The sequence below is a fragment of the Microbacterium sp. genome (genome assembly GCF_040394595.1).
GTDB lineage: Bacteria > Actinomycetota > Actinomycetes > Actinomycetales > Microbacteriaceae > Microbacterium.
The window spans coordinates 55,228-165,179 of sequence record NZ_JBEBSA010000003.1 but is presented as its reverse complement, the minus strand read 5'-3'; the positions used below and the strand labels follow the sequence as shown (position 1 = coordinate 165,179).

Below are 109,952 nucleotides of genomic sequence, written 5' to 3'. Positions count from 1 at the left end.
GCCCCGGTCCATTTCGGACACTAGTAAGACCCTTGTCAAGTCCGAACGCGATTAACGACGGTTGACAACGGGTCGAGCATCCATTATCACACACGAAGCGGGGTGCGGACGCCGTTCGCCGTGATCCACCCGTCATCCCTGCTTGGGATCGTCCTCACCGGACGGCCGCGAGGCCAGGTAACGCTCCAGCTCGGCCGCGATCTCGTCGGCGCTCGGGAGGTCCCGCTCGTCGAAGCCGCCCTCGTCGGCATCCTCGGGGTCGCGGCCTGCCATGTAGGCGTCGTACCGCCGCTCAAGAGTGTGAACCATCTGGGTGAGCTCGTCATTCCCCTCGACCTGCTCATCCACGCGGGCCGTGTACTCCTCGCGGCGCTCCTGGACGTCGTCCATGCGCAGCACCAGTCCCGTCGCGGTCATCAGCCGGTCCGCGGCGACGAGGACGGCGTCGGGGAACTCCGTGTCGGCGAGGTAATGCGGGACGAGCAGGACGAAGCCCGCCACCCGGCTTCCGTGCTGCGCGAAGCGGTACTCGAGGAGATGCCCCGCCGTCGACGGCACCTGGGTGCGCGGGCGCCACACGGAGTGGGCCACGATCAGGTCGCGGCGGTTGCCGCTGACCGTCGTCCCGATCGGCCGGGTGTGCGGCACGGGCATGGCGATCGAATGGACCCAGGAGACGCCGGACACCTCGTACTCCGTGGCGAGGTCCAGCACCGCGTCGCTGAAGGCGTTCCACGCGAAGTCGGGCTCATAGCCGGAGAGCAGGAGGAAGGCCTGTCCGAGAGCGTCGTGCGCCAGGGAGAGCTCGAGCCGGGCCGGACGGAACTCCGTGAGGTGATCCTGATCGAAGGAGATCACCGGACGGCGGGCACGGTAGTCGAGCAGCACGTCATTGTCGAAGACCACGACCGGCTCGGGCGAGACCGTCGCCTCGAGGTGCTCGATGAGACCGGACACGGCGTTGCCCGCATCGGTGAAGCCCGTCAGCAGGATCACCAGCGGAAGCCCGCTCGGCACGACGGGACCGTTCGCGATGCGCTCGTGGACGTTTCCGGTGAAGGCCATGCCTCCATGCTACGAGGCACCGGGGCCGCGGAGGCCGCGCGCGGAAAGCTCAGAGCGAACACGCGGCCGCCGCCCCGCGGACGCCGACGGACCGGCGGCGCTCCTAGGATGGAGGCATGACGCTACCCGCGCTCTCGCACACGACAGAATCGTTCCCCGGTAGCGCTGCAGACGCCGCAGTGCTCGTCATCCCCGATCCGGCCACCGCCCCGGAGGCGCTCCAGGCCTATCCCGGCCTCGCAGACGCGCTCGACGGCGTCGGCTATCGAGCGAAGCGCTCCTCCTTCCTCCGCGTGCACCTTCCCGCCCTGACCGCGCTTCCGTTCGCCGTCGTCAGCGCCGGCGCCGACCCCACCGCCGAGTCCGTGCGCGACGCGGTCGCGAGCGCGATCCGCTCCTTCACCGGCGTCGGCACCGTCGCCGTCGGCTTCGCGCCCGGTGCCGACGCCCATGCGGCCGCCGCGGCCGAGGGTGCGCTGCTCGGCGGCTACCGCTTCGACGACTACCGCCGCGATCGCGGCCCCTCGAAAGCGGGCGCGATCGTGCTCCACGCCGAGATCGGTGAGGATGACGTGTGTCGCGCGCAGGCCGTCGCCGAGGCGGTCGCGCTGGTCAAGGACCTCGTCTCCGTCCCCGCGGAGTGGCAGAGCCCCGCACAGCTCGCGGACAGCGCCGTCGAGGCGGTCGACGGGCTCGACGTCTCCGTCGAGGTCCTCGACGAGGACGCCCTCGCCGCGCAGGGGTTCGGCGGCATCCTCGGCGTCGGACGCGGCTCCGACCGCCCGCCCCGCCTGGTGCGGCTGGACTACTCCCCCGCCGGCGCCCGGAAGCACATCGCCCTCGTGGGCAAGGGCATCACCTTCGACACGGGCGGCCTCTCCCTCAAGCCGCCGGCCGGCATGGTCGGCATGAAGTTCGACATGGCGGGCGCGGCGACCATCCTCGCCGTGCTGCGCGCCGTCGCGTCGCTGAGGCTCCCGGTGCGGATGACCGCATGGATGTGCATCGCGGACAACATGCCGTCCGGCCGGGCGACCCGCCCCGGCGACGTGCTGCGGATGCTCGACGGGCAGACCGTCGAGGTGCTCAACACCGATGCCGAGGGGCGGCTCGTCCTCGCCGACGGACTCGTCGCCGCGAGCCGCGAGCACCCCGACGTCATCATCGACGTCGCGACGCTCACCGGCGCGATCATCGTCTCCCTCGGCATGCGCCACACCGGGGTCATGGGCGAGGACGATGCGGTGGCGCGCTATCTCACCGCCGCTGAGAGCGCAGACGAGCCCGCATGGCCGCTGCCGCTCCCCGAGTACATGGAGGAGTCGCTCGACTCCCCCATCGCCGACATGGTCAACGCGAACATGGGCGACCGCTCCGGCGGGTCGCTGTTCGCCGGGCTGTTCCTGCAGCGATTCATCGGCCGCGTCTCCGATGAGGACGGCGCCCCGCGGATCCCGTGGGTGCACCTCGACATCGCGGGATCCAGCGAGCACAAGGGCTCGCCCTACGGTTTCACCGAGAAGGGCCCCACCGGGGCCACCGTCCGATCGCTGATCGCGTTCGCCGAGTCATCCGTCGAGGAGGCCTGATGACCACCCATGAGTTCGATGTCGTCATCCTGGGAGGTGGCAGCGGCGGATACGCCGCCGCTCTCCGAGCCAGTGAGCTGGGCAAGAAGGTCGCCCTGATCGAGAAGGACAAGGTCGGCGGCACCTGCCTGCACCGCGGCTGCATCCCGACCAAGGCGCTGCTGCACGCCGCCGAGGTCGCCGATCACATCCGCGACTCCTCCTCCGTCGGCGTCACCGCCTCACTGGAGGGGATCGACGCGGCGGGTGTGAAGAGCTACCGCGAAGGCATCGTCGCGAAGAAGTTCAAGGGGCTCGAGGGTCTCATCAAGGCGCGCGGGATCACCGTCGTGGCCGGGGAGGGGCGTCTCGACCCGGACCGCTCGGTGCGCGTCGGCGATGACCGCTACGTGGGCGCCGACGTCGTCCTGGCGACCGGCTCCTACAGCCGCTCGCTCCCGGGGCTGGAGATCGGCGGACGCATCCTCGCCAGCGAGCAGGCGCTCGCACTCGAAGAGGTCCCGGAGAAGGTCCTCATCCTCGGCGGAGGCGTCATCGGCGTGGAGTTCGCGAGCGTGTGGCGTTCGTTCGGTGCCGAGGTCACCATCATCGAAGCCCTCCCGCATCTCGCTCCGAACGAGGACATCGCGCTCAGCAAGGGTCTGGAGCGTGCCTTCCGCCGCCGGGGCATCGCGTACAACCTCGGCGTGCGCTTCCAGTCCGCCGAGCAGACCGAGAGCTCGGTCACCGTCACCCTCGAGGACGGCAAGACCTTCGATGCCGACTACCTCCTCGTGGCCGTCGGACGCGGCCCCGCCACCGCGGGACTCGGGTTCGAGGAGGCAGGCGTGACGGTCGATCGCGGCTTCGTGATCGTCGACGAGCAGCTGCGCACCGGCGTTCCCGGCCTCTGGGCCGTCGGCGACATCGTCCCGGGCCTGCAGCTCGCGCACCGCGGCTTCCTCCAGGGCATCGCCGCGGCCGAGCGCATCGCGGGTCTCTCCCCGGCTCCCGTCCCCGAATCGCAGATCCCGCGCGTCACCTACTGCAGCCCCGAGGTCGCCTCCGTCGGCGTCACCGAGGAGGCCGCGATCGCCGAGCACGGCGCCGACCAGGTGGTCTCGTACGAGTACAACCTCGCCGGCAACGGCAAGAGCGAGATCATCGGCACCGGAGGACTCGTGAAGGTCGTCCGGCAGAAGGACGGGCCCGTCCTCGGCGTCCACCTCCTCGGTGACCGGGTCGGCGAGCTCATCACCGAGGGGCAGCTCGCGGTCGCCTGGGAGGCGCACCCCGAGGACATCGCCCCGCTCATCCACGCGCACCCGACGCAGAGCGAAGCACTCGGCGAGGCCTTCCTCGCTCTCGCGGGCAAGCCGCTGCACGCTTTGTGAAAGCTTTTTCGCGCATCGTGGAAATGCTTTCTGACGGTGCGCGTTTCAGGCCCCTAAACTAGAAGAATCACGAACTTTCCTAAGGAGACTCCGACATGAGCACACCCGTGGTCCTCCCCGCTCTCGGTGAGAGCGTCACAGAGGGTACGGTAACCCGCTGGCTCAAGCAGGTCGGCGAGACCGTCCAGGCAGATGAGGGCCTGCTCGAGATCTCGACCGACAAGGTCGACACCGAGATCCCCGCGCCGGTCAGCGGCGTGCTCGAGGAGATCCTCGTGGCCGAGGACGAGACCGTCGAGGTCGGCGCCCTGCTCGGCCGCATCGGCGACGGCTCCGGTGCCGGTGCCCCTGCCGAGGCCGCACCGGCCGCCGAGCCCGCTCCCGCCGCGGAGGCGCCTGCTCCGGCTCCGGCCGAGGCCCCCGTTGCCGAGGCCCCCGCTCCTGCTGCCGCCCCGGGCGGCGACAGCACCGACGTCGTGCTCCCCGAGCTCGGCGAGAGCGTGACCGAGGGAACCGTGACGCGCTGGCTCAAGCAGGTCGGGGACAACGTCGAGGTCGACGAGGCGCTCCTCGAGATCTCGACCGACAAGGTCGACACCGAGATCCCCTCGCCGGTCGCCGGCGTGCTGCAGGAGATCGTCGCCGCCGAGGACGAGACCATCGCCGTCGGCGCCGTGCTCGCCCGTGTCGGCTCGGGCGCGGCCGCAGCCGCTCCGTCTGCACCTGCCGCAGCTCCGGCCCCGGCTGCGCCCGCCGCACCCACGGCTCCGGCGGCCCCTGCTCCCGCAGCTCCGGCCGCGACTCCGGCTCCGGCTGCTCCTGCTCCCGCAGCTCCGACCCCGGCTCCCGCCGCAGCCCCGGCGGCCGCTGCCGCACCGGCGTCCGACAGCCTCTACGTCACCCCGCTGGTCCGGCGCCTCGCCTCTCAGCAGGGCGTCGATCTCGCCTCAGTCCAGGGATCGGGCGTCGGCGGTCGCATCCGCAAGGAGGACGTCCTGAAGGCCGCGGAGTCGAAGGGCCAGGCCCCCGCGGCCGCCGCGGCTCCGGCGGCTCCCGCACCGCTCGAGGTGTCGCCGCTGCGCGGTACCACGCAGCCGATGTCGCGCCTGCGCAAGGTGCTCGCCGAGCGGGCCGTCGCATCGATGCAGCAGACGGCTCAGCTGACCACGGTGGTCGAGGTCGACGTCACGGCTCTGGCGAACTACCGTGACCAGGTCAAGGCCGAGTTCCAGCAGAAGACCGGCGACAAGCTGTCGTTCCTGCCGTTCTTCGCCCTGGCAGCCGCTGAGGCTCTCCAGGCCTTCCCGATCGTCAACGCGACGGTCGACGGAGACCAGATCGTCTACCCGGCGACGGAGAACCTCTCGATCGCGGTCGACACCGAGCGCGGACTGCTGACTCCGGTGCTGCGTGACGCGGCGGGCAAGAACATCGCCCAGATCGCGCACGAGATCGCCGATCTCGCCGCACGCACCCGCGACAACAAGCTGAAGCCCGACGAGCTCGCCGGCGGCACGTTCACGCTGACCAACACGGGTTCGCGTGGCGCGCTGTTCGACACCCCCGTGGTGTTCCTGCCGCAGTCGGCGATCCTCGGAACCGGCACGGTCGTCAAGCGTCCCGGCCTCGTGAAGGTCGACGGCGTCGACGCGATCGCGATCCGCTCGTACGTGTACCTCGCCCTCTCGTACGATCACCGCATCGTCGACGGCGCGGACGCCGCACGCTTCCTCGGTGCCGTCAAGGCCCGCCTCGAGTCCGCGCAGTTCGCCGCGCAGCTCGGAGCCTGACGCGCACCTCACGAACCTGGCTGGTCCGCGACGTCATACACGTCGCGGACCAGCCATTCGTCTTTCCGGCGGGCGAGCACGAGCAGTTGTTGCGCCCCTCCTCGCAGACCGCGCTTGATCACCGCGACATCTCCGTAGGACTCGACGAGCACCAGCGGTTCGGCATCCCCGGCGTCGCTCAACGCGGCTCGCACCTTCTCGTCCGCGTCAGGAGCGATCCCCGACGAGCAGGCCTGATCGTTCTCGCGGCGGCACGAGTCGATGCGCTCGATCAGCGTCTTCGCCGCGGCCACCGGATCGTCCACCGGTCCCCCTCCCCCGGCGCCCGTCGTGATGTCCTCGGTGTCTTCACGGACATTCGGCGCGACAGAGGCTGAAGGCCTCGGGGACGACGCGGCGGAGGCCGGGTCCGCGACCGCCGGAGACGCTCCATCGTCCGCCGGCCACAGTACGCCGCCGAGGAGCACCACGGCAGCTGCCGCCCCGCCGACCATCAGCAGCCGGCGCCGATGCGCGCCTTCCGGCCCCGGATGCTCCGGTCCCCTCCGGGTGTCGCCGGGGGTCCTCCGGGTGCGCCGCGGACGGTCTCCATTCGAGGCCGTCCGCCCGCGGAGGCCTGCGCTCGCCCCCGCCGTGGGCGCGGTCGCCGCTGTCGCCGTCCTCCCACGAAGGCTCGCTCTCCCCGCGATCGCCCTCCTCTCCGACATCGCCGGCCTTCTCCTGGAGGTCGCCATGCCCAGGATCGCCGACGCTCGAGCGCGTAGCGCGTCCGCCGCCCGTGCTGGCCGTCCTCCTCGATCGCCGGCGCCGTCGCGCCGCCGGGCGTCCGAGACCGCCCGCGATGCGGGACGCCTCGTCGAGACCGTCTCGACAGCCTCGGCGTGTGCCGGGTCACGGCGCAGAGGCCGGGGCGCCGCCAGCTCCAGCAGCGCAGCCTCCCAGCGCTCCAGGTGACGCCGCGCCGCGCGTGTGTCCTCCAGTCCGCGCACGATCTCAGAGAGGACGCGCCGGAGAGCCCGGTCCGGGGTTCCTTCGTCGAGGAGCGTCAGGAGCTCCGACGCCCCCGCGGCCGGCACCGCGCCTTCCCCGAAGGCGAAGACCGGCATGCCGGCATGGGTCAGCCACCACGCCCCGGGGCCCTCCTCCGCCCCGAGCTCCGCAAGCCCGCGGAGCAGGCTCCCCGCGAGGGTGACCGCCTCTCCGGCGGTCAGCGGCTCCTCCGCGGCCGCCCTCCTGCCCAGGTATGCGGTCACGCGCTCCTCGCACCACAGCAGCAGCACATCGAGACCGTCCGGCCTGCGCACCAGATCGAGCGGAGCCACGACGTGATCCGCCCCAGCGAAACGCCAGACGGCACCGCCCCGAAGCTCTGCCGCGTCCACGCTCACCCGCACCTCGTCTCCGTCCGCGACCAGGGAACCGCGGCAGGGGCCCGCACCGGAGTCGAGCATGCGGATCCGACGATGGGCTCCGGGGACGAGGGTCGAGTCGCTCATCTCCCCATACGACCTCATCGGGCCGATACCGATGGCACCGGATACCGTGATCTGTGGAGAGCAACTCAGTTCTTCGAGGTCGGGGCGGAGAGTGATCTCCGTACGCCGGCCACAGGAGGAATCGGTAGGCTGGACTCCATGGCAAAGAGTGCATCCGAACCCGAGAAGAGACCGGGGTTCTTCTCCCAGTTGAAGACCCTGTTCCGGTTCACGCGCGAGATCTTCCCCTGGCTGCCCTGGGCCCAGCTCGCCGCGATCGTCGCCGGCATCCTCGTCGGCCTCCTCATCGGCACTCTGACCTCCCCGGGCTCGATCCTCTCGATGGTGCTGTGGGGCATCACCGGTCTCATGCTCGGCCTGCTCGGTGCGATGATCCTCATGACGAGGCTCTCCACGTCTGCGATGTACCGCAAGATCGACGGCATGCCCGGTGCGACGGGGCACGTGATCAGCTCCAGTCTCGGCCGCAGGTGGCAGGCGTCCGACACCCCCGTCGGCATCAACCCCAAGACGCAGGAAGCCGTGTACCGGGCTGTCGGCCGCGGCGGCGTTGTCGTCATCGGAGAGGGTGCCCGCGGCCGTCTCACGCGCCTCGTGAACGAAGAGCGCACCAAGGTGCAGCGTGTGGCCAACGGCGTGCCGGTGACCGTGCTCTACGTCGGTCACGGTGATGACGACGTGCAGATCAAGGATCTCGCGAAGACCATCAAGAAGCTCCCGAAGGCCATCGACAAGGCCACGATGGCCGCGGTGATCCGTCGCATCGACTCCGTCTCGCAGTCGCTCTCCTCGCTGCCGATCCCGAAGGGCATCGACCCGACGAAGGTGCGCGCACCCCGTCCGCGCTGACCTCCCGGATGAAGAAGGGGCTCCCCCGCCATGGTGGGGAGCCCCTTCTCGGTTTCACTCTCCGAGTGGCTGCTTCGGCAGGCGACGCACCTTCGCCCTCCGGCGCGGGCGCTCCGGGATCATCGAGCGCATCTCGTCCAGCTTGCCGAAGCAGAGCAGACGGTCGCCGGCCTCGAGGACGACGTGCTTGCGGGGGTTGGGGATCACGCTGACGCCCCGGTGCAGGGTCAGCACGGTGATGTCGCGGTCCCACAGACCGAGATCACCGAGCTTCTTGCCGACCTGCTCGGCGCCGGCGTGCATCACCAGCTCCGCGACGCCGTACCCCGTGGAGACGCTGAGCCGCTGCCGGACGTCGATCTCGGGGAACGCCACCTGTCCGGCGATGTAGTCGATGATCGCCCCCGCGACGTCGAGTCCGGTCGCCGCCTCGATCCCCTGCAGCCCGGGCGAGGAGTTCACCTCCATGACGAGCGGACCGTCCTCGCCTTCCAGCATGTCCACGCCGGCCACCCGCAGGCCCATGATCTGGGCGGCGCGCACGGCCGTCTGCTCATAGACCGGGTCGAGGTTCACCGGCTCCACGGTCCCGCCGCGGTGCACGTTCGAGCGGAACTCGTCGCCGTTCGCCACACGACGCATCGCCGCGACCACCCGGTCGCCGACGACGAGCGCGCGGATGTCGCGCCCGCGGCTCTCGGCGATGAACTTCTGGATCAGGACGTTCTGCTTCGTCGAGTGCAGGGTCTCGATGATCGCCTCGGCGACCTTCACCTGCGGGGCGAGGATGACACCGATCCCCTGCGTCCCCTCGAGGAGCTTGATGACCACCGGCGCGCCGCCCACGCGCTCGATGGCCGGTCGCACATCGGCCCGGTAGCGCACGAAGGCGGTCGGCGGCATCGCGATCTGATGCCGGGACAGGATCTGGTTGGCGCGCAGCTTGTCGCGCGCGCTGGTGATGCCGTTCGCCGTGTTGGGCGTGTACACGTCCATCTGCTCGAACTGGCGGACCACCGCGGTGCCGAAGTACGTGATGGAATTGCCGATGCGCGGCAGGATCGCGTCGTAGTCGCTCAGCGGCTTGCCACGGTAGACGAGATCCGGTTCGTCCGATGTCAGATCGATGCCGAATCTCAGGGTGTTCAGCACCTTGACGTTGTGCCCGCGCTGCTGTGCGGCGGCGCGGAGGCGCTGAGTCGAATACGCCTGAGGGGCGCGCGAGAGGACGGCGATCTTCACGGGGGGTCGTTTCCTGCCAGGATGTAGGAATGGGTCGGACACCTCATTCAAACACGCTCACAGGCTGGCGTGAATGGGCTGGGCTCCCCGACCTCGGCGTCGAGTGGATCAAGGCCAAGATCGACACCGGCGCGCGCACCTCCTCGCTGCACGCGTTCGACATCGAGGAGTTCGAGCGCGACGGAGCGGACTGGGTGCGCTTCCGCGTCCGCCCCTGGCAGGAGAGCACGGCCGACACCGTGGTCGCCGAGTACCCGGTGCACGATCGACGCGCCGTGCGCAGCTCCTCCGGGCATGCCGCGACGCGGATCGTCGTGAAGCTGCGGATCCGACTCGTGGAGCGCGTCATCACGGTCGAGGTCACCCTCAGCAACCGCGATGAGATGGGCTTCCGCATGCTGATCGGCCGGGAGGCGCTGCGGCGCGGATTCGTCGTCGACCCGGCGAGGTCGTTCCTGGGCGGACGGGCTCCGAAGGAGACCCGGCGCCGCAATCGCGGACGGGACTGACCCGGTCAGACGCGGAGGAGCACCAATCCGGCGGCCTTGTCGTGCATGCCCCGCTGATCGGCGTCCCAGATCACCGCGGGGATCACGAACACGAGGAGCAGTGTCCGCACGATCGGACGCCACAGGCCGCTCCATCCGCCGCCGAGCCGCATCACCCGCATCCCCAGGATGCGGTGCCCGGGCGAACCTCCTGCGGTCGGGATGAAGAGGATGTTCAGGACCGCGAAGACCATCATGGGCGCGAACAGCCGCCATCCCGACTCCTGCGTCGACGCCCACGGGTCGTACTGGAGGAACCCGACGGCGATGATCGTTGCGGCGGCGTAGTCGATCGCCAGCGCCCCGATGCGGCGGCCCACCCTGGCGATGCTGCCGGGGCCGGTGGCGGGGAGGCCGAGACGCTCACCGGGGTACGAGTTCACAGCATCCGTCACCCCTCCAGCCTACCGAGCGTCTGTAACATGCCCGAAACACGGCGGACACGGCCGGGAAACGGCCTCCCCTTACGCTGGACATGCAGGTGAAGACCGCAAATCCCATTCTCAGGAGTCGTACATGTTCACAGAACCGTCCGAAGTGCTGCGCTACATCGAGGAGAACGACGTCAAGTTCCTCGACATCCGCTTCACCGACCTTCCGGGTGTCCAGCAGCACTTCAACATCCCCGCGTCGACGGTCGACGAGGACTTCTTCCGTGACGGTCAACTGTTCGACGGCTCCTCGATCCGCGGCTTCGCGAGCATCCACGAGTCGGACATGCAGCTGATCCCGGATGTGACGACCGCGTACGTCGATCCCTTCCGCGAGGCCAGCACGCTGGTGATGCTGTTCGACATCTACAACCCGCGCACCGGCGAGATCTACTCGAAGGACCCGCGTCAGGTCGCCAAGAAGGCCGAGAAGTACCTGACGTCGACGGGCATCGCCGACACCGCGTTCTTCGCCCCCGAGGCCGAGTTCTACATCTTCGACGACGTGCGCTACTCGGTCACCTCGGGTGAGAGCTTCTACAAGGTCGACTCCGAGGAGGCGGCCTGGAACTCCGGCCGAGAGGAGGAGGGCGGGAACCTCGCCAACAAGACCCCCTTCAAGGGCGGCTACTTCCCGGTCGCGCCGGTGGACAAGACCGCGGACCTGCGTGACGACATGACGCTCAAGCTCATCGAGTCGGGCTTCGTGCTGGAACGCTCACACCACGAGGTGGGGACCGCAGGTCAGCAGGAGATCAACTACCGCTTCGACACGATGGTCAGCGCGGCGGACGACATCCTGAAGTTCAAGTACATCATCAAGAACACCGCCGATCTGTGGGGCAAGACCGTCACGTTCATGCCGAAGCCGCTCTACGGCGACAACGGCTCGGGCATGCACACCCACCAGTCGCTGTGGCTCGAGGGCAAGCCGCTGTTCTACGACGAGGCCGGCTACGGCCAGCTCAGCGACATCGCGCGCTGGTACATCGGCGGGCTGCTCAAGCACGCGCATGCCGTGCTCGCCTTCACCAACCCGTCGCTGAACAGCTACCACCGCCTCGTCAAGCACTTCGAGGCGCCGGTCAACCTGGCCTACTCCGCGGGGAACCGCTCCGCCGCGATCCGTATCCCGCTGACCGGATCGAACCCGAAGGCCAAGCGCATCGAGTTCCGCGTGCCGGATGCCTCGGGCAACCCGTACCTCGCCTTCGCGGCGCAGCTGATGGCCGGCCTCGACGGCATCAAGAACCGCATCGAGCCGATGGAGCCGATCGACAAGGACCTCTACGAACTCCCGCCGGAGGAGGCGGCGAACATCCCGCAGGTGCCGAACTCCCTGCTGGACTCGCTCGAGGCGCTCCGCAACGACCACGACTTCCTCCTCGAGGGCGGCGTGTTCACCAAGGAGCTCATCGAGACCTGGATCGACTACAAGTACAACAACGAGATCCTGCCGATGGCGCAGCGCCCCCACCCCTACGAGTACGAGCTGTACTTCGGGGTCTGAGCGACACCGCGGAGATCGTGCAGAGAAACCCGCCCCGGCATCTCGCCGGGGCGGGTTTCTCTGCACGATCAGGAGGATGACACGGGCACCCCGCCTCCGGGCGCTCGCGCATCTCCGCGCCTGATCGCCAGGACGAGCACGACGACCCAGGAGACCACGGCGACGCCCGTCGACGCGTAGCAGAGCCCTCTCTCGAGCGATGAGGCCATCGGCACGCCCAGCGCTTGCTGCAGGAGCGACGGAAGCGATCCGCCATCGCCGCGCCCCGGCATCGTGAGGGTGAGCGCGATCCACGCACACCAGTGCAGGAGCAGCGGCCAGACCACCGGGGCCGGCGTCGTCGTATGGCCACGACGACGCAGCAGGAATCGCGGCAGCGCACCGAGCAGGCCTGCCGCGGGGATGAGCAGCGGAGAGACGACGACGAGGAAGATCGTCGTCCAGCCGCCGCCCGTTCCGAGGAATCCGTGTGCGGCGAAGAACAGCGGCAGGATCCAGCTCATCCACGGCCACAGCCGCCAGACGACGCCCTCGATACCGTGCGGCTGAGGTGCGCGCCGCAACGCGCCGGTCGGATCGCCCATGAGTTCCCCCTCGGCACCCAGCCTACCGGCCGAGCGCGTCGTTCTCCCGCCGTCCGGCCCCTTGTGCCGGGTGTCCGGAGGAGAGGTGACGCGGACGACCGGGGGCACAGTCGCCGCGCCAGATCCAGTATCACGACCGACGTCGGCGCTCCGGCCGCTGCCGCGCGCATCGCGGACACAAGGACCACCTGTCCAGACACCCGGTGCGCACCCTCTAGGCTCCGAGCATGCAGATCGAATACGTCGCATCCATGATGAGCGCCCTCTGGGTGACGGTCGCGATCCTCGCGGGCGGCTACGCGCGCACACGGAACAGATCGGCGTGGGCCTGGTTCCTGCTCGTGCTCGTCTTCGGCCCCATCGCGGCCTTCCTGCTCGTCGTCTGGCCCCCCGCGCGCGACCCGAGCGCGTCGGCGTGAGCTAGCGCGTCGACGACCGCGTCCAGCCGGTGCCGTCCCGTGTGTAGACGAGGCGCTGATGGCGGCGGTCCTCCGCCCCCTGCCAGAACTCGATCCTCTCGGGCACGAGACGCCACAGCACCCAGTCCGCCGGATCGATGCCGTCGCGCGCCGCCGGGGAGCGAGCGGCGAGGTCGGCGGCGCACTCCTCCGCCGTCGCCTCCGCGACCGCACCCCGCACGCGCACAGCGCGGACCTGCGGCTGCCACCACAGGTTCAGGGCGGCCGCCGGGTTCGTGGCGAGCTGCGTGCCCTTCACCGATGACCTGACGCTCGCGAACGCCCATCCGCGCTCGTCGGCGTCCTTGAGGATCAGGGTCCGCGCATCCGGAACCCCGTCGGCATCGACGGTCGCGAGGGTCATCGCGTGGGGCTCCGGCACCCCGGCCGCGCACGCTTCCTCGAACCACACCCGGAACAGGGCGAGAGGATCGCCCGGAGCCGCGGCGACGTCGAAGACCGGCGTCGTGCCCGTCAGAGACGGCTGCGCCCGGAGGATTCCGTTCATCGTGCCCATCGTCCGATCCCTCTCATCCGTAGAACAGCTTCTCGAACGTCTTCCGTGCCCGTCGGGTCGTCCTCAGGAACTGCTCCTCGAGTGCCGCCGCCGAGCGGTCGGGGAAACCGAGGATCCGTGCGACGGCATCGAGCCGCTGCCGGTCCGCCGGGAGCACATCGGTAGTCTGGCCGCTCATCAGGGTGATCGCGGAGCGCAACCGGCTCGAGAGCACCCAGGCCTCCCGCAGCCGTTCGGCGGACGTCCCCGACATCAACCCCGCCTCGACGGCCGCCTCCAGCGCCGTCAGCGTCGAGGTCGTGCGCAACGCCTCGATCCGATGCGCGTGCTGCAGCTGCAGCAGCTGGACCATCCACTCGACGTCGCTGAGCGTGCCGGGGCCGAGCTTGAGATGCCGACGCGGATCGACGCCCTGCGGCAGCCGCTCCCCCTCGACCCTCGCCTTGATCCTCTTGATCTCCCGCAGCTCCTGCAGTCCGATCTCCTGCGGATAGCGGATGCCGTCGGCGAGGTCCGTGAAGCGCCCGATGAGCTTGGCGCTCCCGGCGATCCCCCGTGCCCGCAGCAGCGCCTGGGCCTCCCACGACAGCGACCATCGCCGGTAGTACTCCGCATAGGCGTCGAAGGAGCGCACGATCGGGCCGTTGCGCCCCTCGGGCCTGAGATCGGCGTCGAGCTCGAGCGGCAGCCGATGATCCGCGAGCTGCTCCCGGAGACCGGCGACGATCCGCTCCGAGAACTTCTGCGCCCGCTGAGGGTCGATGCCATCGGGGTCGTAGACGAAGAGGACGTCGGCATCCGAGCCGAAGCCCAGTTCCGCGCCGCCGAAGCGGCCCATCGCGATGATCGAGAAGTCGAGGGAGTCGTCCTCCTCGGGGACCACTTCGCGGCGCACCGCCCGGAGCGCGGCCTGCAGCGACGCCTCGGTGATCCCGGTCAGCGCTCCCGCGACCTCGTCGATCGTCAGCACGTCCAGGACGCTCCCCATCGCGGTGCGCAGCAGTTCACGACGCCGCAGCGCCCGCACGGCCTTCGCGGCATCCGCGATCGTCGCGTGCCGCGTCTGGATCGCTCGCGCCTCCTCGTCGAGCGCCTTCGACGAGCGCGGCCGCAGTTGCTCCTCGCTGTCCAGCCACGCCACGGACTCCGGGATCCACTCCATCAGCTCGCCGACGTACCGCGAGGACGACAGCAGCCTCGTCAGCCGCTGCGCTGCTCCGGCGGAGTCGCGCAGCATCCGAAGGAACCACGGCGTATCGCCGAGGCGCTCGCTGATGCGCCGGAACGCGATCAGACCGTAGTCGGGATCGCTGCCGTCGGCGAACCAGCGCACCATGATCGGCATCAGGGAGCGCTGCACGACGGCCTTGCGGCTGAGGCCCGTGGTGAGGGCGCCGATGTGCCGCAGGGCCCCCGCGGGATCTCGGAACCCGATGGCGGCGAGACGATCATGCGCCTGCGCGGTGGTCAGTGCACGCTCCTCCTCGGGAAGCGCGGCGACGGCGCTGAGGAGCGGACGGTAGAAGAGCCGCACGTGGATCTCGCGCACCTCGCGACGGATCGCGTCCCATCGCTGCCAGATGCCGTCGCCGGTCTCGGCGAGGCCGCTCGCGCGGGCGAGCACGCGCAGACCCTCCCCGGTGCGGGGCATCAGGTGCGTGCGTTGCAGGTCGCGGAGCTGCAGGCGGTGCTCGAGCAGCCGCAGCATGCGGTAGTCGCGGGCGAACGCACTCGCATCCGTCCTGCCGATGTAGCCGCCGGTGACCAGGGCGTCGAGCGCGTCGAGGGTCCCGCGCACGCGCAGAGACTCGTCGGAGAGGCCGTGGACGAGCTGCAGGAGCTGCACGGTGAACTCGATGTCGCGGAGGCCGCCTTCTCCGAGCTTCAACTGGTAGGCCGCGTCCTGGGGGTCGATGTGCTCCGTGACCCGCTCGCGCATCCGCTGCACGCTGTCGACGAAGTCCTCGCGCGCGGCGCTCGACCAGATCTTCGGCTGCACGGCCTCGATGTAGGCACGTCCCAGCTCGCCGTCGCCCGCCATGGCGCGCGCCTTCAGGAGCGCCTGGAACTCCCAGCTCTTCGCCCAGCGGTCGTAGTAGGCGAGGTGCGAGGCGAGGGTGCGCACGAGGGCGCCCTGCTTGCCCTCCGGTCGCAGCGCGGCGTCGACCTCCCACAGCGCAGGCTCGACGGCCAGCCCGGAGAGAGCCGCCATCGTGTCCCGCGCGAGCCGCGTCGCGATGTCCACCGCCCGAGCCTCGGAGACCACCTCGTCATCGGCCGTCCCCGCGACGAAGATCACATCGACGTCACTGAGGTAGTTCAGCTCCCGAGCGCCCGACTTGCCCATCCCGATGATCGCCAGGCGCGTGGCCGCGACCTCCTCTGGAGAGAAGGCGATGCTCTGCGCACCGCGTGCGACCTCCAGCGCCCCGTCGAGCGCGGCGGCGGCGGCATCGGCGAGGGCCGCGCACACGCCGTCGATGATCTCGACGGGATCAGGCGACGAGAGATCGGTCAGCGCGATCTCGCACAGCACTCGACGGTAGGCGACCCGCAATGCCGCGATGCGCTCGTCCGCCGCCGCCCCGCGCACCGCAGCCGCCATCCGGGCCCGGAGCACGTCGATCGTGGGGAGCGACAGCGGCTCCGCGGCCAGCACCTCGAGATGCTCGGGGTGCCGCAACAGGAAGTCGCCCAGCCCCGAGGACGCCCCCAGGAGCCGCCATGTGCGCCGTCGCGCGTCCGGGTCGCCCAGGAGAGCCGCCACCGCGTCCGGAGCGCGCCGCGCGATGTGCAGGAGCGACCGCAGAGCGCCGTCTGGGTCGGCCGCGGTCGCACCGGCGAGGACGTCGGCGCGACCGACGCCGGTCAGTCCGCCGAGCTCCGTGAGCGCTTCGGACGCCGCTCCCAGCTCGTCGAAGCCCCATCGGGCGAGCGCCGACAGCGAGATCTCGTCGTGCAGGCGCGCCATGCGATCAGAGCAGCCCGAGGTTGCTCTTCAACTCGAACGGGGTCACCTGGCCGCGATAGGCCTCCCACTCCTTGCGCTTGTTGAGCAGCACGTAGTTGAACACCTGCTCCCCCAGCGTCTCGGCGACGAGCTCGGAGTCCTCCATGAAGCCCAGTGCATGGTCCAGGCTCGTCGGCAGGGCGGAGTATCCCAGGGCGCGTCGTTCCGCGTCGCTCAGCGACCAGACGTCGTCCTCGGCCTCCGCCGGCAGGTCGTACTCCTCCTCGATGCCCTTGAGGCCCGCCGCGAGCATCAGCGCGTAGGCGAGGTAGGGGTTCGCCGCGGAGTCCAGCGCGCGATACTCGACGCGCGAGGACTGCCCCTTGTTCGGCTTGTACATCGGGACGCGGACCAGGGCCGAGCGGTTGTTGTGCCCCCAGGTGACGAAGCTCGGGGCCTCGCCGCCGCTCCAGAGCCGCTTGTACGAGTTCACGAACTGGTTGGTCACCGCCGAGATCTCATTCGCGTGGCGCAGCAGGCCCGCGATGAACTGCCGGCCCGTGCGGGAGAGCTGATACTTCGCGCCCTCCTCGTAGAACGCGTTGACGTCCCCCTCGAACAGGGACATGTGCGTGTGCATGCCGCTGCCGGGGTGATCGCTGAGGGGCTTCGGCATGAAGGTCGCGTACACGCCCTGCTCGATCGCCACCTCCTTGATGACGGTACGGAAGGTCATGATGTTGTCCGCGGTCGTCAGCGCATCGGCGTAGCGCAGATCGATCTCGTTCTGTCCGGGACCGCCCTCGTGATGGCTGAACTCGACCGAGATGCCGAGGTCCTCCAGCATCCGGACCGACCGGCGACGGAAGTCATGAGCCGTGCCGCCCGGGACGTTGTCGAAGTACCCCGCCGAGTCGACCGGAACCGGACCGTCCTCGCCGAGGGCGGAGGACTTCAGCAGATAGAACTCGATCTCCGGGTGCGTGTAGAACGTGAACCCGGCGTCGGCCGCCTTGGCGAGCGTGCGCCGGAGCACGTGCCGCGGGTCGGAGACCGCGGGCTGCCCGTCCGGCGTGGTCAGGTCGCAGAACATCCGCGCCGTCGGATCGATCTCCCCGCGCCACGGCAGGGTCTGGAAGGTGGTCGGGTCGGGCTGCGCCAGCAGATCGGACTCGAAGGTGCGGGTCAGCCCCTCGATCGCCGATCCGTCGAACCCGATCCCCTCCGCGAACGCGCCTTCGACCTCGGCCGGGGCGATCGCCACCGACTTGAGGGTTCCGATGACGTCGGTGAACCACAGGCGCACGAACTTGACGCCCCGCTCCTCGATCGTCCGTAGGACGAAGTCGCGCTGCTTGTCCATCTCAGGCGTCGTCCCCGGCGCCCCACGAGTCGTCGGCGGCGTCCTCGTCCGCCCATGCCCGGGAGCGCTCCTTCAGCGTCTCCGGGGCGTTCTGCGCCTCTTCGGCCGTGTCGAACGGCCCCACGCGGTCGACCGCAGGCGACAGCTTGCCGAACTCGACCTCGTTGGTCGAGAGGTTGAACCAGTACTTGTCTTCGTCGGACATCCGTCGGTCCCTTCGTGAGCCGTTGTCACGATCCTAACGTCGCCCTGCGCCCCCGCTAAAGTGAAAACCATGGCACAAGCGATCGGCGTCGACATCGGCGGCACAGGCATCAAGGCAGGCATCGTCGACCTCACCCACGGGACGCTCGACTCCGACCGCGTCCGCGTGCCCACCCCGACCGGCGCCTCGCCCGCCGACGTGCTCACCACGGTGCGTGAGGTGCTCGACACCCTCGGCGTCGCCGACTCGTCCCTCCCCCTCGGCGTCGCCTTCCCGGCGATCGTCAAGAGGGGCCGCACGCTCTCCGCGGCGAACATCTCGAAGGACTGGATCGGGTTCGAGGCGGAGCGGTTCTTCGAGGACGGCCTCGGCCGCAACATCACCTTCGTCAACGACGCGGACGCCGCCGGTGTCGCCGAGGTGCGCCATGGCGCCGCGCGCGACGCGCAGGGGCTGACGATCCTCACCACGCTGGGCACCGGCATCGGATCCGCGTTCCTCTACGACGGCACCCTGGTCCCCAACACCGAGCTCGGCCACCTCGACCACAACGGAGAGTCGATCGAGCGCTGGACCGCATACTCCGCGATGGAGCGCGAGAGCCTCTCCTGGGAGGAGTGGTCGGCGCGGCTGCAGGTGTTCTACTCGCGCGTCGAGTTCCTGTTCAGCCCCGACCTGTTCGTCGTGGGCGGCGGCGTGTCCAAGCACCCGGAGAACTTCCTCCCGCTGCTCGAGCTGAACACGCCGATCGTCGCGGCCGTGCACCGCAACTCCTCCGGCATCATCGGCGCCGCCTCTCTCGCAGCCGACTGACCCGGCCCAGAGGAGAACCCGCCGGATCGACACCGGCGGGCTCTCTTCTGCGTCCTGAACGGAACACCGGCTCCGGCGCCACCGGTACGGCCGGGCAGAGGTCCGTAGCATTGGCATGTGGACGGCATCGTGTGGTGGGAGATCGAGACGGCTGACCCGGAACGGTTCCAGCGGTTCCACGCCGCCCTGTCCGGCTGGTCCTTCGAACCGGCGTTCGCGGACACGGAATTGGGAGCGGACTACTGGATCGTCCAGGCCGACGGCCGTGGCATCGGGGGGCTCCAGCGGTCCGCGGCGTCGGACGCCCCTCCCTCGGCGGGTCCGCGGCTGTATCTGGCGGTCGAGGACCTCGAGGCCGCGCTCGTTCGCGTGGTCGCGCTGGGCGGGGTCATCGAGCGCCACCGGATCGCACTGGGCGGCGACGACCGATGGTTCGGGACGTTTCGCGACCCGACCGGGGTGTCGTTCGGTCTGTGGACCGCGCACCCGGAACGGTCCTAGCCGCCCTGCGGCTCCCGTGGCGATCCCGGCAAATCCGACAGGCGGCAGTCTCAGCCAGCGGGCTGGGCGCCTTCCGCTGCCGCCCGCGCTTCGTCGTCCTTCAACGGGCGATCCAGGCTGCGCTCCGCCTTCTGCGAGTACCAGACGGTCCATCCGACCAGTGCGATGTTCACGAGCGGTGAAACCGTCGACTGCAAGGGAGCGGCCACCTCCGTCGGGAGCAGAATGATCACGACCGACTGCATGGCCGCGAGGACGAGGAAGCATGCTCCCCACACGAGCGTCAACCGTCGGAACAGCCATCGGAAAGGCGTGCTTGACTCCCAGAGGCTGAGCCACTCGCGGTAGCCGTCCCGCCCGGGCGCGACCAGTCGCTGCGTGATGTTGAACAGCAGCGGCTTACCGAATCGCAACGTCCCGACGGTCACGAGACCCCATAGTCCGACCATCACGACGCCCTTCCACAGCAGTACGTGCGGATCTCCGGTCAGAACGGACAAGAGGATCGACACGAGGAACGACAGGTAGGCCCCGAGCCAGAGACCGACGTCGAGAAGGAGCCCACCGACGAGGCGGAGCAGCCACGGTGGCCGCGGCGCGCGGCGCTCCTTCTCTCTGTGCATGCCTCGACTTCACGTAGACCGACTGCGAGCGGCGGCTCAGTCGGTACCGCCGAGCTGTCGGTGTGAGCGGGCCGGCCTGTACGCCGGGTTCTGTTCCGGGACTCATCGCCCCTTCGACGGTCATCTCTCTCGGCGACACGTTGCCGTGCCGCTCCAGCGGCCTACCCGAGGACTCGGCGAGCAGCGTCGTCATCCTCTGTCTGGCCTTGCTCCGGGCGAGGTTTACCTGGCGGATCATGTCACCATGACCCCCGGTGGTCTCTTACACCACCCTTTCACCCTTACCGGACCGGAGTCCGGCGGTCTGCTCTCTGTGGCACTGTCTCGCGGATTGCTCCGGGTGGGTGTTACCCACCGCCCTGCTCTGCGGAGCCCGGACGTTCCTCGGTGCGGTCACCCGCAACGCGACCGTCCAGCCGACCCGCTCACCCCTTCAGTCTACGGCCCCTTGCCTGCATGCTCCGCGATGCGGAGATCCAGCGGGACCTCGATCTCGAAGCCGGGGAACAGCCGCGACGTCGCCGCCGTCGCCGCCGCACGCACCGCCTCGGCCGCTTCCTCCGCCTGCTCCTGCGGACAGTGCACGATCACCTCGTCGTGCAGGAAGAACGCCAGATGCGCGGCTCGCTCGAACACCGGCCCGGACGCGCGTACGGGCACCTCGGCCGCAGGAAACGACGACAGTCGATGGCGGATCTCGGCGAGCCAGAGGAGCGACCATTCGGCGGCTGTCCCCTGCACGACGAAGTTCCGGGTGAAGCGTCCCCGATCGCGCGCCCTGCTCCGCGCGCGGCGCTCGTCGGCCCCGCCGGCGTCGACATCGCTCGCTCGCGACTGCGCGGCCCGCCATCCCGCATCCGGCAGCGGCGACGACCGCCCGAGCAGTGTGGAGACCACGCCGCCGTCCTCGCCGATCCGCGCGGCGTCGTCGACGAGTGCCATCGCCCGGGGGAACACCTTCCGCAGCCGGGGCACGAGGCGTCCGCTCTCCCCCGTCGTCGAGCCGTACATCGCGCCGAGCACCGCGTACTTCGCCTCTTCGCGGGTCGCGACGGCGCCGGAGCGGACTACGCCCTCGTAGAGGTCTGCACCCTGCGCAGCATCGGCCATCGAGCGGTCCTGCGACATCGCCGCCAGCACCCGCGGTTCCAGCTGCGCGACATCGGCGAGCACGAAGACCCACCCCTCGTCGGCCCGCACCGCCGCGCGGAGCCCCCGTGGGATCTGCAGCGCCCCGCCGCCGGACGACGCCCATCGTCCGGTCACCACACCGCCGGTGAGGTACACCGGCCGGAACCGCCCCTCGCGCACCCATTCCCGCAGCCAGGTCCAGCCGTTCGCGGTGTGCAGCCGCGCGAGCTTCTTGTACGCGAGCAGCGGTTCGATCGCCGGGTGCTCCTCGGAGGCCAGCTCCCACCGGGACGTGGACTCCACCAGGATGCCCGCGCGGTGGAGCGCACGGAGCAGTCTCGGAGGGCTGTCGATGGGCACTTCCGGGTCGCCCAGAAGATCGCCGACCCGCTGCGCGAGCTCCGCCATCCGCACCGGGCGCCCTCCGGCGACGGGTCTCGGACCGAGGGTCTCCTCGAGGATGCGTTCGTGCGCGGCGCGATCCCACGGCAGACCGGCGGCGGTCATCTCCTCGGCCACGAGCGCACCGGTGGACTCCGCGCGGCAGAGCAGGTCGAGCCGTGCGTCGGGCGCCCGGGACAGCGCCTCGAGCTGCGCACCCCACTGCGCGAGGAGGTGGTCGGCTCCGGCGGGCGCGGTCTCCCCGGTCGAGCCGAGCTCGAAGAGAGCCTGCGGCGCGGGGTCGACCGGATCGACGCGGCGCCAGGCGGACGACGCGGTCAGAGGGCGGGGCAGGAGCGCCGTATCGCGGAGGATCGCGTGGCAGAGCAGCAGGTCGTGCGCGCGACGCAGCCGTACGCCTTCGGCGAGGAGAGGCGGATAGATCTCCCGCAGCGAGCGGACGACCCAGCGCGGCGCGCAGAGACGCTCCCAGTACGCGACCCGCCCGGCGACGTCCGGTTCGGACGCCGTCTCCCTCCGGGTCTCCGCCCCGGTCGCGTCGAGGTGCACGAGCGTCCAGCCCGCGCCGGGATCCCGGGCGAGCAGGATCTGCGCGGGCGGCACTCCGGCGGCAGCGTCCGCTTCACCCATACCGAGAACGTTACGCGTCCCCTCCGACACCCGAGCAGAAGCTAGCCTGGAGGGATACCGTCTTCCGGGAGGAGAACAGTGGACATCCTCGGCTCACGCATCGTGGTCGCCGCATTCGACGGCTGGAACGACGCCGGCGAGGCCGCGACAGGAGCCGTCGCGGCCCTGCGCGAGAGCGGTGAGTACGAGGCCGTCCACGCCGTCGACCCCGAGCTCTACTTCGACTACCAGTACACCCGCCCGACCACGCGCCTCGACGCGGAGGGCCGGCGTGAGCTGACCTGGCCCGACGCGACGCTGTGGCGTCCGACACGAAGGTCCGGCGAGACGGAGATCTGGCTCCTCACCGGATCGGAGCCCGCCCGCAGCTGGCAGGCCTTCGCCGGGGAGTTCATCGACGTGGCCCTGCGCGACGACGTCACCGGCTTCGTGACCATCGGGGCGATGCTCTCCGACGTACCGCACACCCGGCCGATCTCGATCTTCGCGTCGAGCCAGAACGACCAGGTCCGCGAGGCGCATGGGCTCGAGCGCTCGAGCTATGAGGGCCCCGTCGGCATCCTCTCGGTGCTCGAGCACTTCGCCGAACGGGGCGGCATCCCGACGGCGAGCCTCTGGGCGAGCGTCCCGCACTACGTGGCGTCCGCCTCCCCCTCACCCAAGGCGACGCTCGCACTGCTCGACCGGTTGGAGGAGCTCACCGCGATGGGCATCGCCCACGAGCACCTGCGCACCGAAGCCGCCGCATGGGAGGCATCCATCGATGCCGCAGCGGCGGAGGACGAGGACATGACCGAATACATCCGGCAGCTCGAGCGCACCAGGGACACATGGGACTCGCCGGAGGCCTCCGGCGACGCGATCGCCCAGGCGTTCGAGCGCTACCTCCGCCGCCGCGGAGACGGGCCGGACCACAAGCCCGGGCGCTGAGCGTCAGGGCGGACCGCGGCGATCAGGCCGCGATCGCGCCGGTCGCGAGCAGTCCGATCAGCACACCGCCGAGCAGGATGCGGTAGACCACGAACGGCATGAAGCTGCGCTTCGAGATCCAGTTCATGAAGAACGCGATCACGGCGAGGCCGACGACGAACGCGACGCCGGTCGCGGCCAGGGTCTCCCCCATCGAGAAGTGCTGGTTCGGCTCGTCCCAGCTCTTGAACACCTGGTAGAAGCCGCTGCCGAAGACCGCGGGGATCGCGAGCAGGAAGGCGTAGCGCGCCGCCGCCGCCCGTTCGTATCCGAGGAACAGGCCCATCGTGATCGTGCCGCCGGAGCGCGAGACCCCGGGGATGAGCGCGAGGGCCTGGGCGATGCCGTAGGCGACGCCGTGCGGGTAGGTGATCTCGTTCAGCTTCCGCCGCTTCGCTCCGACGTAGTCGGCCACGCCGAGCAGGATCCCGAAGAGGATCAGCATGATCGCGACGATCCACAGCGATCGCAGCACGGTCTCGATCTGCTTCTGGAAGAGCAGCCCGAGCACCACGATCGGGATGCTTCCGATGATGATCAGCCATCCCATGCGGGCCTCGGGGTCGTTGCGCGGCAGCTTCCCGACGAGGGCGAGGGCCCAGTGCTTGACGATCTTGACGATGTCGCGCCAGAAGAAGACCACGACGGCGGCCTCGGTGCCGATCTGGGTGATCGCGGTGAACGCGGCTCCCGGATCGGTGCCGGACGGCAGGAACGATCCGACGATGCGCAGATGTGCGCTCGAGGAGATCGGAAGGAACTCGGTGAGGCCCTGGATCAGGCCGAGGAAGAGCGCTTCGAGCAGGTGCATGCGGATCTTTCTTCGCGGAGGCGCAGCCTCAGCAGGTGCGCAGCAGATCGGCCAGCACGCGCTGACCGAAGACAAGTGATTCTACTGGCACACGCTCGTCGACTCCGTGGAACATCCCCGTGAAGTCGAGATCCGCGGGAAGACGGAGCGGGGCGAAGCCGTAGCCCGTGATCCCGATCGAGGCGAGCGCCTTGTTGTCCGTCCCCGCCCCCAGCAGGTACGGGATCACCGGCACGCCCGGATCGTGCCTGCCCAGCGCGGCGACCATCTCGTCCACCAGCGATCCGCGGAACGGCGTCTCCATGCCGATGTCGCGGACGACGATCTCGATGTCGATGTCGTCGCCCACGATCCGCTGCAGCTCGGCCAGGACGTCGTCCTCGGTCCCGGGAAGCGTCCGTACGTCGATCAGCGCCTCGGCGCGCTCCGGGATCACGTTGTGCTTGTACCCCGCCTGGAGCACGGTGGGGTTCGCCGTAGTGCGGAACGTGGAGGCGAGGAAGGCCTCCGCAGGGCCGGCCGCCGCTGCGAGGGTGTCCGGATCGTCGGCGCGGCGCCCGGTGAGAGCCGCGAGGCCGTCCAGGAGCGCCTCCGTGGTCGGAGTGAGTCGAATGGGCCACCGGGTGCGCCCGATCGCGGCGACGGCCTCCGAGAGGCGGGTGAGGGCGTTCTCCGGGTGGAGGCGGCTGCCGTGACCGGCACGGCCACGCGCGACCAGCCTGATCCAGATCAGGGCCTTCTCACCGACCTGCAGGAGGTAGGCGCGACGGTCGTCGACCGAGATCGAGTATCCCCCGACCTCGCTGATCGCCTCCGTCGCGCCGGCGAACCAGTCCGGGCGGTCCTTGACGACGAGGGCCGAGCCCTCAACTCCCCCATTCTCCTCATCGGCGAAGAAGGCGAGGACGAGGTCCCGCTCCGGCTGCTCGCCCGCGCGGAGCATCTCGCCGACCGACGAGAGGATCATCGCGTCCATGTTCTTCATGTCCACCGCGCCGCGCCCCCACAGCATGCCGTCGCGCACCTCGCCGGCGAAGGGATCGACGCTCCAGTCCTCCGCGACGGCCGGCACGACGTCGAGGTGCCCGTGCACGACCAGGGCGGGCCTGCTGCGGTCCCTGCCCGGCACACGGGCCATCACGTTGGTGCGCCTCGGGATCGGCTCGTAGTACTCGGGCGTGAGACCGAGCCCCTCGAGGCGCGCGCCGACGTACTCGGCCGCTTCGCGCTCTCCGCGGGCATTCCCGCCGCCCCAGTTCGAGGTGTCGATCCTGATCAGGTCGCGGGCGATCTCGACGACTTCGGGCAGTGCGGTCTCGGACATGGGACCAGGCTATCGAAGACCGGCGGCGCGCCCGGGCCGCATCCCGGTTAGATGAACTCCCCGGAACGTGCTAATCTCGATCTTCGGTTGGAAACAGCCGAAAACCCACCTTGCGCGGGTGGCGGAATAGGTAGACGCGCTAGCTTGAGGTGCTAGTGCCCGAATAGGGCGTGGGGGTTCAAGTCCCCCCTCGCGCACAGAACGACGAAGGCCTCGGATCGCAAGATCCGGGGCCTTCGTCGTCGGCGGACAGGCTTCTCCGCCTCAGACGACGAACACCTCAGCGAGACACTGCCAGTGCGGAGGCCGAGTTCGTGGCGACACCGCTCTCGTCGAAGAAGTGGATGGGAACCTGCGGGGACGGGAACCCGGTCTGCGACACGATCGAGGCCACCGCCTGCCGGGCCTGCTGCGCCGTGATGCGGCTTTCGTCGATGCCCACGTCGATGTCGCCGGCCTCGATGTCGGGGCCGATGCTGACGATCCCCTCCTCGCCCTGCAGTCGCGTCGCGAGGGAGGCCGCTGCGGCTTTGAGGTCGGCGATCGCGAGGCCGTGCCGTTCGACCGAGACCGTCGCCAAGGGATGCCTGCCCGCGGCCTCGTCGACGGCGGCGAGAACACCGGCGGGAGCGTCGGACGAGGCGAAGACCACGACCCCCTCGTAGTGCGAGCAGAAGCTGACGCCTCGCAGCGCTTCGGCATGGGCGTCGACCAGCCCCTGAAGCTCCTGCGCCGCGGCGGACAGCTCCGCCGAGGGCTCGCCCACCCAGAACGGACGGCCGGAATCGGCGTCGACACGAACACAGGTGGCGTCCGCGGCCGCGGAGGAGGCTGTCGGCGCCGTGGCACGCTGTCCCGCCGTCGGACCACCGGAGGAGCATGCGGAGAGCCCGAGCACCGCGATCATCCCGACCGCCGGCACCAGACCTGCCGACAACACTGACTTCGATCTCATTCTGCGCCTCCCCGCCGGTGCTCGCACCCTATGGCTCGTTCCTGAGAGAACGGCACGAGGTTCTCAGGCCCGCGGAGGCCTGCCGGTCAGCGGAGGGCACTCGCGGCTAGGTTGTGGGCATGACCCTCAGCCTCCGCCCGCTGACCAGCGAGGATGTTCCACGTCCGCGACCGACGCGCATGCGCGCGGGGCGCCGGTCGTGATGAGCCTCCACGTCCTGGGGCTCTGACGCCATGTGGTGGTCGGCGGAGGAATGGGCCGCGCTCACCGCATCCGAGGGCTGCGGCATGTGCGCGGACGCGCATCTCGCGGAGAACCCGCACAGCATCCTCGTGACCTCGACCACGACGTCCCACGTACGGCTCTCCCGCAATCAGGCCCACCCCGGATACTGCCTGGTCGTGCTGCGCTCGCACGTCACCGACATGGCGAACCTCTCCCCCGCGACGCTCGCCGCGTTCTGGGCGGACGTCCAGCGCGCCGGGCGGGCGATCGACGAGGTCTTCGCGCCGCGCAAGGTCGACTATCTCGTCATGGGGCATCGCATGCCGCACCTGCACTGCCACGTCTTCCCACAGCACGCCGGAGACGACCCGCTGCGCAACGTGGACATCTCCGACGGGCCGGCCCTTCTCGCGGATGACGCCCTCGGCGAGAGCGCCAGGGCACTCCGCCGCGCCTGGGACGTGCTCGTGCCCGCCGAGTGAGCCTCGTGCCCGATGCGCGAGAAGGAGCGGGACGGATCGCCGCCGCCCCTTCTCCGACGTGTCTCAGGCGATCTCGCCGGCCGAGACGGTCTCGGCGTAGGCGTGCACCTGCGAGAGGTGATGCGCGCCGTAGAAGTCCGCGGCGGTGAGTCGCGCGGCGTCGGCCTCGGAGGCCTCGTCGTGGGCGAGCACCGCAGCCACGGCGAGGCCGTGCATCCACCCGCCGGAGAGGGCTCCGAGCATCATCAGATAGGGAACGCCGACGGCGTAGGCGTCGCGGGGAGAGCCGGCGAACGCGAGGAGATCGGCGGTCGCACGGCGTGCGCTCTCGACCGCGCGTGCCAGCCGGGTGCCGGTACGGGTCGCGAGGTCGTCCCCCGTGGCCTGCAGCCGGTCGGCGGTCTGCCCGATGAGCCCGAACAGCTCCTCGGCGGTCTCCCCGCCGTTGCGCAGCACCTTGCGGCCGATCAGGTCGTTCGCCTGGATGGCCGTGGTGCCCTCGTAGATGGTCATGATCCGGGCATCTCGGTAGTGCTGCGCCGCGCCGGTCTCCTCGATGAAGCCCATCCCGCCGTGCACCTGGATCCCGTCCCCGGCGATCGGCTGCGCCTCCTCGGTGGCCCACCCCTTGAGGATCGGGACGAAGAACTCCGCGAGGGCGCCGGTCCCGTCGGACTCCGCACGATCGAAGAGATCGCCGACGTAGACGCCGAGCGCTCGCATCGCGAAGATCCTGGTGGACATCGAGAGGAGCAGGCGACGGACGTCGGGATGCTCGGCGATCGGCGCGCCCACCGGACGGTCGAGCACGGCGCCCTGACGCCGCTCGGCGGCGTAGGCGGCTGCCTGCTGATGTGCACGGTCGGCGATACCCGTGGCCTGGAACCCCATGCCGATGCGAGCGGAGTTCATCATCACGAACATCCCGGCGAGACCGCCGTGGAGCTCGCCCACCAGGTACCCCGTGGCGTCCTCGTAGGAGAGTGCGCACGTCGGGCTGCCGTGGATTCCGAGCTTATGCTCGATGGCGACCGTCTCCACGGCGTTCCGCTCCCCCGGCACCCCGTCCGCGTCGACGAGGAACTTCGGCACCACGAAGAGCGAGAGGCCCTTGGCCCCGGCCGGTGCATCGGGAGTGCGGGCGAGGACCAGATGGACGATGTTCTCCGCGATGTCGTGGTCACCCCAGGTGATGAAGATCTTCTGCCCGCGCACACCCCAGCTGCCGTCTTCGCGCGGCGTCGCAACGGTGCGGATCGCGCCGAGGTCTGTGCCCGCATCGGGCTCGGTGAGGTTCATGGTGCCGGTCCACTCCCCCGACACGAGGCGCTTGAGATAGATCTCGCGCAGTTCGTCCGAGGCCGCCGCGTCCAGCGCGTGGATCTGCCCTGCCGTCAGCAGCCAGCAGAGCGCGAAGGCGGCGTTCGAGCAGTTCCAGATCTCGCCGAGCCCGGCCCGGATCGAGCCGGGGAGCCCGTCGCCGCCGGCGGAGACCGGCGCCTCGGCGGAGATCCATCCGGCCTCGACGAAGGCCCGGTACGCATCGGCGAACCCTTCGGGCAGATGAACCTGGCCGTCGACGAGGGCGGCACCCTCGCGGTCGCCCACGACCGACAGGGGTGCGAGCACGGACGCGGCGAACTCGCCGGCGCCCGCGATGATCTCCGAGGCATCCTCCGCCGACATCTCACCGCCCGTGGAGCGAGCCACGACGTCTTCGCCGAAGAGCTCTCCGAACAGGAACGCATAGTCCTCGACCGGGGGAACGTAACCGTCTGCAGCAGCCATGCCGCCTCCTCGTGGGGGAATTGATGAGACTCGGAGTCATGTTAGCTGAGACTGAGTATTGATCCAAGGCCATCCGGTCAGCGGACGACCGCCACGGTGGCGCCCGCCGCGACGAGCAGGCCGACATAGGTCCAGGCGTGCACCTGCGCAGGGATCCTCGGCGGGCACCGACGCAGCAGGAGCACGACCGGGATGGAGCCGATGAGCAGCGCGGCCGCGGACACCACGTCCACCGATCCCACCAGGCCCGCCGACGCCGGCATCTCGCCACGGAACAGCAGCGAGACGATGAGGGCGGGCGCGACGATCGCGAGGGTGAGCGGGTTCGCGAGGCCGGCGGCGACCGGCATCGCGGCGCCCGCACGACGCATCAGCGGAACCGTCATCACGCTGCCGCCGACTCCGAGGAAGGCCGCGACCGCGCCGATGGGGGCGCCGAGCACGTCCGGGACCGCGGATCCCCGTTCCGTATCCGGCCCGGACTCGACGGGCAGGAAGAAGCCGGGCCGCAGCAGGAGGTCGAGGATCGTGACCCCGATGTAGGCCACGAACCCCCAGCGCAGCAGCTCGTCGGGCGCCAGGCGTGCCGCCGCTGCCCCGACCGCGCCCCCGACCCCGAGCAGGACGAACAGCAGAGCGCGCCCGCGCAGCCGGCGGAGCATCCCGCGGGGAAGCGACACGGTGGCGACGATCGCGTTGACGAGCATGACCAGCGCGGAGGTGGCCGTCGCCACCCGGATCGCGTCACCGCCGAGAGCGATGTCGGCGACGGCGATCACGGGAACGGTCACGAAACCGCCACCGAAGCCGAAGAGCACGGTCGTCGCGCCCACGGCCATACCGACGAGGACGAGCAGGAGGAGGAGAAGCACCCTTCCATCCCATCGCGGGCGGGCGTGGCGGACAATCGCTGGAGCGACGTCTTCTTTCGAGAGTGCGCCACCTCTGATCAGGAGAACCGCGAGGGTGGCCCTCCGAAGGCGCGCGAGAAGGCCGCACTGAACCCGGCCGGAGAGGCGTACCCGAGACGTGCGGCGACCTCCGTGACGCTCGCCCCGGGCAGGTACCGCAGGCTGGCGAGGAGCCGCGCCCGGGATCTCCACGTCGCCGGGGACAGCCCTGTGAGCTCGTGGAATCGCCGCTCGAAGCTCCGCGTGCTCATCGGCACCCGCTGCGCCCACGCCGTGTTCGTCACCCCGGCATCGGGCGCTGCGAGATAGGCACGGCAGAGCGAGCGGAAGGGCTCCTCCCGCGGGAGCGAGATGGAGAAGGGCGCCGGAGCGACATACTGCAGCTCGTGCAGGATCAATCGGATCACCGCGCCGTCCCGCCCCGCCGGATCGTAGTCCGCCTCGAAGCTGTTCGCCTCGCGCAGCAGCTCCCGCAGCAGGGAGCCCACCTCGACCACCGTGCACGCTCCCGGCCACCAGGGCACCGCATCCGGCTCGATGTACAGGCTCCAGGTGGTGACGTCCTGCATCAGCACCTCGTGCCCGGTGCGCGGCGGGATCAGCACGGCCCGGTCCGCGGGGACCGTCCACGAACCCTCGTCCGTCACGACCTGCATCACACCGCTCGCCCCGTAGAGCAGCTGAGCCCGACGATGCTCGTGCCGCGCGAGCAGGTGATCGGGCGGATATCCGGTGCCGACCGGGAGCACGTCGACGGGGAGGTGATCCAGCGCGTCGATCGGGACGTTGCGCATGCGCCCAGCCTACGCAGCCGCACGGCACGGACGCTCAGACCGCGCCGACCCCGAACAGCAGGCCGAGCACGTAGGTGATCGCCGCGGCGCCGAAGCCGATGAGCAGCTGGCGCACGGCCCGCCGCAGGGGCGGGCCGCCGGAGAGGATGCCGACCATCGCCCCCGTGCTGAGCAGGGCCGCGCCGACGAGCACGAGGGCCATCACGACGGCCGTCGTGCCGCTGAGCCCGAAGATCCACGGGAGCACCGGGATGATGGCGCCGGAGGCGAACAGCAGGAAGCTGGAGATCGCCGCCGTCCAGTCGTTGCCGACGATCTCGTGATCCCCGCCGAGCGTGCCGATCGGGCCGGTCGCTGCACGACGGGATCCCGCCTGCGCGGCGGCGACCACGCGCCGGGCCCGTGCGAGCGCCTCTTCCTCTCCCACGCCTCGGGCCCGGTAGACCAGGGCGAGCTCGTTCTCGTCGATGTCGAGGTCGGCGGCGGTGGCGTCCGCGTCGTCGTTCGCCTGGGTCGCCGCCAGCAGCTCCCGCTGGGAGCGGACGGACACGAACTCCCCGGCGCCCATCGACAGGGCTCCCGCGAGGAGACCCGCGACGCCGCTGAAGAGGACGAAGCTCGAGCTCACCCCCGTGGCACCGATGCCGAGCACCAGGGCGAGGTTCGAGACCAGACCGTCGTTCGCCCCGAAGACCGCCGCGCGGAAGGATCCGGACAGCCGACGCCGCCCGCGGGCGGCGAGACCGCGCACCACCTCGTAGTGCACCTTCTCGTCGGCTCTCATCGCCGGCGTCGCGTACTGCTCCTCGTCGTAGGGGGAACGGGCCTCGGCGGACTGCGCCAGCGCGAGCACGAAGATCGACCCGAAGCGACCGGCCATCCACCCCAGCATGCGGGATCGCATCCCGGCGCGCGGGAGACGGGGCGGCTCCTCCCCGAGGAGATCCAGCCAGTGCTGCTCGTGGCGGCGCTCGGCATCGGCGAGGGAGAGCAGGATCTCGCGTTCCTCACCGCTGCGGCGATCGGCCAGCCGCTGGTACACCGCACCCTCGGCGCGCTCCTCGACCAGATAGCGGGCCCAGCGTCTCCGATCGGCGTCGGTGGGCGGGGCGACGGGCGCGGACATGAGGACCTCCGGGTCGATGGCGAACACTCAACGCTATCGACGGGAAGCGCATGGACCCGCAGGAATCCGCGGATTCAGAGCATTTCGGAGCGCCGAACGGCGCGGGCGGGAATCAGGACCGGACGCGCTTCCGGAGCACCTCGATCCGCGCCTGCAGCTGGGAGACCGACGCCTGTGCGACGGCCGGGCCGCCGCACACCCGACGCAGCTCGGCGTGCACAGCGCCATGCGGTTCGCCGCTCTGACGCGCATACAGCCCGACCAGGCTGTTGAGCAGCTGCCGCTGTTCCCGCAGCGTGCGGTGCAGCGGCTCGGGGAGGGTCGTGGTCGTCCCCGGCCCGGCGGAGGCCTCCCTCGCCTCACGGAGGCGCGACTGCCTGGCCTGCCGCTGCATCAGCAGCTCGTGCACGTGCTCGGGCTCCAGGAGCCCGGGGAGCCCGATGAACTCCTCCTCTTCGGGGGTGCCGGGCTCGGCGAGCTGCCCGAAGTCCTTCCCCTCGAAGACCACCCGGTCGAAGTGGGCGATCGAGGAGATCGCCTGATAGCTGAACTCCTGGGTGAGCGCGTCCGAGGCGTCGTCCTCGCGGTTCGCGCTCTCCAGCAGCGAGTCCTCGAGTCCGTCGTCGTCCTTGTCCCGGCGGTCGAGTGCGTGATCGCGCTGCCGTTCCATCTCGTTGGCGAGGGTCATCAGCACGGGGACGTTGGGCAGGAACACGCTCGCCGCCTCGCCGCGGCGCCGCGCCCGCACGAAGCGCCCGATCGCCTGCGCGAAGAACAGCGGGGTCGACGAGGACGTGGCGTAGACCCCCACCGCGAGCCGCGGCACGTCGACGCCCTCCGACACCATGCGCACCGCGACCATCCAGCGCGAGGTGTTCGCACTGAACTGCTCGATGCGGCTCGACGCTTCGCTCTCGTCCGAGAGCACGACGGTCGGACGCTCACCGGTGAGCTCGCGCAGCAGCACGGCGTATGCGCGCGCTGCCGTCTGGTCGGTGGCGATGACCAGCCCTCCGGCGTCGGGGACGTGATGACGGATCTCCGTGAGGCGCCGATCGGCGGCCGACAGCACGGCCGGCATCCAGGCGCCCTCCGGGTCGAGCGCGGTGCGCCAGGCCTGGGAGGTGATGTCCTTGGTGTTGTCCTGCCCGAGATGGGCCTCGAGCTCGTCGCCGGCGCTGGTGCGCCAGGTCATCTTCCCCGAGTACATATGGAACAGCACGGGACGCACGACGCCATCGGCGAGCGCTCGTCCGTAGCCGTAGCGGTAGTCGGTGCTCGACACCCGCGCACCCGACTCGTCGGGGTGGTACTCGACGAACGGGATCGGCGCCGTGTCGCTGCGGAACGGCGTGCCCGACAGCAGCAGCCGGCGCCGGGCGGGTCCGTAGGCGTCGCGGATCGCGTCCCCCCAGCTCAGCGCGTCGCCGCCGTGGTGCACCTCGTCGAGGATCACGAGCGTCTTCGCGCCCTCCGTGAGGTGGCGGTGCACCGACGACTTGGCGGCGACCTGCGCATAGGTGACGACGACGCCGTGGTACTGTCGGGCCGGGGCCCAGTCGCTGTTGCGGAATCGCGGATCGAGGCGGATGTGCACCCGCGCCGCGGCATCCGCCCACTGCGTCTTGAGATGCTCCGTCGGGGCGACCACGATGACGCGGTCGATCTCCCCGATCCGCAGCAGCTCGACCGCGAGCGTGAGCGCGAAGGTCGTCTTTCCGGCGCCCGGGGTCGCGGCGACCAGGAAGTCGCGTCTGTCGGCGCGGAAGTACTCGTCGAGGGCCTCCCGCTGCCAGGCGCGGAGCTTGTCCGCCGTTCCCCACGGGGCGCGCTGGGGGAAGGACGGTGAGAGCATCGCCTCCACGATAGTCGAGCCCGCCGACATCCCCCGCGCAGCGAGTAGGCTCGCATGCGGCACGTCCGCCGTCCGCCGGCGTCGCCGCGAAGGAGAGCCCGATGACCGATCAGGAGTCGACCCGCACGCCGTTCGTCCACAACGACGGACCGCACCCCTGGCACCGCTTCGTCGCGGTCGGCGACTCGTTCACCGAGGGCATCGGCGACCCCGATCCCGCGTCCGCGGGAGGGCACCGCGGCTGGGCCGACAGGGTGGCCGAGGTGCTCGCGGCGCAGAGCGAGGACTTCGCCTACGCCAACCTCGCGGTGCGGGGCAAGCTCATCGCCCAGATCATCGCGGATCAGATCGAGCCGGCCGTCGCGCTCAACCCCGACCTCGTCTCGATCTGCGCGGGCGGCAACGACGTCATCCGCCCCGGCACCGATCCCGACGACATCGCCAACCAGCTCGAGGACGCGGTCGCGCGACTGTCGTCCACGGGTGCCGCCGTCGTGCTGTTCACGGGCATCGACACGGGCTTCACGCCCGTCTTCCGCCCCTTCCGCGGCAAGGTCGCGATCTACAACGAGAACGTGCGCGCGATCGCCGAGCGCCATGACTGCATCGTCGCCGACCAGTGGGCGCTCAAGGTCGTGCAGGACCCGCGCTTCTTCGACGACGACCGCCTGCACTACAACGCCCTCGGTCACCACGAGGTCGCCCGGATGGTGCTCCGGGCGCTGAACGTGCCGAACGACCTCCAGGCCATGCAGCCCGATCCGGTGCCGATCCGCTCCTGGCGGGAGGCCGCCGCCGAGGACATCGGCTGGGCGCGCGAGCATCTGGTGCCCTGGGTGCTCCGCCGTCTGCGTCACCAGTCCTCCGGAGACCACGTCGAGGCGAAGCGCCCGGAACCCGCGCCGGTCCTCCTTCCCGAGGAACGCTGAGGACCCGGCATGGGTGAGGACTCCGGCAGGGAGGTCGTCGCGGACCTGTGCCGCATCCCCAACCCCGAGGGCGTGGACCGTACAGCGCGTGTCGTGCTGGGCGGCGTCGGGCAGTTCGTGTCGGTCCGCGGGCGGGACCGACGGAACCCGGTGCTCATCGTGTGCCACGGAGGACCGGCGATGCCGTCGCTGCCGTCGTCATGGGTCTGGCAGCGCGGTGTCGAGGACTACTTCACCGTCGTGAACTACGACCAGCGCGGGGCCGGCCGGTCTTTCGACGCGTCCGACACGGACATCGATCTCGACGTCGACCGCTACGTCGACGACCTCGTCGAGCTGATCTCCTGGGTGCGGAGCGAGCTCGGCGTCGACCGGGTCGCCCTCCTCGGCCACAGCTGGGGATCGATCATCGCTCTCCTCACCGCGCACCGCCGCCCGGACCTGCTGTGGGCCTACGTCGGCGTCGGCCAGGTCGTCTCCGGGGAGGAGAACGAGCGGGAGGCGTTCGCCCATGCCTGGCGCAGCGCCGAGGCGGACGGGAACGCCGCCGCGCTCGACGAGCTGCGCGCTCTCGGCGAGTACCCCGGCGATGCGCCCCTCACGATGGAGCGCATCGTCGTCTGCCGCCGCTGGGCGCAGCACTACGGCGGGCTCTCGGCGCACCGCTCCGAATCGGGGTATTTCTTCGGCGCCGCCGAGCTCTCCCCGTACTACACGGACGAGGACCTCGAACGGATCGGCGACGGGCAGGCTCTCACGGGCCCCGCCGTGATCCCGGCGCTCGTCGGCTTCGACGCGCGGGATCGGACGGCGTTCGAGGTCCCCCTGGTCCAGTTCCTCGGACGTCACGACCACACCACCCCGACCGCGCCGGTGGAGCGCTGGCTCGAACGGGTGACCGCGCCCTCGAAGGACGCCGTGTGGTTCGAGCACTCGGCGCACCTCTGCATGCTGGAGGAGCCGGGCGCCTTCGTCGTGAGCCTCGTGAACCGGGTTCTTCCGCTCTCCCCGGATCAGCGCGTCGCGTAGAAGGCCACGGCGGACGCGGCGGCGACGTTCAACGAGTCGACCCCGCCCGCCATCGGGATCGTCACACGACGATCGAGCATCCGGTCGGTATCCGAGGCGATCCCGTGCCCTTCCGTGCCGAACACGAGAGCGAGCCTCTCCTGACGCTCGGCCACGAGTTCGTCGAGGGAGATCGCCCCTTGTGCCAGCGTCATGCCCGCCACGACGAACCCCTCCTCCCGGAGCAGGGCCATGTCGTCGGGCCACGCGGCGATCCGGGTCCACGGCACCTGGAACACCGTGCCCATCGAGACGCGCACGCTGCGGCGATACAGCGGGTCCGCACACCCCGGCGTCACCAGCACCGCGTCCACCCCCAGCGCGGCGGCCGACCGGAACGCGCTCCCGACGTTCGCATGGTCGACGAGGTCTTCCAGAACCGCGACCCTCCTGCGGCCGCGCACGATCTCGGAGACCGTCCGGGGAGCGGGCCGGTGCATCGACGCGAGGGCGCCGCGGTGCACCGGGTATCCGGTCACAGCCTCGGCGATCTCGTCCGGGACGACGTACACCGGGACCTCCGCATCGGCGAGGAGCCCCTCGAGCCGAGGCACCCACTTCCGCTGCGTGAGCACCGCACGGGGACGATGCCCCGCCCCCAGCGCCCGTTCGATCACCGTGGCCGACTCCGCGATGTACAGGCCGCCCTCCGGCTCGCTCACGCGACGCAGCGCGGTGTCGGTCAGAGCACGGAAGTCGTCGAGTCGGGGGTCGTCGGGGTCGTCGAGGGGAACCAACTGCATGAACCCACTCTGTCAGGCCGCGCCGCTCGCCCGCGGACGGCATAGACTCGCCTCCGTGGACACGCCCCCGCTCGTCTCGGAACGGATCGACGACGCCGTCGAGGCGCTGCGCGGGCGCACGGTCGCCGTGCTCACCGGAGCGGGCATCTCGACGGATTCCGGCATCCCCGCCTACCGCGGTGCGGGGGCCCGCACGCGGGCCAACCCCATGACCATCCAGATGTACCTGGGCGACGAGGCCGCGCGGCGACGGTACTGGGTGGGAGGCCACCTCGGCTGGCGCGCGTTCACCTCGACGGAGCCCAACCGCGGTCACCTCGCGCTCGCGCACATGGAGCGGGCCGGCGTGGTGACGGGAGTGGTGACGCAGAACGTCGACGGCCTGCATCTGGGAGCCGGATCGGCGCGGGTCGTCGAGATCCACGGCACGATGCGCAGGGTCGTCTGCCTCGACTGCCGTCAGGTCTTCGACCGGCGCGAGGTGTCCGGACGCATCGAGGAGCTCAACCCCTGGATCACCACCCCGGAGAGCGTCGTGCTGAACCCCGACGGCGACGTCGCCCCGGAGAGCACGGAGGGGTTCGTGATCCCGCCGTGCACGGTCTGCGGCGGGATGCTCAAGCCGGACGTGGTGTTCTTCGGCGAATACGTCCCCCGCGACCGCTTCCGTGCGTCGGAGTCGTTGCTGCAGGCATCGGACGCGCTGCTCGTCGCCGGGACCTCGCTCGCGGTCAACTCCGGCGTCCGCGTGATCGAGAGGGCCCGGCGACGGGGCATCCCGATCGTGCTGGTCAACCACGAGCCGACCCGGGCGGACTCCTGGGCCGACGCCGTCGTCCCAGGCGGCACCTCCGAGGTACTCACGGAACTCGCGGAACGGCTCGCCGCATAGGGATGTCGGCGGCACGCCGTAGGCTCGAGGAGTGACCCTTCTCACCCTCGTCCGCCACGGCCAGACCGACTGGAACCTCGAGCGCCGCATCCAGGGCGCCACCGACGTCCCCCTCAACGACACGGGGCGCGCAGATGCCCGGGGCGCGGCCTCGATCCTCGCGGGCGGCACCCACGATGCGATCTACGCGAGCCCGCTGCTCCGTGCGCACGAGACCGCGCGGATCATCGCGGCGGAGCTCGGCCTGAGCGAACCCGAGCTGGCCCCCGGCCTCCGGGAGCGCGAGTTCGGCGAGGGCGAGGGGCTCCTCGTGAGCGAGTACCTGGAGCGCTTCGGCGACTGGCACGCCGCGGTTCCCGGGGCGGAGACGCTCGAACAGGTGCGTGACCGCGCCCTCGACGAGCTCGAGACGATCGTTCGCGCGTCCCGGCGGCGCAGCACGCCGCGCGCGGAATCGATCGTCGTCGTCAGCCACGGCGGGGTGATGCGCGCCCTCCTGCTGCACGCCTCCGGCGGCACGATCCCCCGTGACGGCGACGTGCTGCGCAATGGCGAGGTCATCCGCTTCTCGGCCGAACCGGGGAGCCTGCGGCTGCTCGAGTCGGTCGCGATCTGACCACCCCCTGGCCGCGCTCGCAGATCTTGGTTAGGGTTCACTAACCGAGTGTCTCGGGGAGGACGACGATGACCACGCAGACCACGGCACGCGACCGCGCCAAGGCCGAGCGTACCGATGCGCTGCTCGCTGCGGCGGCGACGCTCTTCGCCGAGCGCGGCTATCCGGGCGTGAGCCTGGAGGACATCGGCTCGGCGGTGGGCATCTCCGGACCGGCGGTGTACCGTCATTTCGCCGGGAAGCAGGCGCTCCTCGGCCGGGTGCTCCTCCGGGTGAGCGAGGGCCTCGTCGCGGGTGGGACCGCCGTCGCCGAGGACTCCCCCGACGCCGAGGAGAGGATGCGCGCGCTGATCCGCTTCCACGTGGAGTTCGCGCTCTCCGAGGCCGACGTCATCCGGGTACAGGATCGTGATCTCGCCCACCTCTCGGAGGCGGATCGCGCCGAGGTCCGCCGCCTGCAGCGCACCTACATCGGCCTCTGGATCTCGGCTCTCGACGCGCTCCGCGCGGGAACGCCCGAAGAGCAGCGCCTGCGCGTCCAGGCCTGCTTCGGGCTGATCAACTCGACGCCCCATTCCACCCGCGCCTCAGCGCGCGCGCAGGCCGAGACCGCCCGCGTCCTCGCAGCCATGGCGATCTCAGCGCTCCTGGCCGATCCTCCGGCGTGATCGCGACGGCGACCACGCCGGAGACGGCTCAGTCCGGAGACGGCTCAGTAGAGCATCGCCCGCCCGGGCTGCTCCAGGATGTCCGCGACGTCCTTGAGGAACCTCGCCCCCTCCGCCCCGTCCACCAGGCGGTGGTCGAAGGAGAGGCTCAGCGTCATCACCTGGCGCAGCGCGATCCCGCCCTCGAACTCCCAGGGCTGCCGCCGGACGGCTCCGACGGCGAGGATGCCCGACTGCCCGGGTGGGAGAATCGGCGTGCCCGCGTCGATGCCGAACACCCCGATGTTGGTGATCGAGAAGGTCCCGCCGGCGAGCTCCGCAGGGCTCGTCTTGCCGGAGCGCGCGGTCTCGGTCAGCGCGGTCAGCGCATCCGCGATCTCGGTGAGCCCCATCCGGTCCGCGTCGCGGATGTTCGGGACGATCAGCCCTCGTTCCGTGGCTGCGGCGATGCCGAGGTCGACGTAGTGGTGCTGGACGATCTCGCCCGCCGGCTCGTCCCAGCGCGCGTTGAGCGACGGGTTGCGCTGCAGCGCGAGGCACACGGCCTTCGCGATGAGCACGAGCGGTCCGATGCGGTGTCCGGCCAGGCCCTTGTCGGCGCGCAGGGCGGCGATGAGGTCCATCGTCGCCGTCACGTCGACCGTGTGGAACGTCGTCACGTGCGGGGCGGTGAACGCACTCTGCACCATCGCCGCCGCCGTGTGCTTGCGAACACCGCGAATCGGCACGCGGGTCTCGCGCTCCCCCGCCCGCAGCGCCCCGGTCGCAGAGGCCGTCACGACCGGTGCGGCGACGACGGGCGTCGAGGGGTCCGCTGCGCCCGTGCGTCCGGCATAGGCCTCGACATCCGCGCGGGTGATCACCCGGTCGCCGACCTCTGCGGCGACGAGCACCAGATCGACCCCGAGGCTCTTGGCGTAGGCGCGCACCGGCGGCGTGGAACGCGGGCGCTCCCCCATCACCGGCTCGGCCGCCGCGGGCGGCAGAGCGTCGTGCGGCGCGGCCTCGATCACTGCCGCATCCGCCGCCGGCGCGGGGGCACCGGACCGCCGGGCCCGGCGTGCCGGGCGCCCGGAGGCTGCAGGAGCGGCACCGTACCCGACCAGGTTCGGCTGCGCCTGGTCCTCCCCGGCCGGGGCCGGGACGGTCTCCTCGGCGCCGTCGACCTCGAAGGCGATCAGCGGCGCGCCGACGGCGATGGTCTCGCCGGCCTCGGCGTGCAGGGACGTGACCGTGCCGTCATAGGGCGAGGGAAGCTCGACCACGGCCTTCGCGGTCTCGACCTCCGCAAGCGTCTGGTTCAATGCGACCGGGTCGCCGGGCTTGACCAGCCATTGCACGACCTCGGCCTCGGTGAGTCCCTCACCCAGGTCGGGAAGACGGAACTCTGCGATCATGACTCTGCTCCTGTGAGGCTGTTCGGACGATCCATCACGCGGTCGACGGCGTCGAGGATGCGGTCCAGGTCGGGGAGGTGGAACTTCTCGAGCTTCGCCGGCGGATAGGGGATGTCGTGCCCGGTGACGCGCAGGGGCGCGGCCTCCAGGTACTCGAAGCAGTGCTCGGTGCTGCTCGCGATCACCTCGGCGGCCACACCGGCCTCCCGCGACGCCTCATGCGCGACCACGACCCGGCCGGTCCGTCGCACGGCGGCGTCGACGGTGTCGTAGTCGATCGGCGACAGCGATCGGAGGTCGATGACCTCGAGGGAGATGCCCTCGTCGGCGGCGGCGTCAGCGGCGTCCAGCGCCGTCTGCACCATCGCTCCATAGCTGATCAGCGTCGCGTCGGTCCCGGGCCGCACGATCCGCGCGATACCCATCGGAGGGGCGTCGGCGAGCGGGGCTTCGAGGTCGACCTCGCCCTTGTGATGGTAGAGGCGCTTCGGCTCGAAGAAGATCACCGGATCATCGCTCGCGATCGCCTGTCGGAGGCAGCGATAGGCGTCCTCGGGGTTCGACACCGCGATCACGCGGAGCCCCGCGGTGTGCACGAAGTACGCCTCGTTCGACTCTGAGTGGTGCTCGGCCGCGCCGATCCCGCCGGCCCAGGGGATCCGGATGGTGATCGGCATCTTCACCCGCCCCTGCGTGCGGTAGTGCAGCTTGGCGACCTGAGAGACGATCTGGTCGAAGGCCGGGTAGACGAATCCGTCGAACTGGATCTCGATCACGGGCCGGTAGCCGCGGAAGGCGAGCCCGATCGCGGTGCCGACGATGCCGGACTCGGCGAGAGGCGTGTCGATGACGCGCTTCGCGCCGAACTCGTCCTTCAAGCCGTCCGTGATGCGGAACACGCCGCCGAGGGTGCCGATGTCCTCACCCAGGAGGACGACCTTCTCGTCGTCGCGCATCGCCTGTCGCAGGCCGGCGTTCAGGGCCTTGCCGAGCGTGAGCTGAGTCATGTCACACCTCCTCGTAGGCGGAGAGGTACGCCGCGTACTCGCTGCGCTGCCGCTCGAGCCCCGAGTGCGGCTCGGCGTAGACGCCGTCGAAGACGGCCAGCGGCGCACGGGTCACCATGCCGAGACAGGCGGCGCGCATCTCGCGGGCGAGTCCGTCCGCCTCCGCGTGGATCGCGGCTACGCGCTCGTCGTCGATCGCGCCTGCCGCACGGAGATGGGCCTCGACGCGGGAGATCGGGTCGCGGCGCCGCCACGACTCCAGCTCCGCCTCGTCGCGGTAGCGCTTCGGGTCGTCGGCGGTCGTGTGCGGGCCCATGCGATAGGTCACCGTCTCGATGTAGGCCGGGCCTTTGCCGGACCGCGCGTGCTCCAGCGCCCAGCGCATCGCGGCGTAGGTCGCGAGCACGTCGTTGCCGTCGACCCGGAGGCTGGGGATCCCGAAGCCGGGCGCGCGGCCGGCCAGCGGGAACTGGGACTGCAGGCCCACCGGCTCGGAGATCGCCCAGTGATTGTTCTGGCAGACGAAGACGACCGGCGCTCCGTAGGACGAGGCGAACACCATCGCCTCGTTCACGTCGCCCTGGCTCGTCGCGCCGTCGCCGAAGTAGGTGACCGCGACCTCATCGGCGCCGTCGTGCTGGATGCCCATCGCGTAACCGACCGCGTGCAGGGTCTGGGCGCCGATGATGATCTGCATCGGACCGACACGGAGCTCGTTCGGATCGAAGGCGGCTCCCTCTTCGCCGCGCCACATGCGGACGAAATCACCCGCCTTCGCGCCGCGCGCGAGCATCACGCCGGTCTCCCGGTAGCTCGGGAAGACGAAGTCCCGCGCGTCCAGCGCCCGGGCGGTGCCGATCTGTGCGGCCTCCTGGCCGTTGCAGGGCGCCCAGAGCCCGAGCTGTCCCTGGCGCTGCAGGGCGACCCCCTCCGAGTCGATGCGACGGAGCACCACCATGTCGCGGTACAGACCGCGAAGGGCGTCGAGGTCGATGTCGGCGACGTAGGGGTCGAGACGCGGGTTCGGCGTGCGGGAGCCGTCGGCGGCGAGAATCCGCTCGGTCAGTTCGAGGTCGCTGGCGGCCTCTGTGATCGGCGTGGTGTGCGGTGACATCGGTGTCCTCCTCATCGTGTCGCCCTTGTGGGGCTCTCACGTCCTCCGACTGCAACGTCGGCTCACTTGAAGGGTACGTCCGCGTAGCACGACGCTCAAGCATTGGGAAACATTCTGAGCATGTTGCGAAGCACGGGGTGGGCACCTGCTGCTAACGTCTGACACTATGCCAGCACTCGACCGCATCGACCTCGATCTGCTCTCCGCCCTCGCTGAGGACCCGCGCGTGACCATCGTCGCGCTCGCGGAACGGCTCGGGCTGTCGCGCAACACGATCCAGGCGCGCATGGCCCGTCTCGACCAGACCGGGGTCTTCCAGTCGTATGAGCGCTCCTTCTCCACGGAGGTGCTGGGCTTCCCCCTGCAGGCCTTCGTGAACATCGGTGTGCGGCAGACCGAACTGCCGCGGATCATCGCCGAGCTGGCGCGCATCCCCGAGGTCGTCCAGGCCCACGGACTGAGCGGCTCGATCGACCTGCTAGCCCGGGTCGCCTGCCGGGACGCGCGTCATCTGTTCGACACCGACGCACGGATCCTCTCGATCGACGGCGTCGAGCGCACCGAGACGTCGTTGGCGATGGGCGAGGTGATCCCGTTCCGGGCCGCCGGCCTCATCGGCCTCGCGCGACGAGAGGTCTGAGGAAGCGCCGGATCGCCCCGGCCGCCTCGGCCGGGGTCTCGTAGTGGATCAGGTGACCGACCTCGGCGATCTCGACGAGCTCCGCATCGGGGAACATGCCCGCCAGCCGGCGCTCGTCCTCGATGGGCGTGATGTCGTCGCGCTCGGCGGCGATGAGCAGCGTGGGGACCTCGATGACCGGCGCGAAGGCACGGACGTCATGCGAGACGCTCGTGACGAACGCGTCGTGCAGCACGTCGCGGTCGGCGAAGCGCGAGAAGTAGGTGTCGTGCTGGCCGTGGATGAATCGGCGCAGGCGCCGGTCCCCCGTCTTCGCCATCGTGACGCTCATCACCCGCACGATCAGCGGATTGCGCAGCAGCGCCGTCCCGACCCGCTCCGGCAGGCGCGCCCCCAGCGCGTAGTACAGCACCGCCAGCCTCGTCATGACGCCCTTCGGGCCGGAGAGCGCCGGCGAGCCGATGGGGTTGATGAGGATCAGGCGCGGCGTGTCCAGGCCGCCGGCGACGGCCGCCGAGGCGACGATCGATCCGAAGGAATGTCCGAGGATCACCGCGCCCGGAGCGATCGCCGAGGCGAACTCCGTGAGCCACCCGGCATACGCGGCGAGGTCGTGCTCGCGTCCGAGCGGCGGCGTCTCGCCGAAGCCGGGGAGATCGGGCGAGATCACCCGGATGCCCGGCAGGTACGCGATCACCGGCTCGAGACCGTGGTGCTCGCCGCGGAAGCCGTGCACCGCGATGATTGTCGTCTCCGCGTCGTCGGGACCGTAGACCCAGTAGGCGGTCGCACCGCCCGCGACCTCCGCCTCGCGTCGCTCGACCGGGATCCGGCTCAGGCGCGCGGCATAGGGAGAGGGCATGCTCCGAGTCTACGGCTCCCCGTGCCGCGTCCCCGGAATGTCCGCGGCCGTCCCTAGCGTGGGAATCATGGCACCCGAACCGCACCTCCCCGCCTGGCTCACCCGTGTCGGAGTGTTCGACCTGGAGACGACAGGCGTCGACGTCGCCGCGGATCGCGTCGTGACCGCGCACGTGGGCGTGCTCGACGCCCGGGGACGCGAGATCGCGGCGCGCAGCTGGCTGGCCGACCCCGGCGTCCCGATCCCCGAAGGCGCCACGGCGGTGCACGGCATCACGACGACTCATGCCCGCGCGCACGGCCGGCCCGCACCGGAGGTGATCGAGCAGATCATCCGCGCGCTGCGGTCGCTCTTCGCCCAGGGGGTGCCCGTCGTGGCGTACAACGCGTCGTACGACTTCTCTCTCCTCGATGCCGAGGCCCGCCGACACGGCATCGAGCCCTTGGACTCCCCCGGCCCGGTGATCGACCCGCTCGTGATCGACAAGGCCTACGACCGCTACCGCCCGGGCAAGCGCACGCTCGAGGTCGTCGCGGCGCACTACGCCGTCGCGCTCGACGATGCGCACGAGGCAGCGGCCGACGCGGTGGCCGCCGGGCGGGTCGCCCAGGCTCTCGCGCGGGAGTTCCGGCTCCCGGAGACAGCATCCGAGCTGCACACGCGGCAGATCGGCTGGGCGCGGGCGCAGGCCGCGAGCCTCACGGAGTACTTCGTGCAGATCGGCCGCATCGAGCCCGAGGAGCGCATCGACGGACGGTGGCCGGTGCGCGCGTCGGAATCCGCCTGAAGACGGATGTCCCGCCGGTCGAGCCCCGCGTAGCCTGGGCTCATGGACGACACGATCGGCTGGATCTGGGTGGCGGCGTGGCTGGTCGCGCCGCTGTTCATGGTGGGCGTCGCCGTGCACTTCATCTTCACCAAGAAGCCTGTCGAGGAGAAGTACTCCTCGGCAGGCGGCGGCCTCGTCGGCGTCTTCGACGCGGTGTGGTCACCCTCCGCGCACGAGGCGGGGATCGAACGGGACCGGCAGACCAAGCGCACCGCCCCCGCACCGTCGCCCGGTGATCCGCCGTGGACCATCGACGGCGACCGGATCCGGATCGACGTCTGAGACCACCCGGCGTCATCCGGCACGCGCGAGGGGACGCAGAAGGCCCCGCCGAAGCGGGGCCTTCTGGGAAGAGCTGCTTACTTGGCGGAGCCGCCGAAGTTCTTGAAGCGCTGGTTGAACTTCTCCACACGACCGGCGGAGTCCATGATGCGCTGCTTGCCCGTGTAGAACGGGTGCGAGGCCGAGGAGATCTCGACGTCGATCACGGGGTACTCCACGCCGTCCAGCTCGATCGTCTTGTCGCTGGTGACGGTGGAACGGGTGAGGAAGGTCTCGCCCGAGCCGAGGTCGCGGAACACGACGTTCTGGTAGTCGGGGTGAATGTCAGTCTTCATTGCTGAGTCCTTGCGGAGTTGGGTGTGTAGGAAAGTCTGAAGGCACAGATGCACCAAGGGTCGAGTCTAGCAGACCGCGGCTCAGACGGCGCGCGCGGCGAAGCGCCCGCCCTCGGCCGAGAGCGCGATCGTCATGCCGAAGGCCTCGCTCAACGCCTCGCCCGTGAGCGTCTCGCCGATCGGACCCGCCGCGACGACTGCGCCCTCGCGCAGCAGCATCACGTGCGTGAACCCGACCGGGATCTCCTCCACGTGATGGGTGACCATCACCATGGCCGGCGTGCTCTCCGAGGACGCGTACCCGCTGAGGAGCGCGAGCAGCTCTTCGCGTGCTCCGAGATCGAGGCTCGCCGTCGGCTCGTCGAGCAGCAGGAGCTCGGGGTCGGTCATCACCGCGCGGGCGATCTGCACGCGCTTCTGCTCTCCGTCGCTGAGCGTGCCGAACAGACGATCCGCGAGGTGATCGAGCTTCCAGTCGGCCAGCACGCGCAGGGCACGCCTCTCGTCGATGTCCTCGTAGGACTCGTTCCATCGCCCGAGCACGGAGTATGCGGCGGTGAGCACCGAGTTGAGCACCGTCTCGTCGCGGGGCACGCGCCGCGCCATCGCGGTGGAGGCGAACCCGATGCGGGGGCGCACCTCGAAGACGTCGGTGCGCCCGAGGGTCTCGCCGAGGACGGTCACCGTTCCCGAGGTCGGGTGCAGCAGGGTGTCGGCGAGCTGCAGCAGAGTCGTCTTGCCCGCGCCGTTCGGCCCGAGCACGACCCATCGCTGGTCGTCCGAGACCTCCCAGGTCACATGATCGACGATGTTGCGACCCTCGCGGCGCACGACGACATCGGTGAGTTCCAGAGCGCTCGGCATGCCGCCAGCCTATCGGCTCAGGCGGTCAGCTCGTCGTAGAGCGACCGCGTGGTGTCGGCGATGGCGTCCCAGCTGAACTCCGCCCTCGCGCGCTCGCGTCCGGCCTCCCCGTATGCCTTCGCCCTCGCCGGATCCGTCGCCACCTCGGTGAGCACCGCCGCGAGATCGGCGACGTACCGTTCCGGGTCGACCGGCGTGCCGGTGCCGTCCTGCACCTGCTCGATCGGCACCAGGCGCCCAGTGACCCCGTCGGCGACCACCTCGGGGATGCCGCCCGTCGCGGTGCCCACCACCGCAGCCCCGCACGCCATCGCCTCGAGGTTCACGATCCCCAGGGGCTCGTATACCGACGGGCACACGAAGGTCGTGGCGGCGGTGAGGATCGCCGACAGCTCGTCGCGCGGCAGCATCCTCTCGATCCACACCACGCCCTGGCGGGACTGCTGCAGCAGTCCCGCCAGGGCGTGCACCTCGGCCATGATCTCCGGAGTGTCCGGCGCCCCGGCGCACAGTACGAGCTGCACGTCCGGAGGCAGCTGAGCCGCCGCTCGCAACAGGTAGGGCAGCCCCTTCTGACGCGTGATCCGCCCGACGAAGACGACCGAGGGACGATCGGGATCCATGCCGATGCCCCGCAGGAAGGCGTCGTCGTGCACGGGACGCCAGCGCTCCACGTCGATGCCGTTGTGGATCACCCGGACCCGCGCCGGATCGACCTGGGGATAGCTGCGCAGGATGTCGTTCCGCATCCCCGCGCTCACCGCGATGATCGCGGCGGCGTTCTCGTAGGCGAGCTTCTCGATGCCGCTCGACACGGCGTAGCCCCCGCCCAGCTGCTCGGCCTTCCAGGGGCGCAGCGGCTCCAGGCTGTGCGCCGTGAGGACGTGCGGGATCCCGTGGAGCTGCGAAGCGAGGTGTCCGGCGAAGTTCGCGTACCAGGTGTGGGAGTGCACGAGATCGGCGCCGGCGATGTCGGAGACCATCGCGAGGTCGGTCCCGAGGGTCTGCACCGCGGGGTTCGCCGAGGACAGCTCGACGGGGGTGCGATAGGCATGAGTGCCCGGTTCCCCACGCTCGGATCCGAAGGCGCGCACCTGCACGTCGATGCTCCTCCGCAGCGCCGCGACGAGCTCCGCGACGTGCACTCCGGCACCCCCGTAGACCTCCGGCGGGTACTCCTTGGTGATCACATCGACGCGCATGTCTGAAACCTAGTACAGCGGCGGCCCGGCACTCTATGGTGGAGCCATGTCGGTACCAAAGAAGGTCTTCGGGATCATCCTCGCCGGAGGCGAGGGCAAGCGGCTCATGCCCCTGACGGCCGACCGCGCCAAACCCGCCGTGCCCTTCGGAGGGCAGTACCGGCTGATCGACTTCGCGGTCTCGAACCTCATCAACTCGGGCCTCCGGCAGGTCGTCGTGCTGACCCAGTACAAGTCCCACAGCCTCGACCGGCACATCTCCCAGACCTGGCGCATGTCGGCCCTCCTCGACTCCTACGTCACGTCGGTGCCCGCCCAGCAGCGGCTCGGGAAGCGCTGGTTCTCCGGCTCGGCGGACGCGATCCTGCAGAGCCTCAACCTGATCAACGACGAGAAGCCCGACATCGTCGTCGTCATCGGCGCCGACCACGTCTACCGGATGGACTTCCAGCAGATGGTCGACGCGCACATCGCCTCGGGCGCGGCGGCGACCGTCGCCGGCATCCGCCAACCACTCGCGCTCGCGTCGCAGTTCGGGGTGATCGACGCCGACCCGGAGTCCGGGCGGATCAGGCAGTTCCTCGAGAAGCCGGTGGACGCGACCGGGCTCTCGGACTCTCCGAACGAGGTGCTCGCCTCGATGGGCAACTACGTCTTCGACGCCGACGCGCTCGTCGCGGCCGTCGAGGCCGACGGCGAGTCCTCCACCAGCGGTCACGACATGGGCGGCGACATCGTCCCCTACTTCGTGTCGCGTGGCGAGGCCGGGTACTACGACATGAAGCAGAACGACGTGCCGGGGTCGTCTCCGAGGGATCGCGCCTACTGGCGGGACGTGGGGACGATCGACTCGTTCTTCGACGCGCACATGGACCTGATCTCCACGCTGCCCGTGTTCAACCTGTACAACACCCAGTGGCCCATCCGCACGCAGTCGGTGAACGCCCCGCCCGCGAAGTTCGTGCGCGACGCCGTGGGCCGGATCGGCAACGCGATCGACTCGATCGTCTCCCAGGGCTCCGTCCTGTCCGGAACGCACCTCGAACGCAGTGTGGTGGGTCCGGGCACGCTCGCGTCGGGCGGTTCGACGATCACCGACTCGGTGCTGTTCGACAACGTCCTGGTCGGCCAGGGCGCACGGGTGCACCGGGCCGTGCTCGACAAGAACGTCATCCTCGAGGACGGCGCGACCGTCGGCGTCGATCGCGAACGGGACCTCCTCCGCGGGTTCACTGTCACCGAGTCGGGGCTGACCGTCGTGGGCAAGGGCGTGCGCGTCGAACGCTGACGCACGGCGCGGTGCTGTCGCCGCTCTTCGCTACGCTCATGGCGTGACCACTGCGCGCCTCCTCGTCGTCCTCGATGCCGACTCCACGCTGATCCAGGACGAGGTGATCGAGCTCCTCGCCGATGAGGCCGGACGCCGGACCGAGGTGCGGGCGGCGACCGAGGCGGCGATGCGCGGCGAGGTCGACTTCGCCACGAGCCTCCGCACGCGCGTGGCCGCGCTCGCCGGTGTGCCGGTGGAGGCCTTCGAACGGGTCCGCGCCCGCGTCCGCCCGACTCCGGGCGTCCGGGAGCTGACCGCGGCCGTGCACGCCCGCGGCGGGGTCGTGGGCGTCGTCTCCGGAGGGTTCCACGAGATCCTCGACGACATCGCGCCCGCGCTCGGAGTGGATCGCTGGCGGGCGAACCGACTGGTGGTCGAGGACGGCGCGCTGCGCGGCGAGGTCTCCGGAGGCATCGTCGACGCCGAGGCGAAGGCCGCATCGCTGCGCGCCTGGGCCGATGAGCTCGGCGTCCCGTCGGCCCGCACGCTCGCGATCGGCGACGGCGCGAACGACCTGCGGATGATGTCGGCCGCCGGACTCGGCCTCGCCTTCAACGCGAAGCCGGCGGTCCGCGCCGCGGCCGACCTCGTCATCGGGCGTCCGGACCTCTCCGAGGTGATCCCTCTCCTCCCCTGACCCTGGCGGGTGTCGGTGGTGGCGCGTAGCGTCGAGACATGGACATCTTCCTGGTTCCCGGTCTCTGGCTCGAAGGCTCCTCCTGGGAGCCCGTCCTCCCCGCGCTCGAGGAGGCGGGGCATCGCCCGGTCCCCTTGACGATGCCCGGTGTCGGCGTCCCCGCATCGGGGTCGGCGGACATCGGGATGTCCGACTGGGTGGACGCGGTGGTGGAACGCATCGACGCGGCCGAGGGGCCGGTCGTGCTCGTCGGGCACTCCGGCGGCGGCAACGTCGTCTGGGGCGCTGCCGACGCCCGGCCCGAGCGGGTGGCCCGCGTGGTCTTCGTCGACACCATCCCGCCGGCGCCGGACCGAGGCATCAGCGAGTTCGAGGCGGTCGATGGCGTCGTCCCGTTCCCCGGGTGGGACTTCTTCCCGGACGAGGAGGTGAGCGACCTCGACTCCGCCGTGCGCGCTCGCACCGCGGCGCTCGCACGCACGATCCCCGCACGGGTGCCGTCCGACCCGCTCCGGCTCGCCGACGAGCGACGCCATGCCGTACCCGTGACGATGCTGATGGGCTCGTACGATCGTGACCGCGTGTTCGCCGAGGCCGACTCATGGGGCCCCTACGGCGAGGAGCTCCGCGCGATCAGGGACGTCGAGGTCGAGCGCATCGGCTCGGGCCATTGGCCGCAGTTCTCCGTGCCGGAGAAGCTCGCCGCGCTGCTCGTGGCCGCGGTCTCGGACTGACCCAGCCGGGGCGTCAGTGCCCCATGCCCAGGCCGCCGTCGACCGGGATCACCGCGCCGGAGATGTAGCCGGCGTCGTCGGAGGCCAGCCACGTGACGACACCGGCCACCTCGTCGGCGGTCGCGAAGCGTCCCGCGGGGATGTTCGCCTTGTACTGCTTCTGCGTCTCCTCGGGCAGTTCGGCCGTCATGTCCGTCTCGATGAACCCGGGGGCGACGACGTTCGCGGTGATGCCGCGTCCGCCGAGCTCACGCGTCAGGGAACGGGCGAAGCCGACCAGCCCGCTCTTCGAGGCCGCGTAGTTGGTCTGGCCCGCGGAGCCGTACAGGCCGACCACGCTCGAGATCAGGATGACCCGGCCGAACCGCGCGCGCAGCATGCCCTTCGAGGCGCGCTTCACCACCCGGAAGGAGCCACCGAGGTTGGTGGAGACGACACTGTCGAAGTCGTCCTCGCTCATGCGCATGAGCAGCGTGTCCTTGGTGATGCCGGCGTTCGCCACGACGACCTCCACCGGGCCGAGCTTCTGCTCCACCTCGGTGAACGCCGCGTCGACTGCGGCGGCGTCGGTGACGTCCGCCCGGACCGTGAGCGTGCCCTCCGGACCCTCGCCGCTGCGCGCGGTGACGGCGACCCGGTAGCCGTCACGGACGAAGCGCTCCGCGATGGCGCGGCCGATGCCGCGGTTTCCGCCGGTGACGAGGACGACGCGCTCAGCGCTCATGGGGGCTCCTGTTCGTTCGGGACGCACGACATCCTATCCGGGGCCGCTCGCCGGCCCGCGGCGCGGGAGTTGACACGCCGATGCCCGGCTGAGAGCCTGGCGCTGATCGAAGGGACGCCGATGAGCGAACAGTACGGAGCAGGACCGTCGGAGCCCCGGCCGGAGGGAACGCCCCCGCTGCCGCAGGGCGCGCCGTACGCTCCTCCGCCCCTTCCCCTGGGCGCCTCCCCCGTCCCGCCGCAGAACCCCTACGGTGCGAGCCCGCCGGCCTACGGCGCCACCCCGCCGACGTACGGTACTCCCCCGACGTACGGCGCTCCCTCGGCGTACGGCGCTCCCCCGACCTACCCTCCGTCGTACTACACGCCCGTCCCGGTCCGGCCCACCAGCGGCCTGGCCATCGCCTCGATCGTCTGCGGCGGAGTCGGACTGCTGCTCGGCCCCGCCGTCCCGTTCCTCTGGTTCCCCCTGCTGATATCGATCGCCGCCATCGTGATAGGACACGTCGCGCTCGGCCAGCTCCGGAGGAGCCCCGGCATCGGCGGCCGCGGCCTCGCGATCACCGGGGTCATCATGGGATACGTACCGATAGCGCTGACCATCGTCCTCCTCATGCTCTTGCTCTTCGGCGCGCTCGCCTTCGGCTCGATCGCCTTGCCGTTCCTCAACAGGTGACCGTCGCGGAACGGTGATCCGGCGAGCCTCGCGCGGCGTAGGCTGGAGGCACCGTGAAGCACACCCACCACGCCCCCTCCGTCACCTCGCTGCCGCAGGCGCCGCACGACGAGGCGAGCCATCGCGTGCGCCGATACGCGCTCACGATGGGCATCCGCACGGTGTGCTTCCTGCTCATGGCGTTCGTGCAGCCGTACGGCTGGTGGACCTGGGTGTTCGGCATCGGCGCAGCCGTGCTGCCGTACATCGCGGTCGTGTTCGCGAATGCCGGGAGCGACAGCGATGAGGTGCTCGCCGAGTCGCCGCAGCAGCAGCTCGATCGTCCGGCGCCGACCGCCGCGCCGCCCGCTGAGGAGCAGGCGCAGGATCCCGGGATCCTCACGATCCACGAGAACCGGGACGAGCAGCGGTGACCGAAGAGCTCGAGTGCTCGCGCGCGGGATGCCGGCGGCCCGCGACGCACCACATCCTCTGGCGCAATCCGCGCATCCACGCCGAAGATCGCGTGAAGACCTGGCTCGCGTGCGATGAGCACGTCGGCTTCCTCGGGGACTACCTCCGCTCCCGCGAGTTCCCCGTCGAAGTGCGCGAAGGGCTGCCCGCATGAACAACAGGCTGGTGCGATGGACTGTCTACCTCCTCGTCGCCGCACTCTTCGCCCTGGTCTGCGCCTTCCTCTCGCACTGGCAGTTCGACCGCAACCAGGAGCGCAGCACGCAGATCGCCCTCGTCGAGCGCAACTATGACGCGAAGCCGGTCCCGCTCGCGGATCTCGTGGGGGACGACGGCGCGCTCCGACCCGCCGATGAGTGGCACCCCGTCACGCTGCAGGGGCACTACCTCGTCGACGATCAGCTGCTCGCACGCAATCGTCCGCACGGCGGCACGAGCGCGTTCGAGGTGCTCGTGCCCTTCCAGAACGACGACGGCCGGATCTTCATCGTCGACCGCGGGTGGGTGCCCCCCGCCGAGAACTCCGATCCGTCCGCGGTGCCGGCTCCCCCGGCCGGTGAGGTGACCGTGACCGTGCGCCTGAGACCGGGAGAAGCGCTGCCCGCATCGGGCCGCGGCGCTCCGCCCGGGCAGGTGCCCACGATCCACCTCCCGACCATCGCGGAGAAGGTCGGTGGAGGCGACGTGATCACCGGCGTCTACGGCCAGATGGTGTCGGAGACACCCTCTGCGAAGACGCTCGGCGCTTTCGGTTCGCCCACCGACGACCCCGGACCGCACCTCTCCTATGCGATCCAGTGGATCCTCTTCGCCGTCATGGGTTTCGCCTTCATCGGCTACGTCATCCGCACCGAGATCGTGAAGGCGAAGGAGGATGCCGGCGAACGCCCGAAGCGACCGGCCCGCCGCCGACGCGATCGTGACGCCGCCGACGAGGACGCGCTCCTCGACGAGCTCGTCTAGGAGCCCCGGGCCCTCCGCGCGGCTCCTCTCCCGCGGACACGCATCTGAGACCCCGGCGCCGCGGGCGATCGGTCGAGGCGGTCAGGCCTGCGCGGCGAGGTGCGGGATCAGCTCCGGAAGCGACACGATCCTCGTGACGCCGTCCGGCGCGGACTGATGTCCGGCATCGAAGTGGACGAACCCGGTGCCGAGGTCAGCGGCGATCTCCCGGTCGTGATTCGTGTCGCCGATCATCAGCACCTCGTGCGGCTGCAGAGCGGTCGTTGCGAACCACGCCGCGATGACGTCGCGTTTGGACGCTCCATAGGAATCGGAGATCGACAGGGTCTCTTCGAATCTCTCACGGACGGCGGAGTGCGGGGCGAGCTGGCGGGCGAGCGCCGCCGTGACCGTCGCAGAGGCGAGGACCTGCCGGATCCCCAGAGCCGCCACGGCGGCGAGCACGGACTCCGCCCCCGGATGGAGCGATGCCGTGTCGATGCGCTCATCGAGCCAGTCGAGGTACTGCGCCGCGGCCTCGCGGTACACGTCGTCCCCCAGGCCCGCATCGGCGTAGAACCGTCGGATGGGGAACCGGAAGGCGGCGCGGTACGCGGCCCGGTCGGCGAAGGGTGCACGGCCGTACGCGACGAGCACCCGGTCCATCACCTGCCGGCAGACGTCGACGTCGTCGAGCAGCGTGCCGTTCCAGTCCCAGCAGATCGCACGGATCGTCATCGCCGCAGCCTACGCCGAGGCCCCGACATCGACGCCGTCGATCACGCGAGCTCGATCAGCTCCTGGTACTCGCGGTTCCAGATGTCCTCGACGCCATCGGGGAGGATCAGCACCCGCTCCGGGTTCAGCGACGCCACGGCACCGGGATCGTGAGAGACCAGCACGACAGCGCCCTCGTAGTGCGCGAGCGCGCCGAGGATCTCCTCGCGCGAGGCCGGGTCGAGGTTGTTGGTCGGCTCGTCGAGCAGCAGCAGGTTCGCCGACGACACCACGAGGGTAGCCAGGGAGAGTCGGGTCTTCTCACCGCCGGACAGCACGCCCGCGGGCTTGAGCACGTCGTCGCCGGTGAACAGGAACGAACCGAGCACCTTCCGCGCCTCGGTCTCAGTGATGTCGGGAGCGGCCGACATCATGTTCTCCAGCACCGAGCGCGAGACGTCGAGGTTCTCGTGCTCCTGGGCGTAGTACCCGATCTTGAGGCCGTGCCCCGGCTCCAGCTGCCCGGTGTCGGGCTGGTCGACGCTGGCGAGGATGCGCAGCAGCGTGGTCTTCCCGGCACCGTTGAGCCCCAGCACCACGACCTTCGAGCCGCGGTCGATCGCGAGGTCGACGTCGGTGAAGATCTCCAGGGAGCCGTAGGACTTCGACAGCCCCGACGCCTGCAGCGGCGTCTTCCCGCACGGCGCCGGCTTCGGGAACCGCAACTTCGCCACGCGATCCGCCTGGCGGACGTCCTCGAGCCCGGAGAGCAGCTTCTCGGCGCGCGCGATCATCTGGTGCGCCGCCGCGGCCTTGGTCGCCTTGGCACCGAACTTCGCGGCCTGCAGCTGCAGCGCGGTCGCCTTCTTCTCCGCGTTCGCACGCTCCTTCTTGCGGCGCTCCTCGTCCGCCACCCGCTGACGCAGGTAGTTCTTCCAGTTCATGTTGTAGACGTCGATGATCTGGCGGTTCGCGTCGAGGTAGAACACGCGGTTGACCGTCTCGCCGACGAGCTCCACGTCGTGGCTGATGACGATGAGCCCGCCCTTGTAGTTCTTCAGGAACTCGCGCAGCCAGACCACGCTGTCGGCGTCGAGGTGGTTCGTGGGCTCATCGAGGATCATGGTCCCCGCATCGGAGAAGAGGATGCGGGCCAGCTCGATGCGGCGCCGCTGCCCGCCCGAGAGCGTCTTGAGCGGCTGGTCGAGGATCCGGTCGGGAAGCGAGAGATTGTGCGCGATCGAGGCCGCCTCGGCCTCCGCCGCATAGCCGCCCATCGCCTCGAACCTCTCGGTGAGGTTCGCGAAGCGACGCATCGCCTTCTCCGCCACCTTCGCGTCGTCGGACCCCATCTCCTCGGAGGCCTTGGCGATGCCCAGCGTCAGCGTGCCGAGGCCGCGTGCATCGAGGATGCGCGTGCGGGCGAGCATCTCGGGGTCGCCCGATCGCGGGTCCTGCGGCAGGTAGCCGAGCTCCCCCGACTTGGTGACCTTTCCGCCCGAGGGCAGCAGGTCACCGGCGAGCACCTTGGTGAGCGTGGTCTTGCCGGCGCCGTTGCGTCCCACCAGACCGATCTTGTCGCCGTCGGCGACACGGAACGACACGTCAGACATCAGCAGACGGGCGCCCACGCGGATCTCGAGGTCGTGCACGGCGAGCACAGCAGCATCCGTTCTTCGGAGGTGGAGAGATGACCGACTGGCCAGCCTCCCAGTATACGTGGCGGGTCGCGGGCGGATCGCCCACCGGTGATCGATACCGGGGTATGAGCGGGATACCTCCGCGGAGGGATGTGCACCCGCAGCCCTCCTCCTTACCGTCGAAGGGTGGACGCCATCAACGACTTCATCCTCACCGCCGCCGCCTCCCCGTGGATGCTGCTGGTGATGTTCGCCGTCGCCGCGATCGATGCGATCTTCCCGCCCGTCCCCAGCGAGACCGTGCTCGTCGCGGGCGCTGCGGCGACGGCGGCATCGGGCAACTGGCCGACGCTCGCCGCCCTGTGCGCCGTCGCCGCCCTCGGCGCGGCGCTCGGCGACAACCTCGCGTATGCGCTCGGACGCGTGATCGGCACGAACAGGTATCGGTGGATGCGGCGGCCGCGCATCGCCGCCGCGTTCGAACACGCCCAGCAGGCGCTGGGGCGCAGCGGTGCGACGCTCATCATCGGCGCGCGTTACATCCCGGTCGGGCGCGTGGCCGTCAACGTGTCCGCCGGCGCGCTCGGATACCCTTGGCGCCGGTTCCTGCCGATCAGTGTGATCGCCGGGCTCACCTGGGCCGTCTACGGGGCGGTCATCGGCGTGCTCGCCGGGAGCTGGCTCGCCGATCAGCCTCTGCTGGCCGCAGCGCTCGGCGTGGTGATCGCCGTCACCGTCGGCATCGTCGTCGATCGCATCGGCGCCGCCCGGCGCCGCGCCCGCGCCCGCGCTCTCCGGGATGCACCGGCTTCCTCCGCGGAAGACGACCGGATCCGGATCGAGCCCGCCCGGATGGCAGGATGACTCCTATGCGACGGACGGCCCAGAAGACTCCGCGCGCCCGCCGGGCTCCGCGGGCGGAGAGGCCGCGCCCGCAGAAGGCCCCGCGCTCTTCCCGTCCCCGGGACGAGCGCTGGCTCGTCCGCCGTCTCCTCACGCCGCTCGCACGACGACTGCGCAGCCGCAACATCGCGACGGTGACCCTCCTCTCCATCGCCGCCGTCGTGCTCTACGCGGTCCTCGTCCCTGTGCACACCGCCCTCTACGGCACCTTCCTCCCCTACGCGATGGTGCTGGGGGCGGCTGCCGTCGGCGCACCGCTGGTCGGTCTGCGCCGGCCGGCCCTCGCCGTCGGCCTGTTCCTCGGAGCGGCCGTCCTGCTGCCGCTGCTCACCTCCCACGACGCGTCCTCGGCGCGCTGGCCCTGGCCGTGGTCGGTGCCGATGCTCATCGCCTTCTCCGTCTTCATCGCGGCGATGACGTTCGAGCACGGCTGGCGACGCGGCCTCGTGCTCCTCGCGGCGGGCGCCGCGGCCTCGCTGCTCCCGGTGATCGTCCTCCCCCAGGAGGCGCCCCCGAACGCCGTCCTCGCCGATCTGGTGGTGACCACCTCGGTCGCCGTGATCGTGCTGCTCATCGCCACGCTGATCGCCGGCCGCGTCCGCGTCGGCGACGAGCTGCTCCGCGAGCGCGCGCAGACCGCGCAGGAGCAGGCCCGCCGCGAGCTGGTCGAGGAGCGCACCCGCATCGCCCGGGAGCTGCACGACATCGTCGCCCACAGCATGTCCCTGATCCAGGTGCAGTCGTCGACCGCGCGCTACCGCCTGCCCAGGCTGGCGGACGACGCGGCCGCCGAGTTCGACGGCATCGCCGCCACGGCACGCGGATCGCTCACCGAGATGCGCCGCATCCTCGGTGTGCTCCGCACCGAGGACCACACGGCCGAGCTCGCGCCCCAGCATGGCCTCGACGACATCCCCGCGCTCGTCGAGACGACGCGTCGCGCGGGCGCCGACGTCGTGCTCGCCGGCGCCGTGGACGGCGATGCCGACGCCGCCGTGCAGGTCGCCGCCTATCGCATCGCCCAGGAGGCGTTGAGCAATGCCGTGCGGCACGCGGCCGGCGCACCGATCACGGTGCTGCTGCGCGCCGATGCGGGGACGGTCTCGGTGCAGGTGCGCAATGCCCCGGTCCCCGGGGAGCCCCCCGCTCCCGCGCCCGGACGCGGCGGCCACGGGCTGCGCGGCATGGCGGAGCGCGCGGAGCTCCTGGGCGGCGAGGTGGTGACCGGAGCCGATGAAGATGGAGGATGGACGGTGGCCGCACGCCTGCCGAGGCACCCGCGTGTCCAGGAAGGGACTCCATGACGATCCGCGTGCTCATCGCCGATGATCAGGCCATGGTGCGCGCGGGCTTCGCGGCGCTCCTCGACGCCCAGGACGGCATCTCCGTCGCAGGGCAGGCCGCGGACGGCACGGAGGCGGTGACGCTCGCCGCGCGCCTCGACCCCGACGTCATCCTGATGGACGTGCGGATGCCCGAGCTCGACGGCATAGCCGCGACACGACGCATCCTGGGACCGTCCTATCCGGCGGCGCACATCCCCCGCATCCTCATGCTGACGACCTTCGACATCGACGACTACGTCTACGACGCGATCGAGGCGGGGGCGAGCGGCTTCCTGCTCAAGGACGCGCTCCCCGAGGACCTGGTGCACGCCGTCCGCGTGATCGCGTCGGGCGACGCCCTGCTCGCCCCGAGCGTGACCCGGCGGATAATCGAGCACTTCTCCTCGCGCCGTCCGCGGGCACGCCGAACGGACCCCGCCTTCGCCGAGCTCACCGAGCGTGAGCGGGAAGTGCTCGTGCTGATCGCGCAGGGCCGCTCGAACACCGAGATCGCGGCTCAGCTGTTCATCGCCGAGCAGACGGTGAAGACGCACGTCGGCAAGGTGTTCGCGAAGCTCGGTCTCCGCGACCGCGTCCACGCGGTGATCTACGCCTACGACAGCGGTCTCGTCGAACCGGCGTCCTGAGCCTCATACCCGGGTATCGGACGATTCGACACCGGCGGGTGATGCCTCGCCGGACATCGGCTCCATAGCCTCCAGGGACAACGCCCACCCCGGAGGTTCGAATGTCCCGCAGCAAGCCGACCCGCGACACCGCGATCGACCTGGTCCGCGCCCTGTGCGTGGTCTGCGTCGTCGTGCTCCACTCCCTGATGGTGGGCGTCACGCTGACCCCCGACGGTCCGCTCTTCGCCAACGCCGGTGAGAGCGGCTGGTGGCTCATCCCCGTGAGCTGGGTGCTCCAGGTGATGCCGCTGTTCTTCGTCATCGGAGGATTCGCCGGCTACACCGCCTACCGCAGGATGCAGGACCGCGGTCGATCGGGCACGGACTTCGTCGTCGGCCGGATCCATCGTCTGCTGCTGCCGGCGGCCGCCGTCGTGGGCACGGCGGGGATCGGGCTGACCCTGCTCGGGATCGCGGGAGTGCCGGGCGACCTCATCGCCATCGCCGGATACCGCTTCGGACAGCCGCTGTGGTTCCTCGCCGTCTTCCTCCTCTGCCAGGCGCTGCTCCCCGCGCTCGCACGGGCCCATCGCGCCGCCCCGTTCCGAACGATCCTCGGGCTCGCAGGCTCGGCGGTCGCGGTGGACGTGCTGCGTGCGTCCTCCGGGATCGAGGCGCTCGGCTTCCTGAACCTGGCCTTCGTCTGGCTCACCATGCAGCAGCTCGGATTCTTCCTCGCGGAGGGGCGGATCGACGCGCTCTCCCGTCGCACGCGGCTGATCGTCGGAGGCGGGGCTCTGGCGCTCCTCGCGATCGCCTTCGTCACCGGCGTCTACTCCCCCGACCTCATCGCGAACATCAACCCGCCCACAGCGGCGCTGATCCTCGTGGGAATCGTGCACACCAGCGCGTTCTCACTGCTGCGCGCCCCCATCGCGGCCTTCGCCTCGGGGCGACGCGCCGCGGCTTTCACGGCCTTCGTGTCGGAGCGCGCCATGACCATCTACCTCTGGCACATGACCGTGCTGCTCGTGCTCGCCGGCGGCTCTGCGTTCCTCGCATCGGCATCGCTCCTCTCCCTCCCCGATCCCGCGTCGGCGGCATGGTGGCTCGGCCGTCCGCTCTGGCTGGCGCTCGCCCTCGGCATCACCGCGCTCATCAGCGTGCCCCTCGCACGAATCGAGGCGCTGCGTCCGCCGATCGGCCGGGTCCCGGCCGGGCGCGCCGCCGCCGCCGCGATCATCGGCACCGCGTCCGTCGCGATGCTCCTCATCGCCGGGACCTCGACGGCGACCGCGGCCTTCGCCGTCGCGATGATGCTCGGCGCGCTGCTGCTCGCGACCCCGTCGTCGACGGCGCCGCTCGCGGCGCCCCGGCCCGCGCTCCTCGGGGCGGCGTGACCCTTTACCCGGTCAGTCCGCGGGCGGCGAGCGAGTCCCCGACGTCGTCGGCGTGCCTCATCGTGAGCACGAGCAGCGGAAGCGCCGCCCGCGGACCGATCCGGATCCCGCGTGCGCGGTGCGCATCTCGCACCTGCGCCGCCAGCGAGCCGATCACCGGGATCATCGCGATCGCGAGTGACACGGTCAGCGCCGCGATCGCCGGATCGACGCCGATGCGACGCAGTGGGCCGAGGAGGCGCTGCAGCACGTCGAGAAGCTCGCCCATCCTCGTCGTCCTCGTCACGAGGTCCGCCAGCAGCAGGAGCGCGACCACCCGCCCGGTGTTCCGCACGGCGGTCTCCGGCCCCGCGAAGATCCAGAGCGCGACGCCGAGGATGAGGATCAGCCAGATCAGCCGTCGCCATGCCGCCCCGAGCATCCTCAAGGGCAGTCCGGCGATCGGATAGAGCGCACAGACCACGAGCAGCACCGCCGGAGCGCCGAGCGGACCGAGCGGGAGCAACGACAGCGCCAGCGCGCAGACCGCGAGAACGCCGAGCTTCGCACCGGCGGGGAGCCGATGCAGGAAACCGTCTCCCGGCCGGTAGAGCGAGATCACGGACACGCCCCGCGGTAGGCGGCGATCACATCGCGCGGGTCGCCCATCGCGCTGACGGCTCCGCCCTCGAAGAGCACGGCCTCCTCGCAGCGGGCGGCGAGCTCGAGATCGTGGGTGACGAGCACGACAGGCGCGTCCAGGGAGAGGAGCAGATCGCCCACGCGACGGGAGTTGCGCAGATCGAGCAGTGTCGTCGGCTCATCCGCGACGACGAGCTCCGGCTCCGTGGCCAGCACCGACGCGATCGCCAGCAGCTGCCGCTGCCCGCCGGACAATGCGGACGCCGGAGTATCCCGATGCCCCTCGAGCCCGTAGACGGCGAGGACTTCGGCGACCTTCACCGGCAGATCGGCTCGCGGAACACCCCTCAGCGACAGCGCGACGTCTTCGGCGGGCGTCGGCATGAGGATCTGTGCTTCCGGATTCGTGAACACGAAGCCGACTCGGCGTCGCAGCTCCTTCGCGTCACGGACGGGGTCGAGCCCGAGCACGCGGACGCTCCCCTCTCCGGCGACCCGCAGAGCGTTGAGCATCCGCACGAACGTGGACTTCCCGGAGCCGTTCGCGCCGATCACCGCCGTGCTGCGCGCGCCGAGAGCGAGCGTGATGCCCGAGAGGATGGTCCGCCCGTCTGCCTCGAGCCCGACGCCGTCGAACCGCGCCCAGGGCTCAGCCGGCATGCACGAGCCTGGACCGCTCGGAGAAGGCACGCGGATAGGCGCGGTGCAGGCCGACGACCAGGACGGTGGCGATCGCCGCCTTCACCAGATCGCCCGGCACGAAGAGCAGGCTCGACAGTGCGGTGGGTCCGAGCGGCACGCCGGTCACCATCGCCTGCACGGGGATGCCGAGCGCGTAGACCGAGACGATCCCGCCCGCGACCGCGGCGGTCGCCGCCCGCCACCAGGCGAAGCGCCCCGACCGCATGACCAGCCCGATCACGACCGCTCCGAGTACCCAGCCGATCAGGTAACCCGCCGAGGGGGCGACGAAGACGCCGAGGCCTCCGCGTCCGCCCGCCAGCACGGGCAGGCCGATCGCCGCGAGGGCGAGCACGACGAGCACGGCCAGTGCACCGAGACGCGGACCGAGCACGAGCCCGGCGAGCATCACGCCGAGGGTCTGACCCGTGATGGGCACGCCTCCGGGGAGCGCGACGTTGACGATCCCGAGCACGACGATGAGCGCGGCGAAGACGGCGATGCGGGCGATGTCCGCGCCGAGCGGGCGGGGGCTGCTGGCGGTCATGATGGTCCTTTCGGGAGGGGCGGGCGTCCTGAACAGTGTTCACCTGAACGCCGTTCAGTATAGTGATCCCATGAGCTCCGTCCGACACGACCGAGAGTCCGTGTCCGCCCTCGCCCTCGACCTGCTCGATCGGGTCGGCCTCCCCGATCTGTCGATGCGACGCCTCGCGGCCGAGCTCGACGTGCAGCCGAGTGCCCTGTACTGGCACTTCGGCAGCAAGCAGGAGCTCCTCGCGGCCGTCTCCGACCGCATCCTCGCAGGCGTCCCCGAACGCGGCCCGGAAGCCGACCTCCCCACGGTCGCGTCCGGCATCCGCGATGCGCTGCTCGCTTATCGCGACGGCGCCGAAGTCGTCATGTCGACGCACGCCCTCGGGCTCGGCGACGCGCGCGCGCCGGGCGCCCTGCGGGCCGTACTGGGCGATGACGCCGCCGCCGACGCCCTGTTCGCGTTCATCCTGGGGCACACGATGCTCGTGCAGCAGCGGATGCACGCCCAGAGCGTGGGCGCCGCCGAGAGCCCGGACCACGATCCGTCCCCGGACGCCGATCGAGTCTTCCACGCGGCCGTCCGCGCGTTCGCGGCCATCAGTCCGGCGGTGCGGTCGCGCTGAGCCCGCCGCGCGACGCGGTGCGTTCCGCGAGCCCGTCTCCGAGGCGCGTGCCCGGGATCGCGGAGACCAGCAGCACGGCCGCCGCGAGCAGGAACACCACGGGGAAACCCGATCCGGCGATCGGCAGGCTGACGAAGAGCAGCCCGGCCAGGGCGATCGTCACCGCGGATCCGGAGGAGTCGGAGATCGACAGCGCCGAGGAGTTGAACCCCTCGTTCGCGGGCGTGGAGTAGGCGAGGGTGAGCACGGTGAGCCGCGGATAGAGCATTCCCATCGCTCCCCCTGCGAAGCCCCAGAGCACCATCACCGCCCAGGGCAGCACCTGGCAGACGATGAGCGCGGTCATGCCGGCCATCACGGCGAGCAGCACGATCAGGCTCGCGGCCGCCATCCGTCTGCTCCCCCAGCGATCGCCGTACCGGCCCTGCAGCGCCGAGCCGCCCGACCAGGCGAGAGCGGAGGCCGTCAGAGCGAAGCCCGCGATCGTGGGACCGAAATCGAACCGCTCCATGAGCATCTTCGGCACATAGGCCTCCGCCGCGAAGAACGCGCCGGCGACCAGCCCTCGCATGAGCACGACGCTCGGGAGGCCGGGCGCCGCCCGAAGGGAGCCCACCGGGAGCAGAGGCCGGATGGCGACGGCGATCACCGCCACGGCGGCCAGCGCAAGGGGCCAGCCGGTCGACGGGGCCGCATCCGCCGCGAACCCGACGGTCACCGCCGCGATCGCCACGACCACGGCGAGCAGCACCCGCAGCCAGATCCGACCACCGGGGCTGCTGTCATCGGAGGCCTCCGGATGGGGCCCCAGATCGGCGTCGCGCAGCCGGACGGCGACGAGGACGAAGGCGAGCACCGTGAGCACGGCGACGCCGAGGAAGGTCCACCGCCAGTGCAGGTACTCCGCCACCGCGCCGGCGAGGAACGGCCCGATCATCGAAGGGACCACCCACGCCGCGGCGAAGGCCGCGAAGATCCGGCCGTGGAGGTATCCGGGATAGACCCTGGCGACCACCACGTAGAGCGCGACCGTCTGCCCGCCCGCGCCGAGACCCTGGACCAGACGACCCAGGATGAGCAGGTGCATGTCCGGAGCGGCGCCCGAGATGACCAGACCCGCGATGAAGAGGGCGACGGCTGTGTAGAGCGGCGCGCGAGGACCGGCCCTGTCGCTCCAGGCGCCGGTCGCCACCATCCCGATCACCCCGGTCGCGAGAGTGCCGGCGAACGCGACGGCGTAGAGGGCCTCGCCGTGGAGATCGGCGGCGACGAGCGGCATCACGGTCGTCACTGCGAGCGCTTCGAGGGCCGCGAGGAAGATCAGGACGACCGAGCCGACCGTGATCCCCAGCCGATGGCGGTCCCAGATCGTCGCGGAGGGCGCCTCGGCGCTCACTCCTCGACCAGCCGGGAGATCCGCGTCACTGCCTCGGAGATGATCTCCGGGCTCGTGCCGAAGTTCAGCCGCACATGACCTGCTCCCTCGGCGCCGAACGCCGGACCGAAATGCAGCGCGACCCTGCCCTCCCGAAGGATGCGCTTGGCCGGGTTGTCCCCCCATCCGAGCCCGGAGAGGTCGATCCACGCGAGATAGCCGGCGTCGGGCATGCGGTACCGCGCCGCGGGCAGCCGGCTGGCGAGCAGGTCCCCGAGCAGCCGGCGGTTCTCGTCGAGCGCCGCGAGCAGTCCGTCGAGCCAGACGTCGCTCTCCGGGGAGAAGGCCGCGATCGCGGCGAGGAGCCCGAACTGCCCGGTGCGCCAGACCACCTCGATCGGGAGTCCCCGCAGCACCGCCGCGTGCTCCTCGGAGGCGGCGACCATCAGCGCGCACTTCAGCCCCGCGAGGTTGAAGGCCTTGCTCGCGCTCGTCACCGCGAAGCCGACGCGCGCGGCCGCGTCACCCGCGGCGAGGAAGGGCGTGAATCCCGCGTCCGGCTGCACGAGGGGCGCATGGATCTCGTCGGACACGACGACGGCTCCGTGCCGTGCGGCGATCTCCGCGAGCTCCGAGAGCGACTCCCGGGAGTGCACGGTTCCGGTCGGGTTGTGCGGGTTGCAGAGCAGCACGGCGCGGGCGCCCGCGGACAGGGCTCGATCGATCGCCACGAGGTCGAGCGCCCACCCGTCGCCGACACGGCGGAGCGGAATGCGTTCGGCCGCGCCGCCGGCCTCCTCCACGAGGTCGAAGAAGGGCGGGTACACCGGTGCGGTCACGACGACCCCGTCCCCGGGGGCGATCACCCGGCGGAGGATCTCGACGATCCCCATGCTGACGTCGGCGGTCGTACGGATCCGCGAAGGATCGACGGTCCATCCGAAACGGCGGAGTGCGAAGGCGGCGAACACCTCGGCCAGCGGCGTGCGGGACGCGACATAGCCGGTGTCGCCGATGCGGACCGCCTTCTCCAACGCGGCGGACACGGCCGGGGCGAGCGGGAAGTCCGTCTCCGCGACGAACAGCGGAAGCACGTCGTCGGGATACTCGCGCCATTTCTCGCTGGACCGCTCCCGGAGCTCGTCGAGGGAGAGCGCGCGAATGGGGACGGCCGTCATGCTCCGAGCCTATCGATTGCACCCGCGCCACGGGTCGTTGGGCGAGCGCAGCGAGACGAAACGCCTCCGGCTCGAGTGCCGGAGGCGTTTCGTCTCGTCGCTGCGGTCAGATCGCGAAGCCGAGGGCGCGCATCATGTCGCGACCGTCGTCGGTGATCCGCTCGGGGCCCCACGGCGGCATCCACACCCAGTTGATGCGGAATCGGTCGACGACCTTGTCCAGCGCCTGCGCCGTCTGCTCCTCGAGCACGTCGGTGAGCGGGCAGCCGGCACTGGTCAGCGTCATGTGGATCACGAGGGCGTCGTTCTCGTCGTCCCAGGCGAGATCGTAGATCAGTCCCAGATCGACGACGTTGATCCCGAGCTCGGGATCCATCACGTCCTTCAGAGCCTCGGTGACCTCGTCGTACTTCTCGTCGGTCAGCGTTGCGGTCATGGCCTCAGCCTACGCTTCGATGGGCGCGGCGGGGTCGAGGAACCGGTCGTACCCCTCGTCCTCGAGACGGTCGGCCAGCTCGGGGCCGCCCTCCTCGACGATCTTGCCCGCGACCACCACGTGGACGAACTGCGGCCGGATGTAGCGCAGGATGCGGGTGTAGTGCGTGATGAGCAGCACGCCGAGGTTGGTCTCCTCCTTGGCACGGTTGACGCCCTCGGAGACGATCTTCAGCGCGTCGACGTCGAGGCCGGAGTCGGTCTCGTCGAGCACGGCGAACTTCGGCTTCAGCACCTCGAGCTGCAGGATCTCGTGGCGCTTCTTCTCGCCGCCCGAGAAACCCTCGTTGACGTTGCGCTGCGCGAATTTGGGGTCCATGCGCAGGTTGGCCATCGCGGACTTGACGTCCTTCGTCCACTGGCGGATCGACGGCGCCTCGCCGTCGAGCGCGGTCTTCGCGGTGCGCAGGAAGTTCGTCACGGTGACGCCGGGAATCTCCACCGGGTACTGCATCGCGAGGAACAGTCCGGCACGGGCGCGCTCGTCGACGGTCATCGCGAGGACGTCCTCGCCGTCGAAGGTGATCGTGCCCTGGGTCACGGTGTACTTGGGGTGCCCGGCGATCGTGTACGCCAGGGTGGACTTGCCGGAGCCGTTGGGGCCCATGATCGCGTGGGTCTCGCCCGTGCGGATCGTCAGGTCGATCCCGTTGAGGATCGGGGTGGTTCCGGCATCCGTCTCGACCGTCACGTGCAGGTCGCGGATCTCGAGGACAGACATTCAGACTTCCTTCGTCAGTTCTATGCGGACGCGGCTCAGGAGGCCGGCTTCGTCACGCTGGGGTCGATGAGCACGTCGTCGCCGTCGATCTCGACGGTGTAGACGGGGACGGGCTCGAAAGCGGGGAGGTTGAGGGGCTTGCCGGTGCGCAGCGAGAACGCCGAGCCGTGGGCCCAGCACTCCAGCGTGTCGCCTTCGACGAACCCCTCGGAGAGCGAGATGTCGCCGTGGGTGCAGGTGTCGCCGATGGCGTGCACCTCCCCCTCGGAGTCGAGGACGACCGCGATCGGCACGCCCTCCAGCTCGACACGCAGAGGCGTGTCCTGCTCGAGCTCGCTGAGCGCGCAGGCGCGCAGTGCGGTCACGCGTTCACCTCCGCGAGCTCGGCCTCGATCGCCGCGAGCAGCTCCTCCTCGAGGGAGGGGATGCCGAGGCGCTGCACGATGTCGCTGAGGAAGCCGAGGACGACCAGGCGCCGGGCCTGTTCCTCGTCGATCCCGCGCGCCTGCAGGTAGAAGAGCTGCTCGTCATCGAAACGACCGGTCGCGCTCGCGTGCCCGGCACCGACGATGTCGCCCGTCTCGATCTCGAGGTTCGGGATCGAGTCGGCGCGCGCCCCTTCGGTGAGCACCAGGTTGCGGTTGGCCTCGTACGAGTCGGTGCCCGTGGCGTCGGGACCGATCAGCACGTCGCCGATCCACACGCTGTGCGCGCTCTCACCCTGCAGCGCCCCCTTGTAGAGCACGTCGCCGACGGTGTGCTTCCCCTTGTGGAACAGGTACACCTGACTCTCGAGGTGCTGACCGGCGTCAGCGTAGGACAGCCCGTACAGGCGCCCCTCCGAGCCGTTCCCGTCGAGCTCGACGTTGGGGTTCACGCGCACCAGACCGCCGCCGAAGCTCACCACGGAGTGGGTCAGCGCGGAACCACGACCGACCTGCGCCTGGTGCGACGCGACGTGGATCGCGTCGTCCTGCCACTGCTGCACGCTGATGAGCGTGAGCCGAGCACCGTCGCGGACCAGGATCTCGACGTTCTGCGCGTACTGGGCGGAGCCGGTGTGGCGAAGCACCACGGTCGCCTGACTGTTCGCCGCGGCCTCGATCACCAGGTGACCGTCGGCGCGGCGGTCCGCGCCCTGACCGGTGATCGTGACGACGATCGGCTCGGCAACCTCCTCGTCCTGAGGGATGCCGATGTGCAGCGCCTCGACGGAGCCCTTCCAGGCGACCGCGGAGACGACGTCCTCCGGGCGGAAGAACTCGCCGCGCGGCGCGGCGCCGTCCGTCAGCGGAGCGCCGACGAAGCGCTCGTCGCTCACCTCGTAGACGACGCCGTCGTTGACGGGGGCCGTCTCGAACAGCCCGCTCAGCTGCGCGACCGGCGTGTGCTTCCAGTTGACCTCGCGCCCTGTGGGCACGCCGAAGTCGGACGGGTCGTACGAGTGCGGGCGCTCGGAACGGGTCTGCACCGGCACGAAGGCAGGCTCGACCTCTGTGTATGCCGTCGTCATGCTCAGCCGACCGATCCTTCCATGCCCATCTCGATCAGCTTGTTCAGCTCCATCGCATACTCCATCGGCAGCTCACGGGCGATCGGCTCGATGAAGCCGCGCACGATCATCGCCATGGCCTCGTCCTCCGGCATCCCGCGCGACTGCAGGTAGAAGAGCTGCTCCTCGCTGACCTTCGAGACCGTGGCCTCGTGCCCGAGCTGGACGTCGTCGACGCGGATGTCGATCGCCGGGTAGGTGTCGGACCGCGACTGGGTGTCCACCAGGAGGGCGTCGCAGCGCACGGTGTTCGCCGAGTGGTGCGCCGCGGCGTCCACGCGCACCTCGCCGCGGTACCCCGCGCGACCGCCGCCTCGTGCGATCGACTTCGAGACGATCGACGACTGCGTGTACGGCGCCATGTGGATCATCTTCGCGCCGGCGTCCTGGTGCTGACCGGGACCCGCGAACGCGACGGAGAGCGTCTCGCCCTTGGCGTGCTCGCCCATGAGATAGATCGACGGGTACTTCATCGTCACCTTGGATCCGATGTTGCCGTCGACCCACTCCATGGTCGCGCCCTCGTGCGCCACCGCGCGCTTGGTGACCAGGTTGTAGACGTTGTTCGACCAGTTCTGGATCGTCGTGTAGCGCACGCGGGCGTTCTTCTTCACGATGATCTCGACGACGGCCGAGTGCAGCGAGTCGCTCTTGTAGATCGGCGCGGTGCAGCCCTCGATGTAGTGGACGTAGCTGTCCTCGTCGGCGATGATCAGGGTGCGCTCGAACTGCCCCATGTTCTCGGTGTTGATCCGGAAGTACGCCTGCAGCGGGATCTCCACGTGCACGCCCTTCGGCACGTAGACGAAGGAGCCGCCCGACCACACCGCGGTGTTCAGCGCCGCGAACTTGTTGTCCCCCGGGGGGATGACCGTGCCGAAGTACTCCTCGAAGAACTCCGGGTGGTCGCGCAGCGCCGTGTCCGTGTCGAGGAAGATCACGCCCTGGGCCTCGAGGTCCTCGCGGATCTGGTGGTACACCACCTCGGACTCGTACTGCGCGGCGACGCCGGCGACGAGGCGCTGGCGCTCCGCCTCGGGGATCCCGAGCCGTTCGTACGTGTTCTTGATGTCCTCGGGGAGCTCCTCCCAGGACTGCGCCTGCTTCTCGGTGGAGCGGACGAAGTACTTGATGTTGTCGAAGTCGATGTCGCTGAGGTCGGCGCCCCAGGTCGGCATCGGCTTGCGCTCGAACAGGGAGAGGCCCTTGAGACGGGTCTTCAGCATCCATTCGGGTTCGCTCTTCAACCCGGAGATGTCGCGCACGACGGCTTCGCTGAGGCCGCGTTTCGCGCTGGCGCCGGCGGCGTCGGGGTCGTGCCAGCCGAACTCGTACACCCCCAGACCTTCGAGTTCGGGGCGGTCGATCAGCACATCCGACATCACACACTCTCCTCTACGGGCCGCAACGGTGTCATCCGCCCCGGCGCACCGTTCCCCCGTCGAGTCTCGCGGGGGGATGCGCCGCTGGTGGGCCCTCTCGTGGCGCTTGCCGCGCCTAGACTGTCAGGGATGCGTGCACGCATTCCGCGTGCATCCCGACGAATCCGATTCTACAGGTTCCGCCCCCTCCGCGGTCCGCTCGCGGCCGTATCCGGAGCGGAACGGAGAGCCCATGCCCGAAACAGCCGCGTCCGTCGAATCCCTCTCCCCTGCCGCCCGCCACGGTCGGTTCTGGAACTGGCTCCCCGATCACGTCGACACGCGCATCCGCGTCTTCGCCTGGCTGTCGTTCCTGGCCGAGACGATCATCATCGGCACCGGCGGCGCCGTGCGCCTGTCCGGATCGGGGCTGGGCTGCTCGGAGTGGCCGCTGTGCACGCCGGAGTCGCTCGTGCCGACCATCGAGCAGGGCTACCACGGCGTGATCGAGTTCGGGAACCGCACGATGACCGGGGTCGTCGGACTCCTCGCGCTCGCCGTCGTGATCCTGCTCTGGCGCATCCGGCGCGAACGCCGTGATCTCTTCACCCTCTCCGTGGTGATCCTGCTGGGCGGCATCATCCCCCAGGCGATCGTCGGCGGCATCACCGTCATCACCCGGCTGAACCCCTTCATCGTCGGCTTCCACTACACGGCGTCGCTGCTCCTGGTCTGCGTCACCGCGGCGTTCCTGCTGCGCATGGGGCAGCCCGCGGGCCCGCGCGAACGCGTCGTCCCCGCCTGGTTCGCGATGCTCACGCACGTGACCGGCCTCGCCCTCGTCCTCACGATCGCCTTCGGCGTGCTCACCACCGGCTCCGGACCGCACTCGGGAGACGCCGACATCAAGCGTCACGGATTCGACGCGTCGATCCTCGCGCACGTGCACTCCTGGCCCGGCTACATTCTCGCGGCGCTCGTGCTGACGCTGGCGATCCTCGCCTGGCAGATGCGGCTGCAGCCGCGCACCTGGCTGCTGGTGCTCATCCTCGCGATCGGCGTGCAGGTCGGCGTCGGCGTGATCCAGGCCCGCAACGGACTGCCCGAGGTGCTGGTGGGCATCCACATGGTGCTCGCGGCCCTCTCCACCGCGACCTACACGATCGTCGTGCTCATGCTGAAGAAGCCGGTCGCCGAGGGCGCGGCCCCCGCACCGGCCGCGTACGCAGCCGACGCATAAGCGCACCATAGGCCGCGCATCGGGGCCGCGGGCAGAGTGGCGGGCATGAAGACGACGACATCGCTCACCCGCAGCATCCCCTATCTCGGCCTCATCGTGCTCTCGCTCGCCGCCGCAGCCGGCGGCGGCTGGCTGGCCTCGCGCCAGATCAACACCATGACCACGACGATCCTCGCCGGCACGGCGACCGGCGTGGACGTCTACGCGGGGCAGAGCTGGACCATGGTCGGCGCCGCGCTGCTGGGGAGCGGCGTGCTCGGACTCCTGCTGGCGCTCGCGCTGGCCGCCGCGAAGGCTCTGATCCCGCGCGCGATCACGACCGCGGACCAGGACCGGGCGACGGACCATGATCGCGCGGCGGATGAGGACGCCCCGGTCGATCAGGCCCTCGTCGCGCCGGGGGCGGCGGCCCCCGCCCCCGGGGAGGAGGTCGTCCCCGCGGCGTCGGAGGACCCGGTCGACGCGGAGCAGGACGAGCCGGCGATCACGCGCTGACGAGGTCTCCGGAGAAGCAGGACGGCCGGCCCCCGGGTGCGGGGCCGGCCGTCCTCACAGGTCAGAACGGGAGCAGCGGATCGACCGCAACGGCCAGGAAGACCAACGTCAGATAAGTGATCGAGGCGTGGAACACGCGCATCGGGCGGGGCTCGGTGCCGCGCACCGCACGGTTGTAGAGACGGTGCGACTCGTAGATGAACCAGCCGCCGAAGACGAGGGCCGACGCCGTGTAGACCAGCCCCATGTCCGCCACGGGCACGAGGAGCAGCGAGCAGGCCACGGTCGCCCAGGCGTACAGGATGACCTGCAGACCCACCTGCGGCGCGGAGCGGGTGACGCCGAGCATCGGCACGTCGACGTCGTCGTAGTCGTCCTTGTACTTCATCGACAGCGGCCAGTAGTGCGGCGGTGTCCAGAGGAACACGAGCACGAAGAGGACCAGCGGAGGCCAGTCGAGCGACCCCGTCACGGCCGTCCAGCCGATCAGCACGGGGAAGCAGCCCGCGATGCCGCCCCAGATGATGTTCTGCTCGGTGCGGCGCTTGAGGATCATCGTGTAGATGACGACGTAGAAGAAGATCGCGACGGCGGAGAGCGTCGCGGCGAGCCAGTTCGTGGTCAGCCACAGCCACACCGTCGAGACGACGGCCAGCGCCCACGAGAACACCAGCGCTCCCCGCGGCGACACCTCGCCCGTGACGAGGGGCCGGTTCTCGGTGCGCTTCATGTGCACGTCGATGTCGCGATCGAGGTACATGTTGAAAGAGGCGGCGGAGGCCGCGCTCATGGCACCGCCGATCACGGTCGCCAGCACCAGCCAGAGGTCGGGCAGCCCCTTCTCGGCGAGGAACATCACGGGGACGGTGGAGACGAGCAGGAGCTCCAGCACCCGCGGCTTCGTCAGCGCGACGTAGCCGCGGAGCTTCTGGCCGATCGAGTACGTCCTGGCACCGGTCTGCGACGTGGTCGAGATCGCGATCGCCTCCTCCATGCGCAAGTCGACAGTTCCCTTCAGTCTATGGCACCGCCACGGCTCTCCCCGTCGCGTCGCCGTCGCGAAATCAACCGCGAAGCACCTTCCCGACACGACTATGCTGGGGACCACTCGCGCGCCCGAGCGCTGTGCACTCATCTCCGTGACGACGCGGATCGCGCAGGGGAATACGGGCGCCTTCTCAATTGTCAGAAGGAGCATGGCCGTGACGGAACTTGTTTGGAACGAGGTCGACCGGCGAGCGGTGGACACCGCCCGCATCCTGGCGGCGGACGCCGTCCAGAAGGTCGGCAACGGTCACCCGGGCACGGCGATGAGCCTCGCCCCCGTCGCATACCTCCTCTATCAGCGCGTCATGCGCCACGACCCGTCGGACACCGACTGGCTCGGCCGCGACCGCTTCATCCTCTCCGTCGGGCACTCCTCGCTCACGCAGTACGTGCAGCTGTACCTGGGCGGCTTCGGCCTCGAGCTCGCCGACCTCGAGGCGCTCCGCACCTGGGGCTCCCTGACCCCGGGGCACCCCGAGTACGGTCACACCAAGGGCGTGGAGATCACCACCGGCCCGCTCGGCCAGGGCCTCGCATCCGCCGTGGGCTTCGCCTACGCCTCGCGCTACGAGCGCGGCCTGTTCGACCCGGACGCCGCGGCGGGGACGAGCCCGTTCGACCACTACGTCTACGTCATCGCCGGGGACGGCGACCTGCAGGAGGGCGTGACCAGCGAGGCCTCCTCGCTCGCCGGCCACCAGCAGCTCGGCAACCTCATCGCCATCTACGACTCGAACCAGATCTCGATCGAGGGCGACACCGACGTGGCCTTCACGGAGGACGTGCGTCAGCGCTACGAGGCGTACGGCTGGCAGGTGCTGGAGGTCGACTGGCGCCGCACCGGGCACTACGTCGAGGACGTGCAGGAGCTGTACGACGCGATCGAGCAGGCCAAGGCCGAGACCGGCAAGCCCAGCCTCATCGTGCTGAAGACGATCATCGGGTGGCCCGCACCGAACAAGAGCGGCACGGAGTCGGTCCACGGCAACGCGCTCGGCGCGGACGAGGTCGCCGCCACCAAGGTGGTGCTCGGCTTCGACCCCGAGAAGAGCTTCGTCGTCGAGGATGCGGTGATCTCGCACACCCGCGAGCTCGGCTCCCGCGCGGCCGACGCCCGTGCGGACTGGCAGTCCGCCTTCGACGCCTGGGCCGCCGCAAACCCCGAGCGCAAGCAGCTGCTCGACCGTCTCGAGGCCCACGCGCTGCCCGCGGGGATCGCCGACGCGGTGCCCGCCTTCGAGGCCGGCACCGAGATCTCCACCCGCGCTGCCTCCGGCAAGGTGATCAACGCCCTGGCCCCTGAGCTGCCCGAGCTGTGGGGCGGTTCCGCCGACCTCGCCGGCTCGAACAACACCACCATCTCCCCCGCGGCGTCGTTCATCCCCGCCGAGTGGTCGACGCACGAGTGGAGCGGAAGCCCCTACGGCCGCGTGCTGCACTTCGGCATCCGCGAGCACGCGATGGGCTCGATCCTCAACGGCATCGTGCTGCACGGGCCGACCCGCCCGTTCGGAGGCACCTTCCTCATCTTCAGCGACTACATGCGCCCGGCGGTGCGCCTGGCCGCCCTGATGAACGTGCCCAGCGTCTTCGTCTGGACGCACGACTCGGTCGCCCTCGGGGAGGACGGCCCCACGCACCAGCCGATCGAGCAGCTGGCCTCCCTGCGCGCGATCCCCAATCTCACCGTGGTCCGGCCGGCCGATGCGAACGAGACCGCCGCGGCCTGGCTCGAGATCCTCAGCCGCCACGGCGGCCCGACCGGCATCGCGCTGACCCGCCAGAACATCCCGGTGTTCGCCCGCGGTGAGGGCGCGGCCGACGGAGACGTCTTCGCCTCGGCCGACAACACCTCCAAGGGCGCCTACGTGCTCGCCGAGGCCCCGGGCGGCACGCCGGACGTGATCCTCATCGCCACCGGATCCGAGGTGCAGCTCGCCGTCTCCGCCCGCGAGACGCTGGCCGCGGAGGGCGTGAACGCCCGTGTCGTGTCCGCGCCCTCGCTGGAGTGGTTCGCCGAGCAGGACGCGTCCTACCGCGAGCAGGTGCTGCCCGCGGCGGTCACCGCGCGCGTCTCGGTCGAGGCGGGATCGGTGCTCAGCTGGCGTGGCATCGTCGGCGACCGCGGCCGGTCGATCGGGATCGACCACTTCGGCGCATCCGCCGACTACAAGACTCTGTTCCAGAAGTTCGGCATCACCGCCGAGGCCGTCGTCGAGGCGGCACGCGAGAGCATCAAGGAGAACGCATGAGCACCCCCACCGCACAGCTGTCCGCCGCAGGCGTCAGCATCTGGCTCGACGACCTGTCCCGCACCCGCATCGCCTCCGGCAACCTGCAGCAGCTCATCGACACCCGCAACGTCGTCGGCGTGACCACCAACCCGACGATCTTCGCGAATGCGATCACCGACCCGTCCGACACCTCCTACGACGCGCAGGTCGCGGAGCTGGCGTCGACCGGCGCTTCCGCGACCGACGCGGTGTTCGCGGCGACCACCCAGGACGTGGGCGCCGCGCTCGACGTCTTCCGCCCGGTCTGGGAGGCCTCCGGCCACGTCGACGGCCGCGTCTCGATCGAGGTCTCCCCCGACCTCGCTCACGATACGGAGGGCACCATCGCCCAGGCGAAGGAGCTCTGGGAGCGGATCGACCGCCCCAACCTGCTGGTCAAGATCCCCGCCACCAAGGCCGGGCTCCCGGCGATCGCGGCCGCGATCGGGGCCGGCGTGAGCGTGAACGTCACCCTCATCTTCAGCCTCGAGCGCTACGAAGAGGTCATCGACGCCTATCTGACCGGGCTCGAGACGGCGAAGGCCGCCGGCATCGACCTGTCGACGATCCACTCGGTCGCGTCGTTCTTCGTGTCGCGTGTCGACACCGAGACGGACAAGCGGCTCACCGCGATCGGCACCGACGCCGCGGAGGCCCTCAAGAGCAAGGCCGGGCTCGCCAACGCCCGTCTCGCCTACGAGCTGTACGAGACGTCGTTCGCGTCGGACCGCGCCGCGGCGCTGCTCGATGCCGGCGCGAACCGTCAGCGCCCGCTGTGGGCGTCGACCGGCGTGAAGGACCCGGCCCTTCCCGACACCCTCTACGTCACCGAGCTCGTCGCAGCCGGCGTGGTGAACACCATGCCCGAGAAGACCCTCGAGGCGACCTTCGACCACGGCGTGGTCACCGGCGACACGATCACCGGAGGCTACGAGGAGGCGCGCGCCGTCTTCGCGGGCCTCGCCGAGGTGGGCGTCGACTTCGCCGATGTCACGCAGGTGCTCGAGGACGAAGGCGTCGCCAAGTTCATCGACTCCTGGCACGGGCTTCTCACCCAGGTCGCAGAAGGCCTCGAGGCGGCACGATGAGCTTCACCGCGCACGTCTCCGGCGCGGCGTCCGCCGCTGTCAGGACGACGGTGCCGCGACTCGTCGAAGACCTCGTCGCGACGAGGATCACCGGCGGCGATGCGACGCTCTGGGGCCCCGACGCCGAGGCCGAGGCGTCCAGCCGTCTCGGCTGGGTCGACGCGGTCTCGGTCTCCCGCCCGCTGGTGCCGGAGATCGTCGAGCTGCGCGCAGAGCTGGCGGCGCGAGGGGTCACCCGCTTCGTGCTCGCCGGCATGGGCGGTTCCTCCCTCGCCCCCGAGGTGATCACGCAGACCGCCGGCGTCGAGCTGACCATCCTCGACTCGACGGCACCGGGCCAGGTGCTCGCGGCGATCGACTCGGGCCTGCAGGACACGGCGCTGATCGTGTCGTCGAAGTCGGGCTCCACGGTCGAGACCGACTCGCAGCGCCGCACCTTCGAGGCGGCTTTCCGCGACCTGGGCATCGATCCCGCCGAGCGCATCGTCGTCGTCACCGATCCCGGATCCCCGCTGGACGTCTCCGCGCGTGAGGCCGGCTACCGGGTCTTCAACGCCGATCCGAACGTCGGCGGCCGCTACTCGGCCCTCACCGCGTTCGGGCTGGTGCCCTCCGGTCTCGCGGGCGCCGACGTCTCCGAGCTGCTCGACGAGGCCGAGGCCTCGCTGCTGCAGGTCGCGATCGACTCGCCGGAGAACCCCGCGCTGGTCCTGGCCGCCGCGATCTCCGCGACCGAGCCGCGCCGCGACAAGCTGGGTCTCGTCACCGACGGCACGCACATCGTGGGTCTCCCCGACTGGATCGAGCAGCTCATCGCCGAGTCGACCGGCAAGCAGGGCACCGGAGTCCTCCCCGTGGTGCTGCTGCCCGTCTCCCCCGAGCTCGACTCCCGCCCGGACGACCTCCAGATCGTGCGACTCGTCGACGACGCGGACGAGTTCCATCTGCGCGAGCGCCACGAGGGCGAGATCCTCGTCAGCGGCACGCTGGGCTCGCAGTTCGTCGTCTGGGAGTACGCCACCGCGATCGCCGGATACCTGCTCGGCATCGATCCGTTCGACCAGCCCGATGTGGAGTCGGCCAAGGTCGCCGCCCGGGGTCTGCTCGACGCCCGCCCCGAATCGGCGGCACCGGCGTTCGTGGAGGACGGCATCGAGGTGCGCGTCTCGGATCCGGCCCTCGCCGAGTCGGGGACGATCGAAGGCGTGCTCGACGCGCTCTGGTCGCGTCTTCCCGCCGACGGCTACGTGTCGGTCCAGGCCTACGTCGACCGTCTCGGCCTCCCGCAGCTCCAGGGGCTGCGGGAGATGGTCGCGGCCGATTCCGGACGGCCCGCCACCTTCGGCTGGGGCCCGCGCTTCCTGCACTCCACCGGCCAGTACCACAAGGGCGGCCCTGCACAGGGCGTCTTCCTCCAGATCCTGGAGCGGACGGATGTCGATCTCGAGATCCCGAACCGCCCCTTCACCTTCGGACAGCTCATCGAGGCCCAGGCCGCCGGAGACGCGGGCGTGCTCGCGCAGCACGGCCGTCCGGTCGTATCGTTGACGATCGCCGACTCGTCCGCGGACGTGCTGGCCCTGTTCGAAGCCGCTCAATAAGAATCACGATCGAGGCCCCCCACCGATGACCGTCCCCATCTCGAACGGGCACAACCCGCTGCGCGACCCCGATGATCGCCGCCTGAACCGGATCGCCGGGCCCAGCGCCCTGGTGATCTTCGGCGTCACCGGCGACCTGTCCCGCAAGAAGCTGATGCCCGCCGTCTACGATCTCGCCAACCGCGGACTGCTCCCGCCCGGCTTCGCACTGGTGGGATTCGCCCGCCGCGACTGGGAGGACCAGGACTTCGCACAGGTCGTCTACGACGCCGTCAAGCAGCACGCGCGCACGCCGTTCCGTGAGGAGACCTGGCAGCAGCTCCTGCAGGGCATCCGGTTCGTCCAGGGCACCTTCGACGATCCCGAGTCGTTCCGCCGGCTGCGCGAGACCGTCGAGAAGCTCGACGTCGAACGCGGCACGATGGGCAACCACGCCTTCTACCTGTCGATCCCGCCGAAGGACTTCCCGATGGTGGCGACCCAGCTGAAGGACTCCGGTCTGGTCGGCGAGACGGGCGACGACGACGCCTGCTGGCGGCGCGTCGTGATCGAGAAGCCGTTCGGAGACGACCTCGAGTCGGCCCGTGCCCTCAACCGCGCCCTCGAGGTGGCGTTCCCCGCCGATGCGATCTTCCGGATCGACCACTACCTCGGCAAGGAGACGGTGCAGAACATCCTCGCGCTGCGCTTCGCCAACGAGCTGTACGAGCCGATCTGGAACCGCAACTACGTCGACCACGTGCAGATCACGATGGCCGAGGACATCGGCGTGGGCGGCCGCGCCGGCTACTACGACGGCATCGGCGCCGCGCGCGACGTGATCCAGAACCACCTCCTCCAGCTGCTCGCGCTCACGGCGATGGAGGAGCCGATCAGCCATTCGGCCGAGCACCTGCGCGCCGAGAAGGAGAAGGTGCTCGAAGCGGTCCGTCTGCCGGACGACCTCTCGCTCGCGACCGCCCGCGGGCAGTACGCCGGCGGCTGGCAGGGCGGCGAGAAGGTGAACGGCTTCCTCGAAGAGGACGGCATGGCACCGAACTCGACGACCGAGACCTACGCGGCCCTCAAGCTCGAGATCGCGACCCGGCGCTGGGCGGGCGTGCCCTTCTACCTGCGCACCGGCAAGCGGCTCGGCCGTCGCGTGACGGAGATCGCCGTCGTCTTCAAGCGGGCTCCGCAGCATCTCTTCGGCCGCAGCAACGCCTCGGAACTGGGCCAGAACGCGCTGGTGATCCGAGTGCAGCCCGACGAAGGCGTGACGATCCGCTTCGGATCGAAGGTGCCGGGCACCGGTACGAACGTCCGCGACGTCACGATGGACTTCGGCTACGGGCACGCCTTCACCGAGGCGAGCCCCGAAGCCTACGAGCGCCTCATCCTCGACGTGCTGCTCGGCGACCCGCCGCTGTTCCCGCGGCATGAGGAGGTCGAGCTCTCCTGGAAGATCCTCGACCCGATCGAGCAGTTCTGGGCCGCGCAGCGCGGTCCTGTCGAGCAGTACGCACCCGGCTCGTGGGGTCCGGCATCCGCCGACGCCCTGCTCGCCCGCGACGGACGAGTCTGGAGGCGCCCGTGATCATCGACCTTCCCGACACGACGGTCAGTCAGGTCGCCAAGCAGCTGGTGCGGGTGCGCGAGGAGGGCGGCGCGGTCGCCCTCGGCCGCGTGCTCACCCTCGTGATCGCCGCGCGCAACGGCGTGGCCGAAGCGGCGATCGACGCCGCGAACGACGCCTCCCGTGAGCATCCGATGCGGGTCATCGTGCTGACCACCGGAGAAGGGCCGTCGAAGCTCGACGCGCAGATCCGGGTCGGCGGAGACGCCGGCGCGAGCGAGGTCGTCGTCCTGCGCGCCTACGGTGCGGCGGCGAGCAACGAGGAGAGCCTCATCACGGGCCTGCTCCTGCCCGACGCGCCTGTGGTCGCCTGGTGGCCCGAGGAGGCCCCGACCGACGCGGCCGCCTCGCCGCTCGGACGGATCGCCCAGCGTCGCATCACCGACGCCGCGACGTCGCCCGACGTGCGCGACCGGCTCGCGCTGCTGGGGAAGACCCATGCACCGGGCGACACGGATCTCGCGTGGACGCGGCTCACCCACTGGCGCGAACAGCTCGCCGCGGTGCTCGACCAGCCGCCGTTCGAAACGGTGATCGGCGCCGAGGTGCATGGTTCCGCCGCATCCCCGTCGACCGCGCTCCTCGCCGCCTGGCTCCAGATGGCGCTCGACGTGCCGGTGCGCTGGTCCTACGAGGACCCGGAGGAGTGGCAGGAGGGCATCAAGTCGGTGCGTCTGCACCGCTCCGGCGGGGACATTCTGCTGGAGCGCCCGTCCGCGGGTGTGGCGGTCCTCACCCAGCCCGGCCAGCCCGATCACGAGCTCCATCTCCCCCGGCGCACGCTCCGCGAGTGCCTGGCCGAGGAGCTCCGCCGCCTCGACGCGGACGTGCTGTACGGTCGAGTCATCACCGAGGGCTGGGAGCGGCTGGGGCCGCCTGAGACGGGGGCATGACGATGGACGCGACGCGGACGATCAAGACGGTGGTGGTCGAGCCCACCCCGGCGGCATTGGCCGAGCGCGTCGCCGATCGCTTCCTCACCCGTGTCCGCGCCCGCACGCGTGACGGCCGCACCGCCCATGTCTGCCTGACCGGCGGGTCGATGGGCGGCGCGGTGCTGTCCGCGGTGGCCGCGCACCCCCGTGCAGCGAAGATCGACTGGTCGCTCGTGCACTTCTGGTGGGGCGACGAGCGCTTCGTCGAGAAGGACGATGCCGACCGCAATTCCCTCCAGTCGCGCCGGGCCCTCCTCGATCGCATCCCGGTTCCCGCCGAGAACGTGCACGAGGTCGCGACCCCCGCTGAGATGTCCCTCGACGAGGCGGCGGAGGCCTATGCGGCGGAGCTCGCCCGGTACGGCACCGACGAGCGTCCATGGCCGTCGTTCGCGGTGTGCTTCCTCGGCGTGGGGCCCGACGGCCACATCGCCTCGCTCTTCCCCGATCGTCCCGAGGTGACGGTGACGGACGCGGCGGTGCTGCCCGTGCGCGACTCCCCCAAGCCTCCGCCCGAGCGCGTCACGCTGACCCGTCCGGTGATCAACGCCTCGAAGCGCGTGTGGCTGGTCCTCACCGGCGCGGACAAGGCCTCCGCGCTCGGTCTCGCCCTCGCCGGAGCGAGCTATGCGAGCGTTCCTGCGGCCGGGGCGAAAGGACGTCGCCGGACCGTGTTCTTCGTCGACGAGGCCGCAGCAGCCGAGGTCTCCCCCGAGCTCATCGACCGCGACTACTGAACACGCAGCGGGCGGCGGCGTCCGAGGGGCCCGGCGTCAGGAGCGCTGATCCGGCGCGTCGTTCCCGCCGTTCGCCGACCCGTCCTGCCACGGAAGCGGGCCCGGGCTCTGCCGGGTCTCCGGGGCGGCCGGCGTCTGGGGCGGCTCCGTGGACGGGACGGTGCCGCTGCTCCCGCGTTCGATCCCGAGCTCCTGGCTCTCGCTGACGATCTGCGGGTGGTACCGGGCGAGCCCGAAGACGCCCCACACCGCCACGGCGCCCGCGATGAAGAAGAGGACCATGGCTCCGAGCGGCGCCGCCGATGCCTCCCGCAGGACGAGCGCGCCGATCAGGACCGCGACGATGGGGTCGACGACCGTCAGACCGGCGACGACCAGGTCGGGCGGGCCGGAGCTGTACGCGGTCTGGACGAAGTAGGCGCCGACGCCACCCGCGGCCAGCAGGGCGATCACGCAGACGACGGTCAGCCAGTCGAAGTCGCCGACCTGGATCCGCTTGATGATCGCCTTCGCGAGGGTCGCCACGAAGCCGTAGAGGATTCCGGCCCCGATCACGTAGAACAGTGCACGCATCCGGCGCCTCAGGATGAGCCAGAAGGCGCCGAGCACGATGATCACGAGCAGCAGGATCGTGAGGATCGTGAAGAGCTCCGTGTCGGAGATGTCGCTCTCGGTCGCATACAGGGCGGCGACGGCGACGAAGAGGAAGATCCCGCCCATGCAGGCGACGATCGACGTGATCGACTTCTTCGTGGGCGCGTGCCCGGACAGGCGGGCGTTGAGCAGCGTGGTGACCACGAGGGCCACGGCGCCGAGGGGCTGCACCACGATCAGCGGAGCGCGGGACATCGCCGCCAGCTGGCAGACGATCGCCAGGCCCAGCATGAGCGTGCCCAGCAGCCACGAGGGCCGGGTCAGCAGTCCCTTGATCTGCGCGCCGCTGAGGCCGCTCGCCCCTTCCTGCCCGGTGATGCGCTCGACCTTCTCGACGCCGCGGTGCTGGTACTGCGCTCCCAGGGACATGAAGACGGCGCCCGCGAGAGCGAGGGGGATGCCGAGCAGCAGGCCCGGATCCTGGAACACGCCGACCAGCTGGTCGCCGACGTTCTCCCCGATCCCCACTGCATTCACCCTCTGAGACTACCGGGACTCCGATGCCGAACCCCGCACAGTAGGGTTGTGGCGTGGCAGTTCTCCCCATCCGTATCGTCGGCGATCCCGTCCTGCACTCCCCCGCGAGCCTCGTCGAGGAGATCGACGACGAGATCCGTGCCCTCGTCGCGGACATGTTCGAGACCATGGACGCCGCACCCGGTGTGGGGCTCGCTGCGCCTCAGGTCGGGGTCCCGCTGCGCATCTACACGTACTCGCACTTCGACGACGACGAGCAGCCGTGGCGCGGCGTGATCATCAACCCCGTGCTGTGGATGATCCCCCTCGAGCCCGGCGAGCCCGATGAGGACCTCGAGTCCGAGGGATGCCTCTCCTTCCCGGGCGAGCGGTTCCCGCTGCGCCGCTCCGAGCGCGTGCTGGTCACCGGGGTGGACCTCGACGGCGCCGCTGTGCGCATCGAGGTCGATGGATGGCGCGCGCGCATCATGCAGCACGAGTTCGATCACCTCGACGGCATCGTCTACATCGACCGGCTGTCGGACGGCGACTGGAAGACGGTGCAGAAGATCACCCGCAAGCGCGGTTGGGGCCGTCCGGGACAGAGCTGGCTGCCCGGCGTCGACGATCTCGAGGCCTGATACCAGTCCGGCGACTTAAGTGTCAACGTTGCATCCCTGAGCTCTGGCCAGTAGTTTGCCCGAGGCGGTTGTCGCCGCCATAGCAAACTCTGAGGGGACACACAATCATGCGTACTCGGACTCGCAAGAGCCTGGCACTCGTCGGCGCCGCGGCTGCGCTCAGCATCGCTCTGAGCGGATGCAGCGCGATCGACGGCCTCTTGAACGGCAAGGGCCAGGACGCGGACCGCGACAAGTCCGGCAATGTCAAGGAGGATGCCGAGATCGGCATCTTCAACCTGAAGGTCGGCGACTGCGTGCTCGCCGACGCCAACCAGAACGGCGAGATGTCGAGCGCCAACGTCACGCCCTGCGACAAGCCGCACGACCAGGAGGTGTACTTCGAGTTCGACATGACCGGAGACACCTACCCGGCTGACGACGCCTTCCAGGAGGCCGCCGCCGCGCAGTGCATCCCCGCGTTCGAGAAGTTCGTCGGCCACCCGTTCGACGGCTCCGCGCTGGACATCCGCACCATGACCCCGACGCCGGACACCTGGAACAAGATGAACGACCGCAAGGTGCAGTGCATCATCGTGGACCTCAACGGCGCCAAGCTCGAGGGGTCCATGAAGGGCAAGGCCATCTGAGCCGCCGCTCCTCCTCGGAGAGGGCCGCATCGTCTCCGGGCGGTGCGGCCCTCTCCTGTTCGAGGCTCAGTCGGCGCAGCGCGGCACGAACCGCAGGACGTTGGTCTCCCGCCGGGCGAACCCGACCGACTCGTAGAGTCGCAGCGCGGACTCGCGGGACGGCCGCGAGGTGAGGTCGAGGGTGCGCAGGCCGCGTTCCTCGGCGAGCTCCGTCATCCGCTGCAGGAGGAGCCGAGCGATGCCCTTGCCCCGGGCGTCCTCGTGCACGACGACGTCCTCGACGTGCCCGCGGAGCCCCGAGGGGATCGGGTAGGTGACGAGCGTCGCCATTCCCACGGGGCGGCCCCCGTCGCGCACCACCAGGAGCTCCGTGGCGTCGTGCGCGACGATCCCGTCGATGAGCGCACGATCGAACCGGGCGGATGCCGACAGCTGCCCAAGCAGTGCCGCGATGGCCTCGGCGTCCTCATCCGTCACCGCGGTGAGGAGCTCGACGCGGAGTTCTGCGGTGTCCATGCGGACAACCTAGCCGACGACGGCGTGAGCGCCCGGCACCCCGCGGCGGATCAGTCCGCGCCGATGACCAGTTCCGTGATGTCCCCGGCGATCTCCCGTGGCTCGCTCCCCCGGGCGAAGAGCAGCGCCGGCCCCCGGGCGGCGTCCACCGCCTGCCCGCCGATGGAGAGCCTGCCGCCGGCTCCGCGGATCCAGGCGCCCTCGCGGAGGGCGACCACCGGGGTCGTGTTCTCCTCGAGGTACTCGGTCAGCCGGAGGGCCCGCGTCTCCCCGGCATGCGTGGAGGCGGGATCGGCGTCGAGAAAGTGGCAGTTGATCTGGAACGGGACGAGTCCGAGAGCGCCGAAGGCCCCGGGGAAGACGATCGGCATGTCGTTGGTCGTCCGGATGCTGGGCGCCGCGAGGTTGGTGCCCGCGCTCGCGCTGAGATAGGGGCGGCCCCCGGCCGCGTGCTCCCGCAGCGCCGTGTCGAGACCCAGGCCGAGGACGCGGTCGAGCAGCCGGAAGGTGTTCCCTCCCCCGACGAACACCGCCGCCGCCTCCGCCACCGTCTGCACGGGCGACGCGCCCTCGTGCACGCCGCGCACGGCGATCCCCTGCGCGGCGAAGGCGTCGCGCACCTTGGCCGTGTAAGCATCGTGGTCGGCCAGCGCGTAGGGGACGAAGACGATCTCCTCGATCCCCGCTAGCACCGGCAGCACGGCGTCCCAGGCGTGGTCGAGGTAACCCCGTCCGACGTTCGTGGAGTTGGAGAGCAGCAGCAGGTCGTTCATGCGGGGGTCTTTCGCTGAGGGGCGTGGGCGGACAGGAGGGATCCGATCTGCTGCGCGGTCTGCAGCACGGCGTCGAGATGGTCATGGATGTCGCCGAGCTGTTCGCGCTTGTGCTCGCCGATGCTGACCGAACCGATCGGGCGCCCGGCGACGAAGACCGGAGCGGCGAGGGCTCGGGTGTTCTGGTCGTACTCCCCTCCGGAGTACGCCCAGCCGACATCGGCGACGCGCTGCATCTCGGCCTCGATCTCGGCCGCATCCAGTGCGGTGAGGTCGCTGAACTTCGCCAGGGGGCGGTGGTACATCAGCTGCTGTCGCTGCCCCGCGGACAGGAACGCGAAGTACGCACGCGAGGTCGCCCCGGCGTGCGCCGGGTAGAGCTCCCCGACCAGCGGGTGATCCCGCATCGGGCTCGTCCCCCCGTCGACCGCCGCGACGCACCGCACGTAGGAACCGTCCGCGAGCGCGAAGACCGCGGTACGCGACGAGGCGTCGGCGAGGTCGGCGAGCAGCGGCTCGACGAGCGCGGCCATACCGCCCCGACGCTCCCAGGTCGAGGCGATGCGCCACAGCGCCGGGCCCAGACGATAGCGACGCGTCATGGCGTCGGCGTGCAGGAACCCGCGTCCCGCGAGCGTGCTGAGCAGTCGCTGAGCCGCGGACTTGTCCAGGCCGAACTCCTTGGCCAGGTCGGTGACGCCCCAGTCGGTGCGGCGCTCGGTGAACGACAGCAGGATGCTCAGCGCCCTGTCGACGGTCTGCAACGGTGCGCGTCCGCCTTCATCGGTCATGTGTGATCCCCTCCAGCGGTCAGCCTAGGGCCCGGATGATCAGCCGTGCACCTTCTTCTCACATAATGAGAAGCAGTTGCATTCGAGTCGACCCTCCCCCGATAGTGGTCGAATCCCACCCGATGACGTCCTGAGGACAAGGAGAGCAGTGCGCACCGTACTCCGCCGAGTGCTGGCGATGATCCCCACGTTGCTGGGCGTCGTCGTCTGCATCTTCGTGATCACCCGCGTGCTGCCGGGAGATCCGGCCCGCACGCTCGCAGGAGAGAACGCGGCCGACTCTGTCGTCGCGAAGCTCCGCGAGCAGATGGGGCTGGACCAGCCGATCTGGACACAGTTCTGGGACTACCTCACCGGTCTCCTCCACGGCGACCTCGGCTACGCCTGGCACACCGGGCGGCCGGTGGCCGAGGACTTCGCGACCCGGTTCCCCGCCACCGTCGAGCTCGGCATCGCCGCCCTGCTCATCGGGATCATCGTCGGCGTGCCCCTCGGCATCCTCGGCGCCACGCAGCGCGGGCGCTTCGCCGACCATGCGACTCGCGTGATCTCGCTGCTCGGCGCATCGATGCCCCTGTTCTGGCTCGGGCTCATCGTCATCTCGGTGTTCTACGGTGCCCTCGGCTGGGCACCGGCGCCGGTCGGGAGGATCTCCGACTCGCTGAACCCGCCCACGCACATCACCGGACTGTACGTGATCGACAGCATCCTGACCGGCGACACCGCAGCGCTGCAGAGCTCCCTCGCGCATCTCATCTGGCCGGCGATGGTTCTCTCCGTCGGCGCCGTCGCCATCATCTCCCGGATGACCCGCTCGTCGATGCTCGAGGTGCTCGGGCAGGACTACATCCGCACGGCCGCCGCGAAGGGCATGGGCCCGGTCCGCATCATCGGCGGGCATGCGCTGAAGAACGCCGCCCCCTCGATCGTCACCATCGTCGGTCTCGAGCTCGGGCAGCTCCTCGGCGGCGCCGTCATCACCGAGACGATCTTCAGCTGGCCGGGGATCGGCGGCTACGTCGTCGAGTCCATCAACGCGACCGACTACGCGCCCGTGCAGGCGATGACCCTGGTCGCGGCGATCATCTACCTGGTGGTGAACCTGCTCGTGGACCTGTCGCAGGGGATCTTCGACCCGAAGGTGCGCAATGTCTGAAACAACAACGCTCACGATCGCGCAGCAGAAGGCGCAGCCCCGCCGCAGCAGGACGACCGCGCTGACCCTGCTGCTGCGCAACCCCTCGGCGATGGTCGGCGCCGGCATCATCCTGTTCTGGACGGTCGGCGGCCTCCTCACCCTCTTCTGGACGCCCTATCCGCCGAATATGACCGACGCAGGCCCGCTGTTGGCGCCGCCGTCGGCGGAGCATCTGTTCGGCACGGACAACTACGGACGCGACCTCCTCTCCCGCGTACTCGCGGGCGCCCGGGTGTCTCTCTGGACCGGAGTGATCGCGATCGCCGTGTCGCTCGTCATCGGCGTGCCGCTGGGGGCGATCGCCGGCTACTTCCGCGGCGCCGTCGGCATGGTGATCATGCGGGTGATGGACATGCTGCTCGCCTTCCCGTCGCTCCTCCTTGCGATGGCCCTCGCGGTCGCCCTCGGCCCGGGACTCGCCAGCGCCATGATCGCGGTCGGGATCGTCGGCATCCCCGAGTTCGCCCGCATCATGTACGGCCAGACCGTCTCGCTGCGCGAACGGGAGTTCGTCGAGTCCTCTCGGGCCATCGGTCTCCGCGACGCGGTCATCCTGTTCCGCCACATCCTGCCGAACGGGCTCGTCCCGATCATCGTCCGCTGTGCGCTCGGGATGGGCTACGCGATCCTCACCGCCGCCGCACTGAGCTTCATCGGGCTCGGCGCACAGCCGCCCCTCGCCGAGTGGGGCGTCATGATCTCCGACGCTCGCGGCTACATCATCTCCGGCGAGTGGTGGATGACCTTCTTCCCCGGCATCGCCATCGCCTCGTCGATCCTCGGCTTCAACCTGCTCGGCGACGGGCTCCGCGACGTGCTCGATCCGCGTCTGAGGACATCCGCCCGATGACGCCCGGGGCCCACAAGACCCCTTCTGTCGCAGCCCGAAACACACGTGACCCGAAACACCACCAAGAAAGGCCATCCATGCGCACGCAGAGAATGATCTCCGCCGCCGCGATCGCCCTCGTCGTCGTCCTGTCGACCGCGGGATGCGTCGCGAACTCGAACGCGGACAAGGGCGGAGGCGGCGCCGATCAGACGCTGACCATCGCCTACTCCGAGGGCGGCAAGACCCTCGACCCCGCGGAGGCGAACGACGGCACGAGCGACACGCTCGTCGTCGCCGCCTACGACCAGCTCGTCACCTACGGCACCAAGGAGGTCGACGGCAAGCGGGTCTCCGACACCGCCACGATCTCCCCCATGCTGGCGAAGGAGTGGAAGGTCGACGACACCGACACCGTCTACACCTTCACCCTGCGCGACGACGTGAAGTTCCAGTCGGGCAAGAAGCTCGTCGCCGACGACGTGGTGCGCTCCTTCGCGCACATCAAGGCGTCCGCGTCGGCCAGTTTCCTCTACGACATGGCCGGGATCTCCAAGGTCGAGGCGTCCGACGAGCACACCGTCGTGGTGACCCTCACCGGCCCCAACCACCTGTTCCTGCAGATCCTGCCGATGTACTCGTTCTCGATCCTCGACATGGACCTGGTGGAGAAGAACGGCGGCGCCGGCTGGCTCTCGACCAAGACCGCGGGCACCGGCCCGTACGTCATCGACAGCTGGGACCCGGCGAGCTCGGCGAAGCTCAGCGTCAACAAGGACTACTGGGGCGACAAGCCGTCCCTCACCACGGTGAACCTGAAGTTCATCGGCGACGCGTCCAACCGCCTGCAGCTGCTCAAGAAGGGCTCCGTCGACGCGGCGCTCGAGATCGCGCCGAAGGATCTGCAGGGCCTCGAGGGCGACGGGATCGTCGTCGACTCGCGTCCCAGCAACAAGATCCTGTTCTTCGCGATGAACAACAAGATCGCCCCGTTCGACAACCCGAAGGTGCGCCAGGCGATCACCTACGCGATCCCCTACGACAAGCTCATCAAGGACGTGATGAAGGGGCAGGCGAGCCCGATGCGCTCCTCCGTCGCCAGCTCGACCCCGGGGTACACCGACAAGGGCAATGAGGCGAAGTACGACCTCGACAAGGCCAAGTCGCTGCTCGCCGAGGCCGGCTACCCGAACGGCTTCACGTTCGACTTCACCCTCGGCTCAGGCTTCTCCGACTGGAACGACGATGCCGTGCTGATCCAGGCCGAGCTGGCGAAGATCGGCGTGACGATGAACATCACCAACATGGCGCGGGCACAGTTCCTCGAGGCGCTGGCCGGCAAGCAGGTGCAGTCCTACATCAGCCGCTGGACCTCGTTCGTCAACGACCCGGGCTATCACCTCGGCCTGCTGATGACCTCGGACGGCACGAGCAACTACATGAACTACTCGAACCCGCGGGTGGACGAGCTGTGGAAGCAGGCGGCCACCGAGCCGAGCGTCGACGTCCGCAACGAGAAGTACGGCGAGATGCAGCAGCTCATCAACGAGGACTCCCCCTGGGCGTATCTCTACGAGTACAACATCGCGGTCGCGCACGGCAAGGGCCTGGACGGCTACACGTCGTACCCCGACGGCCTGATCCGGTTCTTCCAGCTGAGCAAGTCGAAGTGACCCGGCGCACGCGCCCCTGACCACGGACGAGAGAGAAGAGAGATCATCATGCAGAACGAGTGGGAGACCAGGATCCTCGAGGCCGTCGAGGCGTCCCGCGAGGAGCTCCTCGAGCTCGCGGGGCTGCTCATCCGCACCCCGAGCGAGAACCCTCCCGGCGACTGCACCGAGATCGCCGACGTCATCGCCGCGCACCTTCGCGGTGCCGGCGTCGACGCGGAACTCTTCGACGCGGGTCAGGGGCGTGTGAGCGTCGTCGCCCATCACGGGGAGAAGGAGGACGGCCAGCGGCACCTCGTCTTCGCCGGACACCACGACGTGGTCCCGGTCGGCGACGTCGACCGCTGGTCCTTCCCTCCCTTCGCCGGCGATGTCGTCGACGGTTGGCTGCGCGGACGCGGAGCCAGCGACATGAAGGCGGGGCTCGCGGGCCTCATCCACGTCTTCATCCTGTTCGACCGTCTGGGGCTCCCCCTGGCCGGGAAGCTGTCCCTCGCCGCCGTGCCCGACGAGGAGACCGGCGGCCGCCTCGGCGCCGACTGGCTGCTCGACCAGGGCGTCCTCGACGGTGCGACCGGCGGCATCATCGCCGAGCCCGCCGAGCGCGACCACCCCACGATCGGGCAGAAGGGCAGCAACTGGTTCCGTCTCACCATCAAGGGCAGGCCCGGGCACGGCAGCCTTCAGCCGGTGCACGGCACGAGCGCGAACCTGCTCGGAGCGCGAGCGATCCTCGCCCTCCAGAAGCTCTGGGACATGACCCCGAACGCACCGGAGGAGGTGCGCCAGCTCATCGCCGACTCCACGCGCTTCGCCGTGCAGCGCGAGGGCTATGCGCCGGAGGTCGCCGAGGTCTTCGAGCACGTCACGATCAACGTCGGGACCATCACCGGAGGGACCTCGACCAACGTCGTGGCCGACACGTGCGTGATCGAGTTCGACACCCGTGTGCCGATCGGCCTGTCCCGCGCAGAGGTCCTCGACCGCGTCAAGGAGATCCTCGCCGAAGAGGGCATCGACGCCGAGATCGAGCCGCTCGGGTTCATGAGCGAGCCGAACTGGACCGTCCCCACCGACCCGATCGTCGAGACCCTGGTCGGGGCGCTCCGCGAGCTCTCCGACCCCGAGGCGCAGGGCGTGCTGCAGTGGGCGTCCTCCGACGCCCGCACCTTCCGCAGCCATGGCATCCCCGTGCTGCAGTACGGCCCCGCCGATCTGCAGACCATCCACAGCTTCGATGAGCGGGCGCTCGCCGACGACGTCGTCCTCGCCGCCAAGGTCTACGCGCTCAGCGCCATCCGCTACCTCGGGCTCGCCTCCTGAGTCCCGTCGCACCGAGAAGAGAGAGAAACACATGCTGAACCAGGTACTCGACGTCGTCGACCTGCTCGACTCCCCGCAGACCTCGGGCGAGTCGCTGGCCGGCTACCTCCGGGAGCAGGGCGCCGAAGGGGTCGAGATCCACGTCGAGACGATCGTCGGCGACGAGGGCAAGTCGACCGACTTCGTCCGCGTCGCGGTCCCGGGATCCGCGGGCAAGCGCTCCGGCGGCGCCGCTCCGACTCTCGGGATCATCGGCCGGCTCGGCGGCGCCGGGGCCCGCCCCGAGCGCATCGGCTTCGTCTCCGACGGCGACGGCGCTGCGGCGGCGCTCTCCGCCGCGGCCAAGCTGCTGCAGATGAAGGCCCGCGGTGACGACCTCCCCGGCGATGTCATCATCACCACGCACGTCACCGGATGGGCCCCGACCGAACCGCACGATCCGGTGCCGTTCATGGGCTCCCCCGTCGACATGGGCACGATGAACGAGCACGAGGTGGACGAGGAGATGGACGCCATCGTCTCGATCGACACCACCAAGGGGAACCGCACGATCAACCACCGCGGCATCGCGATCTCGCCGACGGTGAAGGAGGGGTACATCCTCCGGCCCAGCGAGGATCTCGTCGGCATCGCCGAGACCGTCACGGGTGTGTCGGCCGTCGTCTTCCCGCTCGCCACGCAGGACATCACGCCCTACGGCAACGACCTGCACCACCTCAACTCGATCCTGCAGCCCGCCGTGGCCACCACGGCACCGGTCGTCGGCGTCGCCATCACCACCGCCGTGCCGGTGGCCGGATGCGCGACCGGGGCGAGCCACGAGGTGGACATCGAGCTGGCGGCGCGCTTCGCCGTCGAGACCGCGAAGTACTACGGCGCCGGGCAGGTGGCCTTCCACGACGAGGAGCAGTTCGCCCATCTCGTCGACCTCTACGGCACCGCCCACCACCTGCAGACCCTCGGACGCAAGGCAGGCTGACCACCATGACGGCTCTTCTCCGTGTCGAGGACCTCACCGTGCAGGTCCGTTCGCAGCGCGGCACCAGCACTCCGGTCGACGGCATCAGCTTCGACATCGAGCGCGGCGAGACGCTCGGCGTCGTCGGCGAGTCCGGCTCGGGGAAGAGCCTCACGGCCATGTCGATCATCCAGCTGCTGCCCACCAGAGCGGTGCGGATGACCGGCGGCCGGATCCTCTTCGACGGGGAGGACATGGCCGGCTTCGGCGCCGCCCGGATGCGCCAGGTGCGCGGGCGGCGGATCGGCACGATCTTCCAGGAGCCGATGACCGCTCTCAACCCCGCGTTCACGATCGGCTTCCAGATCGCCGAGCCGTTGCGTCGGCATCTGAGGCTCAATCGCTCGCAGGCAGCGGCCCGCGTCGTCGAGCTGCTGGAGATGGTGGGGATCCACCGCGCGGCGCAGGTCGCAGGCTCCTATCCCCATCAGCTGTCCGGCGGGATGCGACAGCGCGCGATGATCGCGATGGCGATGTCGTGCGAGCCGGATCTCCTCATCGCCGACGAGCCGACCACGGCGCTCGACGTCACCACCCAGTCGCAGATCCTCGACCTCATGCTCGACCTGCAGGAGAGCCACGGGACCGCGATCCTCCTGGTGACCCACGACCTGGGGGTCGTCGCGCAGACCTGCCGCCGCGTCGTGGTGATGCGACACGGCGAGATCGTCGAGAAGTCCGACGTCGACACGCTGTTCCGCTCTCCCGAGCATCCGTACACCCGTGGCCTGCTGGAGTCGATGCCGTCGCGCAACGCCGGCAAGGACCGCCTCCCCACCGTCACCGAGAAGGCAGGACAGGCATGAGCACGCTGCTGAGCGTCAGGGGCCTCGTGAAGGAGTACCGCCAGCACGGCTCCCGCCGCGGCGATGCGCCGTTCCGGGCGGTCGACGAGGTGGACTTCGATCTCGAGGAGGGGACGACCCTCGCGATCGTCGGCGAGTCCGGCTCCGGGAAGTCCACGACGGGGCGCTGCGCTCTCCGGCTGATCGAGCCGACCGCGGGCAGCGTCGTCTACGACGGGACCGAGCTGGTCGGCCTCGGCGCCGAGGAGATGCGCCGCCGACGTTCCGAGATGCAGATCGTCTTCCAGGACACCTACGCCTCGCTCGATCCCCGCTGGACGGTCGGCCGTCTGCTCGCGGAGCCGCTCGAGCTGCATGAGAGGGCAGGGCGCCGCGAGGTGCGCAGCCGCGTCGGCGAGATGCTCGAGACGGTCGGGCTCGACCCGGCGCACGCCGAACGCTATCCGCACGAGTTCTCCGGCGGGCAGCGGCAGCGCATCGGCATCGCCCGCGCGCTGATGCTCAAGCCGCGCCTGGTGGTCTGCGATGAGCCGGTCTCGGCCCTCGACGTGTCGGTGCAGGCGCAGGTGCTCAACCTGATGAAGGACCTGCAGGAGGAGTTCGGGCTGAGCTATCTCTTCATCTCGCACGACATCGCCGTGGTGGAGTTCATGGCCGACGACGTGATCGTGATGAACCATGGCCGGGTCGTGGAGTCGGGGCACTGCGCCGAGGTGCTCGCCGATCCGCAGGATCCCTACACGCGCGCTCTGCTCGCCGCGGTGCCCGAGCCAGATCCGGCCGCTGCACGGGACCGCGTTGCGCGCCGGGCGGTCATCGAGGCGGGGCTCGATGCGGCGAAGGAGACGGCGCGATGATCCTCGGCTGCGTGACCATCGGCCAGTCGCCGCGCGTCGACGTCGTCCCCGACATCGAGCCGCTGCTGACGGGAGTCGACATCATCGAGCGCGGCGCCCTGGATGATCTGGGCGTCGAGGAGATCGCCGCACTCGCGCCGGCGCCCGGGCACCCCGCCCTCGTGTCGCGCCTCCGGGACGGCGGGTCGGCGGTCCTGGACGAGGAGCGCATGGTCCCGCTCGTGCAGGACGCGGTGGATGCGGCGGTCGCCGACGGCGCCGACGCGGTGCTCGTGCTGTGCACAGGGCACCTGCCCTCGCTGCAGGCCCCGGTGCCCGTCTACACGGCGGAGAGGCTGGCCCGCGGCGCGGCCTCCATCTTGGTCGGAGACGACGCGCTCGGCGTGCTCGCCCCCACCCCGCGGCAGGTGGACGACATCGCCGCACGCTGGAGGGACGACCTCGGACGACACGTCGACGTCGTCGCCGTCGATCCGTACACCGCCACCGACGGGGAGTTCACCGCCGCCGGTCGGACGCTCGGCGAGAGGTCCTGTCGCTGGATCTTCCTCGACTGCATCGGCTATTCGGAGCGGATGGCCGCTCTCATCCGGGAGGCGTCCGGGGCGAGAGTGCTGACCGCCCGCGGTCTCGCCGCGCGGATGGCCGCCGCCGCGACCGGCGCCTGACCGCGTGCCGCGCCCGCGAAGCGCCTCGCCCGCATAGGATCGTCGGTATGTCGGGGGTCTGGGATGATGAAGAGCGCAGAGTCGCAGGAGACCCTCGTACCCCGCCGCAACAGCTGGCGGACATCGCCGCACGCCGAGCCGATCTCCATCCGTTGATCGCCGCCAACCCCGCAGCATACCCCGCCCTGCGCGAGTGGATCGCCCGCGCCGGCGGGGCGGGCGCGCAGGGTCCGCAGGCCTATCCGGTCACTCCCCTGCCCCCTCCGCGTCGCCGAGGGGTCGGCTGGTGGTTCGCGGGGTGCGGATGCCTCGCCGTCGTCGGCGTGTTCGTCGCGCTCGCTGTCGTCGGAGGCGCCCTTCTCTCCCCCGGTGATGTCGACGCCCACGGCACGGATCCGACGAGCGGGTCGTCCAGCGACACGCTCGCGGCCTTCGCTGCGGAACGACAGAAGTACTATGCCCTCGCCGCGGAACTCGACGGGAATCCGGTCGCCTCGCTCGTCACGGAGGTCCGGGGCTTCCAGATCCTCGAGCAGCGGGCGGAGAGTCCCCGGCTCACCGAGGCCATCGCCGCAGACCTCGCACAAGAGGCGCGGGAACGGCGGGAACGGCTGCAGCAGCGGATCGACGAGGCCGAGACGCGTCGCGGCAACGCATCGGGATCGATCACGGAGGGCCTCGTCGATGCCGCGGGCCGAGGTTTCATCGACATCCGCTGGGATGCCGACACCGCCTGCGCCGTCTCCGACCGACCGGGAAGGACGACCACCGGCTGCGTGTCCGAGGACCCCGTCGCCGTCCATGTCCTCCCGGAGAGCCAGCTCTTCGGCGACTGGGGCGCCCGGATGGTGGTGCTCCACGAGCTCACCCATCTGTACCAGCGGGCCGACTCGGACGCCCACGCGATCCAGGAGTCCAGCGAGGCGATGAAGCTCGTGGAGAAGGGGCTGTTCCAGGGGAGCAGCGAGAAGATGGCGGACTGCTATGCCCTCACCTATCTCAACGGATGGACGCTCTCGAACGAGCTCGGAACGGTCGGGTACGGCTACGTGTGCAACGCCGAGGAGCGTCAGGCCATCCGCCGATGGGCCGCGGAGATCCACGCGCCGATGCCGGGCTGAGCCATGCCCGTCGTCCAGGCCGAGGTCGTCGTGCCGGTCTCCCCCGCCGTCGCCTACGCGGTGTCGCAGACGACCGGCGACGTCCGGCGCCGATGGGATGTGTTCATCCGCGCACAGCACTTCCTCGACGATGCCACGCTCCCGGCGAAGGGCGTGCGCACGGCCACGCGGCAGCGCTTCGGGCTGTCGATGACCACCCGCTACGTCTCCTACGCCCCGCCCACCAACGTCGGCATGGTGATGGAGACCGGCCCCTGGTTCTTCCGCTCCCTCGGCGCCGGCTGGCGGTTCGAAGAGGTGCCGGGAGGAACGCGGGCGGTGTGGAAGTACAGCTTCCGCTGCCGCCCCGCCTGGCTGGCGCCGATCGCGGAGCGCATCGGGGTCGTCGTCCTGGGCAGGGAGATCCGGCGCCGCATCGCGGGCTTCGCGCGGGGCTGCGAGGATCCCGTCGTCCTCGCCGCAGCGGACGCGATCCGGGGCGGAAAAGGGAAAGGCCCCGATCCCACCTGAAGGATCGGGGCCCCATTGGCTCCCCGGCTTGGACTCGAACCAAGAACCTGCCGGTTAACAGCCGGCTGCTCTGCCAATTGAGCTACCGAGGAATGCGCCCGCTGCGCGGGCAACTCATCCAGCTTAGCAAACTCCGCGGGCTTCCAAGAACACGAGGCCGCCCCGGCGCGCCGTGCCTCAGCGCCGCGAATCGGCCTCGGCGTTCGGCGCCCAGAGCAGGTCGTTGCCTACTCCCCGGGCCACCACGTGCCCACCGCGGAGCATCAGGGTCGCCGCGTTCAGCTCACGGATGAAGGCCATGTCGTTCGTCACCAGCAGCGCGGCCATGCCCTGCTGCTCGCGTCGACGGGTGATCGCGTCGAAGACCACGGGACGCGTCTCGGGGTCGAGGTTGGCGAGCGGCTCGTCGGCGATGAGCACCTTCGGCTCCATGACGAGCGCCCGGGCGATCGCGACGCGCTGACGCATCCCCGCGCTGAGCTCGTAGGGGAACCGTCCCAGCGTTCCGAGCGGGAGGTGCAGCTCGTCGAGCAGCGTCGCGACCCTCACCTCGAGCGCCCGGGCGTTCACCTTGCGGGAACGCGACGTGATCGGCTCGCCGATGACCTCCGCCGCTGTGAGACGCGGCGGGAGGTTCCCGCCGACACCCTGGGGCACGAATCCGGTCAGCGCCCCGAGCATCCTCTTCTTCCGGCCGCCGCGGCGGACGTCGATCCCGCACACCTCGGCGCGTCCGCCCGCGATCCGCACGGAGGCGTCATCGACCCCGGAGAGCGCGGCCACGAGGGTGGACTTTCCCGACCCGGTCGGCCCGGCGACGCAGAGGAGCTCTCCCGGGGCGAGGGTGAAGGTCACGCCGTCGACCGCGCGGGCCACACCGCCGTGCCCGAGCCGGTCGATGACCACATCGGAGCACTCGATCGCAGCGGAGGAATGACGAGACATGACCCCATCCTGCCCTGAGTGCCTCGGAGAGGGCTCACGACTCGGCGAAGCGGAGCCGTTCGATGTCGAGGTCGCGCAACCGCATCCTCAGTGCGCGTCCGCCGTCGGAGTCGGCCGGGACCCGCTGGACCGCGCCGAGCAGCTCGTTCTTCTCGCGGTCGATGCTGCGCAGGATGAGACGGCGACACAGGTCCGTAGCCGAAGCGACGGCCCCCTCGTCGTCACGCGCGGGGAACGGGCTCATCAGGAGCTCCCCGGCGAGACCGCGGTAGGGCTCGCGCACGGCGTCGGCGGCCTCCGTCGCCCACCCGACCCTGCTGCGGTCCTCGATCGACGCGACCGCCTCTCGCACCGCCTCGAGGCCGGGGTGGCGGAACTGCTCGGCCAGCGCGCGGCCCAGCAGGGCGGCGTCGACCCGGTGTCCGTACTGCAGCACGCCCATCAGCGCGTCGCGCTCGAGCATCACATCGGCCGTGCGGGGCAGGTCCGCGATCCGCACCCGGGTCGCCGGGGCGTCCCCGCCGGCGTCCGGCGTCGGGACGGGCTCGGGGCGCGATGACGCGGCTCCGCCCCGGGACGCCCGACGCACTTCGGCGTGCACGGCCGTCGGGTCCATGCCGAGTCGGCGGGCCAGCACCCGCTCGTATCCCGGTCGCAGCAGCTCGTCGCGGATCTCGGCGACGATCGGCGCCGCCGCCCGCAGCGCGCCGACCTGCCCCTCCACCGTGGAGAGGTCGAAGCCGGCGAGCTTGCGATCGATCGCGAACTCGAACATCGGGACCTTCATGTCGATGAGGCCGCGGACCGCCGCGTCACCGCGCTGAAGTCGCAGGTCGCAGGGATCGAGGCCATCGGGCGCGACGGCGACGAAGGTCTGCGCCGTGAAACGAGAGTCCTCGCTGAACGCCCGCAGCGCCGCCTTCTGCCCGGCCTCATCGCCATCGAAGGTGAAGACCACCTCTCCCGAGGCGGACACATCGCCCATCACACGGCGCAGCACCTTGATGTGCTCGGTGCCGAACGCCGTGCCGCACGTCGCGATCGCCGTCGTCACCCCGGCGAGATGGCACGCCATCACGTCGGTGTACCCCTCGACGACGACCACGCGGCGAGGATCCCCGCGGGCGATGTCTCGCTTCGCGAGATCGAGGCCGTAGAGCACCTGCGCCTTCTTGTAGATCGGCGTCTCGGGGGTGTTGAGGTACTTCGGCCCCTGATCGTCGTCGAAGAGCTTCCGGGCTCCGAAGCCGATCGTCTGGCCCGTCACATCGCGGATCGGCCACACCACGCGCCCGCGGAAGCGGTCGTACACGCCACGCTGCCCTGTGGACACCAGCCCGGCGGCACTCAGCTCGTCGCGCGTGAAGCCCTGCGCGGTGAGGGCCTTGAGCATCCCGTCCCAGCCGCGCGGTGCGAACCCGACGCCGAAATGCGCCGCCGCCCCGGCGTCGAAGCCCCGCTGGCCCAGGAACGCCCGGGCGGCCTCGGCATCGGGTGTGAGCAGCTGCGAGCGAAAGAACTCCCCCGCCGCGGTGTTCGCCGCGTACAGCCGGCTCCGCCCGCTGGTCTCCGGCGCCGCACCGCCGTCCTCGTAGTGCAGCGAGTAGCCGATCCTGCCCGCGAGACGCTCGACGGCCTCGGTGAAGCTGACGTGGTCCATCTCACGCAGGAAGGAGTACACGTCACCCGAGGCGCCGCAGCCGAAGCAGTGGTAGAAGCCCACCTGCGGCCGCACGTGGAAGCTCGGGCTCTTCTCGTCGTGGAACGGGCAGAGCCCCTTGAGGGATCCCACGCCCGCCGACTTGAGCGCCACGCGCTCCCCGACGATGTCGGCGATGTTCGTGCGCGACTTCACCTCGTCGATGTCGGCCTGCAGGATCCTCGGCATCAGTGCGCCCCTTCGGAAGCCATCCGGTGGGAGCCGTGCGGGCGGCCGGGGCGCGCGTGCCGCGGGCTCCAGATGCCCACCTCGGCGGGGTCGATGTCCCCGACCAGCCGGTTGTGCCAGTCGACGGCGGTCTGATCCGTGAGGCTGGCGATCTGGTCGACCACCACGCGGGCGCGCTCGGCATCGGACCCGGCCGCGAGGAAGTCCGCGGCGAACGCGGGCTCGAGCACGTCCGCGCCGGCGGTCCACAGGGTGTCCGTCGACCAGAGCGCATCGGCGAGACGCTTGAGCACCCGTCGCTGCTCCTTGTATACGCCACGGCGGGCGTCGATCGTGACGATCGCCTGGCCCATGATGCCCTTGAGCACCGCGATCTCGGCCTCGACGACGCGGGGGACGACCACATGGGCGTTGTAGCGCGCCAGCAGGGGACCGCCGTAGGACTCTCGCGTCGCGGCGACGGCGGCACGCGCGAATCGGCCGATCAGGTCGCTCGTGAGATTCTTCAACCGCGCGAGATCGCGGCGTGAGCGGTCGAAGGACTTCAGCCACATCGGCTGGCAGGTCAGCCGGTAGAGGGCGTCGGCGAGGTCCTCACGCGTGAAGTCGTACCCCACCCACTGCTGGATCCTCCCGACCAGCGCGTGGTGCTCCACGGGATCCGAGAGCTGGGCGACGTCGAGGTAGCCGTTGACGATCGCGTCCTCGAAGTCGTGCACCGAATACGCGATGTCGTCGGAGAGGTCCATGATCTCGGCCTCGATGCACCGCAGACGCCCAGGCGCCCCGTCCCTCATCCAGCGGAACACGGCCTCGTCCTCGGGATAGACGCCGAACTTCAGGCGTCCACCCGGGTCGGGCATCGGACTGTCCACCGTCCACGGGTACTTGCAGGTCGCGTCGAGGCTCGCCCGCGTGAGGTTGAGCCCGACCGAATGGTCGTCGTCGTCGAGCACCTTCGCCTCGAGGCGGGTGAGGATGCGCAGCGACTGGGCGTTGCCCTCGAAGCCGCCGATGTCCTCCGACCACTCGTTGAGCGCGCGCTCGCCGTTGTGGCCGAAGGGCGGATGCCCGAGGTCATGGCTGAGACATGCGGTGTCGACGACGTCGGCAGACACTCCCAGCGCGATCGCGAGCTCCCGTCCGACCTGCGCCACCTCGAGCGAATGCGTCAGGCGGTTGCGGGCGAAGTCGGCGGTGCTGGCCGGGCTGAGGACCTGCGTCTTCGCCGCGAGCCGCCGCAGCGCGGCGGAATGGAGCACGCGTGCCCGGTCGCGGGCGAAGTCGTCGCGCTCGGAACGATGGGTCTCGGAGAAGAACCGTGCGGCGTCGTGCTCGCCGTAACCGTCGCCGCGCGGGGCGGACGTGCCGTTCGAAGGATCAACCACCGCTGTTCTCGACCTCCGCGCCGCGCATCATCTCGCCGGTGTCCACGCCGATGTCCCTCGAGTCCAGCCATCCCTCCGGCAGCGCGGTGCGCTTGGCGGATCCCGCCCGCCCGCGCTGTCCTTCGGCGGCGGCGCCCGGGTAGGGCGCGTCGTCGAGCGTGCCGAGGAGATCGTCGATCTGCTGCAGCGACTCCACCCTCGCGAGCGCCGCGCGCAGGTCGCCGCCCACGGGGTACCCCTTGAAGTACCAGGCGACGTGCTTGCGGATGTCCTTGCATCCGCGGTCCTCGTCCTCGAAGAACTCCACGAGCAGCTCGGCATGGCGCCGGAAGGCCTGCGCGACGAACTGCAGGGTCGCGTCGACGTGCACGCCCTCGCCCGGGCCCAGCGCATCGGCCAGTTCACCGAACAGCCACGGGCGCCCCAGGCACCCCCGGCCGACCACCACGCCGTCGCATCCGGTCTCCGTCATCATCCGCGAGGCGTCGTCGGCCGACCAGATGTCGCCGTTGCCGAGCACCGGGATGCTGGTGACCGCCTGCTTCAGTTCGCCGATGGCGCTCCAGTCGGCGTGTCCGGAGTAGTACTCGGAGGCGGTGCGGGCGTGCAGCGCGACGGCGGCGGCCCCGGCGTCCTCCGCGGCACGTCCCGCGTCGAGGAAAGTGAGATGGTCGCGGTCGATGCCCTTGCGCATCTTGACCGTCAGGGGCACGTCCCCGGCCGCCTTCACGGCGCGATCGACGATGTCCGCGAAGAGGCTGGTCTTCCAGGGCAGCGCGGCACCGCCGCCCTTCCGCGTGACCTTGGGCACGGGGCAGCCGAAGTTGAGGTCGATGTGGTCGGCGTGATCCTCGGCGACGATGATGCGTACGGCCTCGGCGATGGTCGCCGGGTCGACGCCGTAGAGCTGGATCGATCGCGGCGTCTCGCTCTCGTGGTGCTGGATGAGGCGCATGGTGATCGCGTTGCGCTCGACCAGCGCGCGGGACGTGATCATCTCGCTGACGTACAGTCCGGCGCCGTATTCGCGACAGAGCCGACGGAACGCGGTGTTGGTGATTCCGGCCATGGGCGCGAGCACGACGGGGACGTCGAGTTCGATGGGGCCGATGCGCAGAGCGTGCGCGGGAGCGGGGGCGATGGTCATATCCCTTCCATTCTCCCAGACGACGGCGCCTGCAGGCCAAAGCGCACGTAGGCTGGGGATATGCCAGAGACGCCGCTCCGCCAGATCCCGTTCGCCGACGCCCAGGGCGCCGAGAAGACGCTGGACGACTACGGCGCGGACGTGGTCCTCGTGGTGAACGTCGCCTCGAAATGCGGGCTCACGCCCCAGTACGAGCAGCTCGAGCAGTTGCAGCGGGAGTACGAGAGCCGAGGCTTCACCGTGCTGGGCTTCCCGTGCAACCAGTTCCTCGGCCAGGAGCCGGGATCGATGGAGCAGATCCTCGACTTCTGCTCCACCACCTACGGCATCACCTTCCCGGTGAACGACAAGGTGAAGGTCAACGGGCGCCACGCGACCGAGCTCTACAAGGCGCTCAAGCAGACGCCCGACGGAGGCGGCAAGGCGGGACGCGTGGAGTGGAACTTCGAGAAGTTCCTCGTGACGCCGGACGGCTCGGTGCGCCGGTTCCGCCCCAAGCAGCGCCCGGATGACCCCGAGATCGTCGCGGCGATCGAGAGCGCCCTGACCCGCTAGCCCGCGGGCTCGGCCGCCGCCTTGCGCTCCGCCCAGACGTCGCGGATGACGTTCTCGAACGCCTCGGCGGGCTGGGCGCCGCTCACACCGTACTTCCCGTCGATGACGAAGAACGGCACCGCGTTGATGCCGTAGGCCTGCGCCTGCGCCTGGTCCGCGCGGACGGCGGCGAGGTACTCGGAGCCCTCGAGCGCCGATCGCGCCTCCTCACCGTCGAGGCCGACCTCCTCGGCGAGGGCCACGAGGTCGTCGATCCGTCCCACGTGCCGCCCCTCGGTGAAGTACGCCGACATCAGGCGCTCCTCCATCTCGTGCTGGCGGCCCTTGGCCTTCGCGAAGTGGAGCAGCTCGTGGGCCTTGACGGTGTTCGTGTGCTGCAGGAGATCGAACCGGTACTCGAGGCCGGATCCCGCGGCGACGCCGGTCACGTGCGACAGCATCTGCTCCACCTGGTCGCGCGGCATGCCCTTGTGCCCGGCGAGGAAGTCCGCCTCGTCGCCCTCGAAGTCCACCGGCGTGTCGGGAGCGAGCTCGAAGGAGTGGAAGGTCACCGATACCTGCGGGGCGTCCTCGTCGCCCGCGGTGGCCTGGAGCCCCGTCTCGAGGTTGCGCTTGCCGATGTAGCACCAGGGGCAGGCGATGTCGGACCAGATGTCGATGGAGATGGGTTCGCTCACGGAATCATTCAACAGCATCGACACCACGCCCTATTCCCCGGCGTCGTCCGGGGCGTCGACCGCCCCGCCGAACCGACGGTCGCGGGACAGATAGACCTGGATCGCCCGCCACAGCTCCTCACGCGAGAAGTCGGGCCACAACGTGTCGAGGAACACCATCTCGGCGTATGCGGACTGCCAGAGCAGGAAGTTCGACGTGCGCTGCTCGCCCGAGCTCCGCAGGAAGAGATCGACGTCGGGCATGTCCGGGACGTAGAGATGGCGACGGATCGCCTTCTCGGTGATCGCCCCCGGGCGCAGCCGTCCGGCGGCGACCTCGGTCGCGAGGGAGCGCATCGCGTCGACGAGCTCGACCCTCCCGCCGTAGTTGACGCACATCGTGAGCGTGAGCACGTCGTTGTCCCGGGTCAGCTGCTCGGCGTGCTGCAGCTCCTTGATCACCGATCCCCACAGACGCGGCTTCCGCCCGGCCCAGCGCACCCGCACGCCCCACTCGTTGAGCTGGTCGCGACGGCGATGCAGCACGTCGCGGTTGTACCCCATGAGGAAGCGGACCTCCTCGGGCGAGCGCGCCCAGTTCTCCGTCGAGAAGGCGTAGACGGAGAGGTGCTTCACGCCCACCTGGATCGCCCCGGCCACGACGTCGAGCAGCACCTCCTCCCCCGCCTTGTGCCCTTCGATGCGGCTGAGCCCGCGCCGGTTCGCCCAGCGTCCGTTGCCGTCCATCACGATCGCCACGTGGTTCGGCACCGCGGGTAACGCCGGCGGGTGGACACCGGTCCAGTCGAGCGGGCGGTACGGGACCGCGTCCCTGTGCGTATACGGCTTCGGGGTCACCGTGCTCCCTCCGAGGACGAGTCGATGTGCGCGAGCGAGCGGATGCCGCGCTCGAGATGCCATTGGGCGTAGGCCGCGATCGTGCCGGATGCGGCGGCGAGGTCGCCGGGGGCCGCGGCGTCGACCGCATCCCAGTCGCCCGCGATCAGCGAACGGAGCAGGGCGAGCGTGGTCGGCGCGATGCGAGGGCTCCCGGCCGGTGCGCAGTCGCCGCAGACGAGCCCGCCGAGCTGCGCGACGAACGAGGTGTGCGGTCCGGGCGCCCCGCACCGCGCGCAGTCGTCGAGGGAGGGAGCCCAGCCGGAGAGCGCCATCACGCGGAGCAGATAGGAGTCGAGGATGCTGCGCGGCGCGTGCTCCCCCCGCGAGAGGGCGCGGAGCCCGCCGACGAGCAGGAGGTACTGTTCCGGCGTGGCCTCTGCTTCGTTGAGGCGGTCGGCGGTCTCCACCATCGCGCTGGCAGCCGTGAACCGGTCGTAGTGCGCCGCGATGTCCGCGCCGTAGGCGCCGAGCGAGTCGGCCTGCTGCACGATGTCGAGCGAACGCCCCTGGTAGAGCTGCACGTCGGCGACCATGAAGGGCTCGAGCCGGGCACCGAACTTCGACGAGGTGCGCCGCACTCCCTTCGCCACCGCCCGGATCTTGCCGTGCCGGCGCGAGAGCAGGGTGACGATGCGATCGGCCTCGCCCAGCTTGTGGGTGCGCAGGATCACCGCTTCGTCTCGGTAGGTGGGCATTCCACGATTATCGCGCGCCCCGACGACAATGGAGTGGTGACCGAACCGCTCTTCACCATCCCGCTGTGGGCCGACCTCCTCGGTGTCGGCCTCGGAGGCATCCAGGGCGCGATGTTCGCATCCGGCTTCCAGGGGCAGCGCCGCCTGGATCTTCTCGGCGTCGCGATCATCGGCATCATGATCGGGATGGGCGGCGGACTCATCCGCGACATCCTCATCGGCCAGCCCCCGGCGACCCTGCAAGTCAACTGGTACCTGCTCACCGCGACCGGCGCGGCCCTGCTCGGAATGCTCCTCGCGGGGATCTTCAACCGCCTGAACACGGTCATCGTCGTGCTCGACGCGGTGGTGATCGGGATGTTCGGCGCCTTCGGCACGAGCAAGGCCATCGCCTTCGGCATCCCCGCGGTCCCCGCCGTGTTCATCGGCGTGTGCGCGGCCGTCGGCGGCGGTGTGCTGCGCGACGTGCTGATGGGCCTCCCGGTCTCGATCATGCACGTCGGCTCGCTCTACGCCGTGGCCGCCGGCGCGGGATGCGCCTTCATCGTCGTCGCGAACCTCTTCGGCATGAACATCGTCCTCGCGGCGGTGATCGGCATCGCGGTCACCGCCGTCATCCGGGTGCTCGCCGTGCTGTTCGACGTGTCGCTCCCCGAGCAGCGCCGTCTCTACCGCCGCAAGGTGGCGGCCGAGACCGGCGTGATCACCCTCCCCGGCCGTTGAGCGAGCGCGGCGGAGCAGAACGCCGTCGCCCGCTCGACGACCATACGACCTCCGGGCTCAGCCGGCGGTGAGCACGAGCTCCTCCGCCCGGGAGCGGATCGAGCGGTTCACGCAGGACACGATCGCCTTCAGGCTCGCGGTGGAGATGTCCCCGTCGATCCCGACACCCCACAGCCGCGTCTCGTCGACCTGCAGTTCGACGTACGAGGCGGCCTGCGCGTCTCCGCCCGACGAGAGCGTGTGCTCGACGTAGTCGTAGAGCGAGATCTCGAAGCCGCGCTCCCTCAGCACCTCGATGAACGCGGCGATCGGGCCGTTGCCCCGACCGGAGGCGGCGAGGCGCTCCTCGCCGTCGCGCAGCGTCACGTCCAGCGTGACCTCTCCGGACATGTCGCTGCGGGTCTGCGTGCCCAGGAGCTCGAAGCGGCCCCACTTGTCGTCGGCGTCGTCGGCCGGGAGGTACTCGTCGGTGAAGATCGACCAGATCTGGTCGCTCGTCACCTCGCCGCCCTCGGCGTCGGTCTTGGCCTGCACCACACCGGAGAACTCGATCTGCAGCTTCCGGGGCAGGTCGAGGGCGTGATCGGTCTTCAGCAGGTAGGCGACGCCGCCCTTGCCCGACTGCGAGTTCACGCGGATGACCGCCTCGTACGAGCGGCCCAGGTCCTTCGGGTCGACGGGCAGGTAGGGCACCGCCCACTCGATCTCGTCGACCGTGACCCCTTCCGCCGCGGCGCGGGCCTCCATCGCCTCGAAGCCCTTCTTGATCGCGTCCTGGTGCGATCCGCTGAACGCGGTGAACACCAGGTCGCCGGCCCACGGACTGCGCTCGGGGACGGGCAGCTGATTGCAGTACTCGACCGTGCGCTTGACCTGATCGATGTCGCTGAAGTCGATCTGCGGGTCGATGCCCTGCGTGAACATGTTGATGCCCAGCGCGACGAGGTCGACGTTTCCGGTGCGCTCGCCGTTTCCGAACAGGCAGCCCTCGATGCGGTCCGCGCCGGCCAGATAGCCGAGCTCCGCGGCCGCGACCGCCGTGCCGCGATCGTTGTGGGGGTGCAGCGAGAGGATCACGTTCTCGCGGTGCGCCAGATGCCGGTGCATCCACTCGATCGAATCGGCGTAGACGTTCGGGGAGGCCATCTCCACCGTCGCCGGCAGATTGATGATCACCTTGCGATCGGGAGTGGGCTCGAGGACCTCGATGACCGCGTTGCAGACGTCGACCGCGTACTCCAGCTCGGTCCCCGTGTAGCTCTCCGGCGAGTACTCGTAGTAGACCTCGGTGCCGGGGATCCGCTTCTCGAACTCCCGGCACAGGCGCGCGCCCTCCAGGGCGATCTGCTTGACTCCCTCCCGGTCGGAGCGGAACACGACTTCGCGCTGCAGCACGCTGGTCGAGTTGTAGAAGTGCACGATCGCCTGCTTCGCACCCGCGATCGCCTCATAGGTGCGCTCGATCAGGTGCTCCCGGCACTGCGTCAGCACCTGGATCGTCACGTCGTCGGGGATGAGGTTCTCCTCGATCAGCTGACGCACGAAGTCGAAGTCCGTCTGGCTGGCGGAGGGGAATCCGACCTCGATCTCCTTGTAGCCCATGCTCACGAGCAGCTCGAACATCACCCTCTTGCGCTCGGGCGACATCGGGTCGATGAGGGCCTGGTTGCCGTCGCGCAGGTCGACGGCGCACCAGCGGGGCGCCTGGGTGATGCGCTTCGAGGGCCAGGTGCGATCGGGGAGGTCGACGCGGATCTGCTCGTGGAACGGCCGGTACTTGTGGATCGGCATCGCGGAGGGGCGCTGGGAGTTCTTCATGGGATCGTCTCTTCTTCTTCGTGACAAAAGTGCTCAGGCCAACACGAGCGCCGCGACGAGAGAGGCCCGATGATCAGGACTCGTCGCGGCAGCTAAGAAGAAGCAGACCGCCCAGAGGCATGGCTCGATCGTAGCACCACGTTTGGCATGATGCTCAGCGGGCGGCTCAGGGCAGCAGCGCGATCTTCCCACCGGGGTGTCCCTCGGCGAGGAATCGGGTCGCCTCGATCGCCTCGGCGAGCGGATAGGTCCGGGCGATCGGCACCACCAGCCCTCCGGACCCCGCGAGGTCGACGAGCTCCTGTCGCACCGCGTCGCGGAACCTGGTGCTCTCCGGCATCGTCCCGGCGATGGCGCGGAACCCGTCGTGCGCGGCACGCGCCGCCGCCGCGATCGTCACGATCCTCGACCGGTCGGCGACGAACTCGAGGGAGACGTCCACGGCTTCGGCGGTGCCCGCGGCATCGAGCGCGGCGGCGATCCGCCCCTCGTCGCCGAGCACGTCCCGGATGCGATCGGAGAGCCCGGCCCCGTAGACGACCGGCACGCCGCCGAAGCGGCGGACCTCGGCCGACCGGGCGTCGCTCGCGGTGCCGATCACGCGGATGCCGCGCCGCGCCGCCTGCTGCAGCACGCTCACCCCGACCGCGCCGGACGCGCCGTGCAGCAGGATCGTCTCGCCCTCCGCCGCACCGGTGACCGCGAGCATCTCCGCCGCGGTCGTGCCCGCGAGCAGCAGGTTCGCCGCTTCCGGATGCGGGAGGCCCGCAGGCTTGTGGAAGACCTTCTCCGCCGGCACCGTGACCTCGGTCGCGTACCCGCCGCGCACGCGGAAGGCCAGCACCTCGTCGCCGATCGACGCGGAGCCCGAGCCGATCTCGGTGCCCGGCCCGATCGCCGTCAGCTCCCCGGACACCTCGTATCCGATGGGAACCGGCAGGGCGGCCCCCGGCCGCTCTGCGGCGACGTGCTTCGCATCCGCGGGATTGACGCCCGCCGCCCGCACGCGGATCGTCACCTCGCCGGCGGCCGGAGCCGGGGGCTCGTACTCCTCGAAGACCCAGTGCTCGTAGGAGCCCCAGTCGTCCGCGATCCAGTGCCAGGCCATCGGAGCCCCTCCCCGTCCGCGATCGTGCCACGCGGGCTCCTCCCACGATAAGCCTCGTCGGCTGGGTTAGCCTGACTGCGATGCGCGCACGAAACCGACACACGCTTCTCGCCGTCCTCGGCGCCCTCGCCGCGCTCGCCGCGATCGCGCTCCCCTCCGCTGCGCTCGCCTCCGCCCGCGCCGGCGTCGACGACTTCTCCTACGGCTCCTGGGACTCGGTGTTCGATGTCACCCTCGACGGAGAGGGTCGTGCGGCGATGACGGCGAAGGAGACGCTCGTCGCGGACTTCCCCCAGACCGACCAGAATCGCGGCATCGTCCGAGGTCTCGCGGAGAAGTACGGAGGCGCCCCGCTCTTCCCCTCCGTCACCTCGGTCACCGACGGCAAGGGCGGGGCGGTCCCCTATGAGACCGACTCGAACGACGGCGTGCTGTTCCTCTCGCTCGGCGACGACACCTACCGCCACGGCCCGACCACCTATGTCATCGACTACACGATGCGCGACGTGATCCACCAGCCCGTGAACGCCGACATCGACGAGTTCTACTGGGACCTCCTCCCCCTCGACAGCACGCAGGCGATCGGACGCTTCCACGCCCTCATCCGCTTCGACGACGCCCTGACCGGAGCGATGCTCGGCGCACCGTCCTGCTACCAGGGCGAGGAGGGCTCGCGCGACGCCTGCACCATCACGAAGACCGACGCCGGATACGAAGTGTCGGCGACGGACGTCCCGGCGAAGTCCGGCGTGACCGTGTCCTTCCCCTTCGCCAAGGGCACCGTCGTCCCGTCGCCGGCCCTCCAGCCGGATGCGCTCACCGATCTCGTCCCCTATGCCGTCACCGGCGGGGGCCTGCTCGCCGCCGGCGGCGGCCTGCTGGCGCTCCGGATGCTCCGGCGGCGGCATCGCGCCCAGGGTCGCGGTGTGATCGTCGCACAGTACGACGTGCCCGCCGACCTGCCCCCGCTGCTCGCCGCGGAGGTGCTCGACGCGCTGGCGGTCAAGCGCAAGGCCACCCCCGCCGAGATCGTGCACCTGGGCGTGCGAGGGACACTGCGCATCGAGGACGGCGAGGAGAAGCCGGTGCTCGCCCTCGTGGATCCGTCCATCGCCCCCGATCCCCTCGACGCCGCGACCGTGAAGGCGCTCTTCCCCGTCCTCGAGGCCGGAGCGAGCGTGGACCTCTCCGAGCCGGACGACGAGCTGGCCACGCGCCTGGCGGCGCTCCCCCGTTCCGCCCGCGACGCGGCCGTCGAGCGAGGACTCATCGAGAGGAAACGCTCGGTCGCCGGTCTCGTCCTCGGTATCGTCGGGATCCTCGTCGTGATCGCCGCCGCCGTTCTGGCCTTCGGGGGTGTGGTCGTCGAACGCCCCGCGGCGATCGTCGCCTTCGTGCTCAGCCTGATCGCCGGCGCGTTCGTCATCGTGATCGCCGTGCGGCTCATGCTGAGGACCGTCGTCGTCACGCGCCGGGGCGCCGAGACCTGGGAGTACCTGCAGGGCGTGCGGGAGTACATCCGCCTGGCCGAGGCGGACCGCATCCGCATGCTGCAGTCGTACCGCGGAGCCGAACGACGCAGCGACGGAGCCGTCGACGTGATCGTGCTCTATGAACGACTGCTGCCCTACGCCATGCTGTTCGGCCTCGAGAAGGAATGGGGCGAAGTGCTCTCGGTCACCTATGAGCGCAGCGGTTCGACCCCAGGCTGGTACACCGGCTACGCGGTCGGCTCCCTGGGCTCGTCGCTGTCGAGCATGGGCTCATCGCTCAGCGCGACACCCGTCGCCACCTCGTCGTCCTCCTCCAGCGGATCCTTCGGCGGAGGGTTCTCCGGGGGCGGAGGCGGCGGAGGGTTCTCCGGCGGGCGCTGAGCCCACCGGATCAGAACCCGAGCCGGCCCAGCTGCTTCGGGTCGCGCTGCCACTCCTTGGCGACCCGCACGTGCAGCCCGAGGAAGACACGGGTGCCGATCAGCGGCTCGATGCCCGCGCGCGCCGTCGCACCCACGTCGCGCAGGCGTGCGCCCTTGCGTCCGATGATGATGGCCTTCTGGCTGTCTCGCTCCACCACGATCGACGCGTGCACGTCTGTGAGGTCGCTGTCCTCGCGCCTCGCGATGTCGTCGACGACCACCGCGATCGAGTGCGGCAGCTCGTCGCGGACGCCCTCCAGCGCCGCCTCCCGGATGATCTCGGCGATGCGGTCCTCCAGGGACTCGTCCGTGACGACCCCCTCCTCGTAGAGGGCGGGCCCCTCGGGCATGAGGGAGAGCACCTCGTCGGCGAGCACGTCAAGCTGATCGCGCGTGATCGACGAGAGCGGGATGACCGCCGCCCAGTCCTCCCGCAGCGAGTCCACCTCCATCAGGCGCTCGACGACGTCGTCCTTGTCCGCCGCGTCCGTCTTGGTGACGATCGCGATCTTCTTCGCACGCGGATACCCGTCGAGGGAGGCCGCGATGCGCCGATCGCCCGGGCCGACCTTCTCGGTCGCCGGAACGCAGAAGCCGATGACGTCGACATCTCCGAGCACCTGTTCGACCAGATCGTTGAGACGTTCGCCCAGCAGCGTGCGCGGCTTGTGGATGCCGGGGGTGTCGACGATCACGAGCTGCCCGTCCGGGCGGTTCACGATCCCCCGGATCGCCCGCCGGGTGGTCTGCGGCTTCGCGCTGGTGATCGCGATCTTCTCACCGACCAGGGCATTCGTCAGCGTGGACTTCCCGACGTTCGGACGCCCCACGAAGGTGACGAATCCGCTGCGCATCCCGCCGTCCCGTGCCTCACTCATGTGCTTCAGCCTCCCCTGTCTCCGGTGCCCGTTCCACGAACACCGTCGCGATTCCCCGTCCGCGGCCGCGCGATGCCCCGCCGGTGAGGACGAGCCCCTCCACCGTGGCCGTCACCCCCGGTTGCGGGACCTGCCCGAGCGCCTTGCCCAGCAGGCCGCCGATCGAGTCCACGTCCTCGTCGTCCAGCTCTCGGCCGAACAGATCGCCGACGTCCTCCAGGGACAGACGCGAGCTCACGCGGTAGCGGCCGTCTCCGAGGTCGACGATCTCCGCCGGACCGCGGTCGTACTCGTCGGCGATCTCCCCCACCAGTTCCTCGATGAGGTCCTCGAGCGTGACCAGCCCCGAGATGCCGCCGTGCTCGTCGATCACCAGGCAGACGTGCACGGCATCGCGCTTCATCTGCTGCAACAGCGTCTCGGCCCGCATCGACTCCGGCACGAACGTCGCGGGGCGTGCGATCGGCCGCACCGGGGCGCCGCGCCAGGCACTCTCATCCCGGTAGGCGAACTGCACGAGGTCCTTGAGGTACAGCACGCCGAGCACGTCGTCGGCGTCGTCGTCGACCACGGGCATGCGCGAGACGCCGCTGCGGAGGAACAGCTCCATGGCCTCAGCGGTGGTCGCGCTGGCGTCGACAGCGACCATCTCGGTGCGGGGCACCATCACCGCGCGCACGAACTGATCGGTGAAGTCGAACACCGAGTGGATGAGGTCGCGGTCGTCCTCCTCGATCAGGTCGTTCGACGCGGCCTCGTCGACCATGCTCAGCAGCTGCTCCTCGGAGGCGAAAGTGCTGCGCCCGCCTCCCGGGGTCACTCGCCGGCCGAGACCGACGAGCCCCTGCGCGAGCGGGCCGAGGATGATGCGGACGCCACGGATCACCGGCGCCCAGAAGCGCAGCAGGCCGTCGGCGTGATGGCGCCCGAACGAGCGCGGGCTCGCGCCGACCAGCACGAAGGTGATGCCCGTCATCAGCACCGCCGCGGCGAGCATGGCCCACCAGTCCGACGGGAGCAGCTGCACCAGGGCGACGGTGACCAGCACCGCCGCCGTGGTCTCCGAGAGCACGCGCATGAACGCGACGGCGTTGACGTGCGTATCAGGGTCCGCGGCGATGCGGCGCAGGGGCTCCACGTTGCGGCCCTCCGACGCCATCTCGTCGAGATCGCTCTGCGAGCTGACCGCGAAGGCCGCGTCGACGGCGGCCATGAGTCCCCCGAAGGCGACCAGCAGAACGGCCGCGGCGAGCAGCAGCGCAGCGATCATCGTCGGCGTTCGGCGGCGGCGAAGCCCCGGATCAGCTCCCGCTGCAGGCCGAACATCTCACGCTCCTCGTCGGGCTCTGCGTGGTCGAAGCCCAGCAGGTGCAGCAGTCCGTGCGTAGTGAGGAGGATGAGCTCGTCCATCGTCGAGTGCCCGGCGGCCTGCGCCTGGGTCTCGGCCACCTGCGGGCACAGCACGATGTCACCGAGCAGACCGGGAGGCGTGGGACGGTCCTCCGTGCCCGGGCGCAGCTCGTCCATCGGGAAGCTGAGCACGTCGGTCGGGCCCGGCTCGTCCATCCACTGCACGTGCAGCGACTCCATCGCGCCCTCGTCGACCAGCACGATCGCCACCTCGGCGTCGGCGCTGACGTGCAGCTGCACGAGGTTGAACGCGGTCAGCCGCTGCAGCACGGTCTCGTCGACCTCGATGGCCGACTCGTTGTTGATCTCGATCATGACAGTCCTCGCTTCGGCATCCGGTCCTTCGGCCGCAGCCCTTGACGCCGTTCGGCGCGGTTCACGAACTCGTGCGCCTGCTCGCGCTCGGCGCGCGCGGCTGTAC

The 109,952-nt window shown here is 70.2% G+C and carries 112 protein-coding genes, 2 tRNA genes and 1 other RNA gene (1 of these 115 running past the window's edge); 55 read left to right on the top strand and 60 right to left on the bottom strand.

The features are described 5' to 3' along the window. Positions 1-132: 132 nt before the first annotated feature. Complete coding sequence (locus tag ABWO84_RS05965) at positions 133-1,065, bottom strand: proteasome assembly chaperone family protein (RefSeq protein ID WP_353113540.1); 933 nt, start codon at positions 1,063-1,065, stop codon at positions 133-135. Between the two features lie 116 nt (positions 1,066-1,181). Here ABWO84_RS05965 and ABWO84_RS05960 point away from each other — a divergent pair, with 116 nt between their 5' ends. From ABWO84_RS05960 to sucB, 3 genes are all read left to right on the top strand, one after another. Then, a complete protein-coding gene (locus ABWO84_RS05960) occupies positions 1,182-2,654 on the top strand; it encodes a leucyl aminopeptidase (RefSeq protein ID WP_353113538.1) in 1,473 nt (490 codons plus the stop codon). Continuing rightward, positions 2,654-4,027 (top strand): dihydrolipoyl dehydrogenase, encoded by a 1,374-nt coding sequence (gene lpdA, locus ABWO84_RS05955; protein WP_353113536.1) that lies wholly within the window; start codon positions 2,654-2,656, stop codon positions 4,025-4,027. The genes ABWO84_RS05960 and lpdA overlap by 1 nt, the downstream gene beginning before the upstream one ends. A gap of 95 nt (positions 4,028-4,122) precedes the next feature. Next, positions 4,123-5,817, top strand: coding sequence for a 2-oxoglutarate dehydrogenase, E2 component, dihydrolipoamide succinyltransferase (sucB, locus tag ABWO84_RS05950; RefSeq protein ID WP_353113534.1), 1,695 nt, complete (start codon positions 4,123-4,125; stop codon positions 5,815-5,817). Between the two features lie 8 nt (positions 5,818-5,825). Here sucB and ABWO84_RS05945 read toward each other — a convergent pair whose 3' ends face one another. Beyond that, on the bottom strand, positions 5,826-7,313 hold the full coding sequence (locus ABWO84_RS05945; protein ID WP_353113532.1) for a hypothetical protein: 1,488 nt from the start codon (positions 7,311-7,313) through the stop codon (positions 5,826-5,828). Between the two features lie 138 nt (positions 7,314-7,451). Here ABWO84_RS05945 and ABWO84_RS05940 point away from each other — a divergent pair, with 138 nt between their 5' ends. Further along, the gene (locus ABWO84_RS05940; RefSeq protein ID WP_353113530.1) at positions 7,452-8,162 is read left to right on the top strand and encodes a DUF4191 family protein; all 711 of its coding nucleotides are present in this window, start codon (positions 7,452-7,454) and stop codon (positions 8,160-8,162) included. Positions 8,163-8,216: 54 nt separating this feature from the next. Here the strand turns inward: ABWO84_RS05940 and ABWO84_RS05935 are convergent, their stop codons facing one another. Continuing rightward, complete coding sequence (locus ABWO84_RS05935; protein ID WP_353113528.1) at positions 8,217-9,404, bottom strand: RimK family alpha-L-glutamate ligase; 1,188 nt, start codon at positions 9,402-9,404, stop codon at positions 8,217-8,219. A gap of 29 nt (positions 9,405-9,433) precedes the next feature. Between ABWO84_RS05935 and ABWO84_RS05930 the strand changes: the two genes are divergently transcribed. Beyond that, a complete protein-coding gene (locus tag ABWO84_RS05930; RefSeq protein ID WP_353113526.1) occupies positions 9,434-9,913 on the top strand; it encodes an ATP-dependent zinc protease family protein in 480 nt (159 codons plus the stop codon). A gap of 5 nt (positions 9,914-9,918) precedes the next feature. On the opposite strand, the gene ABWO84_RS05925 is transcribed toward ABWO84_RS05930, so the two are convergent. Then, positions 9,919-10,347, bottom strand: a complete 429-nt coding sequence (locus tag ABWO84_RS05925; protein WP_353113524.1) for an RDD family protein — start codon at positions 10,345-10,347, stop codon at positions 9,919-9,921. A 121-nt stretch (positions 10,348-10,468) separates the two neighbouring features. Here ABWO84_RS05925 and glnA point away from each other — a divergent pair, with 121 nt between their 5' ends. Continuing rightward, positions 10,469-11,893: a type I glutamate--ammonia ligase gene (gene glnA, locus ABWO84_RS05920; RefSeq protein ID WP_353113522.1), complete on the top strand. Its 1,425-nt coding sequence runs from the start codon at positions 10,469-10,471 to the stop codon at positions 11,891-11,893. A gap of 68 nt (positions 11,894-11,961) precedes the next feature. Here glnA and ABWO84_RS05915 read toward each other — a convergent pair whose 3' ends face one another. Beyond that, on the bottom strand, positions 11,962-12,477 hold the full coding sequence (locus ABWO84_RS05915; protein WP_353113520.1) for a hypothetical protein: 516 nt from the start codon (positions 12,475-12,477) through the stop codon (positions 11,962-11,964). 227 nt (positions 12,478-12,704) lie between these two features. Here ABWO84_RS05915 and ABWO84_RS05910 point away from each other — a divergent pair, with 227 nt between their 5' ends. Continuing rightward, positions 12,705-12,896, top strand: coding sequence for a hypothetical protein (locus ABWO84_RS05910; RefSeq protein WP_353113518.1), 192 nt, complete (start codon positions 12,705-12,707; stop codon positions 12,894-12,896). A gap of 1 nt (position 12,897) precedes the next feature. Here ABWO84_RS05910 and ABWO84_RS05905 read toward each other — a convergent pair whose 3' ends face one another. The 4 genes from ABWO84_RS05905 to ABWO84_RS05890 are packed head-to-tail and all read right to left on the bottom strand — an operon-like array spanning position 12,898 to position 17,970. Then, positions 12,898-13,452: a pyridoxine/pyridoxamine 5'-phosphate oxidase gene (locus tag ABWO84_RS05905; RefSeq protein ID WP_353113516.1), complete on the bottom strand. Its 555-nt coding sequence runs from the start codon at positions 13,450-13,452 to the stop codon at positions 12,898-12,900. A 13-nt stretch (positions 13,453-13,465) separates the two neighbouring features. Continuing rightward, entirely contained in the window at positions 13,466-16,423 is a 2,958-nt protein-coding gene (locus tag ABWO84_RS05900) for a bifunctional [glutamine synthetase] adenylyltransferase/[glutamine synthetase]-adenylyl-L-tyrosine phosphorylase (RefSeq protein WP_353113514.1), read from the bottom strand. A 4-nt stretch (positions 16,424-16,427) separates the two neighbouring features. After that, positions 16,428-17,765, bottom strand: coding sequence for a glutamine synthetase family protein (locus tag ABWO84_RS05895; protein WP_353113512.1), 1,338 nt, complete (start codon positions 17,763-17,765; stop codon positions 16,428-16,430). A gap of 1 nt (position 17,766) precedes the next feature. Further along, positions 17,767-17,970, bottom strand: a complete 204-nt coding sequence (locus tag ABWO84_RS05890; protein WP_353113510.1) for an SPOR domain-containing protein — start codon at positions 17,968-17,970, stop codon at positions 17,767-17,769. 69 nt (positions 17,971-18,039) lie between these two features. On the opposite strand from ABWO84_RS05890, the gene ppgK reads away from it, so the two are divergent. Then, positions 18,040-18,783, top strand: coding sequence for a polyphosphate--glucose phosphotransferase (ppgK, locus tag ABWO84_RS05885; protein WP_353113508.1), 744 nt, complete (start codon positions 18,040-18,042; stop codon positions 18,781-18,783). 117 nt (positions 18,784-18,900) lie between these two features. Next, entirely contained in the window at positions 18,901-19,284 is a 384-nt protein-coding gene (locus ABWO84_RS05880) for a VOC family protein (RefSeq protein ID WP_353113506.1), read from the top strand. A 50-nt stretch (positions 19,285-19,334) separates the two neighbouring features. Here ABWO84_RS05880 and ABWO84_RS05875 read toward each other — a convergent pair whose 3' ends face one another. The 3 genes from ABWO84_RS05875 to ABWO84_RS05865 form a co-directional block, all read right to left on the bottom strand. Continuing rightward, entirely contained in the window at positions 19,335-19,907 is a 573-nt protein-coding gene (locus ABWO84_RS05875) for a VC0807 family protein (RefSeq protein ID WP_353113504.1), read from the bottom strand. A gap of 63 nt (positions 19,908-19,970) precedes the next feature. Continuing rightward, positions 19,971-20,331, bottom strand: an RNA gene (gene rnpB, locus ABWO84_RS05870) — RNase P RNA component class A. Positions 20,332-20,345: 14 nt separating this feature from the next. Next, on the bottom strand, positions 20,346-22,070 hold the full coding sequence (locus tag ABWO84_RS05865; protein WP_353113502.1) for a bifunctional 3'-5' exonuclease/DNA polymerase: 1,725 nt from the start codon (positions 22,068-22,070) through the stop codon (positions 20,346-20,348). Between the two features lie 78 nt (positions 22,071-22,148). Here ABWO84_RS05865 and ABWO84_RS05860 point away from each other — a divergent pair, with 78 nt between their 5' ends. Next, positions 22,149-23,000: a PAC2 family protein gene (locus ABWO84_RS05860; RefSeq protein ID WP_353113501.1), complete on the top strand. Its 852-nt coding sequence runs from the start codon at positions 22,149-22,151 to the stop codon at positions 22,998-23,000. A 22-nt stretch (positions 23,001-23,022) separates the two neighbouring features. On the opposite strand, the gene ABWO84_RS05855 is transcribed toward ABWO84_RS05860, so the two are convergent. Beyond that, positions 23,023-23,850 carry an undecaprenyl-diphosphate phosphatase gene (locus ABWO84_RS05855; RefSeq protein ID WP_353113499.1) on the bottom strand — a complete coding sequence of 276 codons (828 nt, stop codon included), beginning with the start codon at positions 23,848-23,850 and terminating at the stop codon, positions 23,023-23,025. Positions 23,851-23,878: 28 nt separating this feature from the next. Beyond that, on the bottom strand, positions 23,879-25,174 hold the full coding sequence (locus ABWO84_RS05850) for a M20/M25/M40 family metallo-hydrolase (RefSeq protein WP_353113497.1): 1,296 nt from the start codon (positions 25,172-25,174) through the stop codon (positions 23,879-23,881). Positions 25,175-25,286: 112 nt separating this feature from the next. Between ABWO84_RS05850 and ABWO84_RS05845 the strand changes: the two genes are divergently transcribed. Further along, positions 25,287-25,371: transfer RNA gene (locus ABWO84_RS05845), tRNA-Leu, on the top strand. Positions 25,372-25,454: 83 nt separating this feature from the next. Here the strand turns inward: ABWO84_RS05845 and ABWO84_RS05840 are convergent. Next, positions 25,455-26,129 carry a hypothetical protein gene (locus ABWO84_RS05840; protein WP_353113495.1) on the bottom strand — a complete coding sequence of 225 codons (675 nt, stop codon included), beginning with the start codon at positions 26,127-26,129 and terminating at the stop codon, positions 25,455-25,457. A 233-nt stretch (positions 26,130-26,362) separates the two neighbouring features. Between ABWO84_RS05840 and ABWO84_RS05835 the strand changes: the two genes are divergently transcribed. Continuing rightward, positions 26,363-26,836 carry an HIT family protein gene (locus ABWO84_RS05835; RefSeq protein WP_353113493.1) on the top strand — a complete coding sequence of 158 codons (474 nt, stop codon included), beginning with the start codon at positions 26,363-26,365 and terminating at the stop codon, positions 26,834-26,836. Positions 26,837-26,899: 63 nt separating this feature from the next. Here ABWO84_RS05835 and ABWO84_RS05830 read toward each other — a convergent pair whose 3' ends face one another. The 5 genes from ABWO84_RS05830 to ABWO84_RS05810 form a co-directional block, all read right to left on the bottom strand. Then, entirely contained in the window at positions 26,900-28,624 is a 1,725-nt protein-coding gene (locus ABWO84_RS05830) for an acyl-CoA dehydrogenase family protein (RefSeq protein ID WP_353113491.1), read from the bottom strand. A 77-nt stretch (positions 28,625-28,701) separates the two neighbouring features. Beyond that, positions 28,702-29,496, bottom strand: a complete 795-nt coding sequence (locus ABWO84_RS05825; RefSeq protein ID WP_353113490.1) for a TSUP family transporter — start codon at positions 29,494-29,496, stop codon at positions 28,702-28,704. Between the two features lie 77 nt (positions 29,497-29,573). After that, the gene (locus tag ABWO84_RS05820) at positions 29,574-30,329 is read right to left on the bottom strand and encodes an AraC family transcriptional regulator (protein WP_353113488.1); all 756 of its coding nucleotides are present in this window, start codon (positions 30,327-30,329) and stop codon (positions 29,574-29,576) included. A 34-nt stretch (positions 30,330-30,363) separates the two neighbouring features. Further along, a complete protein-coding gene (locus ABWO84_RS05815; protein WP_353113486.1) occupies positions 30,364-31,455 on the bottom strand; it encodes a VIT1/CCC1 transporter family protein in 1,092 nt (363 codons plus the stop codon). A 112-nt stretch (positions 31,456-31,567) separates the two neighbouring features. After that, on the bottom strand, positions 31,568-33,310 hold the full coding sequence (locus tag ABWO84_RS05810) for a DEAD/DEAH box helicase (protein ID WP_353113484.1): 1,743 nt from the start codon (positions 33,308-33,310) through the stop codon (positions 31,568-31,570). 101 nt (positions 33,311-33,411) lie between these two features. Between ABWO84_RS05810 and ABWO84_RS05805 the strand changes: the two genes are divergently transcribed. Continuing rightward, a complete protein-coding gene (locus tag ABWO84_RS05805) occupies positions 33,412-34,239 on the top strand; it encodes an SGNH/GDSL hydrolase family protein (protein ID WP_353113482.1) in 828 nt (275 codons plus the stop codon). 9 nt (positions 34,240-34,248) lie between these two features. Beyond that, positions 34,249-35,268: an alpha/beta hydrolase gene (locus ABWO84_RS05800; protein WP_353113480.1), complete on the top strand. Its 1,020-nt coding sequence runs from the start codon at positions 34,249-34,251 to the stop codon at positions 35,266-35,268. Here the strand turns inward: ABWO84_RS05800 and ABWO84_RS05795 are convergent. Next, positions 35,253-36,050 carry a TrmH family RNA methyltransferase gene (locus ABWO84_RS05795; protein WP_353113478.1) on the bottom strand — a complete coding sequence of 266 codons (798 nt, stop codon included), beginning with the start codon at positions 36,048-36,050 and terminating at the stop codon, positions 35,253-35,255. The genes ABWO84_RS05800 and ABWO84_RS05795 overlap by 16 nt on opposite strands. Here ABWO84_RS05795 and ABWO84_RS05790 point away from each other — a divergent pair. The 3 genes from ABWO84_RS05790 to ABWO84_RS05780 all read left to right on the top strand — a co-directional run bounded on the left by ABWO84_RS05790 (position 36,049) and on the right by ABWO84_RS05780 (position 38,226). Continuing rightward, positions 36,049-36,942, top strand: coding sequence for a Sir2 family NAD-dependent protein deacetylase (locus tag ABWO84_RS05790; protein ID WP_502915391.1), 894 nt, complete (start codon positions 36,049-36,051; stop codon positions 36,940-36,942). The two genes, ABWO84_RS05795 and ABWO84_RS05790, sit on opposite strands and share 2 nt — an antisense overlap. A gap of 31 nt (positions 36,943-36,973) precedes the next feature. Further along, positions 36,974-37,558 (top strand): histidine phosphatase family protein, encoded by a 585-nt coding sequence (locus ABWO84_RS05785; protein ID WP_353113474.1) that lies wholly within the window; start codon positions 36,974-36,976, stop codon positions 37,556-37,558. A gap of 68 nt (positions 37,559-37,626) precedes the next feature. Next, the gene (locus tag ABWO84_RS05780; RefSeq protein WP_353113472.1) at positions 37,627-38,226 is read left to right on the top strand and encodes a TetR/AcrR family transcriptional regulator; all 600 of its coding nucleotides are present in this window, start codon (positions 37,627-37,629) and stop codon (positions 38,224-38,226) included. A 44-nt stretch (positions 38,227-38,270) separates the two neighbouring features. Here ABWO84_RS05780 and ABWO84_RS05775 read toward each other — a convergent pair whose 3' ends face one another. The 3 genes from ABWO84_RS05775 to pdhA are packed head-to-tail and all read right to left on the bottom strand — an operon-like array spanning position 38,271 to position 41,744. Beyond that, positions 38,271-39,623 (bottom strand): dihydrolipoamide acetyltransferase family protein, encoded by a 1,353-nt coding sequence (locus ABWO84_RS05775; protein ID WP_353113470.1) that lies wholly within the window; start codon positions 39,621-39,623, stop codon positions 38,271-38,273. Further along, the gene (locus ABWO84_RS05770) at positions 39,620-40,630 is read right to left on the bottom strand and encodes an alpha-ketoacid dehydrogenase subunit beta (RefSeq protein WP_353113468.1); all 1,011 of its coding nucleotides are present in this window, start codon (positions 40,628-40,630) and stop codon (positions 39,620-39,622) included. The genes ABWO84_RS05775 and ABWO84_RS05770 overlap by 4 nt, the downstream gene beginning before the upstream one ends. Position 40,631: 1 nt before the next feature. Beyond that, positions 40,632-41,744 carry a pyruvate dehydrogenase (acetyl-transferring) E1 component subunit alpha gene (pdhA, locus tag ABWO84_RS05765; protein WP_353113466.1) on the bottom strand — a complete coding sequence of 371 codons (1,113 nt, stop codon included), beginning with the start codon at positions 41,742-41,744 and terminating at the stop codon, positions 40,632-40,634. 166 nt (positions 41,745-41,910) lie between these two features. Here pdhA and ABWO84_RS05760 point away from each other — a divergent pair, with 166 nt between their 5' ends. Further along, positions 41,911-42,384 carry an Lrp/AsnC family transcriptional regulator gene (locus ABWO84_RS05760; RefSeq protein ID WP_353113464.1) on the top strand — a complete coding sequence of 158 codons (474 nt, stop codon included), beginning with the start codon at positions 41,911-41,913 and terminating at the stop codon, positions 42,382-42,384. Here the strand turns inward: ABWO84_RS05760 and ABWO84_RS05755 are convergent. Then, positions 42,356-43,246 (bottom strand): alpha/beta fold hydrolase, encoded by an 891-nt coding sequence (locus ABWO84_RS05755; protein ID WP_353113462.1) that lies wholly within the window; start codon positions 43,244-43,246, stop codon positions 42,356-42,358. The two genes, ABWO84_RS05760 and ABWO84_RS05755, sit on opposite strands and share 29 nt — an antisense overlap. Positions 43,247-43,313: 67 nt before the next feature. Here ABWO84_RS05755 and ABWO84_RS05750 point away from each other — a divergent pair, with 67 nt between their 5' ends. Next, the gene (locus tag ABWO84_RS05750) at positions 43,314-44,033 is read left to right on the top strand and encodes an exonuclease domain-containing protein (RefSeq protein ID WP_353113460.1); all 720 of its coding nucleotides are present in this window, start codon (positions 43,314-43,316) and stop codon (positions 44,031-44,033) included. A gap of 42 nt (positions 44,034-44,075) precedes the next feature. Further along, positions 44,076-44,357: a hypothetical protein gene (locus ABWO84_RS05745; protein ID WP_353113458.1), complete on the top strand. Its 282-nt coding sequence runs from the start codon at positions 44,076-44,078 to the stop codon at positions 44,355-44,357. 77 nt (positions 44,358-44,434) lie between these two features. Here ABWO84_RS05745 and ABWO84_RS05740 read toward each other — a convergent pair whose 3' ends face one another. From ABWO84_RS05740 to glgA, 3 genes are all read right to left on the bottom strand, one after another. Next, the gene (locus ABWO84_RS05740; RefSeq protein WP_353113456.1) at positions 44,435-44,692 is read right to left on the bottom strand and encodes a type B 50S ribosomal protein L31; all 258 of its coding nucleotides are present in this window, start codon (positions 44,690-44,692) and stop codon (positions 44,435-44,437) included. An 81-nt stretch (positions 44,693-44,773) separates the two neighbouring features. Further along, positions 44,774-45,556, bottom strand: coding sequence for an ABC transporter ATP-binding protein (locus ABWO84_RS05735; protein ID WP_353113454.1), 783 nt, complete (start codon positions 45,554-45,556; stop codon positions 44,774-44,776). A gap of 17 nt (positions 45,557-45,573) precedes the next feature. Continuing rightward, positions 45,574-46,758, bottom strand: coding sequence for a glycogen synthase (gene glgA / locus ABWO84_RS05730; RefSeq protein WP_353113452.1), 1,185 nt, complete (start codon positions 46,756-46,758; stop codon positions 45,574-45,576). Positions 46,759-46,804: 46 nt separating this feature from the next. Between glgA and glgC the strand changes: the two genes are divergently transcribed. Genes glgC through ABWO84_RS05715 form a run of 3 tightly spaced genes read left to right on the top strand, consistent with a single transcriptional unit; the run spans position 46,805 to position 49,459 of the window. Continuing rightward, positions 46,805-48,046: a glucose-1-phosphate adenylyltransferase gene (gene glgC / locus ABWO84_RS05725; RefSeq protein ID WP_353113450.1), complete on the top strand. Its 1,242-nt coding sequence runs from the start codon at positions 46,805-46,807 to the stop codon at positions 48,044-48,046. A gap of 43 nt (positions 48,047-48,089) precedes the next feature. Beyond that, the gene (serB, locus tag ABWO84_RS05720; protein WP_353113448.1) at positions 48,090-48,725 is read left to right on the top strand and encodes a phosphoserine phosphatase SerB; all 636 of its coding nucleotides are present in this window, start codon (positions 48,090-48,092) and stop codon (positions 48,723-48,725) included. 38 nt (positions 48,726-48,763) lie between these two features. Continuing rightward, complete coding sequence (locus ABWO84_RS05715) at positions 48,764-49,459, top strand: alpha/beta fold hydrolase (protein ID WP_353113446.1); 696 nt, start codon at positions 48,764-48,766, stop codon at positions 49,457-49,459. A 13-nt stretch (positions 49,460-49,472) separates the two neighbouring features. Here ABWO84_RS05715 and fabG read toward each other — a convergent pair whose 3' ends face one another. Further along, complete coding sequence (gene fabG / locus ABWO84_RS05710) at positions 49,473-50,183, bottom strand: 3-oxoacyl-ACP reductase FabG (protein WP_353113444.1); 711 nt, start codon at positions 50,181-50,183, stop codon at positions 49,473-49,475. A 120-nt stretch (positions 50,184-50,303) separates the two neighbouring features. Here fabG and ABWO84_RS05705 point away from each other — a divergent pair, with 120 nt between their 5' ends. The 4 genes from ABWO84_RS05705 to ABWO84_RS05690 are packed head-to-tail and all read left to right on the top strand — an operon-like array spanning position 50,304 to position 52,274. Beyond that, positions 50,304-50,858, top strand: coding sequence for a DUF4190 domain-containing protein (locus tag ABWO84_RS05705; RefSeq protein WP_353113442.1), 555 nt, complete (start codon positions 50,304-50,306; stop codon positions 50,856-50,858). Between the two features lie 53 nt (positions 50,859-50,911). Then, on the top strand, positions 50,912-51,271 hold the full coding sequence (locus ABWO84_RS05700) for a DUF3099 domain-containing protein (protein ID WP_353113440.1): 360 nt from the start codon (positions 50,912-50,914) through the stop codon (positions 51,269-51,271). Further along, the gene (locus ABWO84_RS05695) at positions 51,268-51,465 is read left to right on the top strand and encodes a hypothetical protein (RefSeq protein ID WP_353113438.1); all 198 of its coding nucleotides are present in this window, start codon (positions 51,268-51,270) and stop codon (positions 51,463-51,465) included. The genes ABWO84_RS05700 and ABWO84_RS05695 overlap by 4 nt, the downstream gene beginning before the upstream one ends. Then, positions 51,462-52,274: an SURF1 family cytochrome oxidase biogenesis protein gene (locus tag ABWO84_RS05690; RefSeq protein ID WP_353113436.1), complete on the top strand. Its 813-nt coding sequence runs from the start codon at positions 51,462-51,464 to the stop codon at positions 52,272-52,274. Before ABWO84_RS05695 ends, ABWO84_RS05690 begins: the two co-directional genes overlap by 4 nt. Before the next feature lie 81 nt (positions 52,275-52,355). On the opposite strand, the gene ABWO84_RS05685 is transcribed toward ABWO84_RS05690, so the two are convergent. Together ABWO84_RS05685 and ABWO84_RS05680 are read right to left on the bottom strand one after the other, a co-directional pair. Beyond that, the gene (locus tag ABWO84_RS05685) at positions 52,356-52,991 is read right to left on the bottom strand and encodes an HAD family hydrolase (protein ID WP_353113434.1); all 636 of its coding nucleotides are present in this window, start codon (positions 52,989-52,991) and stop codon (positions 52,356-52,358) included. Between the two features lie 41 nt (positions 52,992-53,032). Further along, positions 53,033-54,631: an ABC-F family ATP-binding cassette domain-containing protein gene (locus tag ABWO84_RS05680; RefSeq protein WP_353113432.1), complete on the bottom strand. Its 1,599-nt coding sequence runs from the start codon at positions 54,629-54,631 to the stop codon at positions 53,033-53,035. 165 nt (positions 54,632-54,796) lie between these two features. On the opposite strand from ABWO84_RS05680, the gene ABWO84_RS05675 reads away from it, so the two are divergent. The 4 genes from ABWO84_RS05675 (at position 54,797) to ABWO84_RS05660 (ending at position 58,867) form a co-directional block, all read left to right on the top strand. Next, the gene (locus ABWO84_RS05675; RefSeq protein WP_353113430.1) at positions 54,797-55,474 is read left to right on the top strand and encodes a DedA family protein; all 678 of its coding nucleotides are present in this window, start codon (positions 54,797-54,799) and stop codon (positions 55,472-55,474) included. A gap of 5 nt (positions 55,475-55,479) precedes the next feature. Beyond that, the gene (locus ABWO84_RS05670) at positions 55,480-56,817 is read left to right on the top strand and encodes a sensor histidine kinase (protein WP_353113428.1); all 1,338 of its coding nucleotides are present in this window, start codon (positions 55,480-55,482) and stop codon (positions 56,815-56,817) included. Next, positions 56,814-57,485 (top strand): response regulator, encoded by a 672-nt coding sequence (locus ABWO84_RS05665; protein ID WP_353113426.1) that lies wholly within the window; start codon positions 56,814-56,816, stop codon positions 57,483-57,485. Before ABWO84_RS05670 ends, ABWO84_RS05665 begins: the two co-directional genes overlap by 4 nt. A gap of 101 nt (positions 57,486-57,586) precedes the next feature. Then, on the top strand, positions 57,587-58,867 hold the full coding sequence (locus ABWO84_RS05660; RefSeq protein ID WP_353113424.1) for an acyltransferase family protein: 1,281 nt from the start codon (positions 57,587-57,589) through the stop codon (positions 58,865-58,867). 4 nt (positions 58,868-58,871) lie between these two features. Here the strand turns inward: ABWO84_RS05660 and ABWO84_RS05655 are convergent, their stop codons facing one another. From ABWO84_RS05655 to ABWO84_RS05645, 3 genes are read right to left on the bottom strand one after another with little or no spacing between them, the layout of a single operon-like run. Beyond that, positions 58,872-59,468: an energy-coupling factor transporter transmembrane component T family protein gene (locus tag ABWO84_RS05655; protein WP_353113422.1), complete on the bottom strand. Its 597-nt coding sequence runs from the start codon at positions 59,466-59,468 to the stop codon at positions 58,872-58,874. After that, a complete protein-coding gene (locus ABWO84_RS05650) occupies positions 59,465-60,148 on the bottom strand; it encodes an energy-coupling factor ABC transporter ATP-binding protein (RefSeq protein ID WP_353113420.1) in 684 nt (227 codons plus the stop codon). The genes ABWO84_RS05655 and ABWO84_RS05650 overlap by 4 nt, the downstream gene beginning before the upstream one ends. Then, positions 60,138-60,716, bottom strand: coding sequence for a biotin transporter BioY (locus ABWO84_RS05645; protein WP_353113418.1), 579 nt, complete (start codon positions 60,714-60,716; stop codon positions 60,138-60,140). Before ABWO84_RS05645 ends, ABWO84_RS05650 begins: the two co-directional genes overlap by 11 nt. A gap of 70 nt (positions 60,717-60,786) precedes the next feature. Between ABWO84_RS05645 and ABWO84_RS05640 the strand changes: the two genes are divergently transcribed. After that, on the top strand, positions 60,787-61,329 hold the full coding sequence (locus ABWO84_RS05640; protein ID WP_353113416.1) for a TetR family transcriptional regulator: 543 nt from the start codon (positions 60,787-60,789) through the stop codon (positions 61,327-61,329). On the opposite strand, the gene ABWO84_RS05635 is transcribed toward ABWO84_RS05640, so the two are convergent. The 7 genes from ABWO84_RS05635 to sufB form a co-directional block, all read right to left on the bottom strand. Continuing rightward, positions 61,304-62,725, bottom strand: a complete 1,422-nt coding sequence (locus ABWO84_RS05635) for an MFS transporter (protein WP_353113414.1) — start codon at positions 62,723-62,725, stop codon at positions 61,304-61,306. The genes ABWO84_RS05640 and ABWO84_RS05635 overlap by 26 nt on opposite strands. After that, positions 62,722-63,882 carry a MalY/PatB family protein gene (locus ABWO84_RS05630; protein ID WP_353113412.1) on the bottom strand — a complete coding sequence of 387 codons (1,161 nt, stop codon included), beginning with the start codon at positions 63,880-63,882 and terminating at the stop codon, positions 62,722-62,724. Before ABWO84_RS05630 ends, ABWO84_RS05635 begins: the two co-directional genes overlap by 4 nt. Positions 63,883-63,988: 106 nt before the next feature. Then, the gene (locus ABWO84_RS05625; RefSeq protein ID WP_353113410.1) at positions 63,989-64,318 is read right to left on the bottom strand and encodes a metal-sulfur cluster assembly factor; all 330 of its coding nucleotides are present in this window, start codon (positions 64,316-64,318) and stop codon (positions 63,989-63,991) included. Between the two features lie 9 nt (positions 64,319-64,327). After that, the gene (gene sufC, locus ABWO84_RS05620; protein WP_353113408.1) at positions 64,328-65,098 is read right to left on the bottom strand and encodes a Fe-S cluster assembly ATPase SufC; all 771 of its coding nucleotides are present in this window, start codon (positions 65,096-65,098) and stop codon (positions 64,328-64,330) included. Positions 65,099-65,133: 35 nt separating this feature from the next. Further along, positions 65,134-65,463, bottom strand: a complete 330-nt coding sequence (locus ABWO84_RS05615) for a non-heme iron oxygenase ferredoxin subunit (protein WP_353113406.1) — start codon at positions 65,461-65,463, stop codon at positions 65,134-65,136. Then, complete coding sequence (gene sufD / locus ABWO84_RS05610) at positions 65,460-66,611, bottom strand: Fe-S cluster assembly protein SufD (protein ID WP_353113404.1); 1,152 nt, start codon at positions 66,609-66,611, stop codon at positions 65,460-65,462. The genes ABWO84_RS05615 and sufD overlap by 4 nt, the downstream gene beginning before the upstream one ends. A 2-nt stretch (positions 66,612-66,613) precedes the next feature. Further along, the gene (gene sufB / locus ABWO84_RS05605; RefSeq protein ID WP_353113402.1) at positions 66,614-68,032 is read right to left on the bottom strand and encodes a Fe-S cluster assembly protein SufB; all 1,419 of its coding nucleotides are present in this window, start codon (positions 68,030-68,032) and stop codon (positions 66,614-66,616) included. A gap of 232 nt (positions 68,033-68,264) precedes the next feature. On the opposite strand from sufB, the gene ABWO84_RS05600 reads away from it, so the two are divergent. Both ABWO84_RS05600 and ABWO84_RS05595 read left to right on the top strand, forming a co-directional pair. Then, the gene (locus ABWO84_RS05600) at positions 68,265-69,251 is read left to right on the top strand and encodes a COX15/CtaA family protein (RefSeq protein WP_353113400.1); all 987 of its coding nucleotides are present in this window, start codon (positions 68,265-68,267) and stop codon (positions 69,249-69,251) included. A gap of 45 nt (positions 69,252-69,296) precedes the next feature. Then, entirely contained in the window at positions 69,297-69,746 is a 450-nt protein-coding gene (locus ABWO84_RS05595; RefSeq protein ID WP_353113399.1) for a dinucleotide-utilizing enzyme, read from the top strand. Between the two features lie 61 nt (positions 69,747-69,807). On the opposite strand, the gene ABWO84_RS05590 is transcribed toward ABWO84_RS05595, so the two are convergent. Further along, positions 69,808-70,728: a heme o synthase gene (locus ABWO84_RS05590; RefSeq protein WP_502915397.1), complete on the bottom strand. Its 921-nt coding sequence runs from the start codon at positions 70,726-70,728 to the stop codon at positions 69,808-69,810. Between the two features lie 214 nt (positions 70,729-70,942). Here ABWO84_RS05590 and tkt point away from each other — a divergent pair, with 214 nt between their 5' ends. The 6 genes from tkt to pgl are packed head-to-tail and all read left to right on the top strand — an operon-like array spanning position 70,943 to position 79,042. Continuing rightward, the gene (gene tkt, locus ABWO84_RS05585; protein WP_502915389.1) at positions 70,943-73,045 is read left to right on the top strand and encodes a transketolase; all 2,103 of its coding nucleotides are present in this window, start codon (positions 70,943-70,945) and stop codon (positions 73,043-73,045) included. Continuing rightward, a complete protein-coding gene (gene tal, locus ABWO84_RS05580; RefSeq protein ID WP_353113393.1) occupies positions 73,042-74,154 on the top strand; it encodes a transaldolase in 1,113 nt (370 codons plus the stop codon). The genes tkt and tal overlap by 4 nt, the downstream gene beginning before the upstream one ends. Then, entirely contained in the window at positions 74,151-75,755 is a 1,605-nt protein-coding gene (locus tag ABWO84_RS05575; protein ID WP_353113391.1) for a glucose-6-phosphate isomerase, read from the top strand. The genes tal and ABWO84_RS05575 overlap by 4 nt, the downstream gene beginning before the upstream one ends. Positions 75,756-75,780: 25 nt before the next feature. Next, positions 75,781-77,331 (top strand): glucose-6-phosphate dehydrogenase, encoded by a 1,551-nt coding sequence (gene zwf, locus ABWO84_RS05570; RefSeq protein ID WP_353113389.1) that lies wholly within the window; start codon positions 75,781-75,783, stop codon positions 77,329-77,331. After that, positions 77,328-78,263, top strand: coding sequence for a glucose-6-phosphate dehydrogenase assembly protein OpcA (locus tag ABWO84_RS05565; RefSeq protein ID WP_353113387.1), 936 nt, complete (start codon positions 77,328-77,330; stop codon positions 78,261-78,263). The genes zwf and ABWO84_RS05565 overlap by 4 nt, the downstream gene beginning before the upstream one ends. A 2-nt stretch (positions 78,264-78,265) precedes the next feature. After that, positions 78,266-79,042 (top strand): 6-phosphogluconolactonase, encoded by a 777-nt coding sequence (gene pgl, locus ABWO84_RS05560; protein ID WP_353113763.1) that lies wholly within the window; start codon positions 78,266-78,268, stop codon positions 79,040-79,042. Positions 79,043-79,078: 36 nt separating this feature from the next. On the opposite strand, the gene ABWO84_RS05555 is transcribed toward pgl, so the two are convergent. Further along, positions 79,079-80,173 carry a DMT family transporter gene (locus ABWO84_RS05555; RefSeq protein ID WP_353113385.1) on the bottom strand — a complete coding sequence of 365 codons (1,095 nt, stop codon included), beginning with the start codon at positions 80,171-80,173 and terminating at the stop codon, positions 79,079-79,081. Between the two features lie 53 nt (positions 80,174-80,226). On the opposite strand from ABWO84_RS05555, the gene def reads away from it, so the two are divergent. Further along, the gene (gene def / locus ABWO84_RS05550; RefSeq protein WP_353113383.1) at positions 80,227-80,793 is read left to right on the top strand and encodes a peptide deformylase; all 567 of its coding nucleotides are present in this window, start codon (positions 80,227-80,229) and stop codon (positions 80,791-80,793) included. Positions 80,794-80,900: 107 nt separating this feature from the next. Then, positions 80,901-81,422, top strand: coding sequence for a septum formation family protein (locus tag ABWO84_RS05545; protein WP_353113381.1), 522 nt, complete (start codon positions 80,901-80,903; stop codon positions 81,420-81,422). 66 nt (positions 81,423-81,488) lie between these two features. Here ABWO84_RS05545 and ABWO84_RS05540 read toward each other — a convergent pair whose 3' ends face one another. Genes ABWO84_RS05540 through ABWO84_RS05530 form a run of 3 tightly spaced genes read right to left on the bottom strand, consistent with a single transcriptional unit; the run spans position 81,489 to position 83,502 of the window. Further along, a complete protein-coding gene (locus tag ABWO84_RS05540) occupies positions 81,489-81,938 on the bottom strand; it encodes a GNAT family N-acetyltransferase (RefSeq protein ID WP_353113379.1) in 450 nt (149 codons plus the stop codon). Positions 81,939-81,988: 50 nt separating this feature from the next. Next, the gene (pepE, locus tag ABWO84_RS05535) at positions 81,989-82,711 is read right to left on the bottom strand and encodes a dipeptidase PepE (protein ID WP_353113377.1); all 723 of its coding nucleotides are present in this window, start codon (positions 82,709-82,711) and stop codon (positions 81,989-81,991) included. Beyond that, a complete protein-coding gene (locus tag ABWO84_RS05530) occupies positions 82,708-83,502 on the bottom strand; it encodes an IclR family transcriptional regulator (RefSeq protein ID WP_353113375.1) in 795 nt (264 codons plus the stop codon). The genes pepE and ABWO84_RS05530 overlap by 4 nt, the downstream gene beginning before the upstream one ends. 148 nt (positions 83,503-83,650) lie before the next feature. On the opposite strand from ABWO84_RS05530, the gene ABWO84_RS05525 reads away from it, so the two are divergent. The 10 genes from ABWO84_RS05525 (at position 83,651) to ABWO84_RS05480 (ending at position 93,505) form a co-directional block, all read left to right on the top strand. Beyond that, on the top strand, positions 83,651-84,658 hold the full coding sequence (locus ABWO84_RS05525; protein WP_353113373.1) for an ABC transporter permease: 1,008 nt from the start codon (positions 83,651-83,653) through the stop codon (positions 84,656-84,658). Beyond that, positions 84,651-85,550 carry an ABC transporter permease gene (locus ABWO84_RS05520; protein ID WP_353113371.1) on the top strand — a complete coding sequence of 300 codons (900 nt, stop codon included), beginning with the start codon at positions 84,651-84,653 and terminating at the stop codon, positions 85,548-85,550. Before ABWO84_RS05525 ends, ABWO84_RS05520 begins: the two co-directional genes overlap by 8 nt. A 77-nt stretch (positions 85,551-85,627) precedes the next feature. Continuing rightward, the gene (locus ABWO84_RS05515) at positions 85,628-87,202 is read left to right on the top strand and encodes an ABC transporter substrate-binding protein (protein ID WP_353113369.1); all 1,575 of its coding nucleotides are present in this window, start codon (positions 85,628-85,630) and stop codon (positions 87,200-87,202) included. A 48-nt stretch (positions 87,203-87,250) separates the two neighbouring features. Beyond that, positions 87,251-88,525, top strand: coding sequence for a M20 family metallopeptidase (locus tag ABWO84_RS05510; protein WP_353113367.1), 1,275 nt, complete (start codon positions 87,251-87,253; stop codon positions 88,523-88,525). Between the two features lie 31 nt (positions 88,526-88,556). Next, a complete protein-coding gene (locus ABWO84_RS05505) occupies positions 88,557-89,504 on the top strand; it encodes a DUF1177 domain-containing protein (protein ID WP_353113365.1) in 948 nt (315 codons plus the stop codon). Positions 89,505-89,509: 5 nt separating this feature from the next. Further along, complete coding sequence (locus ABWO84_RS05500) at positions 89,510-90,349, top strand: ABC transporter ATP-binding protein (RefSeq protein WP_353113363.1); 840 nt, start codon at positions 89,510-89,512, stop codon at positions 90,347-90,349. Continuing rightward, positions 90,346-91,206: an ABC transporter ATP-binding protein gene (locus ABWO84_RS05495; RefSeq protein WP_353113361.1), complete on the top strand. Its 861-nt coding sequence runs from the start codon at positions 90,346-90,348 to the stop codon at positions 91,204-91,206. Before ABWO84_RS05500 ends, ABWO84_RS05495 begins: the two co-directional genes overlap by 4 nt. Further along, positions 91,203-91,874 (top strand): AroM family protein, encoded by a 672-nt coding sequence (locus tag ABWO84_RS05490; RefSeq protein WP_353113359.1) that lies wholly within the window; start codon positions 91,203-91,205, stop codon positions 91,872-91,874. The genes ABWO84_RS05495 and ABWO84_RS05490 overlap by 4 nt, the downstream gene beginning before the upstream one ends. A gap of 47 nt (positions 91,875-91,921) precedes the next feature. Further along, positions 91,922-92,995: a variant leucine-rich repeat-containing protein gene (locus tag ABWO84_RS05485; RefSeq protein WP_353113357.1), complete on the top strand. Its 1,074-nt coding sequence runs from the start codon at positions 91,922-91,924 to the stop codon at positions 92,993-92,995. 3 nt (positions 92,996-92,998) lie between these two features. Further along, entirely contained in the window at positions 92,999-93,505 is a 507-nt protein-coding gene (locus ABWO84_RS05480) for an SRPBCC family protein (RefSeq protein WP_353113355.1), read from the top strand. Between the two features lie 16 nt (positions 93,506-93,521). Here ABWO84_RS05480 and ABWO84_RS05475 read toward each other — a convergent pair. The 5 genes from ABWO84_RS05475 to dusB form a co-directional block, all read right to left on the bottom strand. Beyond that, positions 93,522-93,597: transfer RNA gene (locus ABWO84_RS05475), tRNA-Asn, on the bottom strand. A gap of 85 nt (positions 93,598-93,682) precedes the next feature. Continuing rightward, positions 93,683-94,450, bottom strand: coding sequence for an ATP-binding cassette domain-containing protein (locus ABWO84_RS05470; protein WP_353113353.1), 768 nt, complete (start codon positions 94,448-94,450; stop codon positions 93,683-93,685). A 34-nt stretch (positions 94,451-94,484) separates the two neighbouring features. Continuing rightward, positions 94,485-96,338, bottom strand: a complete 1,854-nt coding sequence (dnaG, locus tag ABWO84_RS05465) for a DNA primase (protein ID WP_353113351.1) — start codon at positions 96,336-96,338, stop codon at positions 94,485-94,487. After that, entirely contained in the window at positions 96,338-97,726 is a 1,389-nt protein-coding gene (locus ABWO84_RS05460) for a deoxyguanosinetriphosphate triphosphohydrolase (protein ID WP_353113349.1), read from the bottom strand. The genes dnaG and ABWO84_RS05460 overlap by 1 nt, the downstream gene beginning before the upstream one ends. After that, a complete protein-coding gene (gene dusB, locus ABWO84_RS05455) occupies positions 97,719-98,873 on the bottom strand; it encodes a tRNA dihydrouridine synthase DusB (protein ID WP_353113347.1) in 1,155 nt (384 codons plus the stop codon). The genes ABWO84_RS05460 and dusB overlap by 8 nt, the downstream gene beginning before the upstream one ends. 60 nt (positions 98,874-98,933) lie before the next feature. Between dusB and ABWO84_RS05450 the strand changes: the two genes are divergently transcribed. Then, positions 98,934-99,428 carry a glutathione peroxidase gene (locus ABWO84_RS05450; RefSeq protein ID WP_353113345.1) on the top strand — a complete coding sequence of 165 codons (495 nt, stop codon included), beginning with the start codon at positions 98,934-98,936 and terminating at the stop codon, positions 99,426-99,428. Here the strand turns inward: ABWO84_RS05450 and ABWO84_RS05445 are convergent. From ABWO84_RS05445 to recO, 3 genes are read right to left on the bottom strand one after another with little or no spacing between them, the layout of a single operon-like run. After that, a complete protein-coding gene (locus ABWO84_RS05445; RefSeq protein ID WP_353113343.1) occupies positions 99,425-100,105 on the bottom strand; it encodes a DsbA family oxidoreductase in 681 nt (226 codons plus the stop codon). The two genes, ABWO84_RS05450 and ABWO84_RS05445, sit on opposite strands and share 4 nt — an antisense overlap. Positions 100,106-100,135: 30 nt before the next feature. After that, the gene (locus ABWO84_RS05440) at positions 100,136-100,942 is read right to left on the bottom strand and encodes an isoprenyl transferase (protein WP_353113341.1); all 807 of its coding nucleotides are present in this window, start codon (positions 100,940-100,942) and stop codon (positions 100,136-100,138) included. Further along, positions 100,939-101,679, bottom strand: coding sequence for a DNA repair protein RecO (gene recO, locus ABWO84_RS05435; RefSeq protein WP_353113339.1), 741 nt, complete (start codon positions 101,677-101,679; stop codon positions 100,939-100,941). The genes ABWO84_RS05440 and recO overlap by 4 nt, the downstream gene beginning before the upstream one ends. 36 nt (positions 101,680-101,715) lie before the next feature. On the opposite strand from recO, the gene ABWO84_RS05430 reads away from it, so the two are divergent. After that, positions 101,716-102,402, top strand: coding sequence for a trimeric intracellular cation channel family protein (locus ABWO84_RS05430; protein ID WP_353113337.1), 687 nt, complete (start codon positions 101,716-101,718; stop codon positions 102,400-102,402). A 57-nt stretch (positions 102,403-102,459) separates the two neighbouring features. Here the strand turns inward: ABWO84_RS05430 and leuA are convergent, their stop codons facing one another. Then, on the bottom strand, positions 102,460-104,220 hold the full coding sequence (leuA, locus tag ABWO84_RS05425; protein WP_353113335.1) for a 2-isopropylmalate synthase: 1,761 nt from the start codon (positions 104,218-104,220) through the stop codon (positions 102,460-102,462). Positions 104,221-104,386: 166 nt separating this feature from the next. Then, positions 104,387-105,328, bottom strand: a complete 942-nt coding sequence (locus tag ABWO84_RS05420; RefSeq protein WP_353113333.1) for a quinone oxidoreductase family protein — start codon at positions 105,326-105,328, stop codon at positions 104,387-104,389. A gap of 80 nt (positions 105,329-105,408) precedes the next feature. On the opposite strand from ABWO84_RS05420, the gene ABWO84_RS05415 reads away from it, so the two are divergent. After that, on the top strand, positions 105,409-107,202 hold the full coding sequence (locus ABWO84_RS05415) for a DUF2207 domain-containing protein (RefSeq protein WP_353113331.1): 1,794 nt from the start codon (positions 105,409-105,411) through the stop codon (positions 107,200-107,202). Between the two features lie 10 nt (positions 107,203-107,212). Here the strand turns inward: ABWO84_RS05415 and era are convergent, their stop codons facing one another. The 4 genes in view from era to ABWO84_RS05395 are tightly spaced (each overlapping or abutting the next) and all read right to left on the bottom strand, a layout consistent with a single transcriptional unit that may run on beyond the window. Further along, positions 107,213-108,121 (bottom strand): GTPase Era, encoded by a 909-nt coding sequence (gene era / locus ABWO84_RS05410; RefSeq protein ID WP_353113329.1) that lies wholly within the window; start codon positions 108,119-108,121, stop codon positions 107,213-107,215. After that, complete coding sequence (locus tag ABWO84_RS05405) at positions 108,114-109,391, bottom strand: hemolysin family protein (protein WP_353113327.1); 1,278 nt, start codon at positions 109,389-109,391, stop codon at positions 108,114-108,116. Before ABWO84_RS05405 ends, era begins: the two co-directional genes overlap by 8 nt. Then, positions 109,388-109,846, bottom strand: a complete 459-nt coding sequence (ybeY, locus tag ABWO84_RS05400) for an rRNA maturation RNase YbeY (RefSeq protein WP_353113325.1) — start codon at positions 109,844-109,846, stop codon at positions 109,388-109,390. The genes ABWO84_RS05405 and ybeY overlap by 4 nt, the downstream gene beginning before the upstream one ends. Continuing rightward, positions 109,843-109,952: the 3' end of a PhoH family protein gene (locus ABWO84_RS05395; RefSeq protein WP_353113762.1), read on the bottom strand. It continues 910 nt past the right edge of the window; 110 of the gene's 1,020 nt are visible here — the last part of the coding sequence; its start codon lies off the right edge, out of view — the gene reads right to left on this strand; it ends in the stop codon at positions 109,843-109,845. The genes ybeY and ABWO84_RS05395 overlap by 4 nt, the downstream gene beginning before the upstream one ends.

Coding starts and splice junctions, on each gene's coding strand:
- ABWO84_RS05815 (WP_353113486.1), bottom strand. CDS start 31,455: ATGTCCGCGCCCGTCGCCCCGCCCACCGACGCCGATCGGAGACGCTGG.
- ABWO84_RS05915 (WP_353113520.1), bottom strand. CDS start 12,477: ATGGGCGATCCGACCGGCGCGTTGCGGCGCGCACCTCAGCCGCACGGT.
- ABWO84_RS05835 (WP_353113493.1), top strand. CDS start 26,363: ATGTGGTGGTCGGCGGAGGAATGGGCCGCGCTCACCGCATCCGAGGGC.
- ABWO84_RS05840 (WP_353113495.1), bottom strand. CDS start 26,129: ATGAGATCGAAGTCAGTGTTGTCGGCAGGTCTGGTGCCGGCGGTCGGG.
- dusB (WP_353113347.1), bottom strand. CDS start 98,873: ATGACCATCGCCCCCGCTCCCGCGCACGCTCTGCGCATCGGCCCCATC.
- ABWO84_RS05750 (WP_353113460.1), top strand. CDS start 43,314: ATGGCACCCGAACCGCACCTCCCCGCCTGGCTCACCCGTGTCGGAGTG.
- sufC (WP_353113408.1), bottom strand. CDS start 65,098: ATGTCTGTCCTCGAGATCCGCGACCTGCACGTGACGGTCGAGACGGAT.
- ABWO84_RS05865 (WP_353113502.1), bottom strand. CDS start 22,070: ATGGGTGAAGCGGACGCTGCCGCCGGAGTGCCGCCCGCGCAGATCCTG.
- ABWO84_RS05960 (WP_353113538.1), top strand. CDS start 1,182: ATGACGCTACCCGCGCTCTCGCACACGACAGAATCGTTCCCCGGTAGC.
- ABWO84_RS05790 (WP_502915391.1), top strand. CDS start 36,049: ATGAACCCACTCTGTCAGGCCGCGCCGCTCGCCCGCGGACGGCATAGA.
- ABWO84_RS05910 (WP_353113518.1), top strand. CDS start 12,705: ATGCAGATCGAATACGTCGCATCCATGATGAGCGCCCTCTGGGTGACG.
- ABWO84_RS05450 (WP_353113345.1), top strand. CDS start 98,934: ATGCCAGAGACGCCGCTCCGCCAGATCCCGTTCGCCGACGCCCAGGGC.
- pgl (WP_353113763.1), top strand. CDS start 78,266: ATGGACGCGACGCGGACGATCAAGACGGTGGTGGTCGAGCCCACCCCG.
- ABWO84_RS05755 (WP_353113462.1), bottom strand. CDS start 43,246: ATGCCCTCTCCCTATGCCGCGCGCCTGAGCCGGATCCCGGTCGAGCGA.
- ABWO84_RS05505 (WP_353113365.1), top strand. CDS start 88,557: ATGCTGAACCAGGTACTCGACGTCGTCGACCTGCTCGACTCCCCGCAG.
- ABWO84_RS05945 (WP_353113532.1), bottom strand. CDS start 7,313: ATGAGCGACTCGACCCTCGTCCCCGGAGCCCATCGTCGGATCCGCATG.
- ABWO84_RS05745 (WP_353113458.1), top strand. CDS start 44,076: ATGGACGACACGATCGGCTGGATCTGGGTGGCGGCGTGGCTGGTCGCG.
- ABWO84_RS05495 (WP_353113361.1), top strand. CDS start 90,346: ATGAGCACGCTGCTGAGCGTCAGGGGCCTCGTGAAGGAGTACCGCCAG.
- ABWO84_RS05895 (WP_353113512.1), bottom strand. CDS start 17,765: ATGGACAAGCAGCGCGACTTCGTCCTACGGACGATCGAGGAGCGGGGC.
- ABWO84_RS05800 (WP_353113480.1), top strand. CDS start 34,249: ATGGGTGAGGACTCCGGCAGGGAGGTCGTCGCGGACCTGTGCCGCATC.
- ABWO84_RS05685 (WP_353113434.1), bottom strand. CDS start 52,991: ATGACGATCCGTGCGATCTGCTGGGACTGGAACGGCACGCTGCTCGAC.
- ybeY (WP_353113325.1), bottom strand. CDS start 109,846: ATGATCGAGATCAACAACGAGTCGGCCATCGAGGTCGACGAGACCGTG.
- ABWO84_RS05670 (WP_353113428.1), top strand. CDS start 55,480: ATGCGACGGACGGCCCAGAAGACTCCGCGCGCCCGCCGGGCTCCGCGG.
- ppgK (WP_353113508.1), top strand. CDS start 18,040: ATGGCACAAGCGATCGGCGTCGACATCGGCGGCACAGGCATCAAGGCA.
- tkt (WP_502915389.1), top strand. CDS start 70,943: ATGGCCGTGACGGAACTTGTTTGGAACGAGGTCGACCGGCGAGCGGTG.
- ABWO84_RS05690 (WP_353113436.1), top strand. CDS start 51,462: ATGAACAACAGGCTGGTGCGATGGACTGTCTACCTCCTCGTCGCCGCA.
- ABWO84_RS05485 (WP_353113357.1), top strand. CDS start 91,922: ATGTCGGGGGTCTGGGATGATGAAGAGCGCAGAGTCGCAGGAGACCCT.
- pepE (WP_353113377.1), bottom strand. CDS start 82,711: ATGAACGACCTGCTGCTGCTCTCCAACTCCACGAACGTCGGACGGGGT.
- ABWO84_RS05490 (WP_353113359.1), top strand. CDS start 91,203: ATGATCCTCGGCTGCGTGACCATCGGCCAGTCGCCGCGCGTCGACGTC.
- lpdA (WP_353113536.1), top strand. CDS start 2,654: ATGACCACCCATGAGTTCGATGTCGTCATCCTGGGAGGTGGCAGCGGC.
- ABWO84_RS05650 (WP_353113420.1), bottom strand. CDS start 60,148: ATGCCGGCTGAGCCCTGGGCGCGGTTCGACGGCGTCGGGCTCGAGGCA.
- ABWO84_RS05470 (WP_353113353.1), bottom strand. CDS start 94,450: ATGTCTCGTCATTCCTCCGCTGCGATCGAGTGCTCCGATGTGGTCATC.
- ABWO84_RS05740 (WP_353113456.1), bottom strand. CDS start 44,692: ATGAAGACTGACATTCACCCCGACTACCAGAACGTCGTGTTCCGCGAC.
- ABWO84_RS05875 (WP_353113504.1), bottom strand. CDS start 19,907: ATGCACAGAGAGAAGGAGCGCCGCGCGCCGCGGCCACCGTGGCTGCTC.
- ABWO84_RS05805 (WP_353113482.1), top strand. CDS start 33,412: ATGACCGATCAGGAGTCGACCCGCACGCCGTTCGTCCACAACGACGGA.
- ABWO84_RS05665 (WP_353113426.1), top strand. CDS start 56,814: ATGACGATCCGCGTGCTCATCGCCGATGATCAGGCCATGGTGCGCGCG.
- ABWO84_RS05540 (WP_353113379.1), bottom strand. CDS start 81,938: ATGGACACCGCAGAACTCCGCGTCGAGCTCCTCACCGCGGTGACGGAT.
- ABWO84_RS05530 (WP_353113375.1), bottom strand. CDS start 83,502: ATGACCGATGAAGGCGGACGCGCACCGTTGCAGACCGTCGACAGGGCG.
- ABWO84_RS05775 (WP_353113470.1), bottom strand. CDS start 39,623: ATGATCGCAGAGTTCCGTCTTCCCGACCTGGGTGAGGGACTCACCGAG.
- ABWO84_RS05510 (WP_353113367.1), top strand. CDS start 87,251: ATGCAGAACGAGTGGGAGACCAGGATCCTCGAGGCCGTCGAGGCGTCC.
- ABWO84_RS05500 (WP_353113363.1), top strand. CDS start 89,510: ATGACGGCTCTTCTCCGTGTCGAGGACCTCACCGTGCAGGTCCGTTCG.
- sufB (WP_353113402.1), bottom strand. CDS start 68,032: ATGTCGGATGTGCTGATCGACCGCCCCGAACTCGAAGGTCTGGGGGTG.
- ABWO84_RS05420 (WP_353113333.1), bottom strand. CDS start 105,328: ATGGCCTGGCACTGGATCGCGGACGACTGGGGCTCCTACGAGCACTGG.
- ABWO84_RS05405 (WP_353113327.1), bottom strand. CDS start 109,391: ATGATCGCTGCGCTGCTGCTCGCCGCGGCCGTTCTGCTGGTCGCCTTC.
- ABWO84_RS05760 (WP_353113464.1), top strand. CDS start 41,911: ATGCCAGCACTCGACCGCATCGACCTCGATCTGCTCTCCGCCCTCGCT.
- ABWO84_RS05715 (WP_353113446.1), top strand. CDS start 48,764: ATGGACATCTTCCTGGTTCCCGGTCTCTGGCTCGAAGGCTCCTCCTGG.
- ABWO84_RS05520 (WP_353113371.1), top strand. CDS start 84,651: ATGTCTGAAACAACAACGCTCACGATCGCGCAGCAGAAGGCGCAGCCC.
- tal (WP_353113393.1), top strand. CDS start 73,042: ATGAGCACCCCCACCGCACAGCTGTCCGCCGCAGGCGTCAGCATCTGG.
- glnA (WP_353113522.1), top strand. CDS start 10,469: ATGTTCACAGAACCGTCCGAAGTGCTGCGCTACATCGAGGAGAACGAC.
- glgC (WP_353113450.1), top strand. CDS start 46,805: ATGTCGGTACCAAAGAAGGTCTTCGGGATCATCCTCGCCGGAGGCGAG.
- ABWO84_RS05850 (WP_353113497.1), bottom strand. CDS start 25,174: ATGTCCGAGACCGCACTGCCCGAAGTCGTCGAGATCGCCCGCGACCTG.
- ABWO84_RS05940 (WP_353113530.1), top strand. CDS start 7,452: ATGGCAAAGAGTGCATCCGAACCCGAGAAGAGACCGGGGTTCTTCTCC.
- ABWO84_RS05600 (WP_353113400.1), top strand. CDS start 68,265: ATGCCCGAAACAGCCGCGTCCGTCGAATCCCTCTCCCCTGCCGCCCGC.
- ABWO84_RS05900 (WP_353113514.1), bottom strand. CDS start 16,423: ATGGCGCGCCTGCACGACGAGATCTCGCTGTCGGCGCTCGCCCGATGG.
- ABWO84_RS05905 (WP_353113516.1), bottom strand. CDS start 13,452: ATGGGCACGATGAACGGAATCCTCCGGGCGCAGCCGTCTCTGACGGGC.
- recO (WP_353113339.1), bottom strand. CDS start 101,679: ATGCCCACCTACCGAGACGAAGCGGTGATCCTGCGCACCCACAAGCTG.
- ABWO84_RS05965 (WP_353113540.1), bottom strand. CDS start 1,065: ATGGCCTTCACCGGAAACGTCCACGAGCGCATCGCGAACGGTCCCGTC.
- ABWO84_RS05890 (WP_353113510.1), bottom strand. CDS start 17,970: ATGTCCGACGAAGACAAGTACTGGTTCAACCTCTCGACCAACGAGGTC.
- ABWO84_RS05630 (WP_353113412.1), bottom strand. CDS start 63,882: ATGACGGCCGTCCCCATTCGCGCGCTCTCCCTCGACGAGCTCCGGGAG.
- ABWO84_RS05515 (WP_353113369.1), top strand. CDS start 85,628: ATGCGCACGCAGAGAATGATCTCCGCCGCCGCGATCGCCCTCGTCGTC.
- sucB (WP_353113534.1), top strand. CDS start 4,123: ATGAGCACACCCGTGGTCCTCCCCGCTCTCGGTGAGAGCGTCACAGAG.
- leuA (WP_353113335.1), bottom strand. CDS start 104,220: ATGAAGAACTCCCAGCGCCCCTCCGCGATGCCGATCCACAAGTACCGG.
- ABWO84_RS05735 (WP_353113454.1), bottom strand. CDS start 45,556: ATGCCGAGCGCTCTGGAACTCACCGATGTCGTCGTGCGCCGCGAGGGT.
- ABWO84_RS05705 (WP_353113442.1), top strand. CDS start 50,304: ATGAGCGAACAGTACGGAGCAGGACCGTCGGAGCCCCGGCCGGAGGGA.
- ABWO84_RS05480 (WP_353113355.1), top strand. CDS start 92,999: ATGCCCGTCGTCCAGGCCGAGGTCGTCGTGCCGGTCTCCCCCGCCGTC.
- ABWO84_RS05575 (WP_353113391.1), top strand. CDS start 74,151: ATGAGCTTCACCGCGCACGTCTCCGGCGCGGCGTCCGCCGCTGTCAGG.
- ABWO84_RS05930 (WP_353113526.1), top strand. CDS start 9,434: ATGGGTCGGACACCTCATTCAAACACGCTCACAGGCTGGCGTGAATGG.
- ABWO84_RS05855 (WP_353113499.1), bottom strand. CDS start 23,850: ATGCACCTGCTCGAAGCGCTCTTCCTCGGCCTGATCCAGGGCCTCACC.
- ABWO84_RS05660 (WP_353113424.1), top strand. CDS start 57,587: ATGTCCCGCAGCAAGCCGACCCGCGACACCGCGATCGACCTGGTCCGC.
- ABWO84_RS05795 (WP_353113478.1), bottom strand. CDS start 36,050: ATGCAGTTGGTTCCCCTCGACGACCCCGACGACCCCCGACTCGACGAC.
- ABWO84_RS05645 (WP_353113418.1), bottom strand. CDS start 60,716: ATGACCGCCAGCAGCCCCCGCCCGCTCGGCGCGGACATCGCCCGCATC.
- glgA (WP_353113452.1), bottom strand. CDS start 46,758: ATGCGCGTCGATGTGATCACCAAGGAGTACCCGCCGGAGGTCTACGGG.
- ABWO84_RS05810 (WP_353113484.1), bottom strand. CDS start 33,310: ATGCTCTCACCGTCCTTCCCCCAGCGCGCCCCGTGGGGAACGGCGGAC.
- ABWO84_RS05625 (WP_353113410.1), bottom strand. CDS start 64,318: ATGACCGCAACGCTGACCGACGAGAAGTACGACGAGGTCACCGAGGCT.
- ABWO84_RS05770 (WP_353113468.1), bottom strand. CDS start 40,630: ATGACTCAGCTCACGCTCGGCAAGGCCCTGAACGCCGGCCTGCGACAG.
- era (WP_353113329.1), bottom strand. CDS start 108,121: ATGAGTGAGGCACGGGACGGCGGGATGCGCAGCGGATTCGTCACCTTC.
- dnaG (WP_353113351.1), bottom strand. CDS start 96,338: ATGCCGAGGATCCTGCAGGCCGACATCGACGAGGTGAAGTCGCGCACG.
- zwf (WP_353113389.1), top strand. CDS start 75,781: ATGACCGTCCCCATCTCGAACGGGCACAACCCGCTGCGCGACCCCGAT.
- ABWO84_RS05780 (WP_353113472.1), top strand. CDS start 37,627: ATGACCACGCAGACCACGGCACGCGACCGCGCCAAGGCCGAGCGTACC.
- ABWO84_RS05830 (WP_353113491.1), bottom strand. CDS start 28,624: ATGGCTGCTGCAGACGGTTACGTTCCCCCGGTCGAGGACTATGCGTTC.
- ABWO84_RS05595 (WP_353113399.1), top strand. CDS start 69,297: ATGAAGACGACGACATCGCTCACCCGCAGCATCCCCTATCTCGGCCTC.
- ABWO84_RS05415 (WP_353113331.1), top strand. CDS start 105,409: ATGCGCGCACGAAACCGACACACGCTTCTCGCCGTCCTCGGCGCCCTC.
- sufD (WP_353113404.1), bottom strand. CDS start 66,611: ATGACGACGGCATACACAGAGGTCGAGCCTGCCTTCGTGCCGGTGCAG.
- fabG (WP_353113444.1), bottom strand. CDS start 50,183: ATGAGCGCTGAGCGCGTCGTCCTCGTCACCGGCGGAAACCGCGGCATC.
- ABWO84_RS05545 (WP_353113381.1), top strand. CDS start 80,901: ATGCGTACTCGGACTCGCAAGAGCCTGGCACTCGTCGGCGCCGCGGCT.
- pdhA (WP_353113466.1), bottom strand. CDS start 41,744: ATGTCACCGCACACCACGCCGATCACAGAGGCCGCCAGCGACCTCGAA.
- ABWO84_RS05820 (WP_353113488.1), bottom strand. CDS start 30,329: ATGCGCAACGTCCCGATCGACGCGCTGGATCACCTCCCCGTCGACGTG.
- ABWO84_RS05640 (WP_353113416.1), top strand. CDS start 60,787: ATGAGCTCCGTCCGACACGACCGAGAGTCCGTGTCCGCCCTCGCCCTC.